This window comes from Mesorhizobium sp. KACC 23794, from assembly GCF_052180275.1.
Classification (GTDB): domain Bacteria; phylum Pseudomonadota; class Alphaproteobacteria; order Rhizobiales; family Rhizobiaceae; genus Kumtagia.
The window spans coordinates 6608845-6721789 of record NZ_CP197465.1 but is presented as its reverse complement, the minus strand read 5'-3'; the positions used below and the strand labels follow the sequence as shown (position 1 = coordinate 6721789).

General features: G+C 62.7%; 109 protein-coding genes and 7 pseudogenes (2 of these 116 running past the window's edge). 65 read left to right on the top strand and 51 right to left on the bottom strand.

Annotated elements, in window-relative coordinates; translation table 11 throughout:
* Both ACSBOB_RS32550 and ACSBOB_RS32545 read right to left on the bottom strand, forming a co-directional pair.
* Positions 1-339, bottom strand: partial view of an alpha/beta fold hydrolase gene (locus ACSBOB_RS32550; RefSeq protein ID WP_442580137.1) — the 5' end (the start) only. 462 nt of this gene lie to the left of the window's left edge; 339 of the gene's 801 nt are visible here — the first part of the coding sequence; the start codon lies at positions 337-339; its stop codon lies off the left edge, out of view.
* 10 nt (positions 340-349) lie between these two features.
* Complete coding sequence (locus ACSBOB_RS32545) at positions 350-613, bottom strand: SDR family oxidoreductase (RefSeq protein WP_442580136.1); 264 nt, start codon at positions 611-613, stop codon at positions 350-352.
* Between ACSBOB_RS32545 and ACSBOB_RS32540 the strand changes: the two genes are divergently transcribed.
* Complete coding sequence (locus ACSBOB_RS32540; protein ID WP_442580135.1) at positions 600-1184, top strand: helix-turn-helix transcriptional regulator; 585 nt, start codon at positions 600-602, stop codon at positions 1182-1184. The two genes, ACSBOB_RS32545 and ACSBOB_RS32540, sit on opposite strands and share 14 nt — an antisense overlap.
* Before the next feature lie 141 nt (positions 1185-1325).
* Positions 1326-2285 (top strand): C-terminal binding protein, encoded by a 960-nt coding sequence (locus tag ACSBOB_RS32535; protein ID WP_442580134.1) that lies wholly within the window; start codon positions 1326-1328, stop codon positions 2283-2285.
* Positions 2286-2302: 17 nt separating this feature from the next.
* Here the strand turns inward: ACSBOB_RS32535 and ACSBOB_RS32530 are convergent, their stop codons facing one another.
* Positions 2303-3295, bottom strand: a complete 993-nt coding sequence (locus ACSBOB_RS32530; protein ID WP_442580133.1) for a branched-chain amino acid ABC transporter permease — start codon at positions 3293-3295, stop codon at positions 2303-2305.
* Position 3296: 1 nt separating this feature from the next.
* Entirely contained in the window at positions 3297-4214 is a 918-nt protein-coding gene (locus ACSBOB_RS32525) for a branched-chain amino acid ABC transporter permease (protein WP_442580132.1), read from the bottom strand.
* A 65-nt stretch (positions 4215-4279) separates the two neighbouring features.
* Between ACSBOB_RS32525 and ACSBOB_RS32520 the strand changes: the two genes are divergently transcribed.
* From ACSBOB_RS32520 to ACSBOB_RS32510, 3 genes are all read left to right on the top strand, one after another.
* Entirely contained in the window at positions 4280-4720 is a 441-nt protein-coding gene (locus ACSBOB_RS32520; protein ID WP_442580131.1) for an ABC transporter substrate-binding protein, read from the top strand.
* Positions 4721-4777: 57 nt separating this feature from the next.
* Entirely contained in the window at positions 4778-5260 is a 483-nt protein-coding gene (locus ACSBOB_RS32515) for a nuclear transport factor 2 family protein (RefSeq protein ID WP_442580130.1), read from the top strand.
* 174 nt (positions 5261-5434) lie between these two features.
* Complete coding sequence (locus tag ACSBOB_RS32510; RefSeq protein WP_442580129.1) at positions 5435-5593, top strand: hypothetical protein; 159 nt, start codon at positions 5435-5437, stop codon at positions 5591-5593.
* 34 nt (positions 5594-5627) lie between these two features.
* Here ACSBOB_RS32510 and ACSBOB_RS32505 read toward each other — a convergent pair whose 3' ends face one another.
* The 7 genes from ACSBOB_RS32505 to ACSBOB_RS32475 are packed head-to-tail and all read right to left on the bottom strand — an operon-like array spanning position 5628 to position 14587.
* Entirely contained in the window at positions 5628-6485 is an 858-nt protein-coding gene (locus ACSBOB_RS32505; RefSeq protein ID WP_442580128.1) for a hydroxymethylglutaryl-CoA lyase, read from the bottom strand.
* A complete protein-coding gene (locus tag ACSBOB_RS32500) occupies positions 6485-7981 on the bottom strand; it encodes a sugar ABC transporter ATP-binding protein (RefSeq protein WP_442580127.1) in 1497 nt (498 codons plus the stop codon). Before ACSBOB_RS32500 ends, ACSBOB_RS32505 begins: the two co-directional genes overlap by 1 nt.
* Positions 7978-9072, bottom strand: coding sequence for a hypothetical protein (locus ACSBOB_RS32495; RefSeq protein ID WP_442580126.1), 1095 nt, complete (start codon positions 9070-9072; stop codon positions 7978-7980). Before ACSBOB_RS32495 ends, ACSBOB_RS32500 begins: the two co-directional genes overlap by 4 nt.
* The gene (locus tag ACSBOB_RS32490; protein WP_442580125.1) at positions 9072-11183 is read right to left on the bottom strand and encodes an ABC transporter permease; all 2112 of its coding nucleotides are present in this window, start codon (positions 11181-11183) and stop codon (positions 9072-9074) included. Before ACSBOB_RS32490 ends, ACSBOB_RS32495 begins: the two co-directional genes overlap by 1 nt.
* Positions 11184-11195: 12 nt before the next feature.
* On the bottom strand, positions 11196-12212 hold the full coding sequence (locus tag ACSBOB_RS32485; protein ID WP_442580124.1) for a sugar ABC transporter substrate-binding protein: 1017 nt from the start codon (positions 12210-12212) through the stop codon (positions 11196-11198).
* A gap of 34 nt (positions 12213-12246) precedes the next feature.
* The gene (locus ACSBOB_RS32480; RefSeq protein WP_442580123.1) at positions 12247-13263 is read right to left on the bottom strand and encodes an ABC transporter permease; all 1017 of its coding nucleotides are present in this window, start codon (positions 13261-13263) and stop codon (positions 12247-12249) included.
* A gap of 4 nt (positions 13264-13267) precedes the next feature.
* Positions 13268-14587 (bottom strand): hydroxymethylglutaryl-CoA reductase, degradative, encoded by a 1320-nt coding sequence (locus ACSBOB_RS32475; protein ID WP_442580122.1) that lies wholly within the window; start codon positions 14585-14587, stop codon positions 13268-13270.
* Between the two features lie 107 nt (positions 14588-14694).
* On the opposite strand from ACSBOB_RS32475, the gene ACSBOB_RS32470 reads away from it, so the two are divergent.
* The gene (locus ACSBOB_RS32470) at positions 14695-16089 is read left to right on the top strand and encodes an aminotransferase-like domain-containing protein (RefSeq protein ID WP_442580121.1); all 1395 of its coding nucleotides are present in this window, start codon (positions 14695-14697) and stop codon (positions 16087-16089) included.
* A 118-nt stretch (positions 16090-16207) separates the two neighbouring features.
* Here the strand turns inward: ACSBOB_RS32470 and ACSBOB_RS32465 are convergent, their stop codons facing one another.
* From ACSBOB_RS32465 to ACSBOB_RS32440, 6 genes are all read right to left on the bottom strand, one after another.
* A complete protein-coding gene (locus tag ACSBOB_RS32465) occupies positions 16208-18307 on the bottom strand; it encodes a 3-hydroxyacyl-CoA dehydrogenase NAD-binding domain-containing protein (protein ID WP_442580120.1) in 2100 nt (699 codons plus the stop codon).
* The gene (locus ACSBOB_RS32460) at positions 18304-18699 is read right to left on the bottom strand and encodes a hypothetical protein (protein ID WP_442580119.1); all 396 of its coding nucleotides are present in this window, start codon (positions 18697-18699) and stop codon (positions 18304-18306) included. Before ACSBOB_RS32460 ends, ACSBOB_RS32465 begins: the two co-directional genes overlap by 4 nt.
* 213 nt (positions 18700-18912) lie before the next feature.
* On the bottom strand, positions 18913-19665 hold the full coding sequence (locus ACSBOB_RS32455) for an amino acid ABC transporter ATP-binding protein (RefSeq protein ID WP_442583905.1): 753 nt from the start codon (positions 19663-19665) through the stop codon (positions 18913-18915).
* A 50-nt stretch (positions 19666-19715) separates the two neighbouring features.
* Positions 19716-20663 carry an amino acid ABC transporter permease gene (locus ACSBOB_RS32450; RefSeq protein WP_442580118.1) on the bottom strand — a complete coding sequence of 316 codons (948 nt, stop codon included), beginning with the start codon at positions 20661-20663 and terminating at the stop codon, positions 19716-19718.
* Positions 20664-20728: 65 nt separating this feature from the next.
* Positions 20729-21589: an ABC transporter substrate-binding protein gene (locus ACSBOB_RS32445; protein WP_442580117.1), complete on the bottom strand. Its 861-nt coding sequence runs from the start codon at positions 21587-21589 to the stop codon at positions 20729-20731.
* Positions 21590-21709: 120 nt separating this feature from the next.
* Complete coding sequence (locus ACSBOB_RS32440; protein WP_442580116.1) at positions 21710-22723, bottom strand: isopenicillin N synthase family dioxygenase; 1014 nt, start codon at positions 22721-22723, stop codon at positions 21710-21712.
* Between the two features lie 99 nt (positions 22724-22822).
* On the opposite strand from ACSBOB_RS32440, the gene ACSBOB_RS32435 reads away from it, so the two are divergent.
* The 3 genes from ACSBOB_RS32435 to ACSBOB_RS32425 all read left to right on the top strand — a co-directional run bounded on the left by ACSBOB_RS32435 (position 22823) and on the right by ACSBOB_RS32425 (position 24762).
* Positions 22823-23767: a nucleoside hydrolase gene (locus ACSBOB_RS32435; RefSeq protein ID WP_442580115.1), complete on the top strand. Its 945-nt coding sequence runs from the start codon at positions 22823-22825 to the stop codon at positions 23765-23767.
* 120 nt (positions 23768-23887) lie between these two features.
* Entirely contained in the window at positions 23888-24517 is a 630-nt protein-coding gene (locus tag ACSBOB_RS32430) for a TetR/AcrR family transcriptional regulator (protein WP_442583904.1), read from the top strand.
* Positions 24518-24582: 65 nt separating this feature from the next.
* Entirely contained in the window at positions 24583-24762 is a 180-nt protein-coding gene (locus ACSBOB_RS32425; protein WP_442580114.1) for a hypothetical protein, read from the top strand.
* A gap of 77 nt (positions 24763-24839) precedes the next feature.
* On the opposite strand, the gene ACSBOB_RS32420 is transcribed toward ACSBOB_RS32425, so the two are convergent.
* Both ACSBOB_RS32420 and ACSBOB_RS32415 read right to left on the bottom strand, forming a co-directional pair.
* The gene (locus ACSBOB_RS32420; RefSeq protein WP_442583903.1) at positions 24840-26567 is read right to left on the bottom strand and encodes an ABC transporter ATP-binding protein; all 1728 of its coding nucleotides are present in this window, start codon (positions 26565-26567) and stop codon (positions 24840-24842) included.
* Positions 26568-26915: 348 nt separating this feature from the next.
* Positions 26916-27848, bottom strand: a complete 933-nt coding sequence (locus tag ACSBOB_RS32415) for a hypothetical protein (protein WP_442580113.1) — start codon at positions 27846-27848, stop codon at positions 26916-26918.
* A gap of 270 nt (positions 27849-28118) precedes the next feature.
* Between ACSBOB_RS32415 and ACSBOB_RS32410 the strand changes: the two genes are divergently transcribed.
* The 5 genes from ACSBOB_RS32410 to ACSBOB_RS32390 all read left to right on the top strand — a co-directional run bounded on the left by ACSBOB_RS32410 (position 28119) and on the right by ACSBOB_RS32390 (position 31708).
* Positions 28119-28364 carry a hypothetical protein gene (locus tag ACSBOB_RS32410; protein WP_442580112.1) on the top strand — a complete coding sequence of 82 codons (246 nt, stop codon included), beginning with the start codon at positions 28119-28121 and terminating at the stop codon, positions 28362-28364.
* A 42-nt stretch (positions 28365-28406) separates the two neighbouring features.
* On the top strand, positions 28407-29678 hold the full coding sequence (locus tag ACSBOB_RS32405; RefSeq protein WP_442580111.1) for an MFS transporter: 1272 nt from the start codon (positions 28407-28409) through the stop codon (positions 29676-29678).
* A 147-nt stretch (positions 29679-29825) separates the two neighbouring features.
* Positions 29826-30623, top strand: a complete 798-nt coding sequence (locus ACSBOB_RS32400; protein WP_442580110.1) for a DJ-1/PfpI family protein — start codon at positions 29826-29828, stop codon at positions 30621-30623.
* A gap of 37 nt (positions 30624-30660) precedes the next feature.
* The gene (locus ACSBOB_RS32395; RefSeq protein ID WP_442583902.1) at positions 30661-31383 is read left to right on the top strand and encodes an alpha/beta fold hydrolase; all 723 of its coding nucleotides are present in this window, start codon (positions 30661-30663) and stop codon (positions 31381-31383) included.
* Positions 31384-31402: 19 nt separating this feature from the next.
* Positions 31403-31708: a putative quinol monooxygenase gene (locus ACSBOB_RS32390; protein ID WP_442580109.1), complete on the top strand. Its 306-nt coding sequence runs from the start codon at positions 31403-31405 to the stop codon at positions 31706-31708.
* A 6-nt stretch (positions 31709-31714) separates the two neighbouring features.
* Here ACSBOB_RS32390 and ACSBOB_RS32385 read toward each other — a convergent pair whose 3' ends face one another.
* Positions 31715-34600, bottom strand: coding sequence for an ATP-binding protein (locus ACSBOB_RS32385; RefSeq protein WP_442580108.1), 2886 nt, complete (start codon positions 34598-34600; stop codon positions 31715-31717).
* A gap of 178 nt (positions 34601-34778) precedes the next feature.
* On the opposite strand from ACSBOB_RS32385, the gene ACSBOB_RS32380 reads away from it, so the two are divergent.
* The 8 genes from ACSBOB_RS32380 to ACSBOB_RS32345 all read left to right on the top strand — a co-directional run bounded on the left by ACSBOB_RS32380 (position 34779) and on the right by ACSBOB_RS32345 (position 42303).
* Positions 34779-35207, top strand: coding sequence for a GlcG/HbpS family heme-binding protein (locus ACSBOB_RS32380; RefSeq protein ID WP_442583901.1), 429 nt, complete (start codon positions 34779-34781; stop codon positions 35205-35207).
* Positions 35195-35326 carry a hypothetical protein gene (locus ACSBOB_RS32375; protein ID WP_442580107.1) on the top strand — a complete coding sequence of 44 codons (132 nt, stop codon included), beginning with the start codon at positions 35195-35197 and terminating at the stop codon, positions 35324-35326. Before ACSBOB_RS32380 ends, ACSBOB_RS32375 begins: the two co-directional genes overlap by 13 nt.
* Before the next feature lie 109 nt (positions 35327-35435).
* Positions 35436-35897: a (2Fe-2S)-binding protein gene (locus tag ACSBOB_RS32370; RefSeq protein ID WP_442580106.1), complete on the top strand. Its 462-nt coding sequence runs from the start codon at positions 35436-35438 to the stop codon at positions 35895-35897.
* Position 35898: 1 nt separating this feature from the next.
* Positions 35899-38157, top strand: a complete 2259-nt coding sequence (locus ACSBOB_RS32365; protein WP_442580105.1) for a xanthine dehydrogenase family protein molybdopterin-binding subunit — start codon at positions 35899-35901, stop codon at positions 38155-38157.
* An 11-nt stretch (positions 38158-38168) separates the two neighbouring features.
* Positions 38169-38801: a hypothetical protein gene (locus tag ACSBOB_RS32360; RefSeq protein ID WP_442580104.1), complete on the top strand. Its 633-nt coding sequence runs from the start codon at positions 38169-38171 to the stop codon at positions 38799-38801.
* A 136-nt stretch (positions 38802-38937) separates the two neighbouring features.
* The gene (locus ACSBOB_RS32355; RefSeq protein WP_442580103.1) at positions 38938-40164 is read left to right on the top strand and encodes an MFS transporter; all 1227 of its coding nucleotides are present in this window, start codon (positions 38938-38940) and stop codon (positions 40162-40164) included.
* Between the two features lie 196 nt (positions 40165-40360).
* Entirely contained in the window at positions 40361-41968 is a 1608-nt protein-coding gene (locus ACSBOB_RS32350) for an FAD-dependent oxidoreductase (protein ID WP_442583900.1), read from the top strand.
* Between the two features lie 26 nt (positions 41969-41994).
* Positions 41995-42303, top strand: a complete 309-nt coding sequence (locus ACSBOB_RS32345; RefSeq protein ID WP_442580102.1) for a UBP-type zinc finger domain-containing protein — start codon at positions 41995-41997, stop codon at positions 42301-42303.
* 391 nt (positions 42304-42694) lie between these two features.
* Here the strand turns inward: ACSBOB_RS32345 and ACSBOB_RS32340 are convergent, their stop codons facing one another.
* The 7 genes from ACSBOB_RS32340 to ACSBOB_RS32310 all read right to left on the bottom strand — a co-directional run bounded on the left by ACSBOB_RS32340 (position 42695) and on the right by ACSBOB_RS32310 (position 49547).
* Positions 42695-43960 carry a TRAP transporter large permease gene (locus tag ACSBOB_RS32340; RefSeq protein WP_442580101.1) on the bottom strand — a complete coding sequence of 422 codons (1266 nt, stop codon included), beginning with the start codon at positions 43958-43960 and terminating at the stop codon, positions 42695-42697.
* Positions 43957-44469, bottom strand: a complete 513-nt coding sequence (locus tag ACSBOB_RS32335; protein WP_442580100.1) for a TRAP transporter small permease — start codon at positions 44467-44469, stop codon at positions 43957-43959. Before ACSBOB_RS32335 ends, ACSBOB_RS32340 begins: the two co-directional genes overlap by 4 nt.
* A gap of 84 nt (positions 44470-44553) precedes the next feature.
* Complete coding sequence (locus tag ACSBOB_RS32330) at positions 44554-44982, bottom strand: cupin domain-containing protein (RefSeq protein ID WP_442580099.1); 429 nt, start codon at positions 44980-44982, stop codon at positions 44554-44556.
* 73 nt (positions 44983-45055) lie between these two features.
* Positions 45056-46057, bottom strand: a complete 1002-nt coding sequence (locus ACSBOB_RS32325; protein ID WP_442580098.1) for a TRAP transporter substrate-binding protein — start codon at positions 46055-46057, stop codon at positions 45056-45058.
* Positions 46058-46184: 127 nt separating this feature from the next.
* The gene (locus ACSBOB_RS32320) at positions 46185-46985 is read right to left on the bottom strand and encodes an SDR family NAD(P)-dependent oxidoreductase (RefSeq protein WP_442580097.1); all 801 of its coding nucleotides are present in this window, start codon (positions 46983-46985) and stop codon (positions 46185-46187) included.
* 2 nt (positions 46986-46987) lie between these two features.
* A complete protein-coding gene (locus ACSBOB_RS32315) occupies positions 46988-47893 on the bottom strand; it encodes an SDR family NAD(P)-dependent oxidoreductase (protein ID WP_442580096.1) in 906 nt (301 codons plus the stop codon).
* A gap of 7 nt (positions 47894-47900) precedes the next feature.
* On the bottom strand, positions 47901-49547 hold the full coding sequence (locus ACSBOB_RS32310; RefSeq protein WP_442580095.1) for a class I adenylate-forming enzyme family protein: 1647 nt from the start codon (positions 49545-49547) through the stop codon (positions 47901-47903).
* Positions 49548-49671: 124 nt separating this feature from the next.
* Between ACSBOB_RS32310 and ACSBOB_RS32305 the strand changes: the two genes are divergently transcribed.
* Positions 49672-51492, top strand: a complete 1821-nt coding sequence (locus ACSBOB_RS32305; protein WP_442580094.1) for an acyl-CoA dehydrogenase — start codon at positions 49672-49674, stop codon at positions 51490-51492.
* 37 nt (positions 51493-51529) lie between these two features.
* On the opposite strand, the gene ACSBOB_RS32300 is transcribed toward ACSBOB_RS32305, so the two are convergent.
* Both ACSBOB_RS32300 and ACSBOB_RS32295 read right to left on the bottom strand, forming a co-directional pair.
* On the bottom strand, positions 51530-52390 hold the full coding sequence (locus ACSBOB_RS32300) for a MaoC/PaaZ C-terminal domain-containing protein (protein WP_442580093.1): 861 nt from the start codon (positions 52388-52390) through the stop codon (positions 51530-51532).
* Entirely contained in the window at positions 52387-53073 is a 687-nt protein-coding gene (locus ACSBOB_RS32295) for a hypothetical protein (RefSeq protein ID WP_442580092.1), read from the bottom strand. Before ACSBOB_RS32295 ends, ACSBOB_RS32300 begins: the two co-directional genes overlap by 4 nt.
* 79 nt (positions 53074-53152) lie before the next feature.
* On the opposite strand from ACSBOB_RS32295, the gene ACSBOB_RS32290 reads away from it, so the two are divergent.
* From ACSBOB_RS32290 to ACSBOB_RS32280, 3 genes are all read left to right on the top strand, one after another.
* Entirely contained in the window at positions 53153-54244 is a 1092-nt protein-coding gene (locus ACSBOB_RS32290; RefSeq protein ID WP_442580091.1) for an NADH:flavin oxidoreductase/NADH oxidase, read from the top strand.
* Positions 54245-54260: 16 nt separating this feature from the next.
* On the top strand, positions 54261-54920 hold the full coding sequence (locus ACSBOB_RS32285; RefSeq protein WP_442580090.1) for an EthD domain-containing protein: 660 nt from the start codon (positions 54261-54263) through the stop codon (positions 54918-54920).
* A 95-nt stretch (positions 54921-55015) separates the two neighbouring features.
* Positions 55016-55543: a hypothetical protein gene (locus ACSBOB_RS32280; RefSeq protein ID WP_442580089.1), complete on the top strand. Its 528-nt coding sequence runs from the start codon at positions 55016-55018 to the stop codon at positions 55541-55543.
* On the opposite strand, the gene ACSBOB_RS32275 is transcribed toward ACSBOB_RS32280, so the two are convergent.
* From ACSBOB_RS32275 to ACSBOB_RS32265, 3 genes are all read right to left on the bottom strand, one after another.
* On the bottom strand, positions 55544-55927 hold the full coding sequence (locus tag ACSBOB_RS32275) for a Zn-ribbon domain-containing OB-fold protein (protein ID WP_442580088.1): 384 nt from the start codon (positions 55925-55927) through the stop codon (positions 55544-55546).
* Positions 55928-55929: 2 nt separating this feature from the next.
* Entirely contained in the window at positions 55930-57090 is a 1161-nt protein-coding gene (locus tag ACSBOB_RS32270) for a thiolase domain-containing protein (protein ID WP_442580087.1), read from the bottom strand.
* 86 nt (positions 57091-57176) lie between these two features.
* Complete coding sequence (locus ACSBOB_RS32265) at positions 57177-57824, bottom strand: TetR/AcrR family transcriptional regulator (protein WP_442580086.1); 648 nt, start codon at positions 57822-57824, stop codon at positions 57177-57179.
* A 121-nt stretch (positions 57825-57945) separates the two neighbouring features.
* On the opposite strand from ACSBOB_RS32265, the gene ACSBOB_RS32260 reads away from it, so the two are divergent.
* The gene (locus tag ACSBOB_RS32260; protein WP_442580085.1) at positions 57946-58680 is read left to right on the top strand and encodes a glutathione S-transferase family protein; all 735 of its coding nucleotides are present in this window, start codon (positions 57946-57948) and stop codon (positions 58678-58680) included.
* Positions 58681-58695: 15 nt separating this feature from the next.
* On the opposite strand, the gene ACSBOB_RS32255 is transcribed toward ACSBOB_RS32260, so the two are convergent.
* On the bottom strand, positions 58696-59445 hold the full coding sequence (locus ACSBOB_RS32255) for an SDR family NAD(P)-dependent oxidoreductase (RefSeq protein WP_442580084.1): 750 nt from the start codon (positions 59443-59445) through the stop codon (positions 58696-58698).
* 205 nt (positions 59446-59650) lie between these two features.
* Between ACSBOB_RS32255 and ACSBOB_RS32250 the strand changes: the two genes are divergently transcribed.
* Complete coding sequence (locus tag ACSBOB_RS32250) at positions 59651-60364, top strand: IclR family transcriptional regulator (protein WP_442580083.1); 714 nt, start codon at positions 59651-59653, stop codon at positions 60362-60364.
* A gap of 100 nt (positions 60365-60464) precedes the next feature.
* Here the strand turns inward: ACSBOB_RS32250 and ACSBOB_RS32245 are convergent, their stop codons facing one another.
* Complete coding sequence (locus ACSBOB_RS32245) at positions 60465-60779, bottom strand: NIPSNAP family protein (RefSeq protein WP_442580082.1); 315 nt, start codon at positions 60777-60779, stop codon at positions 60465-60467.
* 12 nt (positions 60780-60791) lie between these two features.
* Complete coding sequence (locus tag ACSBOB_RS32240) at positions 60792-61658, bottom strand: hypothetical protein (RefSeq protein ID WP_442580081.1); 867 nt, start codon at positions 61656-61658, stop codon at positions 60792-60794.
* 159 nt (positions 61659-61817) lie between these two features.
* Here ACSBOB_RS32240 and ACSBOB_RS32235 point away from each other — a divergent pair, with 159 nt between their 5' ends.
* The 3 genes and pseudogenes from ACSBOB_RS32235 to ACSBOB_RS32225 all read left to right on the top strand — a co-directional run.
* Positions 61818-63455, top strand: a complete 1638-nt coding sequence (locus tag ACSBOB_RS32235; RefSeq protein WP_442583899.1) for an FAD-dependent oxidoreductase — start codon at positions 61818-61820, stop codon at positions 63453-63455.
* A 188-nt stretch (positions 63456-63643) separates the two neighbouring features.
* Positions 63644-64360: pseudogene (locus ACSBOB_RS32230) on the top strand (fumarylacetoacetate hydrolase family protein).
* Between the two features lie 190 nt (positions 64361-64550).
* Positions 64551-64658: pseudogene (locus ACSBOB_RS32225) on the top strand (Tn3 family transposase); the annotation flags it as partial.
* Between the two features lie 222 nt (positions 64659-64880).
* On the opposite strand, the gene ACSBOB_RS32220 reads toward ACSBOB_RS32225, so the two are convergent.
* Both ACSBOB_RS32220 and ACSBOB_RS32215 read right to left on the bottom strand, forming a co-directional pair.
* Positions 64881-65705, bottom strand: a complete 825-nt coding sequence (locus ACSBOB_RS32220; protein WP_442583898.1) for an IS3 family transposase — start codon at positions 65703-65705, stop codon at positions 64881-64883.
* The gene (locus ACSBOB_RS32215; RefSeq protein WP_442580080.1) at positions 65678-65986 is read right to left on the bottom strand and encodes a transposase; all 309 of its coding nucleotides are present in this window, start codon (positions 65984-65986) and stop codon (positions 65678-65680) included. The genes ACSBOB_RS32220 and ACSBOB_RS32215 overlap by 28 nt, the downstream gene beginning before the upstream one ends.
* Before the next feature lie 63 nt (positions 65987-66049).
* On the opposite strand from ACSBOB_RS32215, the pseudogene ACSBOB_RS32210 reads away from it, so the two are divergent.
* Positions 66050-66183 (top strand): annotated as a pseudogene (locus ACSBOB_RS32210) (IS3 family transposase); the annotation flags it as partial.
* A gap of 11 nt (positions 66184-66194) precedes the next feature.
* Here ACSBOB_RS32210 and ACSBOB_RS32205 read toward each other — a convergent pair.
* The 5 genes from ACSBOB_RS32205 to ACSBOB_RS32185 are packed head-to-tail and all read right to left on the bottom strand — an operon-like array spanning position 66195 to position 68448.
* Complete coding sequence (locus tag ACSBOB_RS32205) at positions 66195-66536, bottom strand: hypothetical protein (protein WP_442580079.1); 342 nt, start codon at positions 66534-66536, stop codon at positions 66195-66197.
* The gene (locus ACSBOB_RS32200; protein WP_442580078.1) at positions 66533-66739 is read right to left on the bottom strand and encodes a hypothetical protein; all 207 of its coding nucleotides are present in this window, start codon (positions 66737-66739) and stop codon (positions 66533-66535) included. Before ACSBOB_RS32200 ends, ACSBOB_RS32205 begins: the two co-directional genes overlap by 4 nt.
* Positions 66736-67074, bottom strand: coding sequence for a hypothetical protein (locus tag ACSBOB_RS32195; RefSeq protein WP_442580077.1), 339 nt, complete (start codon positions 67072-67074; stop codon positions 66736-66738). The genes ACSBOB_RS32200 and ACSBOB_RS32195 overlap by 4 nt, the downstream gene beginning before the upstream one ends.
* Positions 67071-68261 (bottom strand): recombinase family protein, encoded by a 1191-nt coding sequence (locus ACSBOB_RS32190; RefSeq protein WP_442580076.1) that lies wholly within the window; start codon positions 68259-68261, stop codon positions 67071-67073. The genes ACSBOB_RS32195 and ACSBOB_RS32190 overlap by 4 nt, the downstream gene beginning before the upstream one ends.
* Complete coding sequence (locus ACSBOB_RS32185) at positions 68251-68448, bottom strand: hypothetical protein (protein WP_442580075.1); 198 nt, start codon at positions 68446-68448, stop codon at positions 68251-68253. Before ACSBOB_RS32185 ends, ACSBOB_RS32190 begins: the two co-directional genes overlap by 11 nt.
* 351 nt (positions 68449-68799) lie before the next feature.
* Between ACSBOB_RS32185 and ACSBOB_RS32180 the strand changes: the two are divergent.
* Positions 68800-68877, top strand: a pseudogene (locus ACSBOB_RS32180) (IS3 family transposase); the annotation flags it as partial.
* A 43-nt stretch (positions 68878-68920) separates the two neighbouring features.
* On the opposite strand, the gene ACSBOB_RS32175 reads toward ACSBOB_RS32180, so the two are convergent.
* From ACSBOB_RS32175 to ACSBOB_RS32165, 3 genes are all read right to left on the bottom strand, one after another.
* Positions 68921-72469 (bottom strand): autotransporter outer membrane beta-barrel domain-containing protein, encoded by a 3549-nt coding sequence (locus ACSBOB_RS32175; RefSeq protein WP_442580074.1) that lies wholly within the window; start codon positions 72467-72469, stop codon positions 68921-68923.
* 153 nt (positions 72470-72622) lie between these two features.
* Positions 72623-73249, bottom strand: coding sequence for a DUF3011 domain-containing protein (locus ACSBOB_RS32170; RefSeq protein ID WP_442580073.1), 627 nt, complete (start codon positions 73247-73249; stop codon positions 72623-72625).
* 36 nt (positions 73250-73285) lie between these two features.
* Positions 73286-73693: a hypothetical protein gene (locus ACSBOB_RS32165; RefSeq protein WP_442580072.1), complete on the bottom strand. Its 408-nt coding sequence runs from the start codon at positions 73691-73693 to the stop codon at positions 73286-73288.
* 608 nt (positions 73694-74301) lie between these two features.
* Between ACSBOB_RS32165 and ACSBOB_RS32160 the strand changes: the two genes are divergently transcribed.
* The 9 genes and pseudogenes from ACSBOB_RS32160 to ACSBOB_RS32120 all read left to right on the top strand — a co-directional run bounded on the left by ACSBOB_RS32160 (position 74302) and on the right by ACSBOB_RS32120 (position 83042).
* Positions 74302-75240 (top strand): helix-turn-helix domain-containing protein, encoded by a 939-nt coding sequence (locus ACSBOB_RS32160; RefSeq protein ID WP_442580071.1) that lies wholly within the window; start codon positions 74302-74304, stop codon positions 75238-75240.
* 32 nt (positions 75241-75272) lie between these two features.
* Positions 75273-76078, top strand: a pseudogene (locus ACSBOB_RS32155) (IS701 family transposase); the annotation flags it as partial.
* A gap of 102 nt (positions 76079-76180) precedes the next feature.
* Positions 76181-76321 (top strand): hypothetical protein, encoded by a 141-nt coding sequence (locus ACSBOB_RS32150; RefSeq protein ID WP_442583897.1) that lies wholly within the window; start codon positions 76181-76183, stop codon positions 76319-76321.
* 129 nt (positions 76322-76450) lie between these two features.
* The gene (locus ACSBOB_RS32145) at positions 76451-76828 is read left to right on the top strand and encodes a hypothetical protein (RefSeq protein ID WP_442580070.1); all 378 of its coding nucleotides are present in this window, start codon (positions 76451-76453) and stop codon (positions 76826-76828) included.
* Between the two features lie 281 nt (positions 76829-77109).
* On the top strand, positions 77110-77367 hold the full coding sequence (locus ACSBOB_RS32140; RefSeq protein ID WP_442580069.1) for a (2Fe-2S)-binding protein: 258 nt from the start codon (positions 77110-77112) through the stop codon (positions 77365-77367).
* Positions 77368-77511: 144 nt separating this feature from the next.
* A complete protein-coding gene (locus tag ACSBOB_RS32135) occupies positions 77512-79278 on the top strand; it encodes a TonB-dependent receptor domain-containing protein (protein WP_442580068.1) in 1767 nt (588 codons plus the stop codon).
* A complete protein-coding gene (locus ACSBOB_RS32130; RefSeq protein WP_442580067.1) occupies positions 79175-80296 on the top strand; it encodes an ABC transporter substrate-binding protein in 1122 nt (373 codons plus the stop codon). The genes ACSBOB_RS32135 and ACSBOB_RS32130 overlap by 104 nt, the downstream gene beginning before the upstream one ends.
* A 406-nt stretch (positions 80297-80702) precedes the next feature.
* Complete coding sequence (locus ACSBOB_RS32125) at positions 80703-81770, top strand: phosphotransferase family protein (protein ID WP_442580066.1); 1068 nt, start codon at positions 80703-80705, stop codon at positions 81768-81770.
* 31 nt (positions 81771-81801) lie between these two features.
* Positions 81802-83042: pseudogene (locus tag ACSBOB_RS32120) on the top strand (acyl-CoA dehydrogenase family protein).
* Positions 83043-83142: 100 nt separating this feature from the next.
* Here the strand turns inward: ACSBOB_RS32120 and ACSBOB_RS32115 are convergent.
* Positions 83143-83964, bottom strand: a complete 822-nt coding sequence (locus ACSBOB_RS32115) for an IclR family transcriptional regulator (protein ID WP_442580065.1) — start codon at positions 83962-83964, stop codon at positions 83143-83145.
* Between the two features lie 309 nt (positions 83965-84273).
* Here ACSBOB_RS32115 and ACSBOB_RS32110 point away from each other — a divergent pair, with 309 nt between their 5' ends.
* The 10 genes from ACSBOB_RS32110 to mnhG all read left to right on the top strand — a co-directional run bounded on the left by ACSBOB_RS32110 (position 84274) and on the right by mnhG (position 91347).
* Positions 84274-84534 (top strand): hypothetical protein, encoded by a 261-nt coding sequence (locus tag ACSBOB_RS32110; RefSeq protein ID WP_442580064.1) that lies wholly within the window; start codon positions 84274-84276, stop codon positions 84532-84534.
* Positions 84519-84653: a hypothetical protein gene (locus ACSBOB_RS32105; RefSeq protein WP_442580063.1), complete on the top strand. Its 135-nt coding sequence runs from the start codon at positions 84519-84521 to the stop codon at positions 84651-84653. Before ACSBOB_RS32110 ends, ACSBOB_RS32105 begins: the two co-directional genes overlap by 16 nt.
* 1 nt (position 84654) lies before the next feature.
* On the top strand, positions 84655-84912 hold the full coding sequence (locus tag ACSBOB_RS32100) for a hypothetical protein (RefSeq protein WP_442580062.1): 258 nt from the start codon (positions 84655-84657) through the stop codon (positions 84910-84912).
* Between the two features lie 141 nt (positions 84913-85053).
* Positions 85054-85281: a hypothetical protein gene (locus ACSBOB_RS32095; RefSeq protein WP_442580061.1), complete on the top strand. Its 228-nt coding sequence runs from the start codon at positions 85054-85056 to the stop codon at positions 85279-85281.
* Between the two features lie 41 nt (positions 85282-85322).
* The gene (locus ACSBOB_RS32090) at positions 85323-88238 is read left to right on the top strand and encodes a monovalent cation/H+ antiporter subunit A (RefSeq protein ID WP_442580060.1); all 2916 of its coding nucleotides are present in this window, start codon (positions 85323-85325) and stop codon (positions 88236-88238) included.
* The gene (locus ACSBOB_RS32085) at positions 88229-88570 is read left to right on the top strand and encodes a Na+/H+ antiporter subunit C (protein ID WP_442580059.1); all 342 of its coding nucleotides are present in this window, start codon (positions 88229-88231) and stop codon (positions 88568-88570) included. Before ACSBOB_RS32090 ends, ACSBOB_RS32085 begins: the two co-directional genes overlap by 10 nt.
* Entirely contained in the window at positions 88570-90189 is a 1620-nt protein-coding gene (locus tag ACSBOB_RS32080) for a monovalent cation/H+ antiporter subunit D (protein ID WP_442580058.1), read from the top strand. Before ACSBOB_RS32085 ends, ACSBOB_RS32080 begins: the two co-directional genes overlap by 1 nt.
* Entirely contained in the window at positions 90186-90671 is a 486-nt protein-coding gene (locus tag ACSBOB_RS32075) for a Na+/H+ antiporter subunit E (RefSeq protein WP_442580057.1), read from the top strand. The genes ACSBOB_RS32080 and ACSBOB_RS32075 overlap by 4 nt, the downstream gene beginning before the upstream one ends.
* Positions 90668-90949: a K+/H+ antiporter subunit F gene (locus ACSBOB_RS32070; RefSeq protein ID WP_442580056.1), complete on the top strand. Its 282-nt coding sequence runs from the start codon at positions 90668-90670 to the stop codon at positions 90947-90949. Before ACSBOB_RS32075 ends, ACSBOB_RS32070 begins: the two co-directional genes overlap by 4 nt.
* Positions 90946-91347 carry a monovalent cation/H(+) antiporter subunit G gene (mnhG, locus tag ACSBOB_RS32065; protein ID WP_442580055.1) on the top strand — a complete coding sequence of 134 codons (402 nt, stop codon included), beginning with the start codon at positions 90946-90948 and terminating at the stop codon, positions 91345-91347. The genes ACSBOB_RS32070 and mnhG overlap by 4 nt, the downstream gene beginning before the upstream one ends.
* An 83-nt stretch (positions 91348-91430) precedes the next feature.
* Here mnhG and ACSBOB_RS32060 read toward each other — a convergent pair whose 3' ends face one another.
* Together ACSBOB_RS32060 and ACSBOB_RS32055 are read right to left on the bottom strand one after the other, a co-directional pair.
* The gene (locus ACSBOB_RS32060; RefSeq protein ID WP_442580054.1) at positions 91431-91571 is read right to left on the bottom strand and encodes a hypothetical protein; all 141 of its coding nucleotides are present in this window, start codon (positions 91569-91571) and stop codon (positions 91431-91433) included.
* Between the two features lie 9 nt (positions 91572-91580).
* Positions 91581-91640: pseudogene (locus ACSBOB_RS32055) on the bottom strand (hypothetical protein); the annotation flags it as partial.
* A 3-nt stretch (positions 91641-91643) separates the two neighbouring features.
* Between ACSBOB_RS32055 and ACSBOB_RS32050 the strand changes: the two are divergent.
* Complete coding sequence (locus ACSBOB_RS32050) at positions 91644-91964, top strand: helix-turn-helix domain-containing protein (protein ID WP_442580053.1); 321 nt, start codon at positions 91644-91646, stop codon at positions 91962-91964.
* Between the two features lie 210 nt (positions 91965-92174).
* The gene (gndA, locus tag ACSBOB_RS32045; RefSeq protein ID WP_442580052.1) at positions 92175-93611 is read left to right on the top strand and encodes an NADP-dependent phosphogluconate dehydrogenase; all 1437 of its coding nucleotides are present in this window, start codon (positions 92175-92177) and stop codon (positions 93609-93611) included.
* Between the two features lie 60 nt (positions 93612-93671).
* Here gndA and ACSBOB_RS32040 read toward each other — a convergent pair whose 3' ends face one another.
* Positions 93672-94715, bottom strand: a complete 1044-nt coding sequence (locus ACSBOB_RS32040) for a LacI family transcriptional regulator (RefSeq protein ID WP_442580051.1) — start codon at positions 94713-94715, stop codon at positions 93672-93674.
* Between the two features lie 389 nt (positions 94716-95104).
* Here ACSBOB_RS32040 and ACSBOB_RS32035 point away from each other — a divergent pair, with 389 nt between their 5' ends.
* The 9 genes from ACSBOB_RS32035 to ACSBOB_RS31995 all read left to right on the top strand — a co-directional run bounded on the left by ACSBOB_RS32035 (position 95105) and on the right by ACSBOB_RS31995 (position 106733).
* Positions 95105-96343: an ABC transporter substrate-binding protein gene (locus ACSBOB_RS32035; protein WP_442580050.1), complete on the top strand. Its 1239-nt coding sequence runs from the start codon at positions 95105-95107 to the stop codon at positions 96341-96343.
* Between the two features lie 47 nt (positions 96344-96390).
* Positions 96391-97329, top strand: coding sequence for a carbohydrate ABC transporter permease (locus tag ACSBOB_RS32030; protein WP_442580049.1), 939 nt, complete (start codon positions 96391-96393; stop codon positions 97327-97329).
* Positions 97322-98263 carry a carbohydrate ABC transporter permease gene (locus ACSBOB_RS32025; RefSeq protein WP_442580048.1) on the top strand — a complete coding sequence of 314 codons (942 nt, stop codon included), beginning with the start codon at positions 97322-97324 and terminating at the stop codon, positions 98261-98263. Before ACSBOB_RS32030 ends, ACSBOB_RS32025 begins: the two co-directional genes overlap by 8 nt.
* 10 nt (positions 98264-98273) lie before the next feature.
* The gene (locus tag ACSBOB_RS32020; protein WP_442580047.1) at positions 98274-99359 is read left to right on the top strand and encodes an ABC transporter ATP-binding protein; all 1086 of its coding nucleotides are present in this window, start codon (positions 98274-98276) and stop codon (positions 99357-99359) included.
* Positions 99360-99362: 3 nt separating this feature from the next.
* Entirely contained in the window at positions 99363-101834 is a 2472-nt protein-coding gene (locus ACSBOB_RS32015; protein WP_442580046.1) for a beta-mannosidase, read from the top strand.
* Positions 101835-101836: 2 nt separating this feature from the next.
* A complete protein-coding gene (locus ACSBOB_RS32010) occupies positions 101837-102583 on the top strand; it encodes a sugar phosphate isomerase/epimerase family protein (protein ID WP_442580045.1) in 747 nt (248 codons plus the stop codon).
* 10 nt (positions 102584-102593) lie between these two features.
* Positions 102594-103736 (top strand): Gfo/Idh/MocA family protein, encoded by a 1143-nt coding sequence (locus tag ACSBOB_RS32005; RefSeq protein WP_442580044.1) that lies wholly within the window; start codon positions 102594-102596, stop codon positions 103734-103736.
* 334 nt (positions 103737-104070) lie between these two features.
* Positions 104071-105117 carry an L-glyceraldehyde 3-phosphate reductase gene (gene mgrA, locus ACSBOB_RS32000; protein WP_442580043.1) on the top strand — a complete coding sequence of 349 codons (1047 nt, stop codon included), beginning with the start codon at positions 104071-104073 and terminating at the stop codon, positions 105115-105117.
* A gap of 5 nt (positions 105118-105122) precedes the next feature.
* Positions 105123-106733, top strand: coding sequence for a glycoside hydrolase family 43 protein (locus ACSBOB_RS31995; RefSeq protein WP_442580042.1), 1611 nt, complete (start codon positions 105123-105125; stop codon positions 106731-106733).
* 65 nt (positions 106734-106798) lie between these two features.
* Here the strand turns inward: ACSBOB_RS31995 and ACSBOB_RS31990 are convergent, their stop codons facing one another.
* A complete protein-coding gene (locus ACSBOB_RS31990; RefSeq protein WP_442580041.1) occupies positions 106799-107905 on the bottom strand; it encodes a serine protease in 1107 nt (368 codons plus the stop codon).
* A gap of 276 nt (positions 107906-108181) precedes the next feature.
* Here ACSBOB_RS31990 and ACSBOB_RS31985 point away from each other — a divergent pair, with 276 nt between their 5' ends.
* Together ACSBOB_RS31985 and ACSBOB_RS31980 are read left to right on the top strand one after the other, a co-directional pair.
* Positions 108182-109270 (top strand): trypsin-like serine peptidase, encoded by a 1089-nt coding sequence (locus tag ACSBOB_RS31985; protein WP_442580040.1) that lies wholly within the window; start codon positions 108182-108184, stop codon positions 109268-109270.
* A 161-nt stretch (positions 109271-109431) separates the two neighbouring features.
* The gene (locus ACSBOB_RS31980; RefSeq protein WP_442580039.1) at positions 109432-111234 is read left to right on the top strand and encodes an MORN repeat-containing protein; all 1803 of its coding nucleotides are present in this window, start codon (positions 109432-109434) and stop codon (positions 111232-111234) included.
* Positions 111235-111259: 25 nt separating this feature from the next.
* Here the strand turns inward: ACSBOB_RS31980 and amrB are convergent, their stop codons facing one another.
* Positions 111260-112945, bottom strand: the 3' portion of a protein-coding gene (amrB, locus tag ACSBOB_RS31975) for an AmmeMemoRadiSam system protein B (RefSeq protein WP_442580038.1). It continues 9 nt past the right edge of the window; 1686 of the gene's 1695 nt are visible here — the last part of the coding sequence; its start codon lies beyond the right edge, outside the window — the gene reads right to left on this strand; its stop codon occupies positions 111260-111262.

Here is a 112945-nt window from a genome sequence, read left to right as displayed (position 1 = left end):
CAACCGGCCGGGATAGTCGGCCGCGATCACCTGCCCGATCATGCCGCCCATGGACAGGCCGATGAGATGCACGCCGCTGTTGAAATCGAGCGCGTCGAGCAGCGAGACGACATCAGCCGCCAGTTCTTCCATGGAATAGTTGCCCTTGGTCGGCGTACTGCCGCCATGGCCGCGCATATCCACGCGCAGAACCTGGAAATCCTCTGCCAGGATGGCGGGCACCTGCTCCGCCCACATGCCGAAGTCGGATGTCAGCGAATGCGTCATGCAGACGACTGGAGCGTCGGTCGGTCCGATCAGGTCGTAATTGACGAAAGACTTGCCGGTGTTGTGGAGCATCTGATCCTCCTCAGTAGAAGATGCGGCCGCCGTTCACCACCAACAACTGGCCGGTGATGCAGCGGGCCTCCTGGCTGGCAAGGAAGGTGATCGCGTTGGCGATGTCCTCCGGCTCGGCGAAATGGCCGATCGGGATTTCCTTCAGCGCCTGCTCATAGGTTTCCTTCGGAAGCTGTTTCGGGCCGCGCGTATTGGTTACGCCCGTCGCGACCGCATTGACGTTGATACCGAACGGCGCGAGCTCGCGCGCAAGGCCACGCGTGAAGCCGGTCACGCCATTCTTGCGCGAGTATAACGCCTCGGCGGACGATCTGACGGCCGTGACCTTCTCGGCGGACATTCCGGAAGTCCGGCTGTTCATGTCCTATGCCCAGACGCTTTCCGAGGTCGTTGCCAACCTTTCCGCCCAGACCGCGAACAGCGCGGTGAATGTCCTGTTCGACATGTTAAAGGTCGCGATGCTCGCCGGGCAGGAGGGCTCTGTCGGCGCCAGTTCCGTTCGAACCGCGCATGCGCAGCGTGCGCTGCGGATCATCGAAGAGCGATATCGCGATCCAAATTTCGGCATTGGCGAGCTTGCAAAGGAGTTCGGGTGCACGCCGCGCTATCTCCAGCAGATATTCCAGGATCGGCGGCAGGCCGTGTCGGAGGTCATACGTTCGCGTCGCCTGACTGCCGCAAAGCGCCTGCTGCAGGATTCCTGGCTGAACGGCCTCAGCATTTCCCAAGTGGCTTACCGATCCGGCTTCAACAACCCCAATCACTTCTCGAAGATATTCCTGGAGCATTTCGGTCTACGGCCCGCCGATGTCAGGAACGATGCTCGCACCAGGGCCACGAAGTAATCGCAAGGAACATCCAGTTCGCTGCGTGAGGCATATTTGTTCGCGCCGGCTCTGTACCAATATCCGATGTCGGATGTCGCTGAGATGGCTTGATATATAATCCGCTTCGCAAGAAATGGTGAATCCAGAAAGGTATAAATCGTGAAGAACGTCGTCGTAACAGATACAGTATTTCCAAGTCTTTCTCTAACTCAGGATATCCTCGCTGGCGTGGCGCGGCTGACTGTTGCTCCTGCAGGCGACCGCTCCGCGCTGCTTGGGCTTGTCCGCACTGCGGACGCGGTGCTCAATTGCTATGCTCCGGTCGATGCCGAGCTCATCGCCGCGATGGGGAACTGCCGAATCATCGCGCGATCCGGGATCGGAGCCGACACGATCGACATTGCGGCGGCCAGTGCCCGAAGCATCAAGGTCACTAATGTTCCCGACTATTGCGTGCAAGAGGTGGCGGACCATGCGGCCGCGCTGATGCTGGCGCTGATGCGGGGCATCCATGTCGGCGCTATGCAGACAGCCGGCGGAACATGGAGCCTGGACCTACTTCGTCCCCTTCACCGCATCCAGGGCAAGGTTCTCGGCCTGGTGGGGCTCGGCAGGATTGGTTCGGCGCTGGCCGACAGGGCGAGGGCGTTCGGCATGAAGATCCGCTTCTACGACCCGCATTTTCACGGCGAGACGCCTGCTGGCGTGGTTCGTGACGCCGAACTCGCGTCCCTGCTCGAACAGTCAGACGTGCTGTCCCTGCATGCACCGCTCGGCCCCTCGACGCGTCATCTCATCAATGGTGAGAGCCTGTCGCTCATGCGCCCGGGCGTGATCATCATCAACACGTCCCGCGGCGGTCTGATCGACACCGATGAGCTGCTTGGCGCGCTGGAAGGCGGCAAGCTGGGCGGGCTTGGGCTCGACGTGCTGGAAGTGGAGGCGGGCCATGCCTCGGCGCGCTTTGCACCCTATCCGAACGCGATCGTCACTCCGCACGCCGCGTTCTATTCGGAAGCGGCGATGGTCGAGTTGCAGACGAAGTGTTCGGAGGACATCCGTCGGGTCCTTGCTGGCGAAGAGCCGCGCTACTGGCTCAACCGCGCAGCAGCCGCCTGATCGAAAAAGCCGGGACGTCAGCCTGCGCGGGAGATGATCCCGCGCGGGCGCAGCACCAGAATAGCGATCATGGCGATGCCAAGCGTGACTTCCGCCATGCCCGGCGCGAGGGCGATGTCCAATCCACCGAGATCAAAGCCCTTCTCCATCCGCTTGAATGCGAAGATGGCGATGGAGACCGCGGCGGATCCGATGACCGCGCCCTGTAGGCTTGCCGCGCCACCGATCATCAGCATTGCGAGCGCGATGAAGGTGGTGTCCAGGTAGAACATGTCCACCGTGAGCATGCCGAGGAATTGGCTGTAGATACCGCCTGCCAGCCCGGCGACGGCTCCGCTCAGCGTGAAGGCCAGAAGCCGGTTGCGGATGACGTCGATGCCGCAGGACCGAGCGGCGACCTCGTCTTCCCGGGACGCTCTCAGCCTGATCCCCCAGCGCGACCGGCCGTGCAGCCAGGCCGCGATGAGAGCGAGAGCCACCCCGCCTAGGCCGGTGGCCGCGTCGAGGCGCACGGGGTTTCCGACGAGCGAACTCTGTCCCGCTGTCCAGCCGGACGCTTGCCGGAAGAGCGTAAACAGCGCCATGAACAGCGCGAAGGATGCGATGGACGCGCCGATGCCCGAAAGCCGGCAAATTACCAGGCCTGAGGCGAAGGCAAGGATCGTGGCCGCCCCGCTTCCGAGTGCAATCGCAAGGACCGGACCGGACGAGCTCTGCGCAAGGAACCACGGCAGGCCCTTGAGGAAGAGATCCTTCATAACCGGGTCCACGGTAAGCCAGGCCGCTACATAGGCGCCAACCATCATCAAGCCGACATGCACGAAGGAAACGACCCCCGAATTGCCGGTGAAGATGAACAGGCTGATCACAAGGATCAGGCGGATTTCCGCCTCGACGATGGTCTGGAGCAGGACGCGGTCGCCGCTGAGAGTCGCGCCGGCGATGAGCGCGACCGCCGCAAGCCCGAGCGCGGCAGAGACAAGCAGGCGCGGTGAGCTGAGAGCCATCATGTCATACCCTTTCCTTGAGATGGCGAGACGGGAACAGCCCGTTGGGGCGGAACGCCAGGATGGCGAAGACGACGGCGAAGACGAACACGTCGCGGAAGGGGCGCAGGTTCTCCGGCAGGAATGTCTGGAAAAGCACAGTCATTGCGCCGGCCGCGAACCCCCCTGCGACCGCGCCGGTGAGGTTGCCCAGGCCGCCGATGACCGTTCCGACAAAGGCGAACAGCATCAGCGAAACACCCATGCGGTGTTCGAGAACGCCGGTCTGGATCACCAGCAGCAGTGATGCCGCCACCGCGAGCACGGCGGTGACGGCCATGGCCGCCATCATGACGCGGGAAGCCCAGACCCCCAGCATGCGTGCCATCGTCGGCGCTTCTGCCGCGGCCCGCATCGCGATGCCGATCGAGGTGCTACGCAGGCACCAGCTTATCCCCAGCATCAGGATGGTGGTGACCGCGATCGTCACGAGCTGCAACATCGGCACGCGGGCGATGCCGAGGATGTCGACTGCGCCGTTGAGTTCGGGCAGCAGGTTGATCGTCCGCGGACGACTTCCGTAAAGCAGCAGCAGTGCGTTCTGCAGCGCATAGCTGAGCGCGAAGGAGGCGACCATAAGGATCGGGGGCTGCGCCTCGCGCAGGGCGCGAAACACCAGCAGGTAGGACAGGATCGAGATGCCGACGGCGAGCACAAGCAGCGCCGGGATCATCAACGCCAGAGGCAGCGCAGCAAGGAAAGGCGTCGTGGCGGTCAGCGTGCCTGGCAAGATCAGTGCGTAGGCTGCGCAGGAAATGAAGTCGCCATGGGCGAAGTTCACCAGCCGCAGGACACCGAACAGCAGGCCGATCCCCAGAGCTGACAGGGCGTAGAAGCTGCCGAGGCACAGCGTGTCGAAAAGGCTTTGGACCAACAGGCTCATGCGGCGCCTTCCGTCTGCGTCATGCCGAAATAGGTCTCACCAGCGCCATTGGCGGCGGCAGCGCCATGAGCGGCAGCTACTGGCTCGACACCGTGCCCGACCTGTCCGGCCACTACATTCCTGAGCATGCCTCGATCCACGGCGACGATCCGCGCCCGGAGGTCAACGAGTTCAACCGGCGCTACAAGGAGCGCTTCGGCGAGCAGCCGCCTTCGTCCTATGCCTATCCAGGCTATCTGGTGATCCAGATGTGGGCTCTCGCGGCGGAGCGGGCCGGCACGCTCGAAACGGACGCGGTGATCGCCGAACTCGAGAAGTTCAAGGACGAACCTTTGCTGATCGGCTCGCGCACCTTTACCAGCGATCTGCATCACCAGAACTACGCGCCTTACGCGATCATCGGCGTGGAGGAGGGCAAACCGAAATACTCGGGCAGCTTCACCATCTCCGAGCCTGTCCCGATGGATGTGCTCCTAGGCAAGCGCTACGTGCATCTCAACCCTTGACCATGGCCCGCGGGCCTCCCCTGGGGCCGGCCCTTCTCTCAAGCATGGAACATCATCATGTCCAGGACAGACAACGCGGCCGCCGTGCTGCAGATCATGAATTTGAAGAACCGTTACATGGAGCTCTGCGATATCGGCTACCCGTCGAAGCCGCTTGGAGCGCTGTTCGTCGAGGACGGCGTGTGGACGAGCCCTGCCTTCGGTACCTATGAGGGTCGGAACGAGGTCGAACGTTTCTTCGAAAACATCTCGTCCAGCATCGTGTTCGCCGCCCATCTGCCGCTGAACCCGATCATCGAGGTGGCGGAGAACGGGCTATCAGCGAACGGTCGCTGGCGTATCCTCATGCCGTTCACCCGCATCGACGGCGGGCAGCGCCAGGCGCGTTGGATCCTTGGCGACTATGCCGAGGACTACGTACTGCGGAACGGCGTCTGGATGTTCCGGCGCATCGACTTCTTCGTCAATTTCGACGCGCCGCACGAGGGAACCTGGGCCGGCGTGGAACGCATTCGTCCTGATGCCGTCTCCGGTCGATGACTCAGCGTCGGCTTCCTGGGCGGGAGCGAAGCAGTTGGATGGGCTGGTCGTGATTCTGCACCAAGTGGCACGTCCTGACAACAATTGCGCGGCACCTTTGCACTGCGGGGTTGGAGCGCCTACGAGAAAGCAAGCGAACCGATCGCCAAGAGCTACGTTCCCGCGCTTTGGCTGTTGTCGCGGAGCTACGACGTGAAGGAGGCGGCGGCGCTGCTGTCCTTCGCCACGTCCTGGGTACGCAGCCTGGTCAAGCGCTACAACGAGTGTGGCCTGGAGCGGCTTTGCGACCAGAGCTTCCACAACGGCGCCGAGTCGAGCCTTCCCACCCAGTAGTCATTTCCAATGACAACGTGCGTGGAAATGACACTTAGGCGCTTCGGAATGAAATTGTGACATCAACTGCCAAATCCATAGCCGCAGAATCGACATCGGTCCTGAACCCGGCTTTCTCGATGTGACGAACCAGTCGTTCACTCGCCACATTGCCGGCAGCGCCTGGCGCATAGGGGCAGCCGCCCAGCCCGCCTATGGCGCTGTCGAAAATGCGAACGCCGCGCCCGAGCGCGACATCGACATTCGCCAGAGCCTGCCCCGACGTGTCGTGGAAATGGCAGGCCAGTTGCGCAACCGGAACCGATGTCAGCACCTCGGCCAGCATGGCGTCGACTCTGTCCGGCGTCGCCCGGCCTATCGTGTCGGCCACAGCGATTTCCGCGCAGCCGAGATCAAGCAATTGTTCCGATACCCACCGCGCCGCGGATGGCTGGATTGCGTCCTCATAGGGACATTCGACGGCACAGGACACATAGCCGCGCACGCTTAGGCCGTGCGTGCGCGCCAAGGCCAGCACAGGTTTGAAGCGCTGCATGCTCTCGGAGATGGTGCAGTTCGTGTTCTTGCGGGCGAAGGTCTCCGACGCGCTGGCGAATACGGCGAGTTCCTGCGCGCCGGCCTCAATCGCGGCCCGCGCGCCCTGCTCGTTGGGGACGAGCGCCGAAAGCGTCAGACCGGGCCTCGGCGGGATGCCGCGCATGACGGCATCATGGTCGGCCATCTGCGGTACCCACTTGGGCGAGACGAACGCGGTCGCCTCGATCCTTCTGAAGCCCGCCCGCGCCAGAAGCTCGATCAGGACCAGTTTGTCTCCGGTCGAGACGATGCGTTTTTCATTTTGCAGCCCGTCGCGCGGTCCGACCTCGACGATGGTGACCTTCTCGCCAGCCATCAATGCACGGCCGCGTACATGATCTTCTCCTCGCTCGCCTCGTCGATCGACATCTCCTCGACGATGCGGCCCTGCTTGGCGACAAGGATACGGTCGGAGATGGCGAGAATTTCGGGAAGATAGGAGGAGATAACCACCACCGCCGCGCCGGCATCGGCCAGTTGCTGGATGATGGTGTGGATTTCGGCGATGGCCCCGACATCGACGCCGCGCGTCGGCTCGTCGAAGATGATCAGTTCTGGATTCTGGATCAGGCTCTTGGCGATCACAACCTTCTGCTGGTTGCCGCCCGAGAGTTCGACCACATTGGGATTTGGCCGGATCGTGCGGATCTTCAGCTTCTCGACCCAGTCCGCTGCGGCTTCCCTGGCCTGCGCCATGCTGACCACTGAAGCCGGATTCGCATCGACCGAAAGCTTGCCCAGAAAGATGTTCTGGGAAATGCCCAGCGTGTCGAACAGCCCGTCGAGCTTGCGATCCTCGGTCACATAGGCGATCCGTTTGTTGACGGCGTTTCGCGGCACCTTGAAGCGCACGCTTTCGTCATTCAACCTGATGCGGCCGCCATGGAAGAAGTCCCGCTTCAGCACGCCCGCGGCGATCTTCATCATTTCGGTGCGCCCGGCGCCGACAAGGCCGAACATTCCGGTCACTTGGCCGGCGAAGACCGACATGGTGGCGCTGCGCACGGCCTTGCCCATGGAGACGTTCTCCAGCGCCAGCACCTTGCGCCCGATCGGCCTTGGCTTGCGGGCCTGCGCCTTGCCGTAGAGCTCGTCCTTCAACTGGCGGCCGACCATGGCCTGGATGATACGGTCGCGGGTGAAATTCCTCGTCTCATCAGTGACGATCAGTTCGCCGTCGCGCAGCACGCTGATGCGGTCCGCGATCGACAGTGCTTCCTCCAGCGCATGCGAAATGAAGATGATCGAGCAGCCATCGGCCTTCAGGCGTTCGACCAGGGTGAAGAAATGCTGCTTTTCCTCCGGCGTCAGCGTGGCGGTCGGTTCATCGAAGATGAAGATGCGGGCGCGGTGCTGCACGGCGCGGGCGATCTCTACCATCTGTTTCTTGGCCGCGCCCAGCGAGGAGACCAGTGCGGTCGGCTCGACATGGAAGCTCAGCCGCTGCAATTGCTGCTGGGCGCGGATGTTGACGCCTCGCAGCCGGTTGAAGAAGCTTTCCTCGCCAAGGAACAGGTTCTGCGCCACCGTCATCGACGGAACGAGGTTGGTTTCCTGGAAAACCATGGCGACGCCGTTGGCCAGCGCGTTAGCCGGCGAGGCGAACTTTTGCGCCACGCCCTCGACCAGCATTTCGCCCGATGTCAGCGGATAGAGGCCGGCCAGCACCTTGGTCAGCGTCGACTTGCCGGCGCCGTTCTCGCCAAGCAGCGCATGCACTTCGCCCGTGCGCAGGGTGAAGTTCACGTTCTTGAACGCCGCCACACTACGGAAGGATTTGGTGGCGTTCCGGAATTCGACGACGTCGCTCATGCCGGTTCACCCGCGCCGACGGCCATGTCGAGCAGCGTGCCGCTGCCGCGCGAGGCCGCGTAGAGCCGCCCGCCGAATTCGGCGACGGAGGCGATGCCGTGCATGCGGCCGTCGGCGCGCGAGTGCAGGCTGCCGAGCGGTTGCATGGCGCGGTCGAGGCGTACGACCATGCCGTAGGACCGCGACGGCGCCCATGGCTTCATGATCCCCATCTGCCGCACGGAGCCTGCCTGCAACGGCTGCTCGCCGCCGCCGATGTCGGCGAAGTCGGGTCCGATCCAGGCTTCGGGCGGGATCGTCGCCATCATCTCACGGCGGTAATCGTCCTCGCTGAGCACGAATTCGGTCAGTTGCCGGCGCGGCGCGAACAGCGCCAGCCAGAAGCCGCCATCCGAAGCCGGCGCCAGACGGGCGGGATAGGCTGGAAGGTCGCCGAGCACGATTCCGGCTGGAGGCCTGGTCCGTACCGGCGGCGTCGCGATGCGATGCCGCCAGCTTTCGCTGACCGCCAGCCTGCCGTCGGCCATAGCGGCAAGGCCGTAGGGGAAGGCCAGGCCTTCCGACACGATGTCGATCTTTTCAGTCGAAATCTGGCAGCGCAGCACCGCGCCGCTCGCGCCGTGGCTCATCAAGTCGCGCTTCCAGTCCGACGCGGCATGCCGGCGCGAGCCGATCGCCAGATGCAGGATATCCTTGCCGTCGAACAGGCCGGCCGTCACGCAGCGCACGCAATCGGCTGGAAGATCGAGACGATGCCAGACGCCTGCGTCGAGCAGTTCGACGCCGGAACCTTCCACGCCGACCGCCAATCTGCCCGACGAATCGGCGGCGGCCATGGTGATTGCGCCGTCGAATTGCCGGACAGGCTCGGCGCGGCGGGATGTCAGGTCGATCGCGAACAGGGTGTCGCCGCTGCTGCAATAGAGGCCGTCGGCGGTGGCGGCGAGATTGTCGATCTGTGGCAATTCCAGCAAGGCCTCGGCGCTGTCGAGCAGCGTGTTGGCCTTGAAGACGCCGTCCATGGCCGGAACGCTGAGTGCATCCTCGTTGCCGCGACCGAACAGGGTGGTGATGTTGGAGAGAAAGCCCATCAGTCCCTGCCCCAATAGTCGCGGCGCGCTGTCCATTCCGGATCGGCGTCGGGCAATCGGATCCGGCCGATGCGGTTGTTGGAAACGCCGCCGAGATAGAGATAGCCCTTGTGCTCGCAGGTCGAGGTAATCGACGGGTGGTTCTCGCCCTTTTGGTCCCACAGGACGTGCCGTACCGCACCGTCCTCGGCGATCTGCACGACGCAGCCACGGTTGACGTTCGGAAACAGCCATTCGTCGGAAGCGATGCGGCGCGCCATGCGGCGGCGGAAGGCCGGCTTGCGCATGGCGAGGTCGAAGGTTTTCGTTCGCAAGCCGAGCAACGCGATCCAGTAGGTGCCGTTGGAACCGCGATTGATGTTGTCCGGATAGCCGGGCAGGTTGTCCACGAAGACTTCCCTTCGGCCCTTCTTCGGGCCGTCGAACCAGTAGCGCGATATGCGGCAGGCCCAGGTTTCGGCAAACAGCAGCGATTGGCCGTCACGGCACAGGGTGATGCCGTTGGCAAAGATCAGGCCACGCAGCGCCGTGCGTGTCTTGCCGGTCGCCGGGTCGTGGCAGATCAGCCGGCCGTTGCCGCGCCCCTCCAGCGCATCGACCACCCAGTCGGCCATCTCGTAGCGGATTGTTGCTTCGCTGAAGAAGATGCGCCCGTCGGGCGCGACGTCGAGGTCGTCGGGCAGGCGCAGCCGGGAATCGTCGATCACCGAGAGCCAGCTCCGGTTGGTCTCGTCCGTCACCTTGGAAACCGTACCGTCGGGGCTGACCCTGTAGACGCCCATGCCGCCCACGCAGCTCAAAAGGTCACCATTCTGGGCGAAGCTCAGGCCCAGCGGATGGCCGCCAATGCGCGCGAAGATTTCGCTTCTCTGATAGTCGGGCGCAAAAAACCGCACGATCGTGCCGTGCCGCGTGCCGGTGTAGAGATGGTCGTTCCTGTCCAGCACGACGTCTTCCGGTCCTTCCACCTCGCCAAGCCCGATCAGTTCGACATCGCCCAGCCGGTCGTTGAGGTCAAAGGCGCCCACGTTCGCCGCTGTCTGATCGGTCAATGCCAGAAAGGTCGGCGAGACATAGACCTTGCTCAGGATCTTGCCGCGGTTCTTCACCCATTTCGCGTCGAACAGCACGGCGACGATGAGGATCAGACCAAGCAGCAGTTGGTTGACGGAGCCCGGCGTCGATAGGCGGATCAGGCCGTTGGTCAGGACCAGCACCAGCACCGCGCCTATGATGGCGTTGCCGACCGAGCCGCGCCCGCCGCCGAGCGAGACGCCGCCCAGCACCACGGCCGTCAGCACCGAGATTTCCAACCCGATGCCGGTGTCGGCGCCGGTGCTGCCCAGCCGCGACGAGAACAGGAAGGCGGCGATCGCCGTCAGCAGGCCGGAGGAGACATAGGCCATGCAGACGGTGCGCTTGACGTTGATGCCGGCATTGTAGGCGGATTTTCGCGCCCCGCCGACAGCCCGCAGTCGCCAGCCGGGCCTGAGCCGCGACAGGGTGATGTGGGTTGCGAGCGCGATCATCGCGAAGATCAGGAAGGAGATCGGAAAGCCGTAAAAATCGCCGAAGCCAAGCGTGTCCCAAAGCGGCGAATCCGGCGTGTTGCCGACGATGGCGCTTGCCAGGCGCGGGAAGACGATATCGTAGATTGCGCGGTAGATCACCAACGTCACCAGCGTGGTGATGAAGGCGCGCAGCCTTAGATAGCCGATCAGCACGCCGTTCAGCAGTCCGCAGGCCAGGCCGGTGCTCAGCGTCAGGCCGAGGGCGGCTGCGAACGGCAGGCCCAGCACGTTCATGCCGGTCAGCGCCGCCAGCACGCAGAGCGCGAACATCGATCCGACCGAGAGATCGATGCCGCCCGACATGATGACCAGCGTCAGCGCCAATGCGACCAGGCCGAATTCGGCCAGTTGCCGCGACAGGTCGCCGAGATAGCCCGCGCTCAGCAGCCCCGGTATCAAAAAACTCATGACGGCGATTGTCGCCAAAAGCGCGATCACCGGGATCGTCGAATCGATCCAGCTCTTGGAAAGAATTTCTCCGGCCAGCCGGCCGGAGAAATATCTGTAGCGCAATTGCGTCAGCGCATTGCTGTCTGCCATGACCTCGAGTGCCTATTTCAGATCGTCGAGCGTCCAACAGTTACGCTGGTTGACGTTGGCCTTGGTGATCATGGTGAGGGGATTGAAATACATCGCCTTGACCTCGCCGGCCGGGCCCTCCGACATCAGCAGTCGGGTGATCTCCTGGTTGAGCAGGTCGCCCTGGAGCGGCACGTTGTAGCTGATGTAGAGATTGAACAGGCCCTTCTCGACGTTCTCGCAGCCGACCTTGTTGCCGCCGCCGCTGGTGACGAGGAACACCTGGTCGCTCTTGCCGGCTTCCTTGATCGCCGATGCGGTTCCCGTGTCCTGATTGTCCCAGATGCCGATGCCGCCGCACAGGTCGGGATGCTGCTGCAGAACCGTCGCCATGATCGAGCGCGCCTTCTCGGGATTGTACTCGGTGGCCTGCTGCGAGACGACCTGGATGTCGGGATGCTCGTTCAGCACCTTGTAGATACCGTCGAGCTGGAAGACGTCGGATGCGGCGGTCGGCACGCCGGTGTCGATAGCGACCTTGGTCGAGATGCCCTTGCCCTTGTCGCATTTGTCGACGATGGCCTCGGCCGCCTTCTTGCCGATCTCGGTCCAGTCGGCGCCGACATAGGAATCGGTCGTGGTGTTGGATTCGAGGTTGATCTGCACGACCTTGATGCCGGCCGCCTGCGCCTGCTTCAGAAGCCGGGCGTAGGACTGGATGTCCGGATTATGGATGACCAGAAGGTCGGGCTTTTCGGTGATCAGCGACTGAATTGCCTTGGTGCCGGCGTCGGTGCTCCACGCCGGGTCGCGGATTTCGAAACTGTAGCCGAGGCGCGCCGCCTGCTTCTTCATCTGCGCGGCCCAGCCTTCGGTCAGGTCGAAGCCCATGGACAGGGGCACGAACACGACCTTCTTGTCTTTCAGCGCGGCGTTGAACGCTGTGCTTCTTAGATTTTCCAATCCCTTGTCCTGTGCGCCGGCAAACGACAGGCTGGCCGCCAGCACAGCCGACGCCAAAGCAAGCTTTCTCAGAAATGCGGTTCTCATGTTTTCCTCCCGATTTTGAACGATGAATTGACTGCTAGAGATCCCCTTGCTGCGACGTTTGCTCGTCGCGTGGATTGATCAGCGAATCGACCACGATGGCCAGAAGCAGCACCACGCCCTTGACGAGGTTCTGGATCGTGTAGTCGATGTTCATGATGGTCATACCGTTGAGCAGGATGCCGACGAAGACGGTGCCCAGGATGACGTTGCGAACGCTGCCGTGGCCGCCATTGAGGCCGATGCCGCCGAGTACCACGACCAGCAGGATGTCGTAGATCATGGTCGAATTGAACAGCCGCGCATTGATCGCCGCTGCCGACGAGGCGAGGATCAGCCCGGCCAGATAGGCGATGAAGGCGCTGGCGGCGTATTGCGCTACGGTCATCGGGCGGAAAGGCATGCCGGTCACGCGCGCCGCGTTCGGGTTGTTGCCCATCGCATAGACCATCCAGCCGAAGCGCGTGTGTCGCAGCACGAACTGGAACAGACCGCACAAAACCGCGAAGGCGACGACCGTGACCGGAATGCCCAGAACGCTGCCCTGTCCGATCAAGCTGAACCAGTCGGTGTCCGGCGGCACGTTCTGCATTTCCAGCGTGAAGAAGAATGTCCTTCCGGTGCCGTAGATCACCGATCCCGCGGCCAGCGTGGCGAAGATCGGCGGCACCTCGCCGAAGGCGATCAGCGCGCCGATCAGCATGCCGGCAACCAGCGCGAAGGCGGCGCCGATCAGCAGCGCGACCTCGAACGGATAGCCCGCCCGCGTGATGACGAAAGCCCAGGACACCGATACGACCAAGATGGCGATCATCGAGACGTCGATGCCGCGCGCGATGACCACCAGCGCCATGCCGAGCGCCAGAATGCCGAGGATCGACACGCTGCGCACCAGCACCAGCAGGTTGCCCGCGTTGAAAAAGCCCGGAAGCAGTACCGAGAACACGATGAAGGCCAGAACCGCCAGCGCCAGAACGATGCCTTCCTGACTGCGCAGCAGGCGCAGATGGAAAGGCTGGCGGACTTCCTCAGTGGCGGAAACGGGCTGGGTCATTGTCTCAGCCCCTGCCGCCGCGCATCTCTTCGAGCAGGTCCTTGGCGCGGTCGACGCGCACGTCGTGGCTCGCCGCCAGCGCGCCGGCGACTGTCTCGATCTCGTCGCCGGTCGCGCCCGCGACGATGGCGATGTTGCGGGCGTGCAGCGCCATATGGCCTTTCTGGATGCCTTCGGTCGCCAGAGCGCGCAGCGCAGCCATGTTCTGCGCGAGACCGACGGCGACGGCGACCTCGGCCAGTTCCTGCGCACTCCGCACGCCCAGGATTTTCAAGGCGGCGCGCGCGGTCGGATGCGTCTTGGTGGCGCCGCCGACCAGTCCGAGCGCCATCGGCATTTCCAGTGTGCCGACGAGATTGCCCTCGCGGTCGATCTCCCAGTTGGACAGCGAGGTGTAGCGGCCGGACCGCGACGCCCAGACATGCGCGCCCGCCTCGATCGCCCGCCAATCGTTGCCGGTCGCCACCACGATCGGGTCGACGCCGTTCATGATGCCCTTGTTGTGGGTCGCGGCCCGGTAGGGGTCGACGATGGCGAAGGCACAGGCCTCGACGATGCCGCGGGCGATGCGCTCGCCGTCGTAATTCTCGGTCTTCAGTGCCGCGGGCGGAACGCTGACCATTGCGCGTGCGCGGCGCAGATCGGCATAGTTGGACAGGATGCGCAGCCGGACCACGCCGCCGGTTATCTTTTCTATAATCGGCGCGACGGTCTCGGCCATGGTGTTGACCGTGTTCGCGCCCATCGCGTCGCGCACGTCGACCAGCAGATGGACCGCCAGCATCGGGCCAACCGGCGTTTTGTCGAAGACATGCACCTCGATGCCTCGGCAGCCGCCCCCCAGTGATATCAGGACCTTGTCCCTGGCGTTCGCCGCGGCGACGATGGCGTCCTGCTCCTTCAGCACACGGGCGCGTGCGCCATGCGGGTCGCCGATTTCCAGCACCTGCACCTGCGCCCGCATGATCGGGTCGCTGCTCGATGTCCGGAAGCCACCATGCGGGCGGGCGATGCGCGCCATATAGGAGGCTGCCGCGACCACGGACGGCTCCTCGACGGCCATGGGGATCAGATAGTCACGCCCGTTGATCGTGAAATTGGTGGCGATGCCGATCGGCAGCTCGAACGTGCCGATGACGTTCTCGATCATGCCGTTGGCCAGCGCCAGCGGCAGCCCGCCGCGGCCGAAGGCCTCGCGCTCGGCGTCGTCGAGTGACGCCGAAGCCGCGACCTTGTCCAGTCTTTCGGCAGGCGAAAGATTGCGCAGGCCCTCCAGACGCGAACTGATCGCTGGACGCGCTGTGTCTTCCTCCAAGCCGGTCAAGGCTGCCTCCCTGCATTTCCTCTTGAAACATAGATGACCTCTTCAGTACCCTTATGAAAAGGTACAGTTTTGAATTATTGTCCAAAACCGTACCCATGGGAGGATTGATGGGCGGTGGACGGAACGGCAGGCCCGCGACGCTGGCCGATGGCGTGGTCCGCAGGCTGCAAGGCGAGATCGCCGGCGGCGTGCTTGTCCCCGGCAGCCGCCTGTGGTCGATCCGCAAGGCGGCGGCGGAATTCGGTGTTTCGAAGAACACAATCGTCGAGGCCTATGACCGGCTGGTGGCGTCGGGCCATATCGTGGCTAAGCCCGGCTCCGGTTTCCTGGTGGCGTCGCTTGGCGAGTCCGCCAGCGCCTATCGGCCGAAGCATGTCGCGGAAGCCGTCGATGTCGCTTCGCTGCTCAACGCCCAGCTCGAGCAGAGTTTTCAGATCCGCGTCGGCGACGGCCGCCCGCCCCCGGCCTGGACCGAGCAGTCCGAAATCAGGCGGCACCTCGGCGCGCATGGCGGGGCGATGGCCGTGGACGGCGACGCCTATGGTTCTGCGCTCGGCTTCCTGCCGCTGAGGCAGCAACTGGTGCGCCGCCTCGCCGCCCAGCGGATCGAGGCGCGCGAGGAGAACATCCTACTGACCTTCGGCGCCAATCATGCGCTCGATCTCATCATCCGCGCCATGCTGTCGCCCGGCGACACGGTGCTTGTCGACGAGCCCGGCTACTATCCGCTGTTTGCCAAACTGACGCTGGCGCAAGTGCGCATGGTTGGTGTCAATCGCACTCCGGACGGGCCGAGTCCCGAGGATTTCGCCGCCAAGGTCGCGGCGGAACGGCCAAAACTGTTCTTCACGCAATCACTGGGCCACAATCCGACCGGAAGCTCCATCACGACGCCGGTGGCGCACGCGATTCTGACGGCTGCCGACAGGCACGGCCTTACCGTGGTCGAAGACGACCCGTTTGCGGACCTGCCCGGCGTGCCGGGCAACCGCCTGGCGACCCTCGACCAGTTGAAGAATGTGATCTCTATCGGCACATTTTCCAAGACATTGTCGGCGAGCCTGCGCTCCGGCTTTATCGCCACCCGCAGCGACCGCATCGCCGCGCTGGCCGAACTGAAGATGCTGACGACGGTCAACAGTTCCGGCCATGTCGAGCGGCTGCTGCATCGCGTACTCGCCGACGGTCACTACGACCGGCACCTGAAGCGTCTGGCGCAGCGTATCGCGGTGGCGTCCGATGGTGTCCGTTCGAAACTTCGGCAAGCGGGTTATAACGTGTTCTGCGACGCGGCAGACGGTTACTATCTCTATCTCATGCTCCCGAACGGCGCCGACGACATCGAGTTGGCGCGGGAAGGCGCGAAGGAGAGCATTTTCATCGCGCCCGGCAGCGTGTTCTGCGTCGACAAAAAGACCACGCTGGCCAAGGGCATACGCATCAATGTCTCGCGCGCGGAAGATGTGCGTTTTTACGAATTCCTGCTGCGCTGCCTGGCCTAAGCAAAGTTGCGATGTCTAGGCGACGGATTTGGATGATGGTTCCTTGGTCTTGGATGATTGGGAGGAAGGGTGATGGCAGGCAAATCTCCGTTGACGGCGACTGCGGAGCAGCGGCCGCTCAGTTTCCGACGCCCGCGATCAGCGACGCCACGTCGCCGCGCCGGAAGCCGAAGCCCGTTGCCTGCGCGGCGGCTTCCACCATCGCGTCGACTTCGGCGGGCGTTTTGCGCGAGGCCTGGAAGATCGGGCCGCCGCGAAATTTCGAGAAGCCGAAGCCGTTGACCAGCACGAGATCGATCTCGGCGGCAGAGCGCGCGATGCCTTCCGCCAGCAGAAGCGCGGCTTCGTTGAGGATCGTGCCGAGCACGCGGCCCTGCATCTCCGCCTTGGCGAATGCCTTCTGCGGTCGGCCTTGTTTGCGTGACTCGGCCTGAACGAGTTCGGTGACGACCGGGTCTACAGCACCTCGGCCCGACCCCGCCGAATAGTCGTACCAGCCGGCGCCCGTCTTGCGGCCAAGCCGCCCCATCTCGCAAATCTGGTCCGCTATGCCGACATAGCGCTCGCGCGGGTCGCGGGTGGCGGCCTTTCGCTTGCGCATCGCCCAGGCGATGTCGAGGCCGGACAGGTCTGACACCGCGAATGGTCCCATGGAGAAACCCAGATCTTCCATGGCCGTGTCGAGTTCCCGCGGCAGGGCGCCTTCCTCCAGCATGAACTCGCATTGCGCGCGGTATTTCGCGTAGATGCGGTTGCCGATGAAGCCTTCGCAGACACCGGCGATGATCGGCAGCTTGCCGATGGTCTTGGCCAGCCAGACGCCGGTCGCCAGTGCCGCCGGATCGCTTTTTGCGCCGCGCACGACTTCGAGCAGGCGCATGCGGTGCACCGGCGCGAAGAAATGCAGCCCGATAACGTCTTGCGGCCGGTTCGTCGCCTCGGCCAGTTGGTCGAGATCGAGATAGGACGTGTTGGTGGCGATGACCGCGTCCGCGCGGACCGTCGTGGCAAGACGCTGCAGCACACCGGTCTTGACCTGCATATCCTCGAACACCGCCTCGATGATGAGATCGACGCCGGCAAGTGCCGCGATGTCGTTGGCATAAGCGACATGCCCGGCAGCCTCTTCGGCCGAGGCAGCCTTCAATTTTCCGACGCGGTGCAGATCGGTAAGGGCCGCCGTTACGCGGCCCTTACCGGCTTCGAGCGATGCCGCGCTGGCGTCGACCAGGATGACGTCCAGACTCGCCGCCGCACAGACGGCGGCGATGCCGGCGCCCATCGTGCCAGCGCCGACGACGCCGACAGTCTTGACCGCCCGCGCCTTGGCGCTGCCGTCGAGTTTGCCCGCCTGGCGTTCGGCGAAGAAATTGTAGCGAAGTGCGGCCGCCTCCTCGCTGTTGCGCAGCCGCTGGAAGGTCGCGCGTTCCTCCGCCAATGCCTCGCGCACCGGCAGTACGGCGGCGTTCTTCACCGCCTTGACAGCTTCGGCCACTGCCTCGCGTCCGCGTCCTGATTTCAGCGCGTTCTGTTCGGCTGCGGCAATCGTCTCCTCCGGTTCATACGGCACCGAGAGTTCGGCCACGACCCGCTTGCCGGAGAGCGCCCGGACAAACTCCGCAGCGCCGTCGCGCAGGGACGTTCCCTCGACGACATGGTCGATGATGCCAAGCTTTGCCGCTTCGCGCGCGCCGATGCGGCGGCCGGATGTGACCAGATCCAGCGCCTTGGCAATGCCGGTCAGGCGTGGCAGCCTCTGGGTGCCGCCGGCGCCTGGGATCATGCCGAGTGTCACCTCCGGCAGGCCGACGATGGCGTCGGCAAGCGCGATGCGCGCGTCGCAGGCGAGCGCGAGTTCCAATCCGCCGCCGAGCGCGGCCCCATGGATGGCGGCGGCTATCGGCTTCGGGCAGGCTTCGATCGCCGCCAGCACCGTCGGCAGTTCGGGCGGCGGTAGCGCGCGCCCGAACTCCTTTATGTCGGAGCCGGCGACGAAGGTGCTTCCCGCCCCGATGATGATGCCGGCCTTGATGTTCGGATCGGCCGACATGCCTTCGATCGCGTCAAGCAGACCGGACCGGACCGCGACGGAACTCGCATTGACCGGCGGATTGTCGATGACGATGAAAGCGAGATCGCCGTCGGTTTCGAGGCGGACCGCGGATGGTTCGCCGGCTGCGCCGGAGTTCTGCGAGGGGCTGCTGTCGATCATGGTCATGCTTGCGGTCTGCCTTTTGGGAATCTGGATAAAGGACGTCTGGGTGGTTGGAGCCTATCGGCCGTCTTTATAGTCGACCTTGCGCTCCTCCACGAATGCCGTCTGCATTTCCCTAGTCTCGTCGGTCTTGGACAGATCGTGGGTGATGGTCTGTTCATACCGATAGGCATTGTGTGAGGGAAGCCTTCAGCGATCTGGAACCCACGCTTGATCGCGACGCAGCCGCGCGGGTTCTTTGCCGCGATTTCCCGCGCGATGGTCGTCGCCTCGTTCATCAGTTCGGCGCGCGGCGCGCGGGCGCTGACGACGCCCAGCCGGTGCAGTTCCGCCGCCGGGATCTTGCGCCCGGCGAAATAGATCAGCCGCGACCATGACCGGCCGAAATGATCCATGATTAGTTTTACCCCGCCGGCACCGCGAATCCACAAGCCGGCAACGGTGTTCCCCGAGAAATTGCGGCCTGTCGGCGTCGGCCCGCAGTATGCCGCTGTGGCGTTGATGAACCCTGTGGCATGCCGCGCATCGAGGTGCTGAAGGGACCCGCCTCGGTGCTCTGCGGCGAGAACGACGTCGGAGGTCTGGTCAATGCCGTGACCACCTGGAGATCAGAGTACCTTTGAAAGGAACTCGGCGGTACGCGGCGATTTCGGTTTCGCGATCATCTCGCGCGGATTGCCGCGTTCGACGATCACGCCACCATCCATGAAGATCAGCTCGTCGCCGATCTCGCGGGCGAAGCCGATCTCGTGGGTGACGACCACCATCGTCATGCCGCTCTGGGCGAGATCGCGCATCACCTGCAGCACCTCGCCGACCAGTTCCGGGTCGAGCGCCGAGGTCGGCTCGTCGAAGAGAAGCACCTTCGGCTTCATCGCCATGGCGCGGGCGATCGCCACGCGCTGCTGCTGGCCGCCGGACAGTTCGCGCGGATAGCGGTCGACCTTGTCGGACAGGCCGACGCGGGCGAGCAGCACTTCGGCTTCCGCTTTCGCCTGATCGACGGGCACCCGCCGCACCTGCGTCGGCGCCTCGATCACGTTCTCCATCACGGTCATGTGGGAGAACAGGTTGAAGGACTGGAACAGCATGCCGATCTCGGCGCGCCGTTTGCAGAGTTCGTCGTCCTTGACTTCGAAAAGCTTATCGCCTCGCAGGTCGTAGCCGACGAATTCGCCGTCGACCAGCAGGATGCCGCCGCTGAGTTTCTCCAGGTGGTTGATGCAGCGCAGGAACGTGCTCTTGCCGGAGCCCGACGGGCCGATGATACAGGCGACGGTTCCCGCCGGCACGTCGATATCGACGCCTTTCAGCACTTCCAACTGCCCGTAGGATTTATGCACGGCCCGCGCAAAAACCATGGAATTGGCCGGGACGTCGAAGCGCGCGCGGTTCTCGGCCTTGATGTTGGTCATCGCACTGCTCCCGCCGGGCGCGGCCCGAAGGCGCTGCGCAGGATGCGCATGCCCATCGGATCGCGGCGCACCTCGCTGCGGCCGAAATGTCGCTCGAGAAAGTGCTGGCCGACCGACATGATGCTGACCACCGCGAGATACCAGAAGGCCACGACGATCAGCAGCGGTATGGTCTCGAAGGTGCGCGCATAGATCGACTGCGCCGAATAAAACAGGTCGTCGACGGCGATGAACGTCACCAGCGAGGTCATCTTCAAGAGGTTGATTGCCTCGTTGCCTGTGGGCGGCACGACAAAGCGCATGGCCTGCGGCAGCACGATGCGCTTCAGGATCATGCGGTAGGGCATGCCCAGCGCGCTGGCGGCCTCCGCCTGGCCGCTCGGCACCGATTTGATGCCGGCGCGGATGATTTCCGCCATGTAGCCAGCCTCGCAGAGCGACAGCGCGACCACGGCCGAGAAGAACGGCGTCATGAAGTCGTTGGTTCGTACCGAGAAGATCGTGCCGAGATAGGGCAGCGTCAGCGAGATTTCCCGCACGAGCAGAGCCAGGTTGAACCAGAAGATCAGCTGGATCAGAGCCGGCACGCCGCGGAAGAACCAGACATAGACGCCGGCGAAGGTGCGCAGCACCCGGCTGGGCGACACGCGCATGATGGCGACGACCGTGCCGATGACGATCGCCGCCGCCATGATCAGCACGGTCAGGATCAGTGTGTTGCCGAGCCCGCGCAGGATCGGCGGGTGGAGCAGGTAGCTCGCCGCCGTGCCCCAGGCGAAGGCGGGGTTGCTGGCGAAGGCTCGGATAATGAAGAAGGCGGTGAGCAGGGCGAACGCCGTGCCGACCCAGATGCCATAGTGCCGGCGCGGCACCACGACCAGCCGCTCGGCGGCCAACACGGCGGCAGGCCGTGCTCCGGAATAGCTTCCCTCAGCCGTGCTCATCGCTTCTCCGCTCGATCGCCCGTGGGTAGCGGCGCCGGCCGTCAAAGCCGGGCGCCGTGCCTGTGTCATTCGGCGCGCAGCGAGTCCATGCTGCCGACGAAATAGGGTTCCTTGATCGCGTAGGCACCCATGCCATATTTGTCGAGGATCGCCTGATAGGTGCCGTTCTTGAAGAGTTCGGCAAGTGCCGCAACCATCATGTCGGCGGTGCCCTTGTCGTCCTTGGCGATTGCCATGCCGAGCGGCGCCACGTCATAGAGCGTCGGCAGCACGACCAGTTGGCCCTTGCTCGTCACCTCGAAATAGCTCGACGCGGTGGCGTCATCCATGCGCGCGTCGACCCGGTCGGCAAGAACCGCCTGGACGATGTCGGTGGACGAATTGAAGACCGACTTCTCGATCGCCTTCTCGCCCTTGTCGGTGCATTCCTTGCTGAGCTTGTCCACCAGGAAGTCCGAGGCGCTGCCCGCCGAGACGCCGACGCGCTTGCCGCACAGCGGCATGTCGCCGGCAAAACTGTCCTTCTTCTCCGGCGAGGTGGAGGCAGCGATGCCGGCCTTGATGAACATCACGAAGTCGACCTGCTGCAGGCGCTCGGGATTGGCCGAAAACGTCTCCCAGGCGATCTTGAAGCGACCGGCCGCCAAGCCGGGGATCATCGACGGGAAGGGCGTGCGCTGCACGTCGAGCTCGGCGCCGACCATCTTCGCAACCTCACCGGCGAGCTCGATGATGATGCCGACCTGCTTGCCGTCGGCATCAATGTATTCGAACGGCGCGTAGTCGAGCGTGTTGGCGACGGCGAGCTTTCCGGTCTGCTCGACTTCGGGCGATTTCGGCACGTCGGCGGCAAATGCGCCGGCGCTCCACGCCGTCACCATCGCGGCAAGGCCAAGCCCCGCCAGTTGAAAGAGATTTTTGGTCATTCCCATTCTCCTCTGGAGTTTTTTGACGCTCTCGGTTCCGCCCCCAGACCCGGAGGAACGGCTTCCGGTCGTACGCCCGGACGGCGTCGGACCGAATTCTCTACGCAGGCCGGTCCTGCTTCAAGCGCTCGCCGCCTCGGCCGCCAGTTTCTTGCGGTAGTGATAATTCTTGTCGATGCGTTCCATCAGATAGTCGCCATACTCGACCGGCCCGTGTTTGGGCTCCGAGCCTTTCGGCACGCAGACCGGCAGCGCCTCGATCATCGCCTCCATCGACGGATCGAAGAAGAAGGGCTGCGAATAGCGCTCGCGCCCCGAGCGGTTGATCACCCTGTGAGGCGTCGACACGAACTGGTCGTTCGACCAGCGGGCAAGGATGTCGCCGACATTCATGACGAAGGAATCCGGCACCGGTGGCGCCGGCACCCAGTCGCCTGCCTTGTTCTTGACCTCCAGGCCGCCGACATCGTCCTGGGCGAGCAGCGTAATGAAGCCGTAGTCGGTATGCGGCGCCGAGCCGAACAGACCTTCCTCCTTCGGCTGCGTCGGATAGTGCAGCAGGCGCAGGAAGGTGGTGGGTTGTTCGAAATAGCCGTCCAGGCTGTCCGCCGGCATGCCGAGCGAGATGGCGATGGCGCCGACCATCTTTCGCGCCAGCGTGCTCATCTCGTCCACATAGTTCTGGATCGTCGCATGGAAGTCCGGCAACAGCGCCTCGTTCGGCCACTGGTTCGGACCTTGCAGCGGCTTGCCGGCCAGCGCACGCGGATCGTCTGCCTCGACCTCGTGCATGAAGAAGATCGATTCGCTCTGGTTTGGCTTGCTCACCGTGGCAACCGAGGAGGTGACGATGGTCGAACCGGCGAAGGGCAGGTAGCCGCGAAAATTCTTGTCGATCTTCAGCGTGAGTTTTTCCTCGTCCGGCAGCGCGAAGAATTTTTTGCCCGCCTCTCGTACCGCCTCGACATCGGCGCGTGGGATCGGGTGGCCGACGACATAGAGGAAACCGATGTTTTCCAGATAGCCGCGCAGCGTCGCCGCCACCGCGCGGACCGCCGCTTCGTCCCCGCTGTAGAGGCCGGACACGTCCAGCATCGGAATCTCGGAAAAGTCGCCGCGCTCGCTCTTAGCCATCCCTGTCATCCTGCCTTGAACATAAGATACAGTACTGTATCTCTACACATCGGCGTGCTATCGGCAAGCCCCAACGAATGCAAGCAGGGATCGGACGAAATGGCATCGCGAAAAATCATCATCGACACCGATCCGGGCCAGGACGACGCCTTCGCCATCCTGTTCGCGTTGGGATCGCCCAAAGAGCTCGACGTTGTCGGCATCACCACGGTCGGCGGCAACGTGCCCCTCGCGCTGACGGCGAAGAACGCGCTCAAGGTGGTCGAGCTCGCCGGGCGTCCGGACGTGCCGGTCTATGCCGGCTGCCCGGCGCCGATGGTGCGAAAACTGATCACCGCCGAATATGTGCATGGCGAGACCGGCCTGGACGGCGCCGACCTGCCCGAGCCGGTCACGCCGCTGCAGACCGAGCATGCCGTCAACTACCTGACGCGCGCCATCATGGACGCGCCCGAAGGCGATCTGACGGTGTGCACGCTCGGCCCGATGACCAATCTCGCCATGGCGATGACCATGGAACCGCGTATCGTCCCGCGTATCCGCGAGGTGGTGCTGATGGGCGGCGGATTTTTCGAGGGCGGCAACGCCACGCCGGCCGCCGAGTTCAACATTTTTGTCGACCCGCACGCGGCGCACAAGGTCTTCCACTCGGGCGTGCCGGTCACCATGGCGCCGATCGATTGTACCTACTCCGCGCAGATGACGCCGGAATGGCTCGACCAACTGCGCGCCACCGGCAGCCGCGCCGCGATCGAGGCGGCAAACATGGCGGACTTCTTCCGCCAGTACGGCAGCCACAAGTTTCCCACGGCCGCCCGGCCGATCCACGATGCCTGCGTGACCGGCTACCTGCTTGCTCCGAAGATCTACGAGCAGCGCCAGTGCAACGTGACGGTCGACATCGTCTCGCCGGAGACGATCGGAATGACGGTCGTCGACTGGTGGCACGTCACCGGGCGTCCGAAGAATTGCAACGTGCTGCGCCGCATCGAGCCGGCGCCGTTCTTCGAATTGATGCTGGAGCGCATCGGTTCCCTGCCGTGATCAAGGAACCGTGGATGAGCGCGCCGCGGCCTTTCGTTATCGATGATCATCGGGTGTATTGGCGGGAGGATGAACCAGCAGGAAGCGTCCGGCACTTCCCGGTCCTCGTGGAGATGAACCCTGGTGAAGTCGAAACGGCCGTCGGGTGATACTACAGTCGGAAAGACCCGGCCGGCCGTACCGCGCCAGACGCTAAGCCGCGACTCCTGGGTCGCGGCCGCGCGGAAAGCGCTGGAGAAGCGCGGCATCGCGGAGGTGAAAATCGACCGGCTGGCACGGCGCTTCAAGGTGACGCGCGGCAGCTTCTACTTCCACTTTTCCAGCCTCAAGGATCTTCACGACGAACTCCTGGAGGAGTGGCGGCGCATCAACTGCGCGCCTTTCTGGAAACTGCGCGAAACGGCCGAGATTGACGGCTACGAGTTCTTCTCAACTATCGTGCATGTTTGGGTCGACGAGGATCCGTTCAGTCCCTTGCTCGATCTGGCGGTACGCGACTGGGCGCGCACCTCGAAAGGCCTCGGCAAGGAGGTGGCGGAGATGGACGATCTGCGCATCTCGCTGCTTGAACGCGCGTTCCTGGCAATGGGTTATTCCCCGGCCGAAAGCATCGTGCGCGCCCGCATCACCTACTTTCACCAGATCGGCCAATACACAATTTCATTCAGGGAAGACCCGGCGCAACGCAAACGCTACCAGCCGCTCTTCGGCAAGGTGCTGCTCGGGCCACTTGTCGAGGAGCCGGGTTAGCCGCCCTATCGATCGCGCGCAACCCGATCTTGCCGGACATAACCGCTTACCGAAAATACCTTGGCTTGGCCTCGATCGTGTCGATTTGCCGACTGCACGCATGCAATGCGGGCTTCTCGGCGCTGAACATATCGACCGTGCAGCGGGATGAACTGCACGCGGCCTTGCAGCCGGTTATCCGCGTCGTGCTGGACCTCTTCATCAGCCCGGCCCAAAGGCTGTTTGCGGTAATATTCTTAGGCTGACTTTGCGTCAGTAGCGGTATTCGCGCGGAGAGTTCAAAAAACCCATACGTCGGCGGTATCGCAGCGACGAACACCCTTCACCGAAGACCGAATGAGCCCAACTGGGTGGAATCCAACTGGCTATAAAGCCCACCGCGAACGATGAGTTCGCCATGCGTACCAGATTCGATCACGCCGGCATCCGCAATGACGACGATTCGGTCGGCATGGCGGATCGTCGCCAGGCGGTGGGCGATGACGAGCGTCGTGCGTCCCTCCGAAAGTTCCGCAAGCGACGCCTGGATTTCGCGCTCCGTCTGGGTGTCGAGCGCCGATGTGGCTTCGTCGAGGATCAGTATCGGCGGGTTCTTCAGAAAGATACGCGCAATTGCCAGCCTCTGCTTCTGTCCGCCAGACAATTTGACGCCACGCTCGCCTACGATCGTTTCAAGGCCGTCCGGCAACGAGGCGACAAGACCGTCGAGGCGCGCGCGGCGCACCGCCTCCACGATCTCGCTCTTGCTGGCATCGAGCCGGCCGTACGCGATGTTGTCGCGTATGCTTCCCCCGAACAGGAACACGTCCTGCTGGACGATTCCGATATTCGACCGCAGCGACGGAAGGGTCATGTCGCGGATGTCGATCCCGTCTATGGTGATCGAGCCCGACTGGCATTCATAAAAGCGCGGCAGAAGCGAGCAGATCGTCGTCTTGCCGGCGCCGGACGGCCCGACGAAAGCAACGGTGTCGCCGGCGCCGATCGTCAGGTTTATGTCCTGGAGAACGGGTCGGCCCGCATCGTAGCCGAACGAGACGCCTTCGTAGCGGATGTTGCCGGCGAGCGTCTGGACTGCCTTTGCGTCCGGCTTGTCGGCAATGTCGGGGTCGGTGTCGAGGAGATCCAGATAGCGCTGGAAGCCCGCGATGCCTTTTGGATAAGTCTCGATGACGGAATTGATCTTGTCGATCGGGCGAAAGAACACGTTCACAAGCAGGAGGAAACTGACGAAGCCACCATTTGTCAGGGAGCCCGTCAGCACGAAGTAGCTGCCGGCGATCATCACGATCAGCTGGATCAATCGCATGCTCATGTAGCTCAGCGAGGTGCTTGCGGCCATGATCCGATAGGCGGCCAGCTTGGTCTGCCTATACTTGTCATTGTCCTGCGCAAACAGTCCGCGCTCGTGATCCTCGTTGCCGAAGGCCTGGACCACGCGCATGCCGCCGATGTTCTCCTCGAGCCGGACGTTGAAGTCGCCCACGCGCCGGTAGATGGCCTGCCAGTTGCGGGTCATGCGCGCGCCGTAGCGGCTGGTCACCCAGGCGACGAGCGGAATGACGGCGGCGGTGATCAGGGCCAGTTCCGGGTCGATCCAGAACATCAGCGCCAGCGCTCCGACAAACGTCATCACCGCGATGAACAGATCTTCCGGGCCATGATGGGCGACCTCGCCGATCTCTTCGAGATCCTTGGTGACGCGAGCGACCAGGTGGCCGGTCTTGTTGTCATCGTAGAAGCGGAAGGACAGCTTTTGCAGGTGATCGAAGCTGCGCCGCCGCATCTCGGTCTCGATGTTGATGCCGAGCATGTGGCCCCAGTAGACGACCACCGCCATGAGGCCGGTGTTGACCACATAAATGAACAGCAGGCCGGCTGCCGCCAGCATGATCATGATCCACTGCTGCGTCGGCAGAAGTTCGTCGACGAACACCTTGACGGCGATCGGAAAGCCCAGCTCGAGCAGGCCGGAAAGCACGGCGCAGCAGAAATCTAGGAGGAACAGTCCTTTCCACGGTCGGTAGTATTCGAAAAAACGACGGATCATTGCGGCGGCTGTGTCGGATATGCGGCCTCGGCCGTCAATCCTCTTTCGTGGCATCCTCGCCACTGGCGCCGCGGCGCCAGTGGCGACGACAAGATGCTGGTCGCGGGAGAGGTTTTGCTCGCGCCTGAGATAGTTGCGTATGGCGCGGAAGCTTCTGTGCTCGCAGCCCACACCGGCACAAGCCGAAACGTCGGGGTTCTGCCAGGTGACATCTCTCACCGCGTCCTCCAGCAGGCAGGCTGTCCCCGGTTGCGATCCGCCACTGTGAAGTCAAACGGACGTCGAGCCTTGAGGCTAATCGGGCCAGGTTCTCGAAGTGGAATCTCCAGCCATTCTTCCGAAACCGCCTCAATCGCCGACGACGGTGGGAAATCTCAGCCATGTTTGGTCGAGCGCATCGACCAACGGGTGATATTCAGCGTCCGCTATCTGATCGGGGCCGTTCTTCGCAGCGAAGAATGCATCAAATTTCCCGTCGACCGTAGCTGAGTCACATATCGCCAAGCCCAAGGAAACAAGGTCTTCCGCGATCGAACCTTGTATTGGCAAATACGCCTCGGCCGTGCTGAGCCGAGAAGTCAAGGCAGGAAGCCTGACCATTGCGATGCGCGTGACGGAAGGCTGCGCCGAGGGCCCGATGATGGTGACGCCGCACATGAGCCCAACCAGGACGCTGACCATCGGCGTGGGCGGCATCAGAAAATAGACGAAATGCGCATCGCCCCCCGGGGCACGCAGGTCGAGATGGATCGCTCGCTTTTCGATCGAAACCGCACCTTCGAGATGAAGACGGCCGGTCGGGAGCACTTCGGCGTAGCTTGCCCGCAGCCGGTTGGCGCTGGATCCCGGCTCGATTGACAATTGCCCCCGGATTATCCGGCCTTGAAAATAGGGTGACCAGGCGTGTGAGTAACACGCATACGTTCCGGCGAGTTCAGGTCCGCGCCCCGCGCGTGCGCTCTGGCCATTCGGAGCGTCCGTTTGCTGCTTCAGTTCGTTGGGGTCGCGGTTGTGGCGAAGGCAGACGATCTCGATGAAGGCTTCTGCATCCGCCTCGGCGATCCAGCCGCCGGACTGACGCAGATCGAGCAGCCTGGCCCAGTCGTCGTAGAGTTGCACCTGCCGCGGGCTGGCGCGACCTTGCATCCATTTGTGGGCGCGATCGACATTGAAGGATGTTGCCGGATTAATCTGCCGAAAGGCTGCCCCGAGATCCTTCATCGTAACCGTGCCGAGCACGATGGCTGTTACTCGCAGCTTCCGATCGATGTCTTTCGCCACTGCGACCCTCGCTTGTCAGAATTTCCAGGCACACCTTCCAGGAAAAGACAAAGAATTCCAAGCGACTTCCACCCGTAACGACGCCCGAGCACTTCTGCATTGGCTACGTTGGTCAATTGCTGGCCGCTCAGGACCTGACACCCAGGCGCCGGCTTGCGACCCGCTACCCGGTTTGATCGTTTCGACAACGCTTTCCCCAGTGGCCCTGCGGAGCCGCGGTTCGCGCGTCCCGGAAGCGGGCCCCACGCCGACGAGCCCAGGAGGATGCGCATGACCACGACACCAACACTTTGGCTCGCCGCCACGCACGTCAACGAAACTGACAAGGCCGAAAACGGCGGCAATTCGCAGAGTGCGTCGAAGATCGTCGCGATCGGTGGCGGCCGCTTTGTCATCATCTGGGAAGACGATAGCGGCCGCATCCTGAAAGCGGACATTCGAGGGACAGCACGTCTTCATGGGTGGCCGCATCCATCCGACATTCGGGATTGTCACGAACCTTGCACGGGTTGCTGACAGAGATACCATTGCGAATGGTGCATCTGCCCAGCGATACGATTGCCGAATTTCGATTCCGACAAAGGAAGTGCTTTAGTGAAGGGAACGGACTTCGCCGAGTTCAGGAACGGGTGGCGGCTGGTTCTGGCCGGCCTGCTCGGAACGGCTTTGGGCATGCCCGCCATTCCGTTCTACACGATCGGCGTCTTTGCGCCGATCTTCGCGGAAGAATTCGGCTGGTCGTTCGCGACCATCTTTGGCGGTCTGTCGTTGTTGGCCGGTTCAGTTCTAATCGTCGGGCCATTTTTCGCAACATTGATCGACAGATTCGGGGCGCGCCTGGTGGCATCGGTCTCCCTGCCGTGCCTGGGTCTGAGCTACATGACACTCGCTGCATCGAACGGCTCGATAGGACAATATTATCTCTCTTGGCTGGCCATCGCGATCTTCGGGTTGGGAGCGACCCCGGTGGTCTTCACGCGCGTGATCAACAGCGCGTTCGAGGAGCGCCGAGGTCTTGCCCTTGGCATCGTGCTATCCGGCGCGGGCCTGTTCGCCTTCGTCGTAAAACCACTGGCCCAGTTGTTGATCGAGACGGGCGGTTGGCGCGTCGCGATACTCGTGGTGGGCGCAATGCCGGTGCTCATCGCGTGCCCGATGGTTCTCTGGGGTTTTGCCGGGCTGCGAAGCAGGAATGTCGGCGCGGGGCCGGCGATAAGCGAGGCTTCGGACGGCATGACCGCTCGCGAGGCTTTCCGCTCCCGCTATTTTTGGCTCCTGGCCATTGTCTTTGTCCCGATGTCGCTCGCCATCGCCGCGCCACTGCCCAACATCGAAAACATACTTCGCTCGCTGCGCCTATCATCTGGCGAAGTCGTCCAACTCGCCTCGCTCGTCGGAATAGCGGCCGTGTCCGGCCGGCTGCTTGGTGGCGTTCTGGTCGATCGCTTCTGGGCGCCTGCGGTGGGTACGGTCATATTGACGTTGGGCGCGGCCGCCTGCCTCATCCTTTCGTTGGACCATGTGAGGTTTTCCATGGCCTGCATCGCCATTCTATTGCTCGGCCTCACGTCCGGAGTGGAATTCGACCTGATGGCCTATCTGGTTGCCCGCTATCTCGGGATGCGGAGCTACGCCACGACCTACGCCACCCTGTACGGCATCTTCGTGGTGGGCGCTTTCGTAGGGCCTAGCCTGTTCGGTTACGCGTTCGACAGCACGGGCACCTATTCGGGAATCCTCAAAGCCTGTGCGCTGCTGCTCATCGGAGGTGCGGCGACGATTCTTTTCCTGGGGCCTTATCCAATCCGGAAAACCCAGGCATTCGCGTAACGCCGCCGGGCCGATCCCTTCCATCGCGCACCCGCTTCGGTTTTTACCTCTTTTAACCAACTGTCCTGTCGTCGCCGCGATATCGTCTCCGCAGTTCCTGGATGACCGCTTCGATGCGCCATCCACCGCGAAACATCAGGAGGTATTATGAGCAAGGGAAAAGTGTTGGTTCTGGGCTCGAATGCCACACGTATCGAAATTCAGGGAGGCGGCACCGGACCGACGGGTCAGTATCTCAACGAAACAGTGGTGCCGATGATGGCGCTTGTCGTGGCAGGTTATGAAGTTTTGCTCGCCACTCCCTCCGGCGCCAAGCCATACATCGACCCGGCGTCCGATGCGGTCCAGCATTTCGGCGGCGATGAGGCGGCGTATCGGCGTGGCAAGGATTTCTTCGCCAACGATCCGTCGACGAACCAGGGCCGCACCTTGCGATCGGTTATCGAGGAGGGGCTGGGCAACTATGCGGGCGTGTTCGCCCCGGGAGGCCAAGGGCCGGTCGTCGATCTGATGCAGGATCCCGACGCGGGCGAGATACTTCGGCATTTCCATGCGGCCGGAAAGCCAACCGCGCTGCTCTGCCACGGCCCGATCATCTCGATCTCCGCATTGCCTCGCGCGAAGGAGTTTCGCGCGGCGCTGATTCAGGGCGACCGCGCCAAGGCGGCCGAACTTGCGAAGGGATGGCAGTATGCCGGTTACCGGATGACCGTTTATTCGGGCAGCGAGGAAAAACCCATCGAGGACAACATCCTGCACGGCAAGCTCTATTTCCACATGCCAGAAACTTTAGACCTGGCAGGCGCCAACACGACGGTTGGCCCGGATTTCGAGCCTTATGTGATCGAGGATCGTGAGCTGATCACCGGCCAGAATCCGCGCTCGGACCATCCGATCGCCGCCGCCCTGATCGCTGCGCTGAACCGGAAACTTCCTGGAGCTTGAAACGATGAAACGCTCAATCTGGATATTGCTCGCTGCCATGATCGCTGTTGCTCCCGTTGCCTCTGTTGCCGCCGAGAAACCCGTGTCAATCGTCCTGGTGCATGGCGCGTTCGTCGATGGCTCCGGCTGGCAAGCCGTGTTCGACACCCTGACCAACGACGGGTATGAGGTGCTGGTCGTCCAGAACCCGACGATCAGCCTCGGTGGCGATGTCGCGGCCACGGAGCGTGTGATCGCCGCGGCGAAACATCCAGTGGTCCTCGTGGGCCATTCCTATGGTGGGATGGTCATTACCGAGGCCGGCGATAACCCTAAGGTGCAGAGTCTGGTCTATATCGCGGCGTTCGCGCCCGATGCTGGGGAGTCCGTCGCATCGCTCGCCGAAGCGCCGACGCCCCCTGGGGAATCGGGCGCCCCTTTGCTGCCGCCTAGCGATGGTTACCTGCTCGTCGACCCTTCTAAATTCCCGACGGCGTTCGCGGCTGATGTCGATGCTTCCATTACGCGCTTCATGGCCGTTGCCCAAGTGCCGTGGGGACTGGAAGCGGTGCAGACAAAGATTGCCAGCGTGGCGTGGAAGGCCAAGCCGTCGCATTTTATGGTCACCACCAAGGACATGATGATCCCGCCTACATTCCAGCGGGCCTTCGCAAAGCGGGCCAGCGCCGCAACCGTGGAGATTGAGAGCAGCCACGCCGTGATGCTGTCCCATCCGCGGGAGGTCGCTGCCTTCATAGCAACCGCCGCCGGCGCGAAATAGCCGCCCAAGAGAACCGATCATGAGCCACATCAAGATCATGGCGACGTTTCTGGCCCGGCCTGGCAAGGCTGGAGAGCTCGAGGCGCTGCTGTTCAGCATGGCGCCCGACTGCAGGGCAGAGCCCGGAAACCTGCGATGGGACGTCTGGCGGGACCAGGCTAAAGCAGACCGCTATGCGCTGGACGAACTCTATGTCGACAACGCGGCGGTGGCGGCACACCGGGAAACGCCGCATTACAAGAACTACCTGTCGAAAATCAACGACCTCGCCGAACGAAACGCTTTTGTCCTCGAGCCCGCCTTGGTCGCCAACAAAAATGGCTAGCGGATCTTAGGATGCATCACCGCATCGGGCCGTCTCCTGCCGCCTGAGAGTCCCGAGCAGGTGACGCGCTTTCTCCACGTTCGCGCAGGGCGGTCCGTCATCGAATTCGGCGCAGACGGGAGACAGCAGTTCTTCTGCGGCCCCGTGCCGGTTGGTTTGTGCCCAAAGTTCCGCCAATGCCGTCGCAGCCCGGAGGCGGAAGAAAAGCGCACCGCTTTCCCTTGCGGTCTCCATGGCCAGCAAGAACGTCTCCGAGGCGCCGGACAAGTCGCCGTCCAACCACTGCAGCAGCCCGCGCACGCGCTGCAGTTCCGGTTGCGACCAGTATTCTCCCTGCCGCTTGGCACGATCGAATGCGGCGCTCAGGCTGTCCCGGGCGAGCGCGATCCGTTCATGGCGCAATGCGGCTTCCGCAAGCATTGCGAGATAGATGGGCACCCGGACGAGGAAATTGTTGTCGATGAGTTGCCCTACGGCCAGGCGCATGGCGTCAACGCCGTCGTCTTCACCGTCCATGCTCCTCACGGCACCCTCGTAGAAGCGGCAGACGGGCCGCCAGATTGCGATGTCGCGCAAGGTAAGATTGCGGGCAAGCGCCGCAACATGTTGGCGTGCGGTTTCGGTCTCGCCGGACCAAATGGCGAGAGGCAGGGCCGCCTGAGCAAGGGCGTTGGAATGCGAGACAAAGTGATCGAGCGCGAGACTGTGGCCGAGTGCATCCTGGAGCGCCGCCGTTGCCTCGCTGCGTTCGCCGGCCACCCAGGCCGCCGTCGCCAATGCCACCCGAATGGACACGAACCGGTCCATCTGGAATCGTGCGACGCCCGATCGCTTTGCAGTGGCTGCGTGCTCGCGCGCAAGCTTTTTCAGGTCATCATACGCACTGCGGACGTCGCCGGAGTAGAAGACCGCCGTTAGCCTGACGCGCTCTCCCTCCGCCGCTGCCGGCCGTTCGTTTTCCCGATCGGCGAGCCTGGCGAACTGCCCGAGTGTTGCGATCGCCTGCCTGTGCCGTCCGGTGAAGCTCTGCAATATGCCCAATCCCCACAGGGTACGGAGCTGGTAATCGATATTGCCGATGTCACGCGCCAGCCGGTTCGCTTCCATCCACGCCGCATCGGCTTCGAGACCGAAATGGTCGGAGAAGTTGAGGCCCGAAGCGTAGGAGGCGATGAGCTTCATTCTGACGGCGGGGTCGCATCGCGACACGGCATCGACCGATCGCAGCGCCCGTTCGGCGCAGCGGCGGCTTTCGGCGACGGTCGACAATTCATCCCAGAGGGGGATTGCCGCGCTGGTCAGACGCACGCCGACCTCAGGGTCGCCACCATCGCCCAAGCTCCAGTCGATTGCCTTGCGCAGATCGTTTGCTCGCGGTTCGTAGGAGGCGGTCCATTCGCTCCTCGGTTGCCATTGCCACTCAGCTTCTGCCTGCTCGAACAGGCGGAGAAGGTAGCGGGCATGACTGGATCGGGCGTCGGCGGCCTCTCCACTGATGTCCAGGCGCTCGGCCGCAAAGCTGCGCGTGCTGTCGAGCAGGCGATAGCGCGGAGCGCCGACGGCATACGCGACAGACAAAAGCGATTTCGCAGCGAGGCTTTCCGTGCATGCCGCGATATCCTCAATGCTTCGGCCGATGGTGTCGGCGAGCCCGATGACATCGGAGAGAAGGAAGCCTCCCGAAAAGACCGACAGCAACCGCAGCAGGCGAGCCTCATCCCTGGATAGTAGCTGGTAGCTCCAGTCCAGGGTCGCATACAGGGTCTGGTGTCGCGGCGGGGTTGCTCCCGAACTGGATCTGAGCGGCTCGAAACTTTGTTCGAGAAGCTTCCGCAGGCTTGCCGGCTCCAAAGTGGGCAGCCTCGATGCCGCGAGCTCAATCGCAAGAGCGATGCCGTCGAGTCGTCTGCATATGGCTGCCACCGAAGGCGCGTCCATATCGTTGAACTGGTAGCCGCAGACCTCCTGTGCCCTCCTCACGAAGAGCTTCACGGAGGGAAAAGCCAGGGCGTTCTGTCGGTCGATACTGTCGTGCTCGTCTGGATATTGGAGCGGGGACAGGCGATAGACATTCTCCGATCGAGACCGCAGCGGTTCCCGGCTTGTCGCAAGGATGTGAACGCCCGGAAGCGCCAAGATCAGATGTTCTCCCATCGCCGAAGCGGTGCTGAGAACGTGCTCGCAGTTGTCGAGCACGAGCAGGATTTCGCGATCGCGCAGTGCTTCAACAATCCCGGCAAGCATATTCGTCCATTTGCTGCCAACGCCAAGCGACGTTGCTATCGTCGCGTCCACAAGCTGGGGGTCGCCGATAGCTGTGAGATCAACGAAACAAACGCCGTCTCGATAGCGGTCGCGAAGGCGTTTTGCCAAAGCGATGGCGACGGTCGTCTTGCCAACCCCCGCCGGTCCGACAATCGTCAGGAACCGGCGCTCAGGAAGCCTCGTAGCGAGATCGGCAATAACGTCGTGGCGGCCGATGACCTCCGCGAGATTAGGAAGCTCCCGGACAGGAGCTTCAGCAGGATTGGAAGAAAACCGTGGCTGTTCTCCTCCGTAGACGCGCAGCGGCGCCACGAAGCGGTAGCCGCGTCCGCTGACCGTGGCTATGCACGATAATCCTGACGCTGTTCGGGGAAGAGCGCGACGCAACGCGGCAATGTTGACCTTCAGGTTGCTTTCATGAACGAAGGTGTCCGGCCAGACGAAGCTCATCAACTGATCCTTGCCCACGACTTCCCCCGCGTGGGTTACGAGCAAGTGGAGCAGTTCGAGAGCCCGAGCTCCCACCCGGAGCGGACTGTCGCCCAGCATCAGCAGTTGCCGGTCTGGAATGAACCGATAGTCGCCGAAGCAATATGTCTTGCCGTCTAGTTTGCCGGATCGTTCCATGCACCCACGAATGACTCCCTAATGAACTTGCCGTTCCGAGTCGCTCCCCAGGCTCAGCCTGGGGAGCTTTCGCATGCCATCGAATTTAACCTCTTTTTACCTCCGCGCCATCCGCAGGCGTGTAGCTTAGGGAAAATTCGATCTGACCGCTGAAGAGCGACCTGAGGCAATGAAGACGATGCCTTGTTCTCGCACCACCCTCACTCTCTCCGATGCAAAGCGGATGCTGGAAGCGGGCGAAATCGAAGCCGCAAGCTTCGGCATTGCCTACAACATCGCCGTCGTCGATCACGGTGGCGCGCTTGTAGCGTTTGCGCGTCAGGACGGTGCCCTGATCGGAAGCATCGATCTCGCCATCGGCAAGGCGATGACGGCGCGCCTGTTCGATAAGACCACCGCCTCTCTGAGCCAACTTGCGCAGCCCAGTGCGCCACTCTTCGGCATCCAGCAAAGCAATGGTGGGCGGGTCATCATCTTCGGCGGCGGAGTGCCGGTGCGCGTCGACGGTGAAATCATTGGTGCGGTGGGTGCGAGCGCCGGAACGATCGAGCAAGACATTTCGGTCGCCGAGGCGGCGGTTGCAGCGATCGCTCCATGCAACGCGTGAACGAGACATTTGTGATGAAAGCGCTGCGCATCGCCATTCCACCGGGGAATACCGACGGTCAAGAAGCGTTGGTCGAAACCGAAAAAACTCGGCCCACGCTGGCTGCTGTCGCAGCCTAAGCACCGGTTAAAAAAGGTAAATCCTGACGAACTGTCCTTTGCAGCATTGGAAGCTGTCAGTACGATTGCATGCGACAGCCAAGTACCGTCAACCAAGGGAAGGCTTGCGATGTTTGATATCACGGTGAACGGCGTCAAACACCACGTCGACGTGATCCCCGAGATGCCTTTGCTCTGGGTTCTGCGCGATGAGCTTGGCATTACAAGTCCGAAGTATGGTTGCGGCATAGCCCTGTGCGGCGCCTGTACGGTACAAGTCGATGTTGAGGCCGTTCGCTCCTGCCAGGCGCGCATGGCCGACGTCGCGGGCAAGGCGGTAACCACGATCGAAGGGGTTGGCAACGGCAAGCTGCACCCGGTGCAGGAGGCATGGATCAAACACCAGGTTGCGCAGTGCGGCTACTGCCAGACGGGCCAGATCATCCAGGCGATATCGCTGCTCAAAACGCATCCCAAGCCGACCGACGAAGACATCAACGAGGTCATGTCGGGCAATCTCTGCCGATGTGGCACGTATGAACGCATCCGCGTGGCGATCCACGCGGCGGCTGAAAAGATCGGAGGGAAGTGAGATGGGCGCCATGCCAGTGCTTTCACGCCGCGCTTTCGTTTTCGGCTCTGCGGCCGTCGCCGGCGGTGTGGTTTTTGGACCGTATGGTCGAGCCGAGGAGATGCCCGCCTCTTCCGCCGCGCCTAACCCGCTGGCGGCGGACCTCGGCCCGGACTCGGTTGCCTTCAATCCTTGGGTCGAGATCAGCCCCGACAGGATCACGCTCATTGCGCAGCATGCCGACATCGGACAGGGCGTTGGTTCCATCCAGGCGGTGATGATCGCGGAGGAACTGGATCTGGAACTCGGCCAGTTCGAGGTCCGGTTCGCCGGACCCAGCCCCGCCTATTTCAACACCGGGTTCGCGCATGAAATAGCCCCCTTCATGGCGGCCGACCAAAGCCCCGAGGCCGAGAAGGGCCGCGCGGCTGCGCTGGAGTGGCTCAGGCAATCCGGCCTGCAGATGACCGGAGGCTCTAGCGCGATTCCGGATACCTATGAAAAGCTGCGCGTCGCCGGCGCCGTCGCGCGGGAAACGCTGAAGGCGGCAGCGGCCAGGCGCAGCGGCGTTGCCGTCGCAGATATACGCACCGAGGCCGGCCATGTAATCCTGCCTGACGGAACCAAAATCCCCTACGTCGCGCTTTCCGCCGAAGCGGCGAAGATACCGCCGGTCAGCGACGTCAAGCTTCGCGACCCGTCGCTGTGGCGCTTGATCGGCAAGCCGATGGAGCGACTCGACATCCGCGCCAAGGTCACCGGCGAAATCATGTTCGGCATCGATCGCAAGATGGACGGCATGGTCTATGCGGCAGTCAAACTGAACCCGAACAAAGGCCAGCCGATCAAGTCGTACGACGCGAGCAAAGCACAGTCGATGCCCGGCGTCCGGCAGATCCTGAAGATATCGAACGGTGTCGCGGTCATCGCGACGAACAGCTGGTACGCCATGCAGGCGGCCGAACGCGTCGACTGCGTGTGGGAACCGTCCAAATACCCGGCCGAGCAGGCCGCGCACTGGGAGGTCGTGCAGTCCTCCTTCACCCCGGAATTCCTCGCCAAGCAATGGCGCAACGACGGCGACATCGATGCCGGTCTAAAAGAGGGGACGTTGCTCGAGGCGGAGTACCGGGCGCCCTATGTCGGTCACCAGCCGCTGGAGCCGCTCAACGGCATCGGCATAGTGACCGACGACGGGATGGAAATCTGGGTCGGCCACCAGACGCCACAATCGGTGCAGGACATCGCCGCGAAGGCCATCGGCATCAAGCCCGAGCAGGTCACCTTTCACAATGAGTGGTCGGGTGGAAGCTTCGGCCACCGCCTGGAATTCGAAAATGTCAGGGCGCTCGCCGAGATCGCGAACCAGTTGCGCGGAACGCCGGTGAAGATCGTCTTCTCGCGCGAACAGGATTTCCTGCAGGATATCCCGCGGCAGATCGCGATGGGCAGGTATCGGGGCAGCGTCAAGGACGGCAAAATAGTCGCGGCCGATGTTCAGGTGGCGGCCACACCACCGTTCAAGGAGTTGCTGGGGCGCATGGGCATGCGGCCGAAAGACCCCGATGGCCAATTGGCCGTGGGCATCTGGAACATGTACTACGACATCCCCAACTATCGGGCCGCCAGCTATGAGGTGCAGGGCGTGTCGCCGTCCACCACCTGGCGGTCGGTCGGCGCGTCGGCCAATGGCTTCTTCACCGAAAGTTTTATCGACGAACTGATCCATGCGGCCGGGCTCGATCCGCTCCAGGCGCGCATCGACATGTGCAAGATCCCGATCTACCGCAAGCTTCTGGAAACGGTCGGCGAGATGGCCGACTGGAAGGGTCCGCTCGGCAACGGAAAGGGCCGCGGCGTCGCCTTCGTAGAGGCTTTCGGCACGGCGGTTGCCGAGATCGTCGAAGTAACCATTACGGATGCTGGCATCAGGATCGACAAGGTTTGGGTCGCGGCCGACGTAGGCAAGGTCGTCGATCCGGTCAACTTCGAGAACCAGGTCCAGGGTGGCGTCGTCTGGGGCCTTGGCCACGCCATGAACTGCGAACTCACCTATGCGAACGGAGCCGTCCAACAGACCAACTACAACCACCACGAGGCTATGCGCATGTACCAGTGCCCGGTGATCGAGGTGCGCGGCCTGGAAAACGACTACACCGTTAGGGGCATAGGCGAGCCGCCCGTACCCCCCGCGGCGCCGGCGCTCGCCAACGCCATCTTCGCCGCGACCGGCAAGCGCATCCGCGAGATGCCGTTCAACAAGTTCATCGACTTCGTTTGAAGGGAGCAGTCATGGACAGATTCCTGATTGCCATTGCGCTCGCTGCCTCAACGTTGGCGCCACTGACGGTGATGGTCTACGCGGAAGGCGAAGGTTCCAAGGATGCCCTGCCGCCAGGGAGCATCAGCCAGGCGGCCGGTCTGGAAGCATGGAAAAGAATCGAGGCTGTGGTCACGCATCCGCGCTGCGTCAATTGCCATGTCGACACCCGGGCGATTCCGATCTGGACCCCTGCCGGTGAAACGAAGTCTCGTGTCCACGGGATGAATATTCATGGAGGGGTGAGCAGGATTGGCGCCGAAGCGATACCCTGTTCGACCTGCCATATGACGTCCGCTCTCCCGAACGACCCTGCTCCCGCGCCGCCGCGCGCCGGTATTCCCTGGCAGCTCGCTCCGGTGGAGTTTCTTTGGTACGGACAGAGCGGGACCGAGATTTGCAAACAGTTAAGAGATCCAGCCCGCAACGGTGGCCGCGATGCCGTCGCCCTGCTCGATCATCTTCGGCACGATGCATCATTAAGCGGGTTCATTCCGCGAGGATGGGAGCTTGGGGAGGGTCGCAGTACTCCGCCGGGAACCTTCGAGGACCACGTGCGGGACATGGCGGAATGGGGAGCCGCCGGACAGCCATGCCCGGAATGAGCCTGCTTGGTGCGGACGAAAGACTGCCGTCATTTCGCACCGACTGGGTGCCTTCGCCGGTCGGACCCCGCGTCAGAATAGAGGCTTAGGCGCCGGTCCACATTGTGTCGTCTACTCGGGCCGATGAGGTAGATCGATGTTTGGAAAGGCCTATGAAGCTCAATGCAGGGCAACGAACCTTGCTCCCTCCAGTGCGCCCCATGAGAACCAGACGCTCGCCCTGTTCGCACTAACGCTGGGCAGCTTCTGCATCGGCACGTCCGAGTTCGCGAGCATGGGCATCATCCAGCTGTATGCCGCCGATCTTGGGATCGATATTCCGACCGCCACGAACGCGGTCACCGGGTATGCTTTCGGGGTCGTGCTTGGAGCACCACTCGTTACGCTCGCCGCAGCCAAGCTCAATCGGCGCACTCTCTTGCTCTTTCTGATGGGACTGTGGGTCGCCGGAAACGTCCTATCGTCGATGGCGAGCAATATCGGCCTGTTTACAGTTGCCCGATTCATAAGCGGCATGCCGCAAGGCGCCTACTTTGGGGCGGGAGCAGTTGTGGCAGCCTACTTCTTCGGCGCGGACCGGGCAGGAAAGGCCTTCTCGCTCGTCATGACCGGACTGACGGTAGCAACGATCTTTGGATCGCCGTTGGCGACGTTTCTGGGTCAGACACTGGGTTGGCGGGACACCTATCTCTCCATGGCTGCCCTTGGCACCGTCGCGCTCCTTGCGCTGTTCCTTTTCATTCCGCGCACAGAAGCCCTTCGCGGTGGTTCCGTCGTTCACGAACTGTCGGCGCTGCGGCGATTGAACGTCTGGGCGATGATAGTCGTCGCGGCGCTGGGAATCTCGAGCATATTCGCGGTCTATGCGTTCATCGGGCCGCTGGTGACCGATGTCGTGCAACTCGATCCTTCCACCATACCGCTGGCGCTCGGCGTTTTTGGTATCGGCATGACGGTCGGCAACTTGGTCGGCGGGTATCTGGCAGACACTTTTTTGTACCGGGGCCTGGTCCTCGGATACGGGCTCACGCTCGTGGCGTTGGTTATTTTGTCGAGTTTTGGAAGCAACCCCTGGGCTTTCTTTCCCTGCCTCTTTGGCGTGGGTGCCGCGATGATGGCCGCAATTCCAACGATTCAGGTGCGTATGACAAACTTCGCCCCCGAAGCTCCAACGCTCATGGGGGCGATGAACCTGGCCGCCCTCAACGTGGCGAATGCCCTTGGCGCATGGGGCGGCGGACTGGTCATCGCGGCGGGATACAGCGTGCTGTTTTCACCGCTTGCCGGATTCGTGCTGACCGCCGCCGGGTTGGTGGTCTACCAGATCGCGCTTTCTCGACGTGCTGCGACCGTATCGGTTTAGTCGCCAGGTCCTTGCGTGCCGATCAAAGCCCCAACCCTGCAAAACGGCATTCCGATTCGTTATCTCGCAGGCGTATTGATATGCAGCAGATGCCAGATGAAATGCGCGAACTGGCATTTTTAGCGCTTGTGCAATCAAGTACTGCGACTATGGGGAATCCACGGTGAACCTGATTCGTCATCCCAGATACGACCAGATGTTCCCTGTTCTGGAGCCACGTGACGTCGAGCGGTTGAAGCGTTTCGGCAAGAGCGTATCGTATCCCGCCAGTGCCCGGATCGTGAAGACCGGCAGCCTGGCGCCCGGCTTTGTCGTGCTTCTTTCAGGCAAGGTGGAAGTCAGCCAGGAGACGGCGCTCGACCAACGCGAGGTCATCGTGACCTACCAGGCCGGTCAATTCAGCGGGGAATTGGCGCAGTTGTCGAATCGGCCGTCGCTGGTCGACTCGGTCGCTGTCGAGGACGTCGAGGCGTTAATCATCGCGCCGGAACGCCTGCGCGACGTGCTCGTGCAGGAGGCGGCGCTGGGCGAGCGCATCATGCGTGCCCTGATCCTGCGACGAACAAACCTGCTGGAGCTATCGGCCGGCGGACCGGTCATCCTGGGAAGGTCCGACAGCGCGGATGTAATGCGCCTCCAGGGATTCCTTCGCCGGAGCGTCCAGCCCCATCGTGTGCTCGATCCGGAACGCGATCCGGATGCGGCCGCCTTGATCGAGCGCTTCCATGTCGACACCCATCATTTGCCGATCGTGCTCTGCCTGAACGGCAAGATCCTGCGCAATCCCGGCGAAAATGAACTTGCGCGCTGCATGGGTCTGATACGTCGAATAGACGAAGCCAGGCTTTTCGATGTCGCGATCGTCGGATCGGGACCTGCCGGGCTCGCGGCTGCGGTCTATGCGGCGTCGGAAGGCCTGTCGACGGTCGTTCTCGACTGTCGAGCCTTTGGCGGTCAGGCAGGCGCTTCAGCGCGCATCGAGAACTATCTCGGGTTTCCGACCGGTATCTCGGGTCTCGCGCTGATGGCCCGCGCCTACAACCAGGCGCAGAAGTTCGGCGTCGAGATGGTGATCCCCGATGAAGTGCATCATCTCGGCGCCGAGCAAATTGGCAGTGGTTCAACCTACACTCTCGATGTCGGCGATGGCGAGCGAGTGAGGGCACGCACGGTGGTCATCGCCAGCGGTGCACGCTACCGCAGGCTGGATCTTGCCAATCTTTCCCAGTTTGAAGGGGCATCGGTGCACTATTGGGCTTCCCCCATCGAGGCCCGTCTGTGCGAAGGACAGGAGATCGCGCTGGTAGGCGCGGGAAACTCGGCCGGCCAGGCCGCCGTCTATCTTGCAGGTCAGGTCGAAAAGGTCTGGCTGATCGTTCGCGGCGCCAGCCTCGCCGCCTCGATGTCGAAATATCTGATCGAGCGCATCGAGGCGCAACCGAACATCGAGGTGGTTTTGCGGACGGAGGTGACGGGGCTTCACGGCGGCGAGAACCTGACCGACGTAAGCTGGCGGAATGCGGACACCGGCGAAGAAACCATGCGCCAGATACGCCATCTCTTCCTGCTCGTGGGCGCCGATCCGAATACGGACTGGCTTGCCGGCTGCGATGTCGCGCTCGACCAGAAGGGGTTCGTCAGGACAGGCGTCGGCAGGGATCGCCATCCTCTCGAGACGAGTCTGCCCGGAACCTTCGCGATCGGAGACGTTCGCGCCGGCTCCATCAAGCGCGTGGCGTCTGCCGTCGGCGAGGGCGCCCAGGTCGTTGCCGCTATTCACGAATTTTTGGCGCGCGCGCGCTGACTAGATATCTGCAAGGGAGATTCCTGATGTCGTTCGAATGTCGCCACGCGGAGCATATCAAGGATGTGACGCCAAGCGCTCTGGGGTGCGAGGACTGCCTCAAGACGGGCTCGCGGTGGGTTCATCTTCGCCTGTGCCGAACCTGCGGTCACGTCGGTTGCTGTGATGACTCGCCCAACCGTCACGCCACGGCGCATTTTCGGGCCACCGGCCATCCGGTGATCGAAGGATATGATCCACCGGAAGGGTGGGGCTGGTGCTACGTCGACGAAGTTTTCATCGACCTTGGTGAGGGCACGACGGCCCAACGTGGGCCGATACCGAATTTTGCGTAGGACAATCAGTGGCGGCGGTGCTCTATATTACGCATCCCGCTCCACTGGCCAAGTCGTTCGCGGCGCGTCGCGACGATGCCCACGCCCCACCTGAATGTCAGCTCTTGAAAGGGACTCATGGACAAAAAGTGCCGGTCCGCTCCCGTGAAGAGTTTCGGGCGCTGGCAGGCGTACGAAAGTCCCCGAGGAAGGAACCCGCGGGCCACAATCACGGATTATGGGGATTTCGTGCTTTGGGCTGATGTCGGGGATGGTGTGATTCCCGCCGGGAGGCACCACGATGGATGCGGACAGGCAGCCTCGTTACGGGCCGCTTCTTGCGCCCACCTGGCGATGATCAGGCGCAACGCCATTCTTGGCTGGCCGTTCTGAGATCGGCCAAGTCACCTCGTTATCGGCCCGCGAAGTATAGCGACAACTGCGGGAATGTGATCGTCAGGAACAGGACCAACAGCATCAATCCGATGAAGGGAATGACGGCACGGCATACCGTGCCGAAACTCTGCTTGAAGATCGCCGCAGCGATGATGACGTTGATAGCCACGGGGGGCATCACGTAGCCGATCTGCAGGTTCACAATGACGATAATGCCGAAATGGACCGGATCGAATCCGTAGGCCGTACCGAGCGGCGCCAGTAGAGGTGCCAGGATCAGGATTGCCGAACTCTCGTCCATCAGGGCTCCGGCAACCAACAGCAGGAGGTTGACGGCTATCAGCAGCATCCAGCCGGAATCGATCCATGTCTGCGCCCACTGAAGAAGCGCTTGCGGAACGCCCTCGTAGTCGAGGATGACGTTGAACGAGTTGGCGAAAGCCAGCAGCGGCATCAGGCTGCCGAGCAATTTGATCGTCTCGATGCCGATTTCGTAAATCTGGCGCGGGCCGAGCTCCCGGTGGATCAGGACCTCGACGACCAAAGCATAGAAAAGCGACAGGGCCGCCGCTTCCGTGACGGTGAAATAACCGGTGTAGATGCCAGTCAGAAGGATGACGGGCATCATGATGGCCGTGACGCCGTGCTTCAGCGCGCTGCCCAGTTCGCGGAAGTCGATCGGGGTCGTCGGTAGGTTCCTATGACGGATGAGCGTGTAGACCGACAGGACGACGACCATCAGGAGACCGGGGCCCCAACCGGCGCGGAACATGTCCGTCACCGAAACTTCGGTGGAGAAGCCGTACAGGATCATGAGAATGCTGGGCGGGATGATGATGCCCAGCGTGCCGCCGGATGCCAGCACGCCGAGCGAATAGTGCACGCCATAGCCGTTCTTGACCAGCGCCGGGTACATCAGTCCGCCTATCGCCATCATCGTGACGATCCCCGATCCCGAGATGGAGGAGAACATCGCCAGCGCCAGGATCGTGCCGACGCCAAGCCCGCCGGGAAGGGGACTGGTCAGCGCGGTCATGACGCGCACCAGACGAGCTGCGATACTCCCGCGCGACATGATGACGCCCGCGAACATGAACATCGGGATCGAAAGCAACACCTCGCGATCGAGCGTGAACCAGAGGTCCTGGATCAGATATTCAGCCGAGCTGTTCGTCGCGACGTAGACGTGAATCAGACCGACAATGACCGCCAGTGTCAGGATCACGTTCTGCCGGAAGAACGTGAGCAGGAAGAAGAGCGGGACGAGCGAGGCGGCGATCACTGGGCGAGTTCCTCTTCCTGCGGACGCAGGGCTGGGCATGCGGCGAAAAGGCCGTAGCGAACGGCCGCGGAGAGAAACATCCAGATGAGCACGAGCTGGAATGGCCAGATGACGACGTTCAGGGAGACGTCCGTTTCGCTGACCAGATAGGTTTGCCAGACATAGTTGGCCGCAAACCACGCGAACACACTGCAGATGGCGAACGATATGACGTCCGCGAGACGATAGATGGCCGGACGCCAGGAGGCCGGCGTAAAGCCGTCGAATATCGTGACCCGGATGTGGGAGTTCGAAGCGACGCAGACGCAAAAGCCGAACAAGGCCGCGAAGGCCGTTGCGTAGACCGCGACGCGCAGCGATCCGAAGAGGCTTGAATGCAGGACTTCGCGCGCGAAGATATCCACCAGCAGCGCCGCTGCGGTGAGCAGGAGTCCCGCCACCGCGATGGCCTGTTCGATACGCGTTAGCTGCTTCAGGAAACCTGCGGCAGCGGACTGAACTCGCGACATTACGGCTCCTCCCGGGCGGCAATGGCCGCTACCATGTCGAACAAGGCTTGAGTGACCCTACCGGAGCGCCGGCGGGTCAATCCATCATTTGCGTGCATATCCGATCAACGTTTCGTCCGGCACGTCTTCGAGATTGATAACGATATTGTCCGGTGTGCGGCAGGTCATCCACACCAGTTCGTCAGTGGTGCTCATGTTGACCTCGACATGCGGCATATGCGGCGGGACGAAGACGAAATCGCCCTCTGTCATATCGACGAATTCCGCGTAGTTCTCCCCGAAATAGATGCGGCCATGACCCTTAAGGACGTAGCCGCCCGTCTCGGCTTCTCCGTGATGATGGGGAAGTGAGCGGAAGCCCGGCTCATTGCTTACCTTGCCGAACCAGATTTTGGTTGCCGGGGTGTGCTGGGGGCTGACGCCCGAAATCCGTACAGCGCCTCCGGATTGTCCGGTGTCGTGGCTTTCCGCGTTCTTCCGCGTCACGACGGGCACTACGCTCGATCCGCTCATGATGTCCTCTGCGTCAATTATTGATGAGCCGCCCGAAGGCGGCTCAAAGGTTGCTGTTTGGGTGCGGGAAAGATCAGCCGCCCGTTTTCGCGAACTCGGCCTTTCCGGCCTGGATCGCATCGTAGAGACGCTGCGCATCCGGCCCCATCCCGGCGAGCAGCTCAGGGACCTTGTCGGCAATGCTGCCGCGCCAGGCTGCGTTCTGCTCTTCGGAAAGCTCATGGAAGGAGCCACCCAATTCTTCATGCTTCTTGCGGGCGGCCGCTATGTCTTCTGCGTAAACCGCGACCAGCTCCTTCGAGGTAGGAAGATCGTCAGCGACGGCCTGACGCTGCTCGTCGGTGAGGCCGTCATAGAGCCGCTTGTTCATGAAATAGACCCAGGCGGCATGGAAATGGTTGGTGTTCACGAAATGCGGCGCGGACTTCTGGGCCGGTGTGGTCACGTAAAAGGGCAGGGGGATGTCCGCCGCGCGCACGAGGTTCTGTTCGAGGCCCGGCCAGAGTTCGCTGAGCGGCAGCTGGACCGGGTTCGCCCCGACTTGCGACCAGAACAGCCGGGCGGCTGGGGTTGGTGAAACGCGAACCTTCACTTCCTTAAGCGAAGTGACGTCGGTGCAGTCGAACTGGCAGAATACGCCGTAATAGCCAGCGTCGCCAATCGCGAGGAGCTGCAAACCCTTCTGGGCGAGTATCTCGGCCAGGATAGGCTTGACGTTCTTCTCCATCACGTAGTCGCGCTGTTCGTTGCTGTCCCACAGGAAGGGGAAGGCAAGGACCGATGCGTCCGGAGCAGTCGCGCCGATACCCTGGCCCGAGGTCACGCCAACTTCAATGCGCCCGCGTACGACCTGCTGCACCATCTCCTGCTCATTGGAGATCGACTGAATCCGGACCGAGAATTTGTCCCCGCCGGCTTTCGTCATACCAGCCGCGACCATCTCGCCCATCTTCATGAGACCGGAGCCCGGAGCTCCGACGGTGCCCAGCTTCCATTCCGATTGAGCATAGGCGGTCGTCATCAGGGCTGCAGACAACGCGCCAGCCAGCAGACTGCCGGTCAAAACCTTCAACATGCATTCCTCCCTTTGAAGCAGATCCATCTCCGACCGCGTTTGCGATGCAGGCGAGGGGAAATCTGTACGAACGTTTGTTAGTATAAAACTTGATGCTTGTCCACGGTCGTCCCTACCTGGTGTTGTATCAGGAACCGGTTTCGTAGCCGGGGCGTGGGATGAGATCGATCGCCATGCGGCTGAAGCCTCCATCGACGGTCAGTTCGGCGCCGTTCACATAGGCCGACAAATCGGATGCGAGGAAGAGAACCGCGCCGGCGATGTCGTCAGGCACACCCGTGCGACGGCTTGCGACCGTCGCCTCGCGTCGCTTCGCGAGTTCGGCATCGCTGTAGAACGCTGCGCTCAATGCCGTGCGGATCATGCCGGGATGGACGACATTGCTGCGGATTCCGTCAGACCCCCACTCCGCTGCGATCGTTGCCGACAGACCGCAGATGCCGGCTTTCGACGCACTGTAGGCGCCGCCGCGCGTCTGGGCGAATTGCGACGCTATCGAGCCGACGTGAACGAAGACACCTCGACTCGATGTGCGCATGGAAGGTCCGAACACGAGCGTACTGAGGAACGCACCAGTCAGGTTGACGGACAGAACGGAGTTCCACTGCGCGAGCGACAGTTCGGCCAATGGCGCCGGACGGAGGAAGCCTGCATTGTTTACGACGATCCCGGTCTCTCCAAGGTCGGCAGCGACAGCTTTCCCAGCCCGGCGAAATGAGCCTTCGTCGGAAACGTCGCAACGGAAGGCCTCACCGGCGCCGCCGGCCTTGCGGATTATGTCGATCGTTTCTCTTGCTGCTGCGAGATCGATATCGAGCGCAGCGACGATCGCGCCCTCCGCCGCCAGGCGCTGGGCGATGCCGCGGCCGATTCCGCTGCCGCTTCCGGTGATGGCTGCGACGCGGCCGACGAGTAGCTTTTCGGCCATAATCAGGCTGCAGTTTTTACGGAAAGGCGCTCAAGTATATGGCGCATTTCGTCTCCGGCGCTGTTGAAGCCTCGCGCCGAGCTGAAATCATTGATCCGTGCCCAGCATTCGGCGATCGCCTCGGGCGTCGCCGACCGGCCGAGGAGTGCGCCCCGGCTGCTCACGATTCGGACGGCCGAGATATAGCCACCGGCCGTCGAAACGATGTTGCCGGACTCGGTGAACTCGTCGCTGCACAAGTGAACTACGGCCGCCGAGACAAGCGCTGGGTCAAAGGCGTTCCTTGTCGCTTCGTCCATCACCGTTTCGGTCATCGGCGTGGCGGCCATCGGGGAGAGTGTGTTGACCGCGATCCCGTATTTCGCACCTTCCTGCTTCAGCGCGTTCATCAGGCCAATCAGGCCAGCCTTTGCCGCGGCGTAGTTGCTTTGACCGAAATTGCCGAAAAGGCCCGAATTCGATGTGGTGAACACGATGCGTCCATGGTTGTGCTCTCGCATGTGAGCCCATGCGGCCATGGTGCAATAGGCTGCACCACCAAGATGCACCGCGACCACGGCGTCGAAATCGGCTGCCGTCAGCTTGGCAAAGCTCCGGTCACGCAAGAAGCCGGCATTGTTGACGAGGATGTCGATGCGGCCGAACTCGGAAACGGCCTGTGCGACCATCGATGCGGCCTGTTCTGGATCTGAAACGGACGAGCCGTTGGCGACGGCCGTGCCGCCTGCCGCGCGGATTTCTGCTACGACAAGGTCGGCGGGACGCTCAGCGGCCCCGTCGCGAGCCGGGGCGAAATCGTTCACCACAACCTTTGCTCCGCGGGAGGCCAGGGCCAGTGCGTGACTGCGGCCAAGACCGGAGCCCGCTCCGGTTACGATGGCTACGCGGTCGTCAAGGCGGATCATCATGTTGTGGTTATCCTTGTGTTGAAGCTAATGCCGTGCCGGTTGAGACTGATGTCGCGCGCTGGCGTTGCTCGGGAGCAGGCATCGAACGGGCGATTTCGCGCATGTCGTTCTTCAGGAGCTTGCCGTTCGCGCTGCGGGGCAACCGTTCGGTGGTTAGCGTTAACGTCTCGGGTACCTTGTAGTCGGCGAGGAGCGTGGCGCAGAACGCGCGCAGCATGTCGTCTGAAATGGCGCCATGCGCGACGGATACGAAGGCGTGCACCCGCTCGCCCAGAACCGGGCAGGGACGGCCGACGACGGCGGATTCGACCACGCCTTCGAACCGCGAAAGAACGCTCTCGACCTCGGCGCTGTAGATTTTGTAGCCGCCGCGATTGACGACATCCTTGATGCGGTCGTGGATACGCAGATACCCGTCGTCATCCATCGAACCGATATCGCCCGAGCGCCAGTACCCGTTGACGAAGCCCTCTGCGGTCGCGTCCGGATTGCGCCAATAGCCCGGCGATACCATCGGCCCTGCGATCCACACCTCGCCGGCCTCTCCACGCGGCGCCTCGCGGCCGTCTTCGTCCATGATGAGAAGATCGACGCAATGCAGCGCGCGGCCGACGCTTGAGGCGCGAGACAGGCCTTCGCCCGGGCGCAGCATCGCGGCAGGAGAGCAGGTTTCCGACGCCCCGTAGCCATTGACGAGCTTCAGGTGCGGCAGCTTTTCCGCAAGATCGAGGATCACGCCCTCCGGCATCGGAGCGCCACCATAATTGCCGACGCGCCAGGCGGAGAGATCGGCCGTGTCGAAGCTCTGGTCCAGCAGGCATAGGCTGTACATTGCCGGGACCATGACCGTCTGCGTCATGCGCTCACGGGCGGCCATTTCGATAAAGAGCCCGGCACGGAACGTCTCGAGCAGGAGGATCGTGGCGCCGGCATGGATTGCACCAATGACGCCCATGAGGAGGCCGGTGACATGTGTGATTGGGGTGACCACGCCGATGCGGTCGGCCGACGTGATGCCGATGTTGCGGTGAAAATGCTGGCAGGAATGTTCGATGTTCAAATGGGTGAGCATCGCGCCTTTGGGACGCCCCGTGGTCCCTGAGGTGAACACGATCAGCGCAACGTCATCCTCGCTTCCGGGAACATGACGATCGTTCTCCGACCCTTCACGCACTTCCGGAAAGAGGGAGGTGGATGCGGGTATCACCAATGTTCTGCACGCGGATGGAAGGGAAGCGCTTTCCGGTACTTCGTTGGTCAGCCGGTCGTCGTGAACGATCAGGGCAGCGTCGCAATTCGTCGCGATATAGGCGATTTCGGCCGCCTTGAGGCGTGTATCGACGGGTACGACGATCGCGCCGATGCGGAAGGCGGCGTAAAGCACGACGATATATTCGGGACGGTTGCCGCACAGGAGGAGAATACGCTCGCCCGGCAGGATGCCGAGGCTGTGCAAGCCCGAAGCCACCCGGGCGACCTCTCCAAGCAACTGGTCGTAGGAAAGCCGACGGTGACCGAATATGACGGCATCCGCGCCACCGTTTGCGGCTGCGGAGCGCACAAGCGCCGCGTAGCTGTCGCCAAGCCGATCGACAAAGCAGCGAACGATGCGTTCCCCATGCCGTTCGAACCGGATGGCTGTTTCGCGCGACATGGATGGGATACTCCTCAAGGCAGACTGCCAACCTGCCGCGGTTGACCGAGCGTCTTTCACGTTCTAACTAACAAACGTTTGTATCAAAGGTCAAGACGGTCGACCCGATCAAGGGAGCATATACATGGTTGGCAGCGGTTCCAGCGTCAGTCCGAGCAGCCCGCGTGACGTGGAGTTCAATCTGTTCGAGGTGCTCGACACCCAGTCTCTGGTGAGACGCGAGCGCTTCGCGGAGCTTGACCAAGACCTCTTCGCAGCGGTGCTCGACACGGCGCACACGATCGCCGATGCGAAGTTCCACAGCCACTACAAGCTCGCCGACGAGAACGAGCCATCCTTCGATGGAGAACGGGTGAAGACGCTCCCAGAGACGAAGGCAGCAATCGATGCTTTCATCGAGGCGGGATTCTTGAAGGCCGGAGCCTCCTCGGAAGAGGGGGGGCTGCAACTTCCCTTCAGCGTTGTGCAGGCATGTTTTGCCTGTTTCCAGGCCGCCAACGTCGCCACGACGTCCTACTGCTTCCTCACCGCCGCAGCGGCCAACGTCATCCGCCTTTTCGGGTCGCAAGTGCAGCAGCGGCGTTTCATGGACCCCATGCTCGATGGCCGGTTCCTTGGCACGATGTGCCTGAGCGAGCCGCAGGCAGGTTCGGCGCTTTCAGATATTCGCACGGCTGCGCGCCAGCGTCCCGACGGCAGCTACTCGATCCGCGGAACGAAGATGTGGATATCCGCCGGCGACCACGAAATGTCGGAGAACATCGTCCACCTGGTGCTTGCCCGGATCGATGGGGCGCCGGCCGGGGTGAAAGGGATCTCGATGTTCATCGTTCCCAAGCGCAGGGTCGATGACGCCGGTGCCGTTGGAAATCGCAATGGCGTCCGGCTGATGGGCCTCAACCACAAGATGGGCTGGCGGGGTGTCACCAACACCGTGCTGAGCTTCGGCGACGAGGATGACTGCGTCGGCTATCTGGTTGGCGAAGCCAATCGCGGTCTCGAATACATGTTCGTCATGATGAACGAAGCGCGCATTTCGGTCGGGCTCGGCGCGACGATGAGCGGCTATGCCGGATATCGCTACAGCCTCGATTATGCGCGCAATCGTCCTCAAGGCCGCCTCCCGGACGCCAAAGACCCGCTGTCGAAGCCCGTCATGATCGTCGAGCACGCGGACGTGCGCCGTATGCTCCTCGCGCAGAAATCCTATGTCGAGGGGGCGCTCTCGCTTTGCCTCTATGCGGCGCGGCTGGTGGATGACCAGCAGACCCATCCCGACGATCAGGCACGCGGCGATGCTGAACTCTTGCTCGAACTGCTGACGCCTGTGGTCAAGGCGTGGCCGAGCGAGTTCTGCCTGGAAGCCAACAAGCACGCCATGCAGGTGCTCGGCGGATATGGCTATACGCGGGACTATCCAGTCGAGCAGTTCTACCGCGATAACCGCCTGAACGCGATTCACGAGGGCACCAACGGCATTCAGGCCCTGGACCTTCTCGGCCGCAAGGTGCGCTTTCGCAACGGCGCCGCCCTCGCGGTCTTCGAGAAGACGGTCAAGGCCGATATCGCGAAAGGCGCTGAGGACAGCGCAACCGCTGAATATGCCCGGGCGCTGGAAACGCATCTTCTCGCCGTCGTGGATGCAACGCGCAAGGCGCGGGCGCAGGCCGACATCGACATTGCCGGCTATCTGGCGAATGCCTCCGCTTATTGCGACCTGTTCGGCCATCTTACCGTCGGCTGGATGTGGCTGCGGCAGGCAATAGTCGCGTCAGCGCGCCTCGCGGAAGGCAACCTGTCATCCGACGACGAGAACTTCTACCAGGGCAAGCTGGCCGCGTGTCGCTATTTCTATGCCCATGAGATGGGCCGGATCGACAATTGGCTTGCGATCTTCTCGCGTATGGACAGGACCACGCTGGATACCCGGCAGGCTTGGCTCTGAGACGAACCGGCCCCGCATTCACGCGGGGCCGCTGCTTTCAACGCAGCACGACGAGGCCGCGATCGAGTACGATGCGGTCACCGACCCTTGCGCGGAACGCACCACCCTTGGCATCGCGCCACATCTCGGTTGAGATCGTCTCGCCCGGGATGACGGGCGCGGTAAACCGCGCCTCGACATGGGCGACACGGTCCGGCTGATGCTCGCAAAGCCCCTTCACGATCGCACGAACCGCAATCGCATAGGTGCATAGCCCGTGCAGGATCGGGCGTTCGAAGCCGACCGAACGGGCGAAGTCGGGATCGCTGTGCAGCGGATTGCGGTCGCCCAGCAGTCTGTAGATCAAGGCTTGACCTGGCAGACTTTCATAGATGACCACAATGTCCGCTGGACGCTCCGGAACCTGCAAAAGCGCAGGCGGGTTGCCTGCCGGCCCCCCAAAGCCGCCGTCGCCGCGGGCAACGACCGTGGAATGCAACGTGGCGAGGGGCTGGCCATCCTCGAGGTCGGTGAGATCCGTCCGGACATAGAGGACGGCGCCGCGCCCTTCGCCCTTGTCGAAGGCGTCGACGATCCGCATCGTGCTCGACAGGCGGCCCGCAGGCTGTAGCGGCTTGTGCAGAGTGATCCGCTGCTCGCCATGGACGACGCGGCTGACATCGATGCCCGTCGTCGGCAGCCACGTATCGTCCCACGCAATGACCGTGGCCATGCCGGGAAGCGCCTTGAGGCCCTTTTCGGTCACGAAAGGAAGCTCGGACCCATCGAGGGGATCGCGTCCCATGCCGGCGCCGAGCCCGTAGAGCATCGTCCGCGTCTCGTCATAGGAGAAGGTCCGGACCGGAAACTCCATCGAGACGAGACGGTCGGCATTGAGGGTTGGGGCACGGTTGGTCATGGACGCTCGTAGGTATGGAGGGTTGCGAAGAGCCGGGGCGGAAGGCCGCGGATAAAATGGCGAATGTCGTGACGGATCTCGGCGCGACCACGGTCGGACTCGAAATAGCCGTTCATCATCGCGTCGCGGCTGGGGAAATGAAGAGAGGAAAACCCGCCAAAATCCGGACCGTTCATCATCCGCTTCAGGACGAGGAACTGGCTGTAGGTCTCTGCGCCGACATGGATGCGGACTGCGAGGTCTGCATGGATTTCCCGCCAACTCCGAAGAAGTGCGGTTCGCGGAAGATCCTCGTGGAAGAAGAGCGGATGCATCATGTGAATGCCGGCCTGGCAGCCGTGGGGTATCGGCCTTGATCCGCCCTTTACCCTTGTCTCCTCGACCTCGAAGGCGTGGGCAAGGTCGAATCCGCCCGCGGCCTGCACGCGACGGACTGACCTCAGGAGGCTCGGCTCGTCCCTGAAGTCGCTGCGCAACACGATGTCGTAGGGCGGCGAGAAGTCGTCGCCGTCGCGGTACAAGCCTAGCTCGCGCGGCTCGTTCTGCCCGACAAGGATCGAAAGCGAACCCGGAGCATCGTCGTCAGCCAGGATAGCGCCCGCCAGCGCCCCGACATCCAAGCCACGCGCCGCGAGGCGCTCTTCGCTTGAACCGTCTCGCCGGAACAGCACGATGAAGCTCATGTCCATCCTCCGACATTGACCGTTAGCGCTCAACCCGCTAGGTAAAAAACAAACGTACGTTTGTAAAGGACTAGCCCTCTTGAGCCAGCTTTTCGTACCGCTCTCCTTGCGCGAAGTGACGGTGCCCAATCGCATCGTCATGTCCCCGATGTGCATGTATTCGTGCGAAGACGGCATTCCCGGCGACTGGCATAAGGTCCATCTCGCAAGCCGCGCTGCCGGCGGCGTCGGCATGGTCATGCTGGAGGCGACGGCCATCACGCCTGTGGGCCGCATCACGCCCGGCGATCTCGGCCTGTGGTCGGACGCTCATATGAACGCCCTCAAGCCCATCGTGGAACTTATCGAGCGGGAGGGCAGCGTCCCGGCCATCCAGATCGCACATGCCGGCCGGAAAGGCGGCCGGACGATCCCCTGGCAAGGCAATTCGCCCATCGCGGAGATCGAGTGGGGGAAGCTTCCCGCACCGAGCGCCATCCCGTTCCAGGACGACTGGAATACGCCTGAGGCGATGAGCGAGGAAGCAATTCTCAACCTGGCCGAGGATTTCGCGGCTGCGACCAGGCGTGCCGTAAAGGCAGGCTTCAAGGCTGTCGAAGCGCACTTCGCGCATGGCTATCTCGTCCACCAGTTCTTCTCGCCGCTCGCCAACCATCGAACGGATGCGTTCGGGGGATCGCTTGAGCGGCGGGCGGCGGTTCCACTCATGATCGTGCGCGCCATGCGGGCTGCTCTGCCCGATGACCTCCCGCTGATCGTGCGCCTGTCGATCATCGACTGGGCCGAGGGCGGCATCACGCTCGAGGACACCATCAGCCTCATCTCATGGATGAAGCAGGAAGGCGTCGATCTCGTCGATTGCTCGAGCAGCGCCGTGGTGCCGGGCGAAGTCATTCCCGTCGAACCAGGATATCACGCGCCGATGACGCGCACGATCCGCGAGCGCACCGGCATGATGACCGGCGTGGTCGGGCTCATCACCGATCCGCACATGGCGGAGGGCTTCATCGCCGACGGCACCGCCGATCTCGTATTCCTAGCGCGCGCGTTGCTGCGCGATGCCTACTGGCCGCGCATGGCTGCCTCCGTGCTTAATGCCGAAAATGCGATGCCGCTGCCGATCCAGTACCGCCGCGCCGTATCGCGCATGGGCGGACGCACGCAGTGGTGAGCCGGGAGGACAGGCCGTGACACAGACGACGATCGTAAGGCGGAGTTCGTTTCTTAAGCGCAATCCGGCCCTGATGCCCGCGGCGTTCAGCGCGCATTACGAGACGTCCCACGGGCCTCTGGCCGCAAGTTTGCCGGGCTTTCGCAAGCACACCTTGCGCTATGTGCAGAACCACGTCGAGCACACCGATGGCGTCGAACCCCTGTTCGACGGGATCACGATGACGACGCAGGTGCCACGCGAAGATTATTCGCGCGGGTTCTTCAGCGAGCCCGACTACGAAAAGGTCAAGGGCGACGAGTTCTACCTGTTCGACATGAGCCGGACCGTGTCCGTGCTAGCCGATGTTCTCCACGGGCCGGTGGCGCCGCGAGCGGGCAGCAAGGCCGTGTTTCTGGCGGGCAGCGGCTGGCAGGCGCCTGACTGTTTCGCGCTGGATGGGGCGCTCGACTATTCGCTCGCTCGCATCGATCCGGCGAGTGCGTCGGCGCTCGGCTTCCACGGGGCTGCCTTCAACCATCCCTACATAATCGAGGCCTGGTTCGAGACGCCGGCGATCCGCAACGAGGCGGTGGCTCGCGCAGACCGGTTTGGAGCGGGCGCTGCGGCCATGCCCGTGCGCGAGGTGCTCATATTCGGGCCGGAGAAGCCCTGGGCGCCGGAAGCCGACGGGTGACGATCGAACCCAAGATCATCTACCTTGCCGACCGTAAGGCCGGACTGAGCGACGAGGCGTTCGTGGATCGTTGGTCGGCGCATGGAAAGCTCGCCATGAGCCTGCCGATCTGGCGCAACATGAAACGCTATGCGCAATGCGATCCCGTAGCGATCAACGGGCTGCCGAAGATCTGCGACGGCATTGGGCTCGTTTGGTATCGCAGCCTGGATGCGATGGTGTCGATCACGGCTGAGCCGGCGCTTCGCCAGCCCCTTCTCGAAGATGAACTGCGGACCTTCTCCTGCCATGTGCGCGAGGTCGCCATGCTGACGGAGGAAGAGGTCCTGGTCCCCGGGCCAAGAGGCGGATGGAAGCTCTACGTCTTCGATCCCGGCTGGCAGCCGCCGGTCGATCTCGCGGTCCGCGAAGGCGTGCGTGCCGCCGCCGTGAGCCGGCTTCTGTCGAACGACTACACCTCGTCGAGCCGCTTGTCCTATCGCAGCGTGCTGGAATGCTGGTTTGCCGATCGCAGGAGCCTCGAAGCGGTTGCCGATGCCTGGTTGCCGACAATTCGCGAAGGTGGACGGGTAGCTGCGGGCGCGTTCGAGCGCCCGCTTTTTGGTTATGAGGGCCTTGCCTGATCAGGCAGGCTTGAAGACCGGCACGGTGAGCCCGTCTTCCCTGCTCTCGAACGCGACGACGACATCATCGCCGACGGAAAGCGCGTCCATGTCGCAGTCGACAATGCTGGTGAACATCGTCACGCCTTCGCCCAGCGTCACATAGGCGATGGCGAAAGGTGGTGCGGCGCGGCGCATGACGGTCCAGGAATAAATCTTCCCCTTGCCGGAGGCCTCGACCCACTCAGTGTCGAGAGACCGGCAATGGGGGCATTGGGCGCGCGGATAGACATGGGCCTTGCCGCAGGAGCGGCACGACTTGATCATGAGCTTTCCTGCACGGGCAGCTTCCCAATAGGTCCGGGTTTCTGCATTGATTGCCGGGTGGTTCATGGCTTCGCCCATGGTCAGAGCCTTTCCAGAATGACGGTCGATGCGGCGTGGCGTGTGCCGAGCCAGCCACCGGTCGCGTTGGCGAGCGCTATGTCGCAATTGGCGACCTGAACCGCGGGATGCGCCTCGCCGCGCAACTGGCGGACAGCCTCGATGACCTTGGTCATGCCGCCGCGGTTGGCCGGGTGATTGTTGCAAAGCCCGCCGCCATCGGTGTTGACCGGAAGTTTGCCGACGCCGGAGATCAGGTTCCCATCGGCCACGAAGGCGCCGCCCTTGCCCTTTTCACAAAAACCCAGATCCTCGATCTGCTCGAGCACCGTGATGGTGAAGCTGTCGTAGAGCGAGGCGTATTTGATGTCCGTCGGCTTGACGCCGGCCTGCTCGTAAGCGGCGGCGGCCGAGAAACGCGTCGCCGAATAGGTCAGATCGATCTGGCCGCCGTTCTGGTGCTTGACGCCGTCCCCGACGCCACGAATGCGGATCATCGGGCGAGAAAGGGACCTTGCGACTTCCGGCGATACAACGACGATCGCGCCGCCGCCGTCGCTCACGACGCAGCAGTCGAGCCGGTGGAGCGGATCGGCGATCATCGGCGACGCCAGAACCTCATCGACCGTGACGACGTTTTTCAACATTGCATTTGCATTGTGCTGGGCATGATGGGACGCAGCCACCTTGATCCAGGCAAGCTGTTCGCTGGTTGTGCCATACTCGTAAATGTGACGTGTGGCGCACATGGCATAGGTGTTGATGACCGCGCGGCCATAGGGGTGTTCGAACGGCACATCCGGAAGCGACCAGTCCGGTGCGGGATCGGCGGCGGCGCCGCCGGTGCGCGGGCGGCCGGCAAGCGTGATCAGGGCGACGCTGCAGCGTCCGGACGCGATCGCATCGACGGCCTGCCCGATATGCGTGACATAGGCGGAGCCGCCTGTGTCCGTGGCCCCGATCACCTTCAGCTTCAACCCGAGATAGTCGACCAGCGAAAGCGGATAGAGATTGGTGTTGTCGCCGGCGACGAAATAGCCGTCGACATCATCGAGCGTCAGGCCGGCATCGGCAAGCGCGCCGGCGGCCACCTCGGCATGAAGCTGCGCCAACGACTTGTCGGGTGCCTTGCGCGTGGGATGCTCGAACACCCCGGCGATATAAGCGCGATCGGAAAAACTCATGCAGGATCCCATCAGGTGATACTAACGAACGCTTGTTCGTATGTCACGGAAAGGATTGCGTCAACTGCGGCCCTTCGGCGGTCGCTTCAATTCGTCGCTGGTCGCGGCGCCACCATGGCGTGGATAAGTTCGGCATAGTGCTCTGCGATATCGTCGGCGCTGCGACGACCGGACGGGTCAAACCAGTTGGGAACGGCATTGAGCATTCCGAGGATCGCGAAGGCCAGCATGTGCACATCCTGAACGTGGAACAGGCCTTCCGCCTGGCCCTGCCGCAGGATCTCGATCAGATGCTTTTGATAGCTGTCGCGCAGCGTAACCATCCGGGCGCGATTTTCGGGCGAGAGGTTGCGCAACTCCATGTTGCCGATGAAGACCTCTTCCTTCCGGGACGTGTGGAAGTCAACGTGGTTGCGGATGAAGGCGTCAAGCTTGTCCTGCGTTCCGCTGACAGGCCGTACCTTATCTTCATAGCTTTTGACGAGATCACTCATGATCCCGTAGAGGATCTCGAACAGAAGCTCCTGCTTGTTCTCGATATGGTTGTAGAGCGAGCCGGCCTGTATCCCGATCCGATCCGCGAGCTTGCGAAGCGTCACCGCGTGATACCCGAACTCCGAGAACATCGAGATCGCGGTGTCGTGTATGGCCTTCTGCGTGGAGTCGCCGCGCGGCGCTGCTCGACCCGGTCCCGAATCCTGTCCGGTTTTGGATGCTGCCGGCAAGTCAACCATATCGTTTTCCAGAAATCCCCGCCCGCCGATGGCATGAAGAGCCAGCCCTTGCTATCGCATCGTTCGGCGTACTTTAACAAACGATTGTTTGCAACAAGCGTACGCAGTCTGGAGGATAGACATGGACAAGCCTACCATCGAGCTCTTCGGGTCGCCTACCCCCAACGTTTTCAAGGTGCTCATCGTACTCGAGGAGGCTGGTCTGCAATACGCGCTAAAAGCGGTGGATGTTTGGAAAGGCGAGCAGTTCGAGGACTGGTTCGTTGCGCTTAACCCGAACTCGAAGGTGCCGGTGCTCATGGATACCGCAGGTCCGGCCGGCGCTCCCCACGTCATTTTCGAATCCTGTGCGATCCTCCTTTACATCGCGGAAAAGACCAATATCGGGATTCCTCGGGATCCCCGCCTGCGGTCTGACGTGCTGCAATGGATGTTCTTCCAGGCGGCAAACCTCGGCGCGATGGGTGGGCAACTGAACCATTTCCACTTGTATGCGCCTGAGGATCAAGACTATTCCCGAAGCCGATACCGAACGGAGATGGCCCGGCTTTTCGACGTGATGGAGCGTCAGCTCTCGAAAACCGCCTATTTCGGCTCCGATTCGTTTTCGATCGCCGACATGGCGATCTATCCGTGGATCCTCAACCTGAGAGCCAAATACTCAGAGACGATGCCGTTCATCCACCCCGCCAGCCCGAACCATGGCGCACTGGCGAACTGGGTGGAGCGCTGTGCCGCACGGGCGGCCGTCCGGAAGGCGCAGGCGACATTCTTGGCGATCAAATCGACCCTTGCGATGGCCACTGCCGAAGAACGGGATCGCATCTTCGGCCGCAACGCCTTCGCGCGCGGCTAGGTCCTGCCCCAGGCTCTAACGCAGAAGATAGCCACCATCGATCGCCAGTGTGTGGCCGGTGACAAAGCTGGATGCCGAGCCGCTCAGCCAGATCACGGCATCCGCGATTTCCTCCGGCCGTCCCAGCCTGCCCATAGGGTAGGCGGGGGTATAGCGGTCGCGCATCGTCTGGACGTCGCCGGCATGAGCAAGCATCAACGGCGTCTCCGTCGTGCCCGGCGCAACGGCATTCACGCGGACGCCGCGTGGCGCAGCCTCGAACGCGGCCGCCTTCGTCATTCCGATCACGGCATGTTTGGAGGTCGTATACTGAAGCGCCCCGGGGCCGGTGGTGAACCCCATGATAGAGGCCATATTGACGATCGTACCACGTCCGGCGGTATACATCGTTCGCAAGGCTTCACGCTGGCATAGGAACGCACCTGTAACGTTGAGGTCGAGCACGCGGCGGAACTCGGCCTCGCTCATTTCGTGGGCCTCGCAGGCCTGGCCGCGGATGCCCGCATTGTTGAACAGATGATCAACCCGGCCCCATCGAGAAAGGACCGCCTCGAAGGCGGCAATCACCTCCGCCTCACTGGTGACGTCGAGCTTCAAGGGGAGCACCTGGCCATCTGCGATCGCGGCCGCCGTTTCGCCAGCCGCCGCCATGTCGATATCAGTCACCGCTACCCGGCATCCCGCCCTTGAAAAGGCAAGCGCGGTCTCCCTTCCAATGCCCGAACCCGCGCCTGTGACAAACGCGACAGCGCCTTGCTCAATCATCGTTTCATTCCTCCCAAACTTGTCCTTTTCCGCAGGGTGGCGCAAAACCAAGCTCCGACCTGACCAGCCCCAATGAGCAGCCGTGACATCGTCAATTCAGCCAGTCCGACCGCCTCGCAAAGCCAAGCCCGGCACAAAATCGAGTCGCGTTCTCGCGGTTCTGAACCTCTTCTCGGTTGAGGCGCCCGTATGGACGGTAGAAATGATGGCGGGTCCTATCGGCGCTGCGCCAGCCTCGGTCTATCGCTATGTGCGCGATCTCTGCGATGCCGGGTTTCTGATCCAGGCCGCCGGCGGTGGCTATGTGCTCGGGCCGCGCTTCATCGAACTCGACCGGCAGATAAAGATAGCCGATCCGCTGCTCGGCATCGGGCCGAGGGTGATTGAAACCCTTCGCGGACCCGAGGTTGGCGCGCAGCTTCTCTGCAGTTTCTATGGAACGCGCGTGCTTTGCGTCTATCAGGACCGCGCCGACGAGCGGATCACGATGAGCATGGAGCGCGGCCGGCCGTTTCCGCTGTTCATCGGCGCGCCCTCGCGCATTATTCTCGCCTACCTGCCGGCGTACCACCTCAAGAGCCTGTTTCTGAGCCACAGCCAGGAGATCGAACGAACGGGCCTTGGCGCAACCTGGCGCGAATTCAACTCGCGGCTCAAGGCCATCCGCAAGCGCGGCGTCTATGTCGGCAGCGAGATCGATCCGGAACTGGTTGGCGTTGCTGCGCCCATCTTCCGCACACCCGGAACTGTCATAGCCAGCCTGTGCATGGTGCGCCTCCGGTCCGAAGTGGACGACACCGTACTGTCGGTCCTCGAGGAAAAGGCTCGTGTGGGCGCGCACTCCATCAGCGAACAAATCCAGGCCGGCGAAGCGCCCCTCACCGTACCCGCCTACGCTGCCGCTCATCAGCCACGCTAAAGCATGTCATGATCTTTCAGATTCACTCCGCAGGCTTTAGCTCCTTGATTTTGCGCATATCCTTATCCCGAAACCGCTACTCCCTTTCGGGAGACGTGCGCTAACGCAGGGGCGAAAAAGCGGTCGGAACCAGAATGCGATTCTCCATCTCCGCGATCATGGGCGTGCAGACGCGCAGGTATTCCTGCCATTGCGCCTTGCCGGCGAGTTCGGTGCGACGCCTTGCGCGATCGTCCAGGCTTTCATAGCCCCACATATGAACGATTGTGCTCAGCGCACCGATCTCGGTTGTAAAATAGCCGATCAGGTTGCCCAGGACCTGCTTTTGCAGGTCGAGCCCCATGGCTTCGTATTTCGAGAGATATTCAGGCAGCTTTCCGGCCTGAATGCGGTAGATTCGTTCCTCGACAATCATCTTGAAACTCCCTCAGTCGAGCAGCAGGCGGGCGGCTTCGGTGGCCGGCATTCCAACTCTGACGCCCTTGGTGGCCGCCAGGTGATTGACCGCGCTGATGACGCCATCGAAATAAGTGCTGTGCCCGTCGCCCATCCGCGCGGTCAGGGCATCCACTGACGCGCCCGCAATGCCAGCCTCCGCGGCGGGCTCCAGCGCGGTGATCCCGGAATCGTTCTTGCCGATGCCGCCGTCGGAACAGATGAAACCCCATGGCGCGGAATCGACGATGTATCCCACCACGCTTCTTCCCGTATGCCCCGCCGTGCAGAGAACATTTCGCCTACGGTCCTCCTCGCGCGCGAAGGCGATGGAATCCGTGCACACGATGCTGCGGCCGTCTGCGTTGGTGTGGATGACCTCGCGTCTTTCCTTGTCGGCGAAGCGGTCGGTGGCGTCCCTGCCTCCGAGTTCGTGCAGCAAGGCCGCCGCAGCAGCCACAGTCATTCCGGGCCTGAGGCCCAGTCCCTCGGCGAGCTCGTTCACGCGGCTGACGATGCCGTTCTCATAGAGGTCAGTGCCGTTGCCCATCTCTGCGGTCCGCACGTCGGCGGCGGCCGCGGGTATGTCGAGCGCCTCGTAGAACCAGAGGCCCGCGACGCCTGCGCCATCCTTGCCGATGGCGCAATCGAGCCCGATCGCGCCGCGCGGCCTGGACCGCGCGATCATTCGCGCGCACAGGACACCCGCATAGGACGCGGCGACGACCACATCCTTCGATGCGCTCTCATCGCCATAATGGCCCGGCACGAAGGTCGCCGAATCGAATGTCAGGATACGCCCGCGCTCCTCATCGCGAACGACGCGGATCGCGTCACCCAGTTTTGCACCCGCAGCCATCGATCGTCTCCCAAATTTGCCGTCGAAGCGCTATACCGCCATATTGTGCAATTTTGCAATATGTGAGAATTGGCTTCGATTGCGTGGGAGAGGTCGGTGAGCGAAATCGGGATTGCTGACGAGTATGATGTCGTCGTCATAGGCGCCGGGGCAGGCGGCATGGCCTGTGCCGTCACTGCTGCCGTCCGCGGCTTGTCGGCTATCGTTGTCGAGAAGGAACCGGTGTTCGGCGGCACCACTGCCTATTCCGGCGGCTATCTGTGGGTTCCGGGCCATCCCAAGGACGGAAAACCTTTTGATCCCGAAGAGATTGAGGCCGCCCGCGCCTATATGCGCCATGAGGCCGGCAATGCCTTCGACAGCGACCGCACGGACGCCTTCCTGGCCAATGGGCGCGGGATGGTCGAATTCTTCGAGGCCAATACCGAGGTGCAGTTCGTCGACGCGCCGGCCTTTTCCGACTATCATCCCGATGCGCCGGGCGGGCGGGCGGGCGGACGATCCATCCTCACCGCTCCGTTGCAGGGGCAGCGGCTGGGCCAGGACATCAAGCGCCTCCGTCCGCCGCTCTCGACCATCACCTTCGTGGGCATGATGTTCAATTCCAGCCAGGAGGTGAACCATTTCTTCAACGTGACGCGGTCGGTGAGATCGGCCTGGCACGTGACAAAGCGATTGGCCGCGCACGGTCGGGATATGGCGCTGCACCGGCGCGGGATGCGGCTGACCAGCGGTAACGCGCTTGCCGCGCGCCTCGCCCTGAGCGCCGCACGCTATGGCGTTTCCATCCTCACAGACAGCCCTGCTCGTCAGTTGCTAAAGGACCACGGTCGCGTCGTGGGGATCGAGGTCGGCACGCCGGAAAGCCCGCGCGTCATCCTCGCCAGAAGGGCCGTCGTGCTGGCCTGCGGTGGCTTCCCACAGGATCCGTCGCGGCGGCAGGCCACGTTCCCACATGCTCCGACGGGACACGAGCACGTTTCTCCAGCGCCATCCGGCAACACGGGCGATGGTCTGCGGCTCGGCGAGGCGGCAGGTGGCGCAGTGAGCACCGATCTTCCCAACGCCGCCGCCTGGATACCGGTATCGCGTGTGCCGAAACGTGGCGGGGGCCATGCGGTGTTCCCCCATCTGATCGATCGCTACAAGCCCGGCGTCATCGCCATAGGGCCTGATGGGTGGCGCTTCGTCAACGAGGCCAATTCCTATCACGATTTTGGGCAGGCCATGATCCAAGCCGCCGGCGGTGGCGATTGCCATGCCTGGCTCGTCTGCGACCACAGGGCGTTGCGCAAATACGGTCTTGGCTTCGTCAAGCCATTCCCCTTGCCGATCTCCCATCACCTCCGGTCAGGCTACCTGATCAAGGGTCGCACCCCTCGCGAACTCGCGATGGCGGCGGGCTTCGATGCGAAAGTCTTCGAGATCCAACTCCAATCCTTCAATCGGGAGGCCCGTCACGGGCGAGATCCTGAGTTCGGTAAGGGTGACACGGCCTATAACCGCTTCCTGGGAGATGCGAGTCACAAGCCCAATCCGTGCGTGGCTCCGCTCGAGCAGGGCCCGTTCTATGCGATCCGGCTCGCCTTGGGCGATCTAGGCACTTTTGCCGGACTGCGCACCGATGCCAAGACGCGGGTGCTCGATGCAAAAGGCGATCCCATTCCCGGTTTGCACGCGGTCGGCAACGATGCGGCCAGCGTCATGGGCGGCGCCTATCCCGGTGGAGGCATCACGCTCGGTCCTGCGCTGACTTTCGGATATATCGCCGGCAACGTTCTCGCCGACAATCCCTGAGTCCTGCCAAGACAAGATATCGGAGGACAAGCTCATAAAACTCGCAAGCTTTCGCGCCCCCCCTCGGAAACCCGACATTCGGCCTGCTGATCGAGACCGGCAGACAGGATCGGCTTCTCGATCTGGGAAAGCGGCTTGGCGGCGTCGCCACACTCCGCGGCCTGTTGGCGCGGGCCGACTGGACGAGTATGATTAAGGCAGTCGGCACTCCGGACACAGACTACAACGTCGAGGAGGTCGCATTTCTTCCGGTCATTCCCGACCCCGACAAGATCCTTTGTATTGGCATCAACTATGCGAGCCACGCGAAGGAAACCGGGCGCGATACGCCCGAACGGCCCATGATCTTTACCCGTTTCGCCAATTCCCAAGTCGGTCACAAGGGCGCGATGGTCCGTCCTCGGGTTTCCGAGCGGTTCGATTTCGAGGGCGAGCTTGCCGTCGTGATCGGCCGATCGGGGCGATACATCGAAGCCGGCGACGCTCTCGATCACGTGGCCGGCTAAGACTGCTGCAACGACGGCAGCATTCGTGACTGGTAGCGGCACAGCACACAGTTCACACCCGGCAAGAACTTTCCCGCCACCGGCGCCCTCGGGCCGTGGATGGTGACCCCTGACGAGGTCGGCGACATCAGGACCCTGTCCCTGGCAACCACGCTCAATGGCTAGGTGATGCAACAGGCGACCCTGGACGACCTCATTTTCGATGTACCGGCGCTCATTGCCTATTGCTCCCAGTTTACGATGCTGGAGGCCGGAGACGTCAGTATCACAGGTACGACCGGCGGCGTCTGCGCCTTTCGCGAGCCGCCCGTCTGGCTGAAGCCAGGGGATGAGGTTTCTGTGTCGATCGACCGGATAGGCAGGCTCACAAACGGCGTTATCAGCGAGAGCCTGGCTTAACTTCACACTTTGGCGCGAAACGCCGCTCCAATGTTGTCGCTTGGCACTTGCACGCAAGAATGCGATCATTTTTCCTTGAGAAGGCAGTTAATTATGAGAATTCGTGCATTGATATTCTCAAATTAACTGCATCTCTATGGAATCCCGTTCGCGGGACGCGGTGATGAAGAATGGCATTTCATGCGCGGTCCGTGCGGCGCAAGCGTGCGTTACCGATGTGCACACTCGTCAGCCGCATTCTCGGCTTTGGGGTAATGGAACGATCGCGTCATCCGACGGGCAGTTCTCTCGGGTGAGCGCAGAACCTTCCGCGATATCCTCAACTCGCGGCAGATCTCCTTGATCGTTTTCCCCCGGACCAGCGAAAGCCGACGTATCTTCGCTATCGTCTCCACAACCAACATCCAAAACAAATGCCCCCGATGAACCTGAAGGCAGCGTGACAACCCTGCGTTACAGAGGGCCTTTTTGGACGCCGATCACCCCTTAATTGGAGTGCGCCCCTGCGGGTGGACACTGATCAGGGTGCTGTTTTGCCAGTCTGCCGGATGTGTTGATCCTCGAATTGCTGCGGGCTCAGATAGCCGAGCGCGGAATGAAGCCTGCGTTTGTTGTAGACCTCCTCGATGAAGCGGGGAAGATGGTCGACAACCTCCTCGAATGTTTCGAAGGCCATCGGATAGACCGCTTCGACCTTCAGCGTTTTCATGAAGCACTCCGCGTTGGCATTGTCGTAAGGATTGCCTCTGCGACCCATCGCGCCGATCAGACCTTGGCCGTGAAGAAGCTGTCGGTAGAGTTCGGCCGCATATTGCGAGCCGCGATCGGAATGACGGATGCAGTCTGGTGGTGGCTTTCTGCGGTCGATGGCAGTTCTCAAGGCCGTAACCGTCAGGCGTGCATCGATCGACCGGCCGATGGCATGGCCGACGATCAGGCGCGACCAGGCGTCCACAATGACGGCGACATAGATGAAGCGGGTCGGCAGCGCGACATAGGTGATATCGCTGACCCAGAGCTGGTCCGGACCAGTAGGAGCGAGATCTTTCGCCAGGTTCGGGAAGATCGGACCGCCATGATTGCTGTCGGTGATGGCAACGAAGCGCCGCCGGATCCTGGGCTGCAGATCGTGCTCGCGCATCAGGCGGCGGATCTTCTTATGGTTCACGACAATGCCCTGCTGGCGCAGGGCTGCGCCGACACGGCGGTAGCCATAGAACTCGAACTCATCGCAGATCGTGAACATGGCTTCCACGATTGCGGTGTCGTCGGCCGGCTTTTGCGGATGATCATAGCAGGTCGAGCGCGCGATCTCCATCAGCCCGCATCCTTCGGTGACGGAGATCCCGTGGGGCCGGTGATCACGGATGTAGTCCCGCTTCTGGGCGGCGGTGCGCTTTTCAGAGCCCCCTTTAGAAACTCCAGCTCCAGAGCCTGCTTGCCGACCAGCCGCTCAAGGGCGGCGATCCGGGCTTCGTATTCCTGGATAAGGTCGGCCGCCTGCGCATCGTCATCGAAAGCGCCTTCCTCATATTTCCGCACCCAGACGCGGATCAGGTTGCGGGTGACATCGTGCCGTTTCGCCAACCCGTGAAGCGTCTCGCCTGACAGATACTCCTGCGACACCTGCCGCTTAAATTCGATGCTGTGCGTACGATTGGAGTGCGCCCCAGAGGGCGGACACCGGTCAATGCTGCGATGGAGAGCTTCTTCTCGTCCATAGAAAACCGAGCGGACCGCCCCGCAAGGTCTACAGGACGAGGGATGACGACAGGGCGGATGTGTTCGACTACATCGAGCGCTTCTACAATCCTGTTTCATAACACCCATCTGTCTATGCCGTCGAAGAGAAGAGGTTTTGTTGATCGGGATGCGATCCCGCGGGGTATTTGGCGTTCCGCCGGGCGCGATGAACGATTCGTTGAGCGGCTGGCTCGTCAAGCGTTGATCGGCTGAAGATCCACGGGCCATCCGGCAAGGGATGAACGCCTTTGATCTCGCCCGCTTCGGCGGCGACCTGGAGCGTCTTCGACGCCACGCCGAGAAGGCGGGCCGCCTTGTTCAAATTGAGACATGGCTCTGTTCCGTCGGCCGCCGGCCGGAAGACCGGAATCTTGTGATGGGATCTGAGTGCAGTGACACGCTCGCGTGTCCATCGATTGCCGTGACCGGTCACCAGTCCGTCCGGTTGAGGATGCCGGCAATCAGATCATCCCTGGCGATGAGCACCAGTTGGCGGACGGCCGCAATGATATCGGCGGAGGTGCTGTTACGCTGCCCGCGGCGGCGCTTTGGTAGGCGCAGTTCGGTATGGACACTGCCAATCCAATGAACCAGCAGAATGATCTGCGAGGCTGCGTCGTCGATATCGGCGATCACCTCGTGGATGAGGTGCGCACGCTGCGCTTCTTGAGCCTCGCCTCTGTCGTCGGCGCCGACCAGACAGCCCGTAGATCTTCGGCGAGCGCTGCGATCTGCATTGCCGACAGAGCTGACGGTTGCGGTGTCGAGGCGTCGTGCGCACCAATCCTGCGCTCGATCTCACCGACAAGGGTGAGCGCTCGGTGGTCCCACCGCAACTCCAGTTCCGCCGCGACCAGCCGGTTCTCGGGATCGGCAGCATCATATTGCCGGAATGCTCGATCAGCGGCATAACGCGCCGCCTCCAGATCCCGTGTCAGTGCGTCGCGGACCTGGTCGCGGCGGCTGGTCACTTGCGTCTCAGCCTCGACGGCCGCCGTAATCGCACCCGGCTCGACGACCTGCAGAAGCGCTTCCTCAATGGCGTCATCGACGCGCAAGCCGCCAAAGGCAATGCAGCGCGGTTCGGCATTGTCCATCCAGCCGCGACTGCAGCTGTAGCGGGAATCTGGTGCTTCGTTCCCGAGTAGCGGAGCGTCAATTTGCGCCCGCAGCGCCGGCAACGGATCAGCCCGGCGAGCGGCGCACTGCCGTGCTTGGGCGCGCCATGATGCCGACTGGTGGGCACATTGCTGCTGACCATGGTGCGGATCGCCTCGGCCTTCCCCCAGATGACATACCCCTCATGAGCGTTCGGCATCAGCGCCAGCCAATCGCCCCGCGCCTTGCACCGGGTCTTTGCGCCGGCAGCACCATAGCTCATTGCGGAGGAAGTCTTACCATAGGCATAGGCGCCGCCGTAGATCGGGTTCTCGATCATCCGGTGGATGGTCGCATAGTTTGGGCGTCGCCAGGCAATATCTCCGCTGTTCTGCTTTACCGGCAGGTCGAGATCATGCTCATGGAACCAGAGTAAGGCCTGCCGTGCGCTGCCAAGCTGGACAGCCTTGTCGAAGACCAGTGTGATCGCCTCCTGCACGCGGCGATCCGGGTCCTTCTCGAAGTGGTCGCCCGCCTTCACGAAGCCGACCGGGGCAGCGACAATGAGATCGCCGCGCCGGGCCTTCTGGTAGCGGGCGGACAGGGATCGTTGGCGCAGAAGATCGAGTTCGTACTCGTTGAGGCTGCCCTTCAATCCCAGAAGCAGCCTGTCGTTGCCCTGACGTGGCGCGTAGACCGTCTCCTGGTCGACCAGCACGGTATCGACCACGCGGCACATCTCGATAAGCTGCTGCCAGTCACGGCTGTTGCGAGCGAAGCGCGAGACTTCCCGCGGCGCGACGGCGCCGACCTTGCCGAGGCAGACCTCGGCCACCATCCGGTCGAAGCCAGCGCGCGCGACACCGCCGGCCGCCGAGCGGCCAAGGTCGTCATCGACCGTCTCGATGCGAGACCAGCCGAGCACCGTCAGACGGTCGCGCATCGCATATTGCAGGGCGCTGCTCTCGCGGCTGTGCAGAACCTGATGGGTTGAGGACTGCCGCACATACAGGATCGCCTTGCGCTCCAGATGATGCGGCCTGATCTTCTCAGACATCATGACCCGCCTCCTGTCGTTCCGGAGCGCCGCCGCCGTCGGCATGGTCGAGGATCAGGCGGACCATCAACTTCGTCAGCGCCTGGCACGCCTCGCAAGGCAGCGCCTGCCATTGCGGCGTCTGCCCCGTCTCGAGGGCATGCGGATTGGAGAACAGATCGAACTGGTATGTCTTGGGCTGGCGCGGCATGGACATCTCCCCGATTCGCGTCGTGAGAGCCCGATGCTGCACTCGAATCCCGCACTTGCGATGGAGCGCCGGAAACAGCCGCTACGTCCTGTGGCTGCGTCGCCAAGGCAGCGAGCGCGGCGAGATCGACACAGGCAGCGGTACCAACCCGCCATGTAGCGCGGGCCGCCTTATCGTACATCCAGGCCGGAACCTCCAGCCAGCGATCGGACGCCCAACCGGAGACGGTGCAGCGGAAAATCTCTCCGCCGCCTTTCCCGATCACTTCATGGACCAGGCATCCTGTCCACGGATGCCACGGATAAAGAAGCTCGCGTTCCTTGGTCCCGTGGGCGTTCCGTTGTCGTTTTGTACAATCCCCGACGGAGGCACTCGACGCTGGGCTATCTGAGCCCCGTGGAGTTTGAGGAACACGCTATGTTAGCTTAACCTCGTGCCCGAAAAACCGGCAGCAGGCCACCATTGGACCCGTTTAGAACTGGACAGCTAGTTTGGCGTTGAAGCCATGCTCCTTAGCCTCGGAGGCGATTTGCCCCTGGTACGCCAGGCCGACGGTGGCTCGCGCGGTAAGGTGCATGTCAAACCCTGCCTCGATCAGTGCAGCATCCTCCGCAATCGGCGTTCCCTTGACGTCGAAGGCAGTACCTCCGGAATAGGCCAGGCGAGCCTCCGGCGTCACGTCGCCATAGGCATGCAGCCAGCCGATGCCGCCGTGCGCGGTGGCAGACATGGAGCCCAGTTCGAAACCGGACGACGCGCGAAGTCCGAGCGTGCTGAACGCGGTATCGGTGGATCGATCGGAACCGTGCAATGCCGCGGTCCCTCCCTTTTCCTGGAAGCCGTCCGTGTCGAGATGGACATAGGCGAGGTTCGCATAGGGTTCGAGCGCCACCGCAGCGGTGTCGATTCGATAGCCGAGTTCGCCGAACGCCTGGAATGTACCGGCATCGTAGCCAGACGATAGTGTATCCGAGAAGCCCGTGAAGGCGACTGCGCGCCGGGTATCGAGACGATACCACGAATAGGCGAGACCGGAACGGAAGCCGAGCCTTTCCCATTGCGTGCCTGCATAGGCGCCGAGATGGTAGTTGTTGCTGGAGCCCGACGACGATCGGCCGTCGATATCGAACGAGGTGCGGCTGTAGCCGGCGAGCAGGCCAAGCCGCCAGGTGTCGGCGACGAGCGCATCCGCTCCGGACAGGAAGCCGCCGGTGGAGTAGTCGAGACGCTCTGTCCCGCCGTCGCCGTCCAGGTGGCCCCAGGCCCCGAAGCCGCGGCCCCAGACCGCAAGCTTGTCCGTCGTCGCGGTAGCAGTCTCCATTTGGCTTGAACCGGGGGTAGAGACCAACGCCGACGAGGCGCCGACACCGGCGAATGCGGCGCGGATGCGTTCGCTGGCGGCATCGCGAACGAAATGGCTGTCCTCGATCAGGGCGCCGCTCGCCGAAGCATGCACTTCGCCGGAAAGAAGGTCGAACGCTGACCGGGACTCCCGCTCCGTCAGAAACAGGACATTGTCGTAGATGGCATGGCCGGAACCGAGGGCTTCCGTCGCGGTCGCCACGGATTTCTGGTTGAACGTGCCCCCGACATCGGCAAAGGCCACCTTGCTGCGGTCGACGTCGAGATAGACGTTGTTCGCATCATAGGCGAGACCGAAATCGATGAAAGGCGAGTCGGTATAAAGATCGCCCGTCAAGCCGCCATAGGCGCCGCTGACGCCTTGGGCAGCGGTCAAAAGCGTGTAGCGCGTATCGAGCGATAACTGCCCGGCACCCTCGCGGACAAGGTCAACGTTGGCGCCGTCATCGATGGCCGCGCCGCCGCTGACCGCGATGCGGCCGGTGGCCTTGTCTAGCTCCGCGCCCGGGGCGATGCCTGCCAGATAGATCGATCCGGCCTGCTGGACGAAGTCACCGTCGACCGTGAGCACCGGGGCAAGCTTGACGGGGTCGTTGACGCTTCCCGGCGCGACCGTGCCGCCCCGAGCGACGGTGAGCCCGCCGAAGACGCCGACGCCGGCCGCGACGCCGCCCTGCTCGACCGTGGTCTCGGCCGCCACCTTGCCGTCATTGGCGAACAGGCCCGAGACCGAGACCTTGCCGGCGAGCGTGCCCGTTTGGGAAAGCAGCAATGCCGCCCCGGAGCCAACCGTCGTCAATCCGGTAAAGGAGTTTTGACCACTCAGGGTCTGCATGCCGCCGAGCACTGATAGTTTTCCGCCCGCGTGCTGGCCGTCGGCGCCGATGTCGCCGATACTGCCGGCGAACGTGTCCCTCGCGTCGGTCAGCACCAGGGTGCGATCGAGCAGCAGGACCTCGCCGCTGCCACCCAGGCTGCGAATCCGCGTATCGTTGTAGGCGTCGGAAACACCCCATTCCTTCAGGAAGTTTCCCTTTTTCTGGAGGTCCAGGGTGCCATTGTTGACCACCCTGACGGAGTTCTCGATGCTGCCAGGGCCGGTAAGCTCGACGCTGGCCCCCTTTTCTATCAGCGTCTCTCCCTCGTAGGTGTTGGTCCCGGAAAGGCGGACATTCGCATTCTTCGCAATCTCCAGGTCGCCCGTGCCGGAAATCGCACCCGCGATGCCGAGGTAGCCGACATCGACATCATGCCCCTGTTCATCCTTTGCAGGAAATACGCTTCCCATTTCCGGGGTGATCTTGGTCAAACCTGGCAGTGAACCGCTGGCGGCGTCGGTGGAAAAATTGTCGGCCGTGACGAAATAGGACGTGAAAGCCGTTGCGCTATTTTCGAGGTCGTACATCACGGATTGCGATAAGAAAAAATCGATGCCTGATATAAAATTTATATAGTCGGCAGATGTATTCTCTTCATCTATGGATACGACGATATTTTTCAGCGTAACCGGATCGCCATTCGGCGCGGATATCGTCAGAGCCTCCAGATAATACGTGCCGGGAGAATTCTCGTTCTCCTTGAATTCGACACCCGATCGCTCGAGCGAAGAAAATTTAGACTGGCTCAAGAGAAGGGTTCCGCCCCCCGGCGTACCGGTATCGAGCAGGGCCGCGACCTCGTCTTCCCTGACAGCGTTTTCGTCGTCCCCGTCCCCGAAGCCCAGGCTATAAGCTCCTTCGTACTGCATGGACGCGTTCGCTTCCGATCCCGGAAAGATTTCCGGGTAGGTCTTCTTGTCGTCGTCGCTCTTCTGTCCCCAGTGGGCGAAGGACATATATTGAGCGCGAAGACTTGGATCGAGATTCACAATGACACAAGGGGAGCAGCCCGGCGTCGCTTCATTCGTGGCGAAGCCGGTATTCCCGTTGGCTGCCACGATGTAGCCGCTTGTCGTGGCGCCGCCGATCATGCTGGTTTTCACGCTTGTGCCGATCAGATAGTCGCCGGCGCCGAACGTTCCTGAAAATCTGCCGTCCTCGTCGGCGGGCTTGCCACTCTCTATACGATCCCGAGCATCCAGATCCGCATAGTAATATTTCTCTCCGAGAGGATTTCCATAGAGGTCCGTTGTATTTTCATTCGTCACAGGATCTTTGGTCAGGTTCAATACCAACCCTTCGGGGTCTCTGTAATCCAAAGTATAAATTATATCATCAATCCTTCCGGCCTCATATTCCCTTTCTCCAAGTATTGGCAAGGTTATGGCCTTGGATTGATCGTCCAGAGCTTTTGGGTCAAGGTAGGTCAATCGATCGAAAGTAACTTTTTGGATCAGGTACCCATAGTTTGAATCACCGTATGCATAGACATATTTCGGGCTTCCCGCGATCGATTCGACACCCGTGACTTCCGGACCGATCTGCGTATTGAACTGGTCCGATCCCGTATCGAACACGTATCGCTGAGCCTGGCCATTGTTGATGGATGTCCATATGCCAAGCCGGCTGACATAATGTTGGCTTTCGCCCGTGCCGTTGTCGGCCGTGTCATAGACGTATTCCAGGGGAATCCTGGTAGGCTCGTCGGCGAGTGCCGTGGTTTTCCAAAAGACAACGGTGCCAGCGGCGAGAAGCGCGAAAGGCAAGATCACGGTCGACATGGCGGTGGTCGATTTCAAGGTTGTGGAAGCGGGTCCGCAGGCGCCTGAAGGCCATATTGCGGTTGCCCGAACCAACGCCCGTGAAGTCAGGTGCCCGTCACAGACCATTGCGGGTTTCCTCTCGCGAGATGCGGTATTCCTCAAAATCTGCCGTCATTCCGCATCGTCCGTGTCACCGGGGTCGTCGACGAGGCAACCGGCGCCATGACAGCCCTGGTAGTTGCCATGCACGTCGAAGTTCGGCTCGCCTTCCCTGTCGAACTGAGGCGTGTTGTCGACCGTCTGGTCTCCGGCATCCGGGTTGTCGACCAGACAACCCGTGCCATGGCAACCATTGTACCCGTCATTGTAACGATAGTTGCTCGTCGTATGGGCATGCTGCCTGTGCTTGTCGCTGGCCATGCCCTCGACCAGAGCGCCCAGAACGGCGCCCGCCACCACCGAACCCGTATCATGGCCCCGGTCGTCATACATGCGCGCATGAGGATCGAAGTCGTCGCCGCGGCCGTAATGATAACCGCCGACATCGGCAAAAACCGCCGAGCAGCCCTGAGCGACCCAGATGTACTTGCTCTTCGGGTTGTAGCCCCAGGTGCGGTTGAGGATGCACGGGCTGCTCGATACCTGATGGATCAACTGGGGTTTGCTGAGCGGCCCGGCCCAGCATTCGTCATACTGATAGTGCCTCGACTGACACTCCACCGTCGCCCCTGCCTTGGCTTCGGGGATCGTCCACGGCGCAGTGCACGCGAGTGCAACAATCGCAACGTATCTGAGCATGACCTATTCCTCTTTGTTCGACCCTGATCCTGGACGTCAGTCGTTGATCGCAGTGATTCTGACCAGGTTGGCGTCGCCGACGCCGGAAAACCAGATTTCTCCGTCGCCGATGCAGACACCCTGCCAATTCGCGAAAAGCGTCGCATAGGATTGTTTGGCGACGGCCTGCTTCACCTTGGCCGTGACGATCTTGTCATAATCCGCAACGAAGTGCGCGGCGTCCCTGATCTTCACCGCCTTGCCGCCGATGCGCGCCTGAAACGGGTAGTCAACCATCGCGGCGACGGCCGCCTTGTCGTCGGACGCCACCGCCTTTTTCAGCGCGTCGAAGAAGTTCTGATACGGCGCATGCCCGCCGAAGAGTTCGTCGAACGCTTTGTTCACTTCGGCAACGCTCTGGGCGCCAACGGATGCGGTTCCCGCCACCGCCACGACCGCGGCCACGATGATTGCCAAGCCTACCTTACGCATGATCTATCCTTGTGCTTGAAAACGACGATCGAAGAACGCCATCGCAACCCTGCAAGATTTGCGAGGCAGGCTTCAGCCGGGCCGGCAGCACGAGGGTGATCAAAGCCTCCGACCAAGCAGGCATCCGGAAATCCCGTGATTTTCAAGTTCCCTGTCTGATCATCAACTGCCGATGACGATAGCGGCAAAATTTCCTGCCGGGTTGTCCGGTGCTTCCAGTTCCGTGGCACGGTTACGCGGAGAACAAGATCCTTGCGGGATTTCATGACGGAAAGTTCGATCCAGAGGATCTATTTGGAACGCTGTTCCGAAGCAGGGTGGTGTTTGCTTCCTCGCTTGAGGTTCGTCTCCTTGCAGGCGGTTAGCACACAGGGCCCCGTCAATGCCAAGTGCCCAGGTGCGCAAGCGGAGAAATTGCGGCGATTTCCTGCAAATATGCTTATTTCTTGTCATGTTCCGAAAGTCGCGCGGGAATCCGCCGCAGTCCGGGCTTTCGGAAAAGCCTTGTCACCTCAAGCCGTTACGCCTTTTGATTTGCGTCACTGTCGCTTATAGGTGCTTTATCGTTGTGTATGGGGGGCATGCCTTCGCAGCAGGCCGCCGCGCAGCCCGGGCAAGCCAAACGAAAAATGTCGAGCCTACTCAAAAGTGTTCCCGACTCGTGGGGTGCAAAGTTCGAAGGAAGCAGCGGCGCGGTCACACGGACCCAAACCGGTCCGAACGCGATAGAATTCACAGCCGCCGCTCATATGGCCCTGGTGTTGTTCACGCCGCAACCGGACCGCGAGATTGCGCTCAACAGCGATCGGAAATCGAGTTTCCTCGCCCCGGCCGGAAGCCTTGAAATCATTCCCGCCACAGCCGACTTTTTTGCCAGATGGCATTCGCCCAAGGAAAATCTCCTTCTGGCGCTTGGCCCTCACCAGTTGAACAGCCTCGCCGAACTGGAGTTTCAACGCTCCGATTTCGAGCTTCGACCTCCCAAGGAGGGCTTCATCGACGAGAAGGCTCGTATGATCGCACAGATGATCCGCGAGGAGTTCAGGAAGGAAGCGCGGCTCAACGATCTCTATCTCGACTCGCTGATCACCGTGTTTTCCACGCATCTACTGCGCGACCATTCCTCTCTTCAGCAGCTGCCCGTCGCATCTTACCGCGGTGGCCTTTCCACCCGGGTGTGGAAGGATATCGACGAATACATCCATGCCGGAATTTCGGATGATCTTTCCATCGAGAAGCTGGCTCGGCTGGCGAACCTCTCGCCCAGCCATTTCCTGCGCGCGTTCCGGCAAACGACCGGACAACCTCCGCATCAGTATATACTGACCCTTCGGCTCTCCCTGGCGGAGCGCATGATCGTCGAGACCGACACACCATTCGCCCAAATTGCGAAATTGGTGGGCTTCGCAAGCCACAGCCACATGTCGGCCACGATGAAACGACACAGATTGGTGGGTCCGAGCGACTTGCGTCGCCGGACTAGAACCAGCATTACAGTTGCGTTTTCAGAGGATTTCTGAATCCATGGGGTTCCATAATTCGGAGATGATGGATGACGGGATTGGCGATCGGGGCGACGCTCTATCTTTGGGCGTCTTCGTTGCGAGATGTGAAGACGCGTATGCGGCCGTTGTTCCGGCAAGCAAGAGTCGCGATCTCGGCTGGACAGTTTCTGGATGGCCTGCTTGGTGAGGAACGCCGCAAGACCGGGTGGATGCGAGCGGAAGCCGCCGGGGGGTGAGCTGGAAAAGCAAACGATCCGGTGAATCGTTTGCCCGGCGAACGGCCCGTGGCGGCAACAGGCCATTCTCGGCCGCGGGCATTGGGATGCAGATGCTGTGTGCGGCATCGTGCGCGATTACGCGTCGGAGACGCTGGCCGATCCTGATGCGGTGCTCGTCATCGATGAGATCGGGTTTCTCAAGCAGGAAGGCCTCATGCGGGGTCGGTCGGCAATACACGGGCTCAGCAGGCAAGATCACCAATTGCCAGATCGGTGTGTTCGCATCCTGTATGTCGCGGCACGGTCATGCCTTCATCGACCGGGCGCTCTATCTGCCGAACGCCTGGACGGATGACCGGGACCGTACGGACAGGACCCATGTGCCTGACAATGTTGGCTTTGCCACCAAGCCGGCGCTGGCGCTCGCCATGATCGAGCGAGCCATCGCGTCGAACATGCCCTTTTCCTGGGTTGCAGCCGACAGTGTCTACGGCGTCGGCGATATCGGAATGGCACTTAAACGCGCTGCCAAGGGCCATGTGGAGTTCCTCGACATTGGCACGAGCAACGGCATCTGGGGCAACGAATTCGGGTACGGAATGATGATCGGCGGGCGTCAGGAAACGGTGACCCGTCTTCTCCCAATCTTCGAGACCCTCGCGCCATCGCCGAGTACGGGCTGGGGTCTGGTCGGCCGCCACGGCTCGGGCCACTACATCAAGACTGTCCACAACGGTATGGAGTACGGCGTGCTTCAGGCGCTGGCGGAGGGCTTCGCGCTCATGCAGCACAAGAAGGGACTCGACATTCCGGCGATCATCAAGCTGTGGAACGGGGGCAGTGTCATGGGCTCCTTGAACTCGCCAGAAAGGCCCTAAAAGGTCTCGCATTTTTTGCGACCGCAGTCCCCAATCCGCATCTGCAATCGTCACAGTATCAGGAGACATATCGATATTGGCCGGCGCGGTCGGCGGTCTTCGCAAAATTGCCGTGAAGGAGCCGGGTAGGTGGGGATCGAGGCAGGGCAGGAGCGCATTGGAGAAGCGGTTTCCCACGACTTCGTGCGGACCGCGCTCGCAGCCCAGTCGGGCATGTGGCCGGAGGTGCGGATCGAGTTTGGTGATCTTGAACCGGGCTGGATCACGGCTGAGAGGCTTTTCGCCAGTGATACTGCGATCGACGAATATCTCGACTATCAAGGCTCCTTTCACCGCTGCGCTGACCGCAAGACCTGCGCGGCGGCCATGGTGGTGGACTACTGCTACATTTTCTCGATTGCGACTGTCCCGCTCTTCGCCGGCTTGGGATCGTCGCCGACCTGTCACCCTCCCAGTTCGCGCTGCAATTCTATACCGCGCCGTTGGAGCATGACGGCCGCGTCTTAGAGGTGAGACGCGCCCATGTCCGCCATCTGTCCCCCGCTTTCTGTGCGGGCGGCAAGGGCAATACTTTCGGTACCGATACGACGGCACTGCCGGACTTCGACCGGTGCGAAGTCTATCGCCACGCCGCAGAGGCGCATCTTCGTCCGCTTGTCACCCAACTCCACGCCAGGACTGGCCTGCCGCGCAACGCGCTTAGGCGTCTGGGCGCGGATGCGATCGCCGGCCGTTTCCTCGACGCCGGCCGGCGCTTTGATCGGCTGGAGCAGTCCAAGGCGTTGGCCATGACCATCCTCAAGCAGCCCGGCTCCCCGCTTTTCAATCGCCAGCTCCACTATTTTGACCTGACGTTGCGCGACGAGGGGCAGCGCGAACTGCTGTCCTGGACGTTTCGCGCGCGGGGCGGCTGTTGCCGCTTCTACACCGTGGAAGGCGGCAAATTGTGTTCGACCTGCGTTTTGAAGAACGCGGCCGAGCGCGACAACGAACTGCTGGACGCAATGCGCCGCCGCTTCGGTTCGCCAATCGATAGCGCAGCCTGAGTAAACTTGATATTTAGACGCAAGTTTTTTCAAGGCGACAATCCCAAACCGCGATCCGTGATCGTCACAATGGTGAGCGGATAAAAGAACCCGCTCGAAGTGATCGACTGCGGCGGCTTGAACGCCGCCAGAACGGGGGTTGTAGTGGCTGCACTGGGACTGACGACAACAAAACCCGGGAATGTGCCCGGTCGGTGGAGTTCCGCCCTTCTCGCCGGCACCATACTGGCTTTCGGCTGGACAATTCCGGCCGCCGCACAAACCCCAGCTCCCGCGCAGACCGCACAACAATCCATTACCGTTCCCGCCGGCCCGCTAACCCCGGCTCTCAATCGACTAGCAGCGCAGTCGGGTCTGCAAATTCTGTTCGATGCCGACCTCGCTAGCGGCAAGTCCACGCGCGGCGTCAGCGGCAATCTCACGCCTGCCCAGGCGCTCGACGCCGTCCTGGCCGGGACGGGATTGAGCGCTCGCTTCGCCGGCGGCAGTCAAGTCGTGCTCGGCATCAACACCGCTTCTGCCGACAGCGTTGCCTATACCACCGGCGAAGATGGAGCGACGATACTCGATCCTATCGTCATATATGGTGCCAAAAACGCAACGACCCTCGATGCTACGACCGCGAGCGTTGGCATTGTGACCGCCAAAGACATCGAGGACGGCGAAATCTGGAATACGCGGGGCAGCTTTCGGCGGCTTGGGAATGTGCAGGCCAGCGCAACGGTCAACTCCGGCTTTGTCATTCGTGGCATGAGTTCCGAAGGCTTCGTGCCTTCCGGCGGGCCGGCCGGCTCCCTCTATTTCGATGGCATTCTCCAGACCCGCTACAATTCTCGTTTCGGTGCGAGGAACCTCTGGGATGCCGAGCAGGTCGAGGTCTACCGCGGCCCGCAGTCAACGCTGTCTGGCCGCGCTGCCATGATCGGCGCGATCTACGTGAAGTCCAAGGATCCGACCTTCGATAAGGAAGTTGAACTGTCCGGCACTGTTGGCAGCAATGATCTGGTGGGAACTGGCTTCGTCGTGAACACGCCTGTTGTCGAGGATCAGGTTGCACTGCGCATATCCGGCGCGTTTGAGCGTTTCGAAACGGACGTGGACTACTCGAACTTCCAGCGCTACGCCGGTTACGACAAGCTGATCACATACATCAGCGGCACAATCCGCGCCAAGCTTCTCATCACCCCGACCGAGATGCCGGACACGCGCGCCCTGCTGACCTATTCTTACTCGAAGGACCGACCGAACGACCGGCTGGTCGGCCTCTATGACGGGCGCGGCGACTTCAACAACAACCCGGATACCTATACGGAATTCCGGGCCACGGAGGTCCACAATGCCGGCCTGGAGATCACGCACGATTTTTCCGATGCGCTGCGCTTCACCTCGTTGACCAGCCTGTCATACGGCATCAACGAGCGCAGTTCTGTCGATGCGGACACACCTGGTTACGTCACCGGCATCTGGGGCACGGATGACGACTACATAGCCACCCAGGAGATGCGCCTGAACCATAAGGCCAACCGCTGGAAGTGGGTGGCGGGAGTGTTCGCTAGCCGCCAAGTCTTCAAAGGCGCGTCGCATTTCATCGCCGAGCCCTACCCTGACTATTATCCGGGCCTGATCTACCAGCTCGACGACGACCAGAACCGCGAGACGTCGAATCTGGCGATGTTCGGCGGGGCGACCTACGAGTTCGCGCCGACCTGGTTCGTCACCCTAGGGGGAAGGCTCGACTATCTCGAGGAGTCGAATACGGAGCTGAACTCCCAGGTCGTGTACGGCAAGCCTAGGTGCCATGCTGCCAATGTCGGGGCCGCAGGCCCAGGCGGGCGAGGCGGCCCTGGCCGGCGCCAAAGTCGCGATCGAAAGCTTCAACAAGGCGGGTGGGATCGGCGGCCGGCCGGTTGAACTCACTGTCGCCGACGACAAGGGCAACGCCCAGGGCGCAGTCGCGGCACTGCGCGACCTGGAAGGCAGCGGCATCAATCTCATGATCGGCGGCGCACAGTCGCCGATGGCGCTCGCGATCATGCCGTTGCTTCCGGAATCGAACATCGCCTGTCTCGGCAGTGCGTCGGCCCTGTCGGTCACGCACGAGAATTTCTCGCCGAATTTCTTCCGGACCCATCCGCATGCGGGCATGATCTACCGTGGCCTCGGGCAGGTGCTTGGCGGGAAATTTCCGGACGTCGGCAAATGGGCATCGATCTGCTTCGACTCACAGGCTGGACGCGATGCCGCAGCGGCGTTCGAGGCTGGCGTTCGCCAGACATCGAAGGCCGAGATCAGTTTTGCCGCGCCCGTGCTGGTCAGTCCCACGGCGCCGGACTTCAAGATCGAGATAGGCCAGTTCATGAACTCGGACATCGAGGGGCTCTATCTCGGCATCCTGGTCGGGCCGGCGATTGCTTTCCTGCAGCAGGCGCGTTCGGTCGGATTGACCAAGAAGCTGAAGGTCATCGGAGAGGGCGGCACGGATCTGGTAATCGCGCGAGCCATGAAGGAGAACACGCCGGACAACATCTGGTCGCCCGGCGCCTGGTATCCGAATTCGGAACCGTTCACGTCGAACGCATTCAGCCAGGAAGTCTATCGGCAATATGTCGCGATGACGGGCGACAAGTATCCTGTCGGCCTGACCGCCAGCATGGGGCATCGCCCGATGCTTGGGCTGCTGGAGGGAATCAAGAAGGCGGATTCGACCGAGACCGTCAACGTGATCGCCGCGCTCGAAGGCCTCACCTACGACACCATGACCGGCCCATACACGATCCGCAAGGAAGACCACCAGGGTCATGGCATGGCGGTCGTCGGCAATCTTGGGCCGGCGCCCGACGAACCCTTCTACAAGGTGAGCAATGTCACGGTCTACGACGAGGCAGCCGTCCTCGAACCGCCGGCACCGGGCGAGCCCTACAAGATGTGAGGCGGCATGGGCGAGGGGCGAGGGCACACCGCTGCCTTGTTCCGCTCGGCTTGAGCGGGCTCCTCGCACCAAGGCGATGCGTTCACGCAGGCAAGTGCCAGTCGAATGGCGATGAAAGGAAGACTGGATGAGCCGCTAGAGCCCGGAGACGAACGATAGCACCTTTGTCGAGCCGTCGCCGTTCCCGAAAGCCGCAGCGGTCGCGTGGCGGTGGCATGCCGAGCACGACATGCCGCAAGACGAACAGTGGATTGGCCCGACGCCTCGAGGCGCCCGACGCAACCGATCAACCGCGAACGACTGACGATGCGGCATCATACTACAAATGGAATCTACGGCGCAGCCGCTGGGCCTAGGCGTTGGGCACTGCCAGACATGCGCGCGCTTCCCTGAGAAGGATTTTCGGATGCTCAACTCCGGCTCGGATAGGGCGTCGCAGATCTTCGCCGCGCACGGTATCGACCTTGCTCGTCTGGCTGAATGGCTGGATTCTGTCGGCGTGGGCAAAGGCCCGATCCACGACGCGGTCAAGCTGCCCGGCGGCACGCAGAACATACTGATACGCTTCGCCCGCGGGGACGGCGACTTCGTGCTGCGACGCGGGCCGGTGCACCTTAGGCCAGAAAGCAACCGCACGATGATGCGGGAAGCACGCCTCCTGGCAGCGCTGGGGGACACGGATGTCCGCCACCCGCCATTCGTCGCGGGCAGCGACGATCCGGTGATACTCGGGGCCTCCTTCTACGTGATGCGCGCGGTCGACGGTTTCAACGCCACCGTCGATCCGTCCGACGAGATGCGGCGTGACGGCAGGATCCGCCATGCGATGGGGCTGTCTCTGGTGACGGCGCTGTCGGAGCTTTCCAGGGTGGATCCCTCGGCGCTCGGCCTTGCGGATTTCGGCAAGCTGGACGGTTTCCTCGAACGGCAGGTCGGCCGCTGGGCGGCACATCTCGACGGCTATGCGAGGCACACGGGATGGACGGGACGTGACGAACTCGTCGGCGTCAATGCCATCGGGAAATGGCTTGACGCGAACCTTCCGGGGACATTCAAGCCCGGCATCATCCATGGCGACTATCATATCGGGAACGTGATCTACGGTCCCGGCGGAGAAGTGACGGCGATCGTCGACTGGGAGATGGCCACGCTCGGCGATCCGCTTGTGGATATGGGGCGTATCCTTTCCACCTGGCCGGACAGGGAGGGCCGTGTCCCGATGAGCATGCGGGTGGAGCCGTGGGACGGCTTCCCCGACCGGGACGAACTGATCGAGCATTATCGACAGGTATCGGGACGCGATCTCGGCGACCTGAGGTGGTTCGAGATCCTGTCCTGCTACAAGCTGGCGATCATCCTCGAAGGGACTTATGCCCGCGCCCAGGCCGGCGAGGCGGATCTGGCGACGGGCCGGCGGCTGCATCAATCGGCCATCGCGTTGCTGCGCCGTGCCCTCGATTGGCTCGAGGATTGAACGCAGGCATCAGATCGAGAGGACTTTTTGGATGGACTTCGACCACTCTCCCCGCCAGCGGGACATGCTGGCGCGCGTGCGCACCTTCATGCAGGAGCATGTCGCTCCCGCGGTTCCCGCCTATTATGCGGAGCTTGCCAGGACGCGCTGGCAGCAGCCCGAAATCCTTCAGTCCCTGAAGGCGCAGGCGAAGTCAGCCGGGCTCTGGAACCTCTTCCTGCCGCCATCTCCGGAGCATGATACCGAGGAATTTCGCGGAGTGGGCCTGACCAATCTGGAATATGCCCCGCTTGCCGAGGAGATGGGCCGCATCACGTGGGCCTCCGAGGTGTTCAACTGCTCGGCGCCGGATACGGGGAACATGGAGGTGCTGCACCGATACGGCACCCTTGCGCAGCGTCAGGAATGGCTGAGGCCTCTTATGGCCGGGGAAATCCGCTCGGCCTTCTCGATGACCGAACCCGACGTCGCCTCGTCCGACGCTACCAATGTCCAGACGAGGATCGAGCGTGACGGGGATTCCTACGTCGTCAATGGCCGCAAATGGTGGACGTCGGGACTTGGCGATCCACGTTGCAAACTTCTCATCGTCATGGGCAAGACGGACCCCGAAGCCCCTCGGTATAAGCAGCAGAGCCAGTTGCTCGTCCCCGTCGATACGCCGGGAATCCGTCTGGGCCGAATGGTCACCAATTTCGGCTACGACGATGCCCCCACGGGCACTACGAGGTGACGTTCGAGAATGTCCGGGTCCCGGCCGCGAACCTGATCCTGGGCGAGGGGCGCGGCTTCGAGATTTCGCAAGGGCGCTTAGGCCCCGGCCGTATCCATCATTGCATGCGCATCATCGGCATGGCCGAGGTGGCGCTGGAGAAGATGGTGCGCCGCCTCCTCGGCCGGCGCGCCTTCGGCAAGATGCTGTCGGAGCATTCGGTTTGGGAGCAGCGTGTCGCCAAGGCCCGCATCGACATCGACATGGCGCGGCTGCTGACGCTGAAGGCTGCCGATATGATGGACAAGGTCGGCAATCAGGAAGCGCGGCGCGAGATCGCCATGATCAAGGTCGCTGCACCGGCGATGGCGCTCAGGATCATCGACGACGCGATCCAGTCGTTCGGCGCCGGCGGCCTCGATTCGGAGGCAGGCACCGCAGCCCTGTTCGCACGCGTCCGGGCGTTGCGCATCGCCGACGGGCCCGACGAGGTTCACGCTAGGACCGTCGCGCGGCTGGAATATGCCCGGTACGCCGGCTCCTCCGAGACCGGGCGTTAGCAGGCTTCGCCCGAGGTCCTTGGAGCCTCGGGACAGACAGCTGCGTGCGAATCGTATGCGCCTGGCCGCACCCGATGCGGTGCGCCGGCTTGCAATTCGGCTAGAAAGTTCGCGAAATCTTGACGCTGGCCAACAGCTTGGCCACCTCGCAGAGCTCCGAGGCGATGGTGTTGATCATGTCCTCACTGTGCTGTCCGGAGAACATGGTCGCGCTCAGCACTGCATCGACCTGCTCGCTTCCGTCGTCGATGGGCGTTGAGATGGTGGCGATGCCGGAGTTGAAGGACCCGGAATCGAAAGCCCAGCCCCGCTTTCCGGCGAGTTCGGCTTCGGCGATGAACTCGTCGAAGCCGATCGGCACTTCCCACTTCACACGCGAGAAATACTGCTTCAATTCGCGACTCGACAGACCGCCGCGGGCGGCCATGATCCGCCCCATGGCGCCGCCCAGGATCGGAAAGCGCACGCCCGGCTCGATGTGGACCCGGACGGCGGAACCATTGTCGAAATAGGTCACCACCATCATATGGTGGCCGGCGCGCCGCCAGATGACCAGTGTGATCTCGCGCAAGCGGGCAAACTCCTCGAGCAGGGGGCCGACGACGCGCAGGCTGCCGCCTGGAGTGAGATAGTTGCGCGCGATCGAAACCAGCCCCAGGTCGATCGAATAGGTTTTCGCCTTGGGATCGAAGCTAACGATGCCCTCCTGCGTCAGCGTGCGCAGGATGTTGAAACAACTGCTTGGCGCGATGCCCAGCCGTCGGGCCATCGTCGTCATGCGCAACGGCGTCTTCTCCTTGCACAATGTGTCGACGACGCTGGCCGCGGCGACCACGGCGCCAACCTGCTTGCGCGACGAATCGCTCACCTCGATCGGTTCGAAGACGCTGCGCACTTTGTCGGTGAATGACGGATCGGTCATGAAGGCTACCTAATCAACGCATCGATGCGGACATATGAACTATATCCCAGCGGAGGGCGAGCCGTGCAGCGCCTTCCCCATGTTGCTCACACCATATCCGCGCATCGCCGTTCGACCCCATCGCGATGTTGGAGGCGGAAAAGAGTGCCTGCGGGCAGAGCCCTCGGGCGCCGCTCGGCACGGCGGTCGCTGGCCGCCCTGAGGTTCTCCTGGAAGAACCGGTTACCGAGGGCAAGTCGTTGGAGCCGGCCAGCCCGCAGTTGCTGCGGGCCAAACCACACCGTCGTTGCAAACCAAAGGGAGCATGTCATGCCGTTATTCAAGGTGGAAACCACCTATCATCTGCCGGTCTATCGCCGACGCACATACGAGGCTGCAAATCCCGAGGAGGCTTGCCGGCTCGCCATCGACGACAGATGGGAGGACGGCAAGGAGGACGTCGACACACCCGGCGAGACCTATGTCACCGGCCCGTGGAGGGGACGCCGGTCCGGACCCCCATTCCAGAGCGATTTGAAGAAACCGTTCAGCGCAAGGCGGAGACGTTCGGCAGATTGCTTGCGCTGCTGAGAGAACCCGCGCAGAAGATGGGCCTGTCGCAGCATGATTTCGAGCGCTGGCTGCCGCGGGCACAGGCGGCGATCGCGAAGGCCGACACCATCGTCGCCGATGCAGGGGAGGGTCCGTGATATGGCCGCTCCCGATGATTTCAGTGCCGGTCACTATGCCGTGACCTACACGGTGCACAGCACCCGAAGGAACCTCTTCCACTTCGCGCCGGGACAAGAGCGTCAGCTCGCGACGCTTGTCAGCGGCTCGCGAACTCGGATTGCCGAGTTCGACGCCGATTGCGAACGGATCGTTCGCGCGCTCGCGCACTACGATGCGCAGAGCGCTCGTGACATAGCCCAAGCCTGCATTGAGGCTCGTCCGCGGGGCATATTATGACAAGCCGCATTTCGTGCCTGCCGAAGTCCGCGGCCCCGATGATCCTGGGCCTTTCGCCGCTTGGCGTGCGGCTGGTAACGCACGAAGTCCATCCGACAGCGCTCTTACTGCTGGAACTCTGTCGAGGAGTAGGAGCTACGCATGAGTTACCCGCCAGACCCGGCGACAATGGTATCGACAGGCGACCTGAAGCGACTCAGGCTGGGCCAGGCCGCCGGGGAACGCGTTCGCGTTGCCGGAACGGGGATGGAAGAACCGCCGTGGGTCGACGTGCTGGGCGTCGAGGTGGGTGGGGTGAGCGGTCTCGTTCCGGCGGTGGCCGCCTTGCGGGAGCTAAGACCTTTCCTGTCATTGGCGGATCAGCGCTGATGGCTTAAGAACCTGATCGTCTGGCAGAAGCAAGGAGCGTAATGGAGCACTACCCGCTATTGTTCATCGTGGCGCTGCCGTTTCTGGCAGGCATTGCGGCGGTGCTCCTCCCAACGGATTCGCGCACTCCTGTGACATGGCTCGCGGGGCTGACGACGCTCGCATGCACGGCACTGATCCTGTCGCTTTATCCCGCGGTCGCCTCTGGCGGATCGATTCGCTACGACATCACGTGGATGCCCTCGCTAGGCCTCGACTTCACGCTGCGGATGGACGGGTTCGCTTGGATCTTCGCCCTTCTTGTCAGCGCCATCGGCTTCCTCGTCGTCATCTATACCCGCTACTACATCTCCCCGGAGGATCCGGTCCGGCGCTTCTATCTGTTCTTCCTGGCGTTCAAGGGGTCGATGCTGGGCGTCGTCCTTTCAGGAAACCTTATCGTACTGGTCGTCTTCTGGGAGCTGACCAGTATCTTCTCATTCCTGCTTATCGGCTACTGGCACCACAACCAGAGAGCGCGCGACGGCGCTCGCATGGCATTCACGGTCACCGCCATCGGTGGCCTGGCGCTGTTGGCCGGGGTGCTCATGATCGGGCACGTCGTCGGCAGCTACGACCTCGACGTGGTCCTGGCGTCGGGCAACATGATTCGCTCCAGCGATCTCTACGTCCCGGCGCTGCTTCTGGTCCTTCTGGGCGCGCTCACGAAAAGCGCGCAGTTTCCGTTCCATTTCTGGCTGCCAAACGCCATGGCTGCCCCGACGCCCGTGTCGGCGTTCCTGCACTCCGCGACCATGGTCAAGGCTGGCGTGTTCCTGATGGCGCGCCTGTGGCCCGTGCTGTCGGGCACGCCGGAATGGTTCGTCATCCTGGGCCTGGCGGGCATGGCCTCGCTGGTACTGGGGGCGTACCTGGCGATGTTCCAGCAAGACCTGAAGGGAATGCTGGCTTACTCGACGATAAGCCATCTTGGTCTAATCACCATGCTGCTCAGCCTTGGCAGTCCGCTCGCAGCGGTCGCGGCGATTTTCCACATGCTGAACCACGCCACGTTCAAGGCATCGCTGTTCATGGCCGCAGGGATCATCGACCACGAGGCCGGAACGCGTGACCTTCGGCGGCTGTCAGGCCTGTTCCGCTACATGCCGATCACGGGAACGCTGGCCATGGTCGCGAGCGCCGCGATGGCGGGCGTTCCTTTGCTCAATGGGTTCCTATCGAAAGAGATGTTCTTCGCGGAGGCAATAGAGACCCATGAGGACTCATGGGTCGACACGATCGCGCCTTATGCGGCAGTGCTCGGGAGCGCGCTGGCCGTCACCTATTCCATTCGGCTCATTCACTCGATCTTCCTCGGCGCTCCGCCGGAGAGCTTTCCGAGGGAGCCGCATGAACCTCCGTTCTGGATGCGCTTCCCGGTCATGTTCCTGGTGATGGCGTGCCTTGTCATCGGCGTGGTTCCAGGCCTGACCGTGGGACCCTTCCTGCACATAGCGGTTTCGTCGATCCTCGGGGATGCGACCCCGCAGTACAGCCTGGCGATCTGGCATGGGTTCAACCTGCCGCTGGCGATGAGCGTCGCCGCCCTGGCGGCCGGGAGCGTCCTGTATCTCCTCATCGGGAACTATCTCGAGCGCGCGGAAAGTGCGCCGATCTTCGGCCGGCTAAACGGCCAGCGCATGTTCGAACAGGCAACGATCGCGGTCTCCTGGAGGTGGGCGCGCATCGTCGAGGATCTCTTCGGCACGCGACGCCTTCAGCCGCAGATGCGCCTGCTGGTGGCGGCGGCAATCACAGCGGGCGCGACCCCGTTTTTGCTGTCAGGCGTAGGGTTCGGATCCCTCGGGACGATGGACTTCGCGTTCATGGGCCTATGGTGCGTCGGCATGGGCTGCGCCCTGGCGGCCGCCTACCAGGCAAAGTTCCACCGCCTGGCGGCGCTCGCTTTGCTCGCATGCACGGGGCTCGTGACCTGCATCACGTTCTTCTGGCTCTCCGCACCCGACCTGGCTGCGACCCAGCTCGTGGTCGAGATCGTCACCACCGTCCTCATCCTGCTCGGCCTGAGATGGTTGCCCAAGCGCTCCGAGGCCTTGCTCGAGCGCCGCGGCTGGTGGGATCGGGTCAGGCGCGCGCGCGACCTGACGATCGCGGTGCTGGCGGGTGTCGGCATGACGATCATCTCCTACGCGGTTATGACCCGTGCGCAGGGAGACACGATTGCAGGCTTCTTCCTCGACAAGGCCTATTCCGAAGGCGGCGGACGCAACGTCGTCAACGTGATCCTCGTCGACTTCCGCGGATTCGACACTCTGGGCGAGATCACCGTGCTCGGCATCGTGGGGTTGACTGTCTTCGCGCTGCTGCGGCGCTTTCGACCGGCGCCGGACACCATCCAGCGCCCCGAGCAGCAGTTGATACAGCGAGAGTATGACGAAGCCGAGCCGGACAGGCGGGCGGACGCGACAGCATCCGAGTATCTCTATGTCCCGTCGGTGATCATGCAGTGGATGTTCCCGGTGGTGATCGTGCTTGCCGCCTACCTCTTCCTGCGCGGCCACGACGCTCCGGGTGGCGGTTTCGCGGCGGGCGTCGCCATGGCCGCGGGTTTCATCCTCCAGTACATGGCGGCGGGAACGGTGTGGGTTGAGCACCGGCTGCGCATCCTCCCAGTGGTCTGGATCGGCGGCGGCCTCCTGGTCGCGGCGCTGACGGGAGCGGTTCCGATGCTCCTCGGCAACGCCTTCCTGACGTCGTATTTCCAGTATGTCGAACTGCCCTTGCTGGGCAAGGTGCCGCTGGCGAGCGCCAGCCTCTTCGACCTCGGCGTGTTCAGCCTCGTGGTCGGGGCGACCGTCCTCATGCTGATTGCGATCGCGCACCAGTCCATCCGCCGCCTGCGCGCGGCACGCCAGGAGGAAGAACGCCATATGGAGGAGCGCCAAGCATGGAACTGACACTCGCCATCGCGATTGGCGTCCTCACCGCATCTGGCGTCTGGCTGGTGTTCAGGCCGCGCACCTACCAGCTCGTCATTGGCCTTTGTCTGCTCTCTTACGCGGTGAACCTCTTCATCTTCAGCATGGGCAGGCTGCGGGTTGGGGCAGCGCCCGTGCTCGCAGCGGACGGCTTTGCGAATCCGGCCGACTACGCGGACCCGGTCCCGCAGGCGCTCGTGCTCACCGCGATCGTGATCGGCTTTGCCACCACGGCCCTCCTGCTCGTGGTCCTGCTCGTTTCCCGCGGCCTCACCGGCAGCGACCACGTCGACGGGCGGGAATCGCACTGATGGATTGGGAAACACATCTGCTCGTCGTTCCCATCCTGCTGCCGCTGATAGCAGGCGCGGCCCTTCTCCTGGTCGACGAGTTGCGTCACACGCTGAAGGCGCTGGTAAGCATGGCCGCCACGTTGACCCTGCTTGTCGTGGCGATCGCCCTGCTGCGCATGGCCGACGGCCACGGCGAGGACACGCTGTCGATGTCCTACGCGGTCGCCAACTGGCCAGCGCCGTTTGCCATCGTCCTCGTCCTGGACCGGCTGTCGGCCCTTCTGCTGGTCACGACCTCCATCCTCGCCCTTGCCGCGCTGGCGTTCTCGTTCGCGCGGTGGGACCGGGCCGGACCGCATTTCCACTCGCTGTTCCAGTTCCTCCTGATGGGTCTCGGCGGGGCGTTCCTGACTGGCGACCTCTTCAACCTCTTCGTCTTCTTCGAGGTCACGCTCGCAGCCTCGTACGGGCTGCTGCTGCATGGCTCGGGACCGTTCCGGGTCCGCTCCGGGCTGCACTACATCTCGATCAACCTGGCTGCGTCGTTGCTGTTCCTCGTCGGGGTGAGCCTGATCTACGGCGTCACGGGAACACTGAACATGGCCGACCTGGCGCTTCGCATCCCGCAGGTGTCCGCCGGCGACCGGATGCTCCTGCAAGCCGGAGCGGGGGTTCTTGGGGTCGCCTTCCTCGTCAAAGCCGGCATGTGGCCACTCGGCTTCTGGCTCCCGTCAGCCTACATGGCCGCCGCGGCCCCGGTCGGAGCGATATTCGTGATCCTCACGAAAGTGGGCGTCTATGTCCTGCTCCGGCTTTCCCTGCTGCTCTTCGGCGGCGTCTCGGGCGAACTGGCGGGTTTCGGAAGCGTGGCGCTCCTGTGGGGCGGCATTGCGACCCTGATCTTCGCAACGTCAGGCGTGCTGGCTTCGCAGTCGATGGGCAGGCTGGCGGGATACAGCGTCATGATTTCTTCGGGCACGCTGCTCGCGATGATCGGCATCGGGAATGCCGCGGCGGTATCGGGAGCGCTGTTCTATCTTGTCAGCTCGACCTTCGCCGCCGCCGCCTTCTTCATGCTCATCGAACTCGTGGAGCGCGCGCGCGAACCGGGAGCTGACCTTCTGGCGGTGACGATGGAGGCTTACGGTGACGAGCGGGAGGAAACCGAAGAGCCCGAGGACGAGGAAGTCGGAATCGTGATGCCGGGTGCGCTCGCGGTCCTTGGAACCTCGTTCGGCTGCATCGCCCTCCTGCTTGCGGGACTGCCGCCTCTGTCCGGCTTCGTGGCCAAGTTTGCCATGCTCAATGGCCTGCTCGCCGACGGCGGCCTCGCAGGCGATGAGGTCGCGGCGCCCGTCTGGCTGCTGATGGGGCTGGTCATCGTGTCCGGACTGGCGGCGCTCGTCGCGATGATGCGCACGGGCATCCGGACGTTCTGGGCGCCGCTGGAGGCGGTGGTGCCGCGGGTGCTGGTGATAGAAGTTGCCCCGATCCTGACGCTGATCGGCCTCTGCTTCGCCCTGACTGTCGGCGGCGGCGCCGTCATCCGCTACACGGACGCGGCGTCGCGCGCCCTTCACGAACCTGCGAGCTACATCCAGGGAGTGCTGGGCGACGACAGGGGGAGCAGCGAATGAGCCGCGTGTTCCCGCACCCCTTGCTGGCTGCCGCGCTGCTCCTTATGTGGCTGCTCCTGACGTCGTTCTCCTTCGCACAGTTCGTGCTCGGAGGAGTCGTCGCGGCCGCGGCATCGCGCGCGATGGCCGCCCTTCAGCCGTCGAAGCCGCGGATATCGCGCTGGCGTGTCATTCCGAGGCTGGCCGGGGTCGTCACCCTGGACATCCTGCGGTCGAACGCCGCCGTGTTCAGCATCATCGTCCAGGGCCGTTGGCGCGAGCGGGTTTCCGGCTTCGTCGCGATACCGCTGGACCTTCGCGACCGGACGGGGCTTGCGGTGCTGTCGTGCATCGTCACCAGTACGCCGGGCACGGCATGGGTCGAATACGATCCCGTTTCCGGCGTTCTCCTGATCCACGTCCTGGACCTCGTCGACAAGGACGAATGGGTCACCTTGATCAAGAATCGTTACGAGGCGCCGCTGATGGAGATATTCGAATGAGCGCCCAAATCCTCGTCTGGTCCGTCGCCGCCGCGCAGCTCATGCTCGTCGTGGCCATGGGCTGCTACGCCTACCGGGTGGTCCGCGGGCCTCGCGCGCAGGACCGCGTGCTCTGTCTCGACGCGATGTCCGTCTGTGCGATGCTTCTTGCGCTCACCGTCGGCGTCCGCACCGGCAGCGGGGTCTATTTCGAGGCGGCCCTCATCATCGGCGTTCTGGGATTCGTATCGAGCGTGGCGCTCGCCAAATTCCTCATGCGCGGCGAGGTGATCGAATGACCCATGCCGCCGACCTGCCATTATGGGCGGCCTTGCTGACCGCTCTTCTGCTTCTGATCGGGGCGGGGCTGGCCCTTGCCGGAGCCATCGGAACCCTGCGGTTCGGCAGCTTCTACGAGCGGATTCACGCGCCCACCCTAGGTACGAGCTGGGGAACGGCGGCGATCGCGCTCGCCTCGATCGTCTTCTTCTCGGTGCTCGGTTCGCGGGCCGTGGTCCACGAACTGCTGATTGCGTTCTTCATCACCGTCACCACTCCCGTGACTCTCATGCTTCTCGCCCGCGCGGCTCTCTACCGCGACCGGACGGAGGGGGAGGCGGACGTGCCCACGCGGTCCCTGCTGCGGCGGCCCGGCGGGAACACGGTGCAGGACGAAGGCGGCGACGGCGCAGGATGAACCGCGTCGCCGTTCGCCAAGATGTGTTTCGGCGTGCAAAATTGACCCCCTAGTACACGCTGGTGGAAGTATGGCCGCATTGGTTATGCGGCCAAAGGTTTGCCGGCCCAGGTCCATTTGAATGGCTTTGCCATGGTCTTGTTGAAGTAGTCGATGAATCGCTCGATGCGATCTTTGAGATCGGCGGTGGAGGTGAAGGAGTCGCGGCGCAACAGCTTGCGCACCAGGATGGAGAACCAGATTTCAATCTGGTTGAGCCATGAGACGTGCTTGGGGGTGAAGTGGAAGGTGATGCGATGGCTCTGATCGCTGAGGAACGCGGCGCGGCTGGCCTTTCTTGTAAGGACGCCGTCAAACAGGTCCTGTTGACGCAGACTGGGGTCGGCACGATGGCGTCGGCATCCCGCCGCCAGGTCAATGCGGCTTTGAAGCGGTTTGCCGAATTCGGATGGCTGACGACGAACTATGACGCGATCACAGTCTTGAATGCCGAAGCGTTACGGCTCTTCGGCGATGAGGTTGTCATTGAGTTAAAGCCAATTCCCGTTTCGGAGCGGTCATGTATTTTGGGTCTCTGCGCCCATAGCAGCCTGTTGCCGGATGAGATCTCACCGTAGGACCGAGGTGAGCGATTTCACGCCAGGTCGCCATGGCGGCGCTGCAGTGGTGTCTGGCCTTGCGCCTTTAGCAAGTTGCGCATCGGGCGCCTTGCGGGCTCACGACACGAGACGGTCGACGCCGGTTGACGAAGCCGGCGCGCAGCGTCAAACATCCGCCACCGCCCACGAAGGGGCGGAGCCAACAAGCAGCAAGGGCGGAAGCGCGATATGCAAAAAGCCGAAATCGGCCTGATCGGCCTTGGCGTCATGGGATCGAACCTGGCGCTCAACATCGCCGAAAAGGGCCATCGCATCGCCGTCTACAACCGGACGACGTCGCGCACCCACCAGTTCGCTGAAGAGGCCGGGCCGCTCCGCGACATGGTCGTTCCCTGTGACACGATCGAGGCGCTGGCCGAGGCGATAGAGCCGCCGCGCCCGGTGATCATCATGACCCAGGCCGGCAAGCCGGTGGACGAGCAGATCGCGCTGTTGCGCGGCGTGCTGTCGGCCAACGACATCATCATCGACGCCGGCAACGCAAATTTCCGCGACACGATGCGCCGCTTCAACGAACTCGACGGCACCGGCCTGACCTTCATCGGCATGGGCGTGTCGGGCGGCGAGGAGGGCGCGCGCCACGGCCCGTCCATCATGGCCGGGGGGACGGAGCAATCCTTCAAGCGCATCGAAGAAGTGCTGCTCGATATCTCCGCGAAATATAAGGGCGAGCCTTGTGCCGCCTGGCTCGGGCCGCACGGCGCCGGGCATTTCGTGAAAACCATCCACAACGGCATCGAATATGCCGACATGCAGATGATCGCCGAGATCTACGGGATTCTGCGTGACGGGCTTGGTTTTTCCGCGGCCGAATGCAGCGAGATCTTCAACAGCTGGAACAAGGGCCGGCTTGAATCCTACCTGATCGAGATTTCCGGCATCGTGCTCGGCGCGACCGATCTGATCACCGGCAAGCCGATGGTCGACATGATCGTCGACAAGGCCGGGCAGAAGGGCACCGGCAAATGGTCGGCGATCGAGGCGCAGAACATGGGTGTGCCGGCGACCGGCATCGAGGCGGCGGTGGCGGCGCGCAGCCTGTCCTCGTTCAAGGCACAGCGCGAGAAGGCCGAGACGATTCTGGGTCTGCCCGCCGCCGGCCAGATCAAGTCGCTGGACCGCAAGCAGCTGATCGCCGACCTGGAACTCGCGCTGCTGGCCGGCAAGATCGGCGCCTACGCGCAGGGTTTCGCCGTGATGGCGGAGGCGTCGAAGGAGTTCGGCTGGAACCTGCCGATGCCGACGATCGCGCAGATCTGGCGCGCCGGCTGCATCATCCGTTCGCAGTTTCTCGACGACATCACCTCGGCGTTCCGCGCAGCACCCGATGCCGACAATCTGGTGATCACGCCGGCCTTCGCGGCGCGGCTGAAGGAAACCGACGGAGCGCTCCGCCGCACCGTCTCGGTCGCCGCGCTCAATGGCCTGGCAGTGCCGGCGCTTGCCTCGGCGCTCGGATATTTCGACAGCTATCGGCGTGGGCGCGGCACCGCCAACCTCATCCAGGCGCAGCGCGACTTCTTCGGCGCGCACGGTTTTGACCGCGTGGACGGCGTGGACAAGCACCATGGGCCGTGGGGTAGCGGACTGGCGGATTTCTCCTGAGGTGAGCCCGTCGTCCGGGGACCGTGTTGCCGGGTGCCGATCATGGAATAGGCGCGGAAACTATCGCGCTTCCACCTTGGTCGGCGCCGTCAGGCTTTGCAGGCTCTTCGGGTCCTTGCCCTCGATCGCGCCCAGCACGGAACGGGCAAGTTCGCGGCCGGCGAAACGGACGCTCTCGGTAACGACGTAGAGCGTCGGCCGCAGCAGGTGCAGCAGCCGCGACGACTGTTTCGAGACGATGTCGACGTCCTTGCCGACGATGAGCCCGACATCCTCCACCGCCGCGACCAAGGCAAAGGTTGCCTGGCCGCTGCCCGACACGATGCCGTCGGGCCGGTTGGGACGGCTCATCAACTCGACCATGCGGGCACGGATCTCGTCGATGGAGTGATCCACCGTCGCGCCGGTGAACGGCGCCTCCGTCAGGTTGGCGTCGCCCAGGGCCTCGAGGAAACCGTCGCGCATGTGGTGGTGGTACATCAGGCGCGGGGGCGGGGCGAGCAGCGCCAGCCGCCTGCGGCCAAGGTCGGCCAGCTTCTGCACCGCGTGGACGGCGTAGGCCCGGTTGTCGAAATCGTGGAACGGGTGCTCGACGCCCATGTCGGTGCGGCCATGCGTGGCGAAGGGAAAGCCGCGCTCGGTCATGTAGCGCACCCGTGCGTCCTTGGGCTCGGTGCGCGAGATGATGATGCCGTCGGCCGACCCGGTCTCGACGACGTAGCGCACCGGCTCCATGGGATCGTTGTTGCGCGAGTAGGGCGTGACGATCAAGTGGTAGGGGGTCTGCGCCAGTTCCTCCGAAATTCCGTAGATCAGGTCGGAGACGAAGCCGCCGACCTGTTCCTCGGTGTCCAGCACGAGGCTGATGACATTGGTCTTGCCGGTGCGCAGGCGCACGCCGGCTCGGTTCGGCCGATAGCCGACCTGGCGGGCGACGAGGCGGACGCGCTTCTTGGTCTCCTCGCCGATATCGGGTGCATCCTTCAGCGCGCGCGACACCGTGGTGACGCCGAGGCCGGTCATGAAGGCGATGGTCTTCAGGGTCGGGCGCGAGGCCTCGCCCGTCCGTTCATCCGCCCGGTCCTGCCCACCCTCGCCATCCATCGAGCCCGCCTATCAGCCGTCCGGCCAAACGGCAATCGTCATGCGGCGGCAAATGCGTCGTCCGCCGATTTGCTCCGGATAAACTGAAACGTTACAGATTTCAATGAGGCACGTCTCTCCGCCGCAACTCACGACGCGATGCCATGCCTGTCGTCCGTGCGCTCGTTGGAAAACACTTGCCTGGAAGTCGTACCTTCTGGACATATGCGCAAAAAAATTGCGCATATACTGCGATGCGGGAGGTTTGCGGCAATGCAGCATAGCCCTGACTCATACGATATAATTCGGCCGTCGAAAAAAATACGCCGGTTCTGTCAGGATGGGTTGCGCTGGTCCCGCAAATCCCATATGGAAAAACTGTAACGTTTCAGTTCAGGGAGGAATGCCGAATGCGTTATGGACTTCATCGCGCCGCGCTTGCGGCCGGCGCCGCACTTTTCGCAATCGCCCCGGCCTCGGCCGCCGATCTCGAAGTCACTCACTGGTGGACTTCCGGCGGTGAAGCGGCCGCGGTCGCCGAATTCGCCAAGGCGTTCGACGCGACGGGCAATCACTGGGTCGACGGCGCGATCGCCGGCTCCGGCGGCACCGCCCGCCCGATCATGATCAGCCGCATCACCGGCGGCGACCCGATGGGCGCCACGCAGTTCAACCATGGCCGCCAGGCCGAGGAGCTCGTCCAGGCCGGCCTGATGCGCGATCTCACCGATCTCGCCACCAAGGAAGGCTGGAAGGACTTCATCAAGCCGTCGAGCCTGCTCGACAGTTGCACGCTGGACGGCAAGATCTATTGCGTGCCGGTCAACATCCATTCGCAGCAGTGGCTGTGGCTGTCCAACGCGGCTTTCGCGAAGGCCGGCGTGCCGGTGCCGAAGAACTGGGACGAATATGTCGCCGCCGCTCCGGCGCTGGAGAAGGCCGGCATCATCCCGCTGGCGATCGGCCAGCAGTCCTGGCAGACGACGCTTGCCTTCCAGGTGCTGGTGACGGCGCTGACCGGCAAAGAAGGTTATCAGAAGATTTTCGGCGACAAGGACGCCGAATTTGCCGCCGGCCCCGAAATCACGAAAGTGTTTGCGCAGGCCGACAACGCCCGCAAGATGGCCGCCAAGTCGACCGCTCAGGAATGGAACCAGGCAACCGCTATGGTCATCTCCGGCCAGGCTGGTGGCCAGATCATGGGCGACTGGGCGCAGGGCGAGTTCCAGGTGGCGGGCCAGGTTGCCGGCAAGGACTATACCTGCCTGCCGGGCCTCGGCGTCAACGACATCATCCAGACCGGCGGCGATGCTTTCTATTTCCCGCTGCTCAAGGATGAGGAAAAGTCCAAGGCGCAGGAAGTTCTGGCCTCGACCATGCTCAGCAAGCCGACGCAGGTTGCGTTCAACCTGAAGAAGGGCTCGCTGCCGGTGCGCGGCGACGTCGATCTCAACGCCGCCAACGACTGCATGAAGAAGGGCCTCGAAATCCTCGCCAAGGGCAATGTCATCCCGGCGCCGGACCAGTTGATGTCGGCCGACTCGCTGACCCGCATCAACGACCTCTTCGCCGAGTTCTTCAACACGCCGACCATGACCGTCGAGGATGCGCAGAAGCGCTTCGTCGACCTCGTCGCCGCCGCCGACTGACGCGGACATATCGGAACTGCCGTGCCAGCCCCGCGAAGGGCTGGCCGGTGGCAATCGTTTATCCGGAACAGGAAGGGCAGGCCGTGGCGCAGGAGAGGACGACGCGACCCAATCAGCTTTTCAAGAATTTGAACGCCAAGGTGGCGTCGATCCCGATGGTTCTGACGGCGGTCGTCATCTTCGTCGGCGGCACGGCCTGGACGGTCCTCTACTCCTTCACCAATTCCCGCCTGCTGCCGCGCCTGAATTTCGTCGGGCTCGACCAGTATGACCGGCTGTGGACGACGCCGCGATGGCACGTGGCGATCGAGAACATCTTCATCTACGGGGCCTGCACGCTGGTCTTCTCGCTGACGATCGGCTTCCTGCTGGCGGCGCTGCTCGACCAGAAGATCCGCTTCGAGAGCGCCTTCCGCACCATCTTCCTCTATCCATTTGCGCTGTCCTTCATCGTCACTGGCCTCGTCTGGCAGTGGATTCTCAACCCGAATTTCGGCGTGCAGCAGGTGGTGCGCAATCTCGGCTGGACCAGCTTCACCTTCGACCCGCTCTATAATCAGGACATCGTCATTTACGGCATCCTGATCGCCGGGCTGTGGCAGGGTACGGGGCTGGTCATGTGCCTGATGCTCGCCGGCCTGCGCGGCATCGACGAGGACATATGGAAGGCATCGCGGGTCGACGGCATCCCGATGTGGAAGACCTATCTGTTCATCGTCATCCCGATGATGCGGCCGGTCTTCATCACCACGCTGGTCATCATCGCCAGCGGCATCGTGCGCGTCTATGACCTGGTCGTCGCCCAGACCAGCGGCGGTCCCGGCATCTCCTCGGAAGTGCCGGCCAAATACGTCTACGATGCGATGTTCCTGTCGCAGAATCTCGGCCAGGGCTTTGCCGCCTCCTCGATGATGCTGCTCTCCGTCGTCATCGTCATCGTGCCGTGGGCCTATTTCGAATTCGGGAGGAAACGCACGCGTGTCTAATCCCGGAACCCTTGCCGCCACGGTCGCCGGCGCCACCGTCATGGCCGACAGCCTCGCCGGCCCGCACGGCCCGCGGCCGCGCAGCGCCATCTCCCCGCGCAACATCGTCATCTACGGCACGCTGATCGTCGTGGCGCTGTATTACCTGTTGCCGCTCTACGTGATGATCGTCACCTCGCTGAAGGGCATGCCGGAAATCCGCCTCGGCAACGTCTTCTCGCCGCCGATGGAAGTCACCTTCGAGCCCTGGGTGAAGGCCTGGGCGACGGCCTGCACTGGCCTGAATTGCGACGGGCTCAGCCGAGGTTTCTGGAATTCGGTGCGCATCACCGTGCCCAGCGTCGTGCTGTCGATCCTGATCGCCTCGGTCAACGGCTATGCGCTGGCCAACTGGCGCTTCAAGGGCGCCGATATCTTCTTCACCATCCTGATCGTCGGCGCCTTCATACCCTACCAGGTGATGATCTATCCGATCGTCATCATCCTGCGCGAGATGGGGCTCTACGGCACGCTGACCGGGCTGGTCATCGTCCACACGATCTTCGGCATGCCGATCCTGACGCTGCTCTTCCGCAATTATTTCGCGTCGATCCCGGAGGAACTGTTCAAGGCGGCGCGCGTCGACGGGGCCGGCTTCTGGGCGATCTATTTCAAGATCATGCTGCCGATGTCACTGCCGATCTTCGTGGTGGCGATCATCCTGCAGATCACCGGCATCTGGAACGACTTCCTGTTCGGCGTGATCTACACCAAGCCGGAGCTTTATCCGATGACCGTGCAGCTCAACAACATCGTCAACTCGACGATGGGCGTGAAGGAATACAACGTCAACATGGCCGCGACGCTGATTACCGGCCTGGTGCCGCTGATCGTCTATTTCGTTTCGGGAAAACTGTTCGTGCGCGGCATCGCCGCCGGCGCGGTCAAGGGTTGAGGGACAGCCGATGACGAGTGTTCTGGTCCGGGACGTTTCGCTCAACTTCGGCGCGGTCGAGGTGCTGAAATCGCTCAACCTCGATGTCGCCGAGGGCGAGTTCATCGTGCTGCTCGGTCCGTCCGGCTGCGGAAAATCGACGCTGCTCAACTGCGTCGCCGGCCTGCTCGACGTGTCGGCCGGGCAGATTTTCATCAACGGCAAGAACGTCACCTGGGAGGAGCCGAAGGACCGCGGCATCGGCATGGTGTTCCAGTCCTACGCGCTCTATCCGCAGATGTCGGTCGAGGGGAACCTCTCCTTCGGCCTGAAGAACGCCGGGCTGCCCAAGGACGAAATCGCCAAGCGCATCGCGCGCGCCGCCTCGATCCTGCAGATCGAACCGCTGCTTCAGCGCAAGCCGGCGGCCCTCTCCGGCGGCCAGCGCCAGCGTGTCGCCATAGGCCGCGCCCTGGTGCGCGACGTCAACGTGTTCCTGTTCGACGAGCCGCTCTCCAACCTCGACGCGAAACTGCGCTCCGAATTGCGGGTCGAGATCAAGCGGCTGCACCAGACGCTCGGCAACACGATGATCTACGTCACCCACGACCAGATCGAGGCGATGACGCTGGCCGACCGCATCGCGGTGATGCGCAACGGCCTGATCCAGCAACTCGACCGGCCGCAGGCGATCTACAGCAAGCCGGTCAATCGTTTCGTCGCCGGCTTCATCGGCTCGCCGGGCATGAATTTCCTCGACGGGCGGCTGGAGAGCCGCGACGGTAAGCCCTGGTTCGCTGCCGACGGCGTCGCCATTCCGCTCGCCACCTACGCCTTCGAGCCGGGCGGCTTCAAGCCCGGTCCCGCCGTGTTCGGTATACGGCCGGAACATGTCGGCATGAACTCCGGCGCCGACTGGCCGTTCAGCGCCAAGGCGACCGTCGAGGTGGTAGAGCCGATGGGGTCGGACACGCTGGTGTGGACGCGGCTTGGCGGTCAGAATTTCACGGTGCGGGTGACCTCGGAACGGGCCCCCGCCACCGGCGATCAGGTGGCGATCGGCTTCGACCCGCTGCGCGCCTCGATCTTCGACCAACAGAGTGGCGCGCGGCTCTGAATCATGGACGCAGCAACCCCACATACCGCGCTCGACCTGTCGGGCATCTGGCGGCTTGAAAGTGCCGACGGCGAATTCTCGGCCGACATCGCGCTGCCCGGAGACGTGCATTCGGCCCTGTTTGCGGCAGGCATCATTGCCGATCCCTATGTGGCGCGGAACGAACTCGATGTGCGCTGGGTCGCCGACCGCGACTGGCTGATGACCCGCGATTTCGACCATGTCGGGCCAGGCGGGTCCGACTGGTATCTCGACCTTGAGGGGCTGGATACGGTCGCCGAGGTGTCGCTGAACGGTGTCGCCGTCCTCTCGTCGCAAAACGCCTTCCGGCGTTATCGGCCGGACGTGACCGCCATCCTGCGGCCGGGCCGCAACACGCTGTCGATCCTGATCTGCTCGGCTACGACGGCGGCAAACGAACTGGCGGCTCGCCAGGCGTTCCCGATCCCCTACGCCGCGCAGAATTGTCCGATTCCCAATGGCAACATGCTGCGCAAGCCGGCGTGCCATTTCGGCTGGGACTGGAACCTCGCTATCGTGCCGCTCGGCGTCTACGGCCGCGTCGGGCTGAGGCCGATGCAGCGGGCCCGTGTCGAGCATGTCCAGGTCGCGCAGGACCATCTTGCGGATGGCGCGGTGGTTGTCGATGTGTCGGTGACGCTGCATGGCTCGAAGGCTGCGACCGTGCCGGTTGCCATTCGGTTTGCCGGCGAAGAAAGACATGTCGAGGTGAAGGTTGCGCCGGGCGAGAGCCGGCATGTCGAGCGCTTCACCGTCCGAGATCCAAAGCTCTGGTGGCCGGCCGGCAGCGGCGCGCAGCATCTTTATCCGCTCGAGATCGTGTGCGACGGCGAGACCGTCCGCCGCAACATCGGCCTGCGCCGCGTCGAACTGCTGACCGAACCGGACGAAGCCGGTTCGCGCTTCGCGTTCAAGGTCAACGGCCGCGAGATTTTTTGCCGGGGCGCCAACTGGATACCGGCCGACGCGCTGCCGTCGCGCGCCATGCCGGAGCTGACGCGAAAGCTGCTGCAGGCGGCGGCCGACGCCAACATGAACATGATCCGTGTCTGGGGCGGCGGCTTCTACGAGCAGGATTTCTTCTACGATCTCTGCGACGAACTCGGCCTGCTGGCCTGGCAGGACTTCATGTTCGCCTGCAATCTCTACCCGTCGACGCCGGAATTCCTGGCCGAGGTGCGCGCCGAGGTCGACTACCAGGTCCGGCGGCTGGGCTCGCATCCGTCGATCGCGCTGTGGTGCGGCGACAACGAGCTGATCGGCGCGCTCAACTGGTTCGAGGAATCACGGAAAAATCGTGACCGCTACCTGGTGAACTACGACCGCCTGAACCGCGCCATCGAGGTGGCGATGCGCGCCGCCGATCAGCAGGCGCTCTGGTGGCCGTCCAGCCCGTCGCCGGGAAAGATGTCCTTCGGCGACGCCTGGCATGACGATTCCTCCGGCGACATGCATTTCTGGAGCGTCTGGCACGAGAGCCGCGATTTCGAGCACTATCGCGACGTGAAGCCGCGCTTCTGTTCCGAATTCGGCTTCCAGTCGTTTCCGTCGCTCTCGGTGACGCGCGGTTTTATCGAGAGTGCGGACGACCTCAATGTCGTCTCGCCGGTAATGGAATGGCACCAGAAGAACGCCGGCGGCAATGCGCGCATCGCCGAGACGATGATGCGCTATTTCCGCTACCCCGAGGGGTTCGGCAATTTCATCTATCTCAGCCAGATCCAGCAGGGCGTGGCGATCCGCACAGCCGTCGAATACTGGCGCTCGCTGAAGCCGCATTGCATGGGCGCGCTCTACTGGCAGCTCAACGACACCTGGCCGGTGGCGTCGTGGTCGAGCCTCGATCATGGCGGTGGCTGGAAGGCGCTGCATTATTTCGCACGCCGCTTCTTCTCGCCGGTGGCGGTCTTCCTGATCCCGGACGAGACGAACGCCAAGGTGTCGGTCGTAGCCGTCAATGATGGCGGGGCCGAGGTCACTGTGCAGGCCGATCTGCACGCCGTCGCGGTGGATGGTACCGTCAGGTCGCTGGGTTATCTCAGCGGCAGCGCAGGTCCGGATGTTGCCGCGACCTTGGGCGAGACGCCGTTTGCGACGCTCGGCCCGGACGAGTTTCTGTTCCTGGACTGGAAGGCGTCGGATGGTTCGTCGGGACGCAGCCATTTTTCGCCCCGGCGCTACAAGACGCACCGGCTCCAGCCGCCTGGCATTGGGCTAAAGACGACATCGGACGGAAACAAAGTCCACCTGTCGCTCACGGCGGAACGGCCAGCCTTTTATGTCGCGGTGGAGGCGAAGGCCGCAGGCCGTTTCAGCGACAACGTCTTCGACATCCTGCCCGGCGAGACGGTCGAATTGACCTTCACGCCCGACGATCCGGCCGCACTTTCCGCCGTCGCCTCGGATTTCATCGTCCGCGACCTCCATTCCTCATATGCATCAAGGAGCATCTGACCATGTCCTGGTCCTTCCAACTCTACAGCGCCCGCAATTTTCAGCCCTGGGACAAGGTGCTGCAGTTCCTCGGACAGGTCGGCTACACGCAGGTCGAGGGTTTCGGCGGCGTCTATGGGGATCCCGCAGGTTTCCGCAGGGAACTCGACAAGAACGGCCTGTCGATGGCTAGCGGGCATTTTTCGATCGACCTTTTGGAGAACGATTTTGACGGCGCCGCGAGGATTGCCGAGACGCTCGGCGTCAAACTGATCGCCTGCCCATTCCTGATGCCCGATGCGCGCCCGGCTGACGCTGCCGGCTGGAGAGCTTTCGGCGAACGCCTCGGCAAGGTCGGCGCGAAAGCGAAAAAAGCCGGCTTCGATTTCGCCTGGCACAACCATGCCTTCGAATTCGAGCCACTGGCCGATGGTTCGGTGCCGCAGACGCATATCCTCGACGCCGCGCCGGATATCGGCGTGGAACTCGACGTCGCCTGGGTCATTCGCGGCAACGCCGATCCGCTGGATTGGATAAACCGCTACGCCAAGCGCATCTTGGCCGTTCATGTGAAGGACATCGCGCCAGCCGGGCAGAACACCGACGAGGACGGCTGGGCCGATGTCGGCCAGGGTACCGTCGACTGGAAGGGCCTGATCAAGGTCCTGAAGGAGAAGTCGGCGGCACAGGTCTATGTGATGGAACACGACAATCCGAGCGACTACCAGCGCTTCGCGCGCCGGTCGTTCGACGCGGTCAGTCATTTCTGAGGACAAATCGATGGCAAGCAAACTTGGAGTAGGGGTGATCGGCAGCGGTAACATATCCGCCGCCTATTTCTCGCTCGCGCCGCTCTTCCGCGGCATCAAAATGAAGGCCGCCGCCGACATCAACATGGATGCGGCCCGCGCCCGCGCCAAGGAATTCGGAGTCCGCGCCGAGACGGTCGAGGACCTGCTCAAGGCCGACGACATCGACATCATCGTCAATCTGACGATCCCGGCGGTGCATCATGCCGTGTCGAAGGAGATCCTCGACGCCGGCAAGCATGTCTATTCGGAAAAGCCCTTCGTGCTGACGCTGAAGGAGGGCCAGGACCTGAAGGCGCGCGCTGCCAAGAAGAATTTGCGCATCGGCTCGGCGCCGGACACGTTCCTCGGTGGCTCGCACCAGCTCGTCCGCAACATCATCGACACCGGCAAGGTCGGAAAAATCACCAGCGGCACCGCTTATGTGATGAGCCATGGCATGGAGCACTGGCACCCCAATCCCGACTTCTTCTTCCAGCCGGGCGCCGGCCCGGTGCTGGATGTCGGCCCGTATTACATCACCAACCTGATCCAGTTGATTGGGCCGGTGAAGCGCGTCGCTGCCATCTCGTCGACGCCGGCGCCGGAGCGCACCATCACCTCGCAGCCGCGCTTCGGCGAGAAGGTGAAGGTAGAGACGCCGACGACCATCCACGCCCTGCTCGAATTCGCGAACGGCGCGGTGATCACGCTCAACGCCAGCTGGGACGTCTGGAACCACAGCCACAAGCCGATGGAGCTTTACGGTGAGGAAGGCACGATCCATGTGCCCGATCCGAATTTCTTCGGTGGCGTCGTGACCTACACGAAGCAGTCCTCGGCGGTGAAGAAACTACCGAAATGGGAGCATCCGCTCGGCGTGCCGAACCAGAAGCATTCGCAGGGCATGATGGCCAACTACCGCACCATCGGCCTCGCCGACATGGCGGTGGCGATCGGCGAGGGTCGTCCGCATCGCTGCTCGATGGAGCTGGCGCTGCATGCGGTCGATGTCATGACGGGCATCCTGAAAGCCGGCGAGATCGGAAAATTCGTCGAGATGACGACGACCTGCGAGCGCCCGGCAGCGCTTGGGCCGAAAGAGGCGAAGGCGCTGATGGTGAAGAAGAAATAGTTTTGGGCCGATCGCGGCGGGTTATTCAACCCGTCGCGATCGGCTAGTAAGGTGCGTCCTTCGAGGCTCGCCCGCTCAGTTAGTGGACACTTTCGGCGATCGTGCGGGCTCGCACCTCAGGATGAGGACCGTCGGTGGAACTCGCTCGATTTGAGACGTCGAGGCTTGAGTTTCTTCGGCTAGGCGGTCGGAACCGGCCTTGCCGACTGATGGTTAGCGCCATTGGTCCTCATCCTGAGGTGCGAGCCCGCACCATCGGGTGAAAGTTAGCTGCAAACCCCGGCGGGCGAGCCTCGAAGGACGCACCGATCATTCTGATTGTTGAGGATTCTCCATGGCTTATTCACCCGCCGCCGACCGCTACAAATCCATGCGTTACAACCGCTGCGGAAAATCCGGCTTGAAGCTGCCGGCGATCTCGCTCGGCCTATGGCACAATTTCGGCGACGATACGCCGATGAAGGTGAAGCGCGCCATTTGCCATAAGGCGTTCGACCTCGGCATCACGCATTTCGACCTCGCCAACAATTACGGCCCGCCTCCGGGCTCCGCCGAGGTCGCCTTCGGCGAGATATTGCGCAGCGATTTTTCCGGCCTGCGCGACCAGATGATCATCTCGACCAAGGCCGGCTACGACATGTGGCCGGGTCCGTATGGTGAGTGGGGCAGCCGCAAATATGTGCTGGCCAGCCTCGACCAGAGCCTGAAGCGCATGGGCCTGGACTATGTCGACATCTTCTACTCCCATCGCTTTGACCCGGAGACGCCGCTGGAAGAGACGATGATGGCGCTGGACCACGCCGTGCGTTCCGGCAAGGCGCTCTACGCCGGCATTTCCTCCTACAATTCGCAGCGCACCCGCGAGGCAGCAGCCATCCTGCGCGAACTCGGCACGCCGCTGCTGATCCACCAGCCCAGCTATTCGATGATCAACCGCTGGGTGGAAGAAGACGGACTGCTCGACACGCTCGACGGGCTGGGCGTCGGCTCCATCGTCTTCTCGCCGCTGGCGCAAGGCATGCTGACCACCAAATACTTGGACGGCATCCCGGAAGGCAGCCGCGCCAGCCAGGGCAAGTCGCTGCGCACCTCCTTCATCAACGAGCAGACGGTAAAGAACATCAAGGCGCTGAACGGCATTGCCGATAAGCGTGGCCAGACGCTGGCGCAGATGGCGCTGGCCTGGGTGCTGCGCGGCGGCCGGGTGACGACGGCGCTGATCGGCGCCAGCCGGGCGGAACAGGTCGAGGATTGCGTCGGCGCGCTGAACAATCTGGATTTCAGCGATGCTGAACTCGCCGAGATCGATTCCTACGCGAAGGACGCCGACATCAATCTGTGGGCGACATCGGCGGAGCGCAAGGGACCGGCAAGGAAGTAAGTTTGATGATCAAGAATCCGATCCTGCCTGGCTTCAACCCCGATCCGTCGATTTGCCGGGTCGGATCGGATTATTATATCGCGACCTCGACCTTCGAATGGTATCCTGGCGTCCAGATCCATCACTCGACCGATCTGGTGAACTGGCGGCTGGTGAAGCGGCCGCTGGAGCGCGCCAGCCAGCTCGACATGCGCGGCAACCCGGATTCCGGCGGTATATGGGCGCCGTGCCTGTCTTATGCCGACGGGCTGTTCTGGCTGGTCTATACCGACGTCAAGCGGATCGACGGCAACTTCAAGGACACGCACAATTACATCGTTACTTCGCCGGCTATAGAAGGGCCGTGGTCCGATCCGGTCTATGTCAATTCGAGCGGCTTCGATCCGTCGCTTTTCCATGACGATGATGGAAAAAAGTGGTTCCTGAACATGGTGTGGAACCACGTCTCGCACGGCGTCGGCGGGCAGCCGAAACATCCGTCCTTCGCTGGCATCCTCTGCCAGCAGTATGATGCGGCGGCGCAAAAGCTGGTCGGTCCGGTCGAGAACATTTTTCTGGGCAGCGATCACGGGCTGGTCGAGGGGCCGCACCTCTTTAGGCGCGGCGGCTGGTACTATCTCACCACGGCCGAGGGCGGCACCGGCTACGACCACGCCGTCACCATGGCGCGCTCCCGTTCGCTGCACGGCCCTTACGAACTGCATCCCGACACGCATCTGATCACCTCCAAGGATGCTTCGCAGGCAGCATTGCAGCGCGCCGGCCACGGCCAGATCGTCGAGACGCCGAACGGCGAGGTTTTTCATACCCACCTCACCTCGCGACCGCTTACCGGCCTCCGGCGCTCGCCGCTGGGCCGCGAGACGGCGATCCAGAAATGCGTCTGGGGCGAAGACGGCTGGCTACGGCTGGAGCAGGGCGGCCAGGTACCGGAGGTCGAGGTGCCGGAGCCTGCCGGTGCCGTGCTGTCGGCACCTGAGCCGACGCCGCCTCGCCGCGACTTTGACGAAGCAACGCTTCCGATGGAATTCCAGTGGCTGCGCACGCCTTTTCCCGAGCGCATCTTCTCGCTCTCCGAGCGACCCGACCATCTGCGCCTGTTCGGCCGCGAATCGATCGGCAGCTTTTTCGAGCAGGCGCTGGTGGCGCGTCGACAGGAGCATTTTGCCTTCCTCGCCGAGACATCGGTCGATTTCAGGCCGACGACGTTCCAGCAGGCGGCCGGGCTGGTGCTCTATTACAACCGTCACAAGTTTCATTTCCTCGCCGTCACGCACGACCCGAAACGGGGCCGGGTGTTGATGGTAATGAACTGCCTTGGCGACTGGCCGGATGGGCGGCTGACTTTTCCGCTTGCGGAGCCTGTCCCGCTGCCCGGCGAGACGCCGGTCCGGCTTGCAGCGGCTGTCGACCACGCGCGGCTGGTCTTTTCCTACGATGCCGGCGCTGGCTGGAACACGCTGGAGCCCGAACTCGACGCCAGCATCGTCTCGGACGAAGCGGGCAGGGGCGAGCACGGCTCCTTCACCGGCGCCTTCGTCGGCATGATGGCCTTCGACACCAGCGGCGCCGGGTTGCCGGCGGATTTCGATTATTTCGAATACGCGCCGGGTTAACCGGTTCGAATGCTGAACGGAAACGGCGGGCCATCCCGCCGTCCCACGTCAAGAAAAGTCGTCGCTCAGGGCTTTGGCTTCTGCAGGGTTCCGGTACCCGTTCCGACAGTGCCGTCATTGACCGGTGCTTCCGGTGCGGCCGCCGGAGCCGGCGACTTCATTTTCTCGGCGATCCAGTCGCTGTAATTGGCCAGCCTTGTGTAGACGCCATAGGCATTCTGGTGGCCGCAGGCGGCGTTGGCATCGAACGGTCCTTCGCCCCACGAGACGACGCCGACCTGTTCCGGCCCGTTGGCGCCGATCACGAACAGCGGCCCGCCGCTGTCGCCGTTGCAGGCGTCGCGCTGGCCGGTGGTCGTGCCGGCGCAGATCATGTTAGCGGTCAGCGGGTCCTTCATATGCTTGGCGATGGCGGCCGTGCCTTCCGACACACCGTCTTCCGTATAGCGCATGCGGGCGCCGAGCTCGCGCAGCGCCACGCCGAGGTCGCGCGCATAGATCTGCTTGATGCCCTCGTTGCAGGCCGAGTTGGGTTCCAGGTCGAGTTCAGCCTGCATCAGGTCGTTCGGAAAAGTGCCGTCATCCATCATGCCCCAGCCGATGACGGTGGTCTTGCCGGTGTCGCCGGTCGGGCCAGAGGGGAGTGAGATCGGCCGCGCGCCGGCCGGCTCGGCCAGGCGCAGCAGGCCGATGTCGTTGTCCAGCGTCATCTCGCTGTAGCCGTCATTGACGATGACCTCCGTCACCTTGAAGCGCTTGCCTTCGGAGAGGTTGGTAGCTTCGGTCAAGACGGTGATGGTCTCGGCCGCCACCGGCGCGCCATGGTCGACAAGACAGTGCGCTGCGGTCAGCACCCATTGCGGCGCGATGAGGCTGCCGCCGCAGAACTGCGCATTGGGCTGCGAGGCGGGCTGGTCGTCGAGTTTTTCCGACGACAGCAGCGCCACCTGGAACGGCCAGGCCCCCTTGTCGGCCTCCTTGCCGCCGAACACGCGGTCTCCCGAATTCGGATCCTCTGCCGCCTTCCTGGCGCGGGCGTCGGGCACACGGGTCAACGGCGAAAGTTCGGGACGCGCCCCTTGCTGCTCGGCGGCCGCTGGCACGGCGAAAACAGTCGAGGCCGCGACCAGCAGCGCGGCGGCATGCGGCCTGAGCCGGATAAGAAAAGTCAAGATCATCCTCCTGAGACAGAGCTTTGCCAGGCTGCCTCGCAGCACCCAGCCCAAATCCGTAAGCCCCCCACGGGCAAAGCGGAAGAATTTTGTTGGCGGCAAAGGTGGATTAATTTGGGCGACCGAGGTGAGGCCTGCGCTGCGGCTGCTCCGTTGTTGAAAGCAAGCGGAAAAGCGGCTTTTTCGCGCCGAAAACAATCTTTTACCTCCACCACGATCTAGACAACATTCGTCGTATTTGTTCCAGTCCTCTAGGGCTTAGGGAGACTTTTGGAAATGAAACGACAGGCAACGACATTCGTAGTGACCGCGCTTCTCTCGACGGCGCTTTGGGCGGCACCGTCCTTCGCGCAGCAGGCGGGCGGCGCGAGCGAGGGCGACGGCGGGTCGCCACGCGACGTGCAGACCGAGGAGTTCAAGTTCGGCCGCGCCAAGCCGATCGCTCCGCCCAAGATCGAGTCAGGCGAGGAAAGCCGCGCCGCGCCGACCGACGAGAAGACGGCGGTCGATTCCCTCACCGTGTTTTCAAGGTCGCGCGACGGCAAGGAAAGCCGCACCGCGGCGAGCGACGCCGTAAAGGCGAAGGTGCTGGAACTGCTCAACGCACCGGCGGTGCCTGAAAAGGCTGACGGCACAAAGGCGCAGATGGGTCCGGACCCCGCACTGGGCGACGAGTCCAGTCGCCAGGTCTTCGGCACGGACGACCGCGTGCAGATCACCAACACCAAGACCTATCCGTTCAGCGCCATCGGCTACATCGAGGGCAAGGCGAAAGCCGGCTATGGAAGTTGCTCCGGCACGCTGATCGGCCCGCGCACCGTGCTCACCGCTGCGCACTGCCTCTACAGCAATGACGACAAGGCCTGGCTGGACGAGATTATCTTCGTGCCCGGGCTCAACGGCCCCGACGACGCTCCTTTCGGCGCCTACCAGTATGAGACCTTGAGCATCCTGGAAGGTTTCCAGACCAACTACCAGGGCTTCTACGGCTCTGTGATCCAGTGGGATCTCGGCATCATCACGCTGGCGCAGCCGATCGGCGACAATGTCGGCTGGTTCGGGTATTCGAACTACGACAATCTCGGCGACTTCGACGCCAATATCGTCGGCTATCCCGGCGACAAGCCGGGCGGCACGATGTGGCGCGCCACCTGCGGCGTGCTGGCCGAGAATGTCGGCGACATCAACTTCTTCTACGACTGCGACACCTATCCGGGGTCGAGCGGCAGTTCGGTCTATGCTTACGACAACAGCTCGAAGCAACGCATCGTCGTCGGCGTGAATATTGCCGAGAGCCCGGACGCCAATACCGCCGTTCGGCTTAACCCTGCCTATATCGAGTGGATCAACGGTCTCTGGAAGTAAGCTTTCCGCGATCGTATCCGGCAACGCGCCGCACGGCGGATGCCGGGATGCTGCAAAAAGCCGGCGGGAAACAATCCTCGCCGGCTTTTTCTTGTCCTTTTCGTGGAGATGGCTAGTGTTCGCGGCGGGGCTTTTACGCGGGAACGGGCGAAGGCAGGGGCATGAAAGCGTGGAGTTTCGGCGGCTCGGCCGCCTTGCTGGGCATGCTGGTGACAGTGGCGCAGGCTGGAGACTATCTTCGACCCTCGCCATCGGCGGGCTGGTCGGAGCGTGTGCAGATCGTCTACCAGGCCGCCACCCGCTCGGTTGAGCGCCGCAAGGTGCGGGTGTGGAATCCCAATCCCGAGAAGAACCTCGATTTCGTCTGGGAGCCCGCGCCCGGCCAGCCCGGCGACGGCATCGCCGCCGACGGGACGGTCAGCGGCAAGGGCCGTCTGGTATGGCGGGTCAGGGGGTCCGCCAGTTACGATCCGAAATCGGTGTTCAGCACCTATGCCGGCGACCTGAAGGACGGACGTCCGGACGGCGAAGGCCGGCTCGAAATCCGCTCCGGCGAGGTAGTGGACGGTCACTGGACGAGGGGCGAGGCCGACGGCCAGGCCGTCTGGATCGACGAGGCCGGGAACCGCTACGAGGGCGCCTTCAGCCATGGCAGACCGAACGGCCAGGGCCGATATCTCGGCGTCAATGGCGAGATTTTCACCGGCGTCTTCGCCGACGGCGAACGGCATGGCGACGGCGAGACCCGGCTTGCCGGCGGCACCACCTATCGCTCCACCTGGGATCATGGCCGCGAGGTCGGCGGCAACCGCCCCGACGCGCTCGCCGATGCGATGGTCGGCGGACTGCTCAAGGCGCAGGCCGGCGGCGGCGATGCAGGCAAGGTCGAGATCGGCGTATCGATCGAGGAGCGCATGAACCAGCAGGCGCAGATGCGCTACCAGCATCTCGTGCGCGACGACGACATCGCAATCTATCCGCTCTCCGACGACCTCAACAAACTGTGGAACGGCGGCCAGATCTACAGCGGCTCGTGGATGCTGGACGGCGTCAACTGGGATGAATCGCCGGCCTTCGTCGAGGTCGGCGTCGGCACCACCGACGGCTCGCGCGTCAAGCTGGGCAAACTGGAACTCCGGGTCGGCGGCGGCGACATCTATCGCAAGCCGATGCTCACCTTGCAGGAGAGCATCGGCTGCGTCGGCTTCCGACCCACCTTCGCGCTGGTCAATCACGGCTGGGGCGGCGTGCGCGACGCAAAAATCACGCTGCAATTCACCGGCGAGGCCGAGGACAGCCCGATGAGCCGGCCGTTCGAGATGCCGGTGGACAATTTTGAGGACGGCGCCGACATCTCCATCCGCGGCCTGCTCGACCAGGCCGGCGTAGACACCGCTAAGCTCGAGCAGAACCGCTATTCCTGCCAGTCCAGGGAAAGCCTGAATGTCTGCCGCAGCCAGGTGTTCAACGATGTCGGCTTCGGCGAGATCGCGGATTTCGTCGGCGGCGAGGACAAACTCTTCACCACCGTTGCCGGCAAGCTCGACTACAAATGGACCGACGACTACGGCAACGTCTATCCGCAAAGCGAGACTTTCCGCGCCTCGATATCGCTGGCCGTGATCGAAGCGCCGCAAGAACTGGCCGAATGCGGCGACGGCTTCGACGGCTCGCCCGAGGCGATGCGCTACCAGGACATCGAACTGCCGACCGGCAAGCGCGACTATGTCGTCGCCATGCCGGTGCGCGGCAACAAGAACATCTCCAGCTACAAGGCGCGGCTGAAGCTGCATTCCAGGGAATCGTCCTTCCACCAGATGCGAGTCGCCGCGACCTTCGCCGACGGCAGCACGCGCGAGAGCAAGACGATCAGCCTGTTCTATTTCAACCCGCGCCCGGTGACGTTCGAGAGCAAATCACGCCCGGCCGCCTGCTATCTCAAGGAACTGGTCGGCGGCTGCTGACCTGCCAACCTTTACGGCCTCTGGGTCAGCGCTTAGCCATGTCGAAGAAATTCGGCAGCGGGATCAGCCGCGCGAAGAACGTTCCCTGGGGAAAAATCCTGACTTCCAGCATGGCGCCGCTGGAGCGCTGCGCATTCTGGTCGAACAGGAAATTGCCGAGCGAATAGAGCATCAGCGTGTCGCCGCCGCCCAGCGTCTCCAGCCTGTCGCAGGCGACATGCGGATGCGCGCCGACAATCAGCGAGGCCGAGCGCAGCCGCATCTCGTCCGCAAGCATTGTTTCACGCTCCGAAGCCTCGGTGATGTACTCCCGTCCCCAATGCACGAAAGCCACCGTCGGGCGGTCGGCCTGCGGCCGCACCAGCCGGTCGAGAAGGGCGGGCGTCAGCAGGTCGACCTGCCGAGAGGCATTGGTGTCGAGGTCGCTGAGCCCGACGATGTCGAGCCCGCCGAGCGCCAGCGTCTCGCCCTGTCCGAATGCCGGAATGCCGGCCGACTTCAGCGCCCGCAGCGTTTCCGCATAGCCGGACGCGCCAAGGTCCATCGCATGGTTGTTGGCGAGCCCGACGCCATGCACGTTCAGCTTTCTCAACCAGTCGAGCGTCAGGTCCTCCGGCATGGCGAGCGTCATGTTATCGATCGCCTGCGGCACGTTGGGTAGCACGACGCCTTCGAGGTTGACCACCAGCGGCCGCCCCTTGGTGATCGACCATATGGACGAGGCGATGCGCTCGGCCGCTCCCTCCTCGATCAGCGCGGTCTTCATCGCCCGGCCGAAATTCGTATCGCCGGCGAGATAGACGGTTCTGTCCGAAGGACGAGGGGCATTGTTGAAGCTGGCATCGAACCGGCCGAACAAGGCAACCATGTAACTCGTCGTCTCGGCGACATAATCCGGCGAATAGGCCTGGCTGCTCTCATTGGCGATAACCAGTGGCCGGGCCGAGAACAACGCCTTCTGCAACTTCGTCTGGATGTAGAGCGCGCCGACCGAATCCGCATGCTGCGGCTGGCGGAGTGCGGCGATCTCGTCGGGCGAACCGGCAGCCAGCACGTTCAGCGTCTGCTGGTCGAACTTTCGCGCTTCATGCTGCGGCAGGTAATGCGAGAAATCGGTCGACTCGACCACCAGCGTATCCGCATCGACGATCTTTTCCAGCGCATCTGCCAAAAGGTCCCAGTCGGAGCGGTTGGAGCGGATCGAGATCGCCACCGGCACGATCGCTGCCTCCGGAAAATAATGCCGGATGAACGGCAGCATCGCCTGAACGCCATGCTCGTCGCCGAACAGGCAGGAGTCCTCGACATCGGCCTGACGCAGCAGCGTCCTTGCCGCAGCATCGTCGACCGAGACAGGCCCGAACACCGTTTCAAATCCCCGCGTTGCGGTGGCGAACGGCTTTTCGCTGGCTCGAAAATGGTCGGGCGACAGGATGACGATCCGCTTGTAGCGCACACCCGACGCCGCCTTGAAGCCAAGCGCCACCAGTTCGTCGGCCAGCAGATGGTGCGGCACGACGATGCCCGTCAATCGTTCATTTGCGGGCTGATAGTCGTTCACCTTGGCGATTGCAGTGTCGAACAGAGCGCGGTCTTCGTAAAAATTCGGGAAGTTCCGGTTGCCTGGCGGGCAGGCGGGTTTTGCGTCGGCCGCGAACGGGACGGACAGCAGGATCACCAGCCAGGCGATCAAGGGGCTGAGGAGGCTTCG

Bases quoted from the DNA above. Each gene is read 5' to 3' on its own strand.
- ACSBOB_RS32325 (WP_442580098.1), bottom strand. From the start codon at position 46,057: ATGTTGAAGGTTTTGACCGGCAGTCTGCTGGCTGGCGCGTTGTCTGCA.
- ACSBOB_RS32490 (WP_442580125.1), bottom strand. From the start codon at position 11,183: ATGGCAGACAGCAATGCGCTGACGCAATTGCGCTACAGATATTTCTCC.
- ACSBOB_RS32250 (WP_442580083.1), top strand. From the start codon at position 59,651: ATGGCGGGTCCTATCGGCGCTGCGCCAGCCTCGGTCTATCGCTATGTG.
- ACSBOB_RS32485 (WP_442580124.1), bottom strand. From the start codon at position 12,212: ATGAGAACCGCATTTCTGAGAAAGCTTGCTTTGGCGTCGGCTGTGCTG.
- ACSBOB_RS32010 (WP_442580045.1), top strand. From the start codon at position 101,837: ATGTCCTGGTCCTTCCAACTCTACAGCGCCCGCAATTTTCAGCCCTGG.
- ACSBOB_RS32050 (WP_442580053.1), top strand. From the start codon at position 91,644: ATGGCTCTGATCGCTGAGGAACGCGGCGCGGCTGGCCTTTCTTGTAAG.
- ACSBOB_RS31985 (WP_442580040.1), top strand. From the start codon at position 108,182: ATGAAACGACAGGCAACGACATTCGTAGTGACCGCGCTTCTCTCGACG.
- ACSBOB_RS31980 (WP_442580039.1), top strand. From the start codon at position 109,432: ATGAAAGCGTGGAGTTTCGGCGGCTCGGCCGCCTTGCTGGGCATGCTG.
- ACSBOB_RS32185 (WP_442580075.1), bottom strand. From the start codon at position 68,448: ATGCCGCGCCAGCCCAAGACATACCAGTTCGATCTGTTCTCCAATCCG.
- ACSBOB_RS32280 (WP_442580089.1), top strand. From the start codon at position 55,016: ATGAGCCTGCCGATCTGGCGCAACATGAAACGCTATGCGCAATGCGAT.
- ACSBOB_RS32375 (WP_442580107.1), top strand. From the start codon at position 35,195: ATGCAACGCGTGAACGAGACATTTGTGATGAAAGCGCTGCGCATCGCC.
- ACSBOB_RS32040 (WP_442580051.1), bottom strand. From the start codon at position 94,715: ATGGATGGCGAGGGTGGGCAGGACCGGGCGGATGAACGGACGGGCGAG.
- ACSBOB_RS32480 (WP_442580123.1), bottom strand. From the start codon at position 13,263: ATGACCCAGCCCGTTTCCGCCACTGAGGAAGTCCGCCAGCCTTTCCAT.
- ACSBOB_RS32525 (WP_442580132.1), bottom strand. From the start codon at position 4,214: ATGAGCCTGTTGGTCCAAAGCCTTTTCGACACGCTGTGCCTCGGCAGC.
- ACSBOB_RS32245 (WP_442580082.1), bottom strand. From the start codon at position 60,779: ATGATTGTCGAGGAACGAATCTACCGCATTCAGGCCGGAAAGCTGCCT.
- ACSBOB_RS32515 (WP_442580130.1), top strand. From the start codon at position 4,778: ATGTCCAGGACAGACAACGCGGCCGCCGTGCTGCAGATCATGAATTTG.
- ACSBOB_RS32075 (WP_442580057.1), top strand. From the start codon at position 90,186: ATGAGCCGCGTGTTCCCGCACCCCTTGCTGGCTGCCGCGCTGCTCCTT.
- ACSBOB_RS32110 (WP_442580064.1), top strand. From the start codon at position 84,274: ATGCCGTTATTCAAGGTGGAAACCACCTATCATCTGCCGGTCTATCGC.
- gndA (WP_442580052.1), top strand. From the start codon at position 92,175: ATGCAAAAAGCCGAAATCGGCCTGATCGGCCTTGGCGTCATGGGATCG.
- mgrA (WP_442580043.1), top strand. From the start codon at position 104,071: ATGGCTTATTCACCCGCCGCCGACCGCTACAAATCCATGCGTTACAAC.
- ACSBOB_RS32445 (WP_442580117.1), bottom strand. From the start codon at position 21,589: ATGACCAAAAATCTCTTTCAACTGGCGGGGCTTGGCCTTGCCGCGATG.
- ACSBOB_RS32505 (WP_442580128.1), bottom strand. From the start codon at position 6,485: ATGGCTGGCGAGAAGGTCACCATCGTCGAGGTCGGACCGCGCGACGGG.
- ACSBOB_RS32320 (WP_442580097.1), bottom strand. From the start codon at position 46,985: ATGGCCGAAAAGCTACTCGTCGGCCGCGTCGCAGCCATCACCGGAAGC.
- ACSBOB_RS32150 (WP_442583897.1), top strand. From the start codon at position 76,181: ATGGAGTACGGCGTGCTTCAGGCGCTGGCGGAGGGCTTCGCGCTCATG.
- ACSBOB_RS32380 (WP_442583901.1), top strand. From the start codon at position 34,779: ATGCCTTGTTCTCGCACCACCCTCACTCTCTCCGATGCAAAGCGGATG.
- ACSBOB_RS32130 (WP_442580067.1), top strand. From the start codon at position 79,175: ATGTCGGGGCCGCAGGCCCAGGCGGGCGAGGCGGCCCTGGCCGGCGCC.
- ACSBOB_RS31995 (WP_442580042.1), top strand. From the start codon at position 105,123: ATGATCAAGAATCCGATCCTGCCTGGCTTCAACCCCGATCCGTCGATT.
- ACSBOB_RS32345 (WP_442580102.1), top strand. From the start codon at position 41,995: ATGTCGTTCGAATGTCGCCACGCGGAGCATATCAAGGATGTGACGCCA.
- ACSBOB_RS32310 (WP_442580095.1), bottom strand. From the start codon at position 49,547: ATGTCGCGCGAAACAGCCATCCGGTTCGAACGGCATGGGGAACGCATC.
- ACSBOB_RS32095 (WP_442580061.1), top strand. From the start codon at position 85,054: ATGAGTTACCCGCCAGACCCGGCGACAATGGTATCGACAGGCGACCTG.
- ACSBOB_RS32015 (WP_442580046.1), top strand. From the start codon at position 99,363: ATGGACGCAGCAACCCCACATACCGCGCTCGACCTGTCGGGCATCTGG.
- ACSBOB_RS32520 (WP_442580131.1), top strand. From the start codon at position 4,280: ATGAGCGGCAGCTACTGGCTCGACACCGTGCCCGACCTGTCCGGCCAC.
- ACSBOB_RS32270 (WP_442580087.1), bottom strand. From the start codon at position 57,090: ATGAGTTTTTCCGATCGCGCTTATATCGCCGGGGTGTTCGAGCATCCC.
- ACSBOB_RS32240 (WP_442580081.1), bottom strand. From the start codon at position 61,658: ATGGCTGCGGGTGCAAAACTGGGTGACGCGATCCGCGTCGTTCGCGAT.
- ACSBOB_RS32530 (WP_442580133.1), bottom strand. From the start codon at position 3,295: ATGATGGCTCTCAGCTCACCGCGCCTGCTTGTCTCTGCCGCGCTCGGG.
- ACSBOB_RS32385 (WP_442580108.1), bottom strand. From the start codon at position 34,600: ATGGAACGATCCGGCAAACTAGACGGCAAGACATATTGCTTCGGCGAC.
- ACSBOB_RS32315 (WP_442580096.1), bottom strand. From the start codon at position 47,893: ATGATGATCCGCCTTGACGACCGCGTAGCCATCGTAACCGGAGCGGGC.
- ACSBOB_RS32295 (WP_442580092.1), bottom strand. From the start codon at position 53,073: ATGAGCTTCATCGTGCTGTTCCGGCGAGACGGTTCAAGCGAAGAGCGC.
- ACSBOB_RS32365 (WP_442580105.1), top strand. From the start codon at position 35,899: ATGGGCGCCATGCCAGTGCTTTCACGCCGCGCTTTCGTTTTCGGCTCT.
- ACSBOB_RS32100 (WP_442580062.1), top strand. From the start codon at position 84,655: ATGGCCGCTCCCGATGATTTCAGTGCCGGTCACTATGCCGTGACCTAC.
- ACSBOB_RS32170 (WP_442580073.1), bottom strand. From the start codon at position 73,249: ATGCTCAGATACGTTGCGATTGTTGCACTCGCGTGCACTGCGCCGTGG.
- ACSBOB_RS32255 (WP_442580084.1), bottom strand. From the start codon at position 59,445: ATGATTGAGCAAGGCGCTGTCGCGTTTGTCACAGGCGCGGGTTCGGGC.
- ACSBOB_RS32235 (WP_442583899.1), top strand. From the start codon at position 61,818: ATGGCCTGTGCCGTCACTGCTGCCGTCCGCGGCTTGTCGGCTATCGTT.
- ACSBOB_RS32035 (WP_442580050.1), top strand. From the start codon at position 95,105: ATGCGTTATGGACTTCATCGCGCCGCGCTTGCGGCCGGCGCCGCACTT.
- ACSBOB_RS32495 (WP_442580126.1), bottom strand. From the start codon at position 9,072: ATGGGCTTTCTCTCCAACATCACCACCCTGTTCGGTCGCGGCAACGAG.
- ACSBOB_RS32305 (WP_442580094.1), top strand. From the start codon at position 49,672: ATGGTTGGCAGCGGTTCCAGCGTCAGTCCGAGCAGCCCGCGTGACGTG.
- ACSBOB_RS32450 (WP_442580118.1), bottom strand. From the start codon at position 20,663: ATGAGCACGGCTGAGGGAAGCTATTCCGGAGCACGGCCTGCCGCCGTG.
- ACSBOB_RS32085 (WP_442580059.1), top strand. From the start codon at position 88,229: ATGGAACTGACACTCGCCATCGCGATTGGCGTCCTCACCGCATCTGGC.
- ACSBOB_RS32500 (WP_442580127.1), bottom strand. From the start codon at position 7,981: ATGAGCGACGTCGTCGAATTCCGGAACGCCACCAAATCCTTCCGTAGT.
- ACSBOB_RS32300 (WP_442580093.1), bottom strand. From the start codon at position 52,390: ATGACCAACCGTGCCCCAACCCTCAATGCCGACCGTCTCGTCTCGATG.
- ACSBOB_RS32140 (WP_442580069.1), top strand. From the start codon at position 77,110: ATGACCATCCTCAAGCAGCCCGGCTCCCCGCTTTTCAATCGCCAGCTC.
- ACSBOB_RS32160 (WP_442580071.1), top strand. From the start codon at position 74,302: ATGCCTTCGCAGCAGGCCGCCGCGCAGCCCGGGCAAGCCAAACGAAAA.
- ACSBOB_RS32020 (WP_442580047.1), top strand. From the start codon at position 98,274: ATGACGAGTGTTCTGGTCCGGGACGTTTCGCTCAACTTCGGCGCGGTC.
- ACSBOB_RS32265 (WP_442580086.1), bottom strand. From the start codon at position 57,824: ATGGTTGACTTGCCGGCAGCATCCAAAACCGGACAGGATTCGGGACCG.
- ACSBOB_RS32390 (WP_442580109.1), top strand. From the start codon at position 31,403: ATGAGCCACATCAAGATCATGGCGACGTTTCTGGCCCGGCCTGGCAAG.
- ACSBOB_RS32470 (WP_442580121.1), top strand. From the start codon at position 14,695: ATGGGCGGTGGACGGAACGGCAGGCCCGCGACGCTGGCCGATGGCGTG.
- ACSBOB_RS32400 (WP_442580110.1), top strand. From the start codon at position 29,826: ATGAGCAAGGGAAAAGTGTTGGTTCTGGGCTCGAATGCCACACGTATC.
- ACSBOB_RS32260 (WP_442580085.1), top strand. From the start codon at position 57,946: ATGGACAAGCCTACCATCGAGCTCTTCGGGTCGCCTACCCCCAACGTT.
- ACSBOB_RS32275 (WP_442580088.1), bottom strand. From the start codon at position 55,927: ATGGGCGAAGCCATGAACCACCCGGCAATCAATGCAGAAACCCGGACC.
- ACSBOB_RS32350 (WP_442583900.1), top strand. From the start codon at position 40,361: ATGTTCCCTGTTCTGGAGCCACGTGACGTCGAGCGGTTGAAGCGTTTC.
- ACSBOB_RS32440 (WP_442580116.1), bottom strand. From the start codon at position 22,723: ATGGCTAAGAGCGAGCGCGGCGACTTTTCCGAGATTCCGATGCTGGAC.
- ACSBOB_RS32190 (WP_442580076.1), bottom strand. From the start codon at position 68,261: ATGATGTCTGAGAAGATCAGGCCGCATCATCTGGAGCGCAAGGCGATC.
- ACSBOB_RS32410 (WP_442580112.1), top strand. From the start codon at position 28,119: ATGACCACGACACCAACACTTTGGCTCGCCGCCACGCACGTCAACGAA.
- ACSBOB_RS32175 (WP_442580074.1), bottom strand. From the start codon at position 72,469: ATGTCGACCGTGATCTTGCCTTTCGCGCTTCTCGCCGCTGGCACCGTT.
- ACSBOB_RS32460 (WP_442580119.1), bottom strand. From the start codon at position 18,699: ATGGATCATTTCGGCCGGTCATGGTCGCGGCTGATCTATTTCGCCGGG.
- ACSBOB_RS32125 (WP_442580066.1), top strand. From the start codon at position 80,703: ATGCTCAACTCCGGCTCGGATAGGGCGTCGCAGATCTTCGCCGCGCAC.
- ACSBOB_RS32090 (WP_442580060.1), top strand. From the start codon at position 85,323: ATGGAGCACTACCCGCTATTGTTCATCGTGGCGCTGCCGTTTCTGGCA.
- ACSBOB_RS32005 (WP_442580044.1), top strand. From the start codon at position 102,594: ATGGCAAGCAAACTTGGAGTAGGGGTGATCGGCAGCGGTAACATATCC.
- ACSBOB_RS32455 (WP_442583905.1), bottom strand. From the start codon at position 19,665: ATGGTTTTTGCGCGGGCCGTGCATAAATCCTACGGGCAGTTGGAAGTG.
- ACSBOB_RS32355 (WP_442580103.1), top strand. From the start codon at position 38,938: ATGTTTGGAAAGGCCTATGAAGCTCAATGCAGGGCAACGAACCTTGCT.
- ACSBOB_RS32465 (WP_442580120.1), bottom strand. From the start codon at position 18,307: ATGACCATGATCGACAGCAGCCCCTCGCAGAACTCCGGCGCAGCCGGC.
- ACSBOB_RS32115 (WP_442580065.1), bottom strand. From the start codon at position 83,964: ATGACCGATCCGTCATTCACCGACAAAGTGCGCAGCGTCTTCGAACCG.
- ACSBOB_RS32395 (WP_442583902.1), top strand. From the start codon at position 30,661: ATGATCGCTGTTGCTCCCGTTGCCTCTGTTGCCGCCGAGAAACCCGTG.
- ACSBOB_RS32420 (WP_442583903.1), bottom strand. From the start codon at position 26,567: ATGATCCGTCGTTTTTTCGAATACTACCGACCGTGGAAAGGACTGTTC.
- ACSBOB_RS32330 (WP_442580099.1), bottom strand. From the start codon at position 44,982: ATGAGCGGATCGAGCGTAGTGCCCGTCGTGACGCGGAAGAACGCGGAA.
- ACSBOB_RS32070 (WP_442580056.1), top strand. From the start codon at position 90,668: ATGAGCGCCCAAATCCTCGTCTGGTCCGTCGCCGCCGCGCAGCTCATG.
- ACSBOB_RS32370 (WP_442580106.1), top strand. From the start codon at position 35,436: ATGTTTGATATCACGGTGAACGGCGTCAAACACCACGTCGACGTGATC.
- ACSBOB_RS32360 (WP_442580104.1), top strand. From the start codon at position 38,169: ATGGACAGATTCCTGATTGCCATTGCGCTCGCTGCCTCAACGTTGGCG.
- mnhG (WP_442580055.1), top strand. From the start codon at position 90,946: ATGACCCATGCCGCCGACCTGCCATTATGGGCGGCCTTGCTGACCGCT.
- ACSBOB_RS32080 (WP_442580058.1), top strand. From the start codon at position 88,570: ATGGATTGGGAAACACATCTGCTCGTCGTTCCCATCCTGCTGCCGCTG.
- ACSBOB_RS32335 (WP_442580100.1), bottom strand. From the start codon at position 44,469: ATGTCGCGAGTTCAGTCCGCTGCCGCAGGTTTCCTGAAGCAGCTAACG.
- ACSBOB_RS32435 (WP_442580115.1), top strand. From the start codon at position 22,823: ATGGCATCGCGAAAAATCATCATCGACACCGATCCGGGCCAGGACGAC.